The sequence below is a fragment of the Brevibacterium mcbrellneri ATCC 49030 genome (genome assembly GCF_000178455.1).
GTDB classification, from domain to species: domain Bacteria; phylum Actinomycetota; class Actinomycetes; order Actinomycetales; family Brevibacteriaceae; genus Brevibacterium; species Brevibacterium mcbrellneri.
Genome location: NZ_ADNU01000046.1, coordinates 1 through 115,343, shown reverse-complemented (window position 1 = coordinate 115,343; position 115,343 = coordinate 1). Strand labels below are relative to the sequence as shown.

The following is a 115,343-nucleotide window of genomic DNA, read 5'->3' as shown; positions in this document are numbered from 1 at the left end:
CGCTCCATAACAAGTGTTGGAGCGTTTCCACTGTCTGCGCCGGCTGTTGCGCCCTGGGAATGCATGTGCTTCCCTCTTGCTACTGGCTGCCGTGGCTGATCGCCGGAGGAGCTTTCTTTGTCTTCGATAAGTTCAAAGAATCGCATGGGTCCTCTTGATGTCTGATTGTGTGTGCTCGGTTGCTGTGTGTACGAGTATTGTTTGCTGATTACCGGGTGACGCATTCCGGAATCATGCATGTCAGCTCGTGCAATCTTGGTATCAACAGTTCTCTCGTATTTGCGCGTGCGAGCTTCTTCTTTCTCACGGAACTTCTGCAGTTTGCGTTCGCGCTTGTGCTCTGCCCCAATAGCGCGCTTAGCCCTGCGCGTGCGCACACGCTCCAGTGCTTCGGGGCTGACACCCAAAAGCAGCGACTTCACAGCCATGTAGGAACCGACTCCCACGGCCAGGGCAATCGCACAGATGGCGAGAACCACTCCGATCATCAGCAGAAACAGCATGCGGTTGGCGTTCGTGTTGATCGCATCAACCTGATCGGGCTCCAGCAGGGGCCCTGAAGCCGGCTGCTGTCCACCCGCTGCTCCCGGTGCCGGTGCGGCGGGGCCGTCTGCGTTCTTCTGGTCTTTGTCGTCCTTCGAAGCATTGTCATTCGGTGCGGCTGCCTCACCGGTAGCACCGTTGTTTTGTGCCTGTTCGCCACCCGACTGACCAGCCGCTGCGGCAGCCGGGAACTCAATCGGCGTGAAGGTTTCGTTCTTGGCGTTCGACACACCGTGTGCGCCGATCGTGATGATGCCGCAGCGTTCACGCGTGCAATCAACATCAACCGGATTGCGGTCACGGTCATAGGACGTGAAGCGAGCTCCGGGAAGGATGATCTCGCCTGACCACGTGCCGTCGGCATTCAGCGTGCCACCGTTGGCAGCGTGAGCTGTCGACGATCCTGGGAACGTGACGAACAGCTGATAGCCCACCGGATTCGATTCATCGTCATAGGCATAGCGCAGGTTCGTGCCCGTTTTGCCGCCCTTGCTTGGCTGCCACGTGCCTTCGGCAACACCGAACAGGACATAGATGCCGCCGAAGCCGTTCTGCACCGACTGGAAACCACTGCCAGAGAGTTTCAGGGTCGAGGTACCGTCAACAGAAGGCGTACCCGACACGGAAACCCGGGCGGCCGCCTCGGCAGGTTCGGGACTGACGGTGGCACCCGCAAACGCGCCCATGCCGCCGATGAGCACAGCGGCAACCGTGGCTACAAACCACCGCAGACCAAGCCGCTTCTTCCGACTGCCCGCGGCGTGTCCAGGCTGATTCATGACATGTCCTTTCTGGGAGGGCGGACCGGCACCACGAGCGGTGAACCTGATACCGGGTCGGTAAAAACAGTGACGGGATGGCCGTAGGCTTCGCTGATCCGCTCGGCTGTCAGCACCTCTTCCGGTGTGCCGTCAGCAGCGATGCGGCCGTTGTTGAGCAGGGCAATGCGGTCTGCGTAGGCTCCGGCCAGATCAAGGCTGTGCAGAACCACAACAACAGCGGAGCCCGTGGCCGCGTATTCACGCGCAATCGTCAGCACGAGTTCCTGGTGGCGGATGTCCATGGCCGCTGTTGGTTCGTCCAACAGCAGAATCGGGGCTGCCTGTGCAAGGACGCGGCCCAAAGCAGCACGCGAACGCTCACCACCGGACAGCGAGGTGAAGGTGCGGGAAGCGAAGCGGCTCGTGTCCGTGCGCTCCAGCACTGCGGACACGATCCTGTCGTCATCGGCTGTCGCCTGCGTCCGCTGCCACGGGGCGCGGCCCATCTCAACGACCTCGAGCACTGTGAAGGGGAAAGACACATCGACCTGTTGCAGCAGAACAGCCCGGCGCATAGCCAGTTCGCGGGTGTTCCACGCATAGGACGGATGATCGTTGATGGTGACTGCCCCGGAAGCCTCCTCAACATCGCCGGTAATGACACCCAGAAGTGTGGATTTTCCGGCACCGTTGGGGCCGACAAGAGCCAGCACTTCGCCCGCCCGGACATCCAGGCTGGCCCCCTCGAGAACCTTCCTTTCACCGTCATAGGACACCGTCACCTGGTCCACCGACAGAACGGTGCTTCCCGGTGTGGGGACTTCCGGCGGACGGCTTTCGCGGGCCCGGCGCAGCTTTTCGATCATGCCCAGCCTCCTGCCTCACGACGGCTACGGCGCAGCAGGTAGAAGAAGTACGGACCACCGATGAGCGCAGTGAGCATGCCGATCGGGAGGTCGGCGAACTCAATGAGCGTGCGTGCAGCCAGATCGGCAAAGGTCAGCAGTGCCGCACCGCCGAGCGCCGAGGCCGGCAGCAGCAGACGGTGGCTCGGCCCCAGCAGCATGCGCATCAGGTGGGGAACGACCAGACCGACGAAGGCGATGATGCCGACGAATGCAACGGCCGCACTGACTAGCAGAGCCGACAGGATCATTGCGTACAGGCGCAGACGCTCAACATCGACACCAAGGTGGCGGGCCGCCTTCTCACCCAGCGACACCAGGTCCAGGCCGCGGGCGAGGAACATCGTGAGGACGATTCCCACGACCACCAGTGGAACGACGATCGCAACCTGTTCCCATCGGCTGCCGTTGAAGCTTCCCATCTGCCAGAACACGATCTGCTCACGAGCCTGCGTGGGGGCCTTGAACACGATGAAGGAAATGAGGGCACCGGAAATCGCGTTGACCGCAACACCTGTGAGGATCAGGGTGACGACTTCCGTCCGGCCGTTCGACCGTGCCAAGACGTACACGACGATCGTCGTCGCCAGACCGCACGCAAATGCCAGGAGAGGAACCGTGAATCCGCCAAGGAAGCTCAGACCGTGCAGAAAGGCGAACGACGCGCCGACGGCAGCACCGGAAGACACTCCGATCGTGCCCGGCTCAGCCAGCGGATTGCCGAAGATGCCCTGCATAACAGCACCGGCAATAGCCAGGGCTGCACCCACAAAGACCGTCAGAACAATCCGCGGGAAGCGCACTTCCCACAGGGCCTCAGCACCGAATTCGTGCGACGGACCCGGCAGCCAGTTGATGCCCACCGACTGCAGAACGGAGCCCACGATTTCCTTCGGCGAAATGTAGAGCTGACCCAACATTGCCGAAAGCAGAGTTCCGCCGAGCAGCAGAACCGCCACAGTGGTGAAGACCGTGGTCACCCGGGCAGCCGAAACCCTTCCGTAATTTTTCTCACTGTGCCTGCCCCCTGGAACCGGGGCGGCAGGTGTCGAAGAAGTAGAACGGGAGCGGCGCCTCGTGTGCTTTTCTTCCAAAGGCGAGCCGGCAAAAGGTGCGGGAGCATCGGAATGCTCAGGGGGTCTGTAGTGAGTAGTGCTCAAGGGTCTTCTCCTTAGGCGTCCGCTTTAGCGGACTCTTCCTGTGGGACGTAGGCGTATTCGGGGGCGTGGACCGCTGTGCCCAGGGCGGCGATGACTTCGGCGGTGCGGGGGCCGAAGCTCATGACTTCGTAGTCGCTCATGTCGACAATCCGACGGTGTTTGCCGGCGGGCGTTTGCGCAATGCCCGGCAGTTTGAGGGCTTCATCGATACCGCCGACGCTCTCCAGGCCCTTCGTCATAACCAAAATGACGTCTGGGGCCGCTTTAACAAGCGCCTCAGCGTTGGTTGGAGACATGCCTGAAAAGCCGACTTCGGTCGCAACATCGCGGGCGCCAATGGCCTGAATGAGGGAATCTGCACCGGAACCCTTGCCGAACCAGTAATAGATGTCGCCACGCAGATACAGGAACACCGTGCGCGGACGGTCGGCCGGGTTGTCCGGAGCGAGCGCCTGGATTCTCTTTTGGGTTTCGGCGACTTCCTCATCGACGCGCTTAGCCAGTTGCTCACCCGCATCCTGCAGGCCCAGCGCCTTAGCAACCGCAACGATTTGCGGGCTCACACCCTGCACACCGTCCTCCGTCGCCGAAGGAATGAACACCACCGGAATGCCAGCATTGCGTAGCTGCAGTTGGACGTCATAGGGGCCGATGGTCGAATCCGTCAGCACCACGGTGGGTGCCAGATTGAGGATCGCCTCCGCGCTGAGTTCGTGCCCGTTCTGAGTGACGAGCGGAATCTCTTTTTGTCCCGGCATGAGTGATGACAGCTGCGTTGAAACATCACGGCCGATCAAATTGCAGCCCAGACCCAGGCCGACAACCGCGGCAGCCAAACCGCCGTTTTGGTTGACTGCCAGAATTCTCGAGGTGTCACGCACCGTCTGCTTGGGACCATCGTCCGAGGTGACGGTCACCGGGAGGGTCTGCTGCTGATCTGCGAAATCTGCAATCGGCCGGATTTCAGAAGCACGGGTGTAGGCGGTAGTCGGGCCGTGGATCTTGCTGACCGGTAACTTCTTTGAGGTGGGAACATCCGGGATGTCCGGAAGTTGCGCCGCAGGGGTTGCCGGTGGGGGAACACACTCGTGGGAGTGAGCAGCATTGAGCGTGCCGATGTTGTGGAAACCGTTGTTCCACAGGAAAAGCCCAACCGCGAGCACCGTTGCGGTCACTGCCACACGGCGTTTGGTCCGGCGAGGCACACGCCACCTCGTGTGGTTGTACCAGGCTTTAACGTCGGGCTCTGTGTCCCGGCATAGAGATCGAGATGTGGTTTTCATTGCATGTTTCTCCGTGCCAGTGCGTTGGCCGCTTTAAGCGAACTATCACTGATCTGTGAATTGACTAACAGGTTATGTTTAGCTAATGATAGCCTTACCTAAGTGAATTAGGTCAAGTGACTATGTCGTAAAAGATTGCGAGCTGTATAGCGCCGCATCACGTTCACAAGGAGAACCATGAAGTCATCATCAAGCGCGCCTTCGCGCTTTAGCTGGCGCGCCGGCGTGGCCGGAAGCGTGGCATTCGCGTTGGGAGGAGCCGGTCTGCTGTCCGCCCACCCCGCGCAGGCAGCAGAAGTTAATGTTTCTGACGCTGTCTTTAGCTGGGGTATCAACGCCGAATCCGGTGCGGGTGCTTATTACCCCGGCTCATGCAACTTCCTGTCCGCCGGTGTGTCCGGCGATGCGGGGAAGGCTGACGTGTGGTCAAAGGAAGACGCGGAAGCTAAGAAGCTGTTCAGCCCGGAAGAGGGCAACGTCAAGATCCTGCGCCCCACCGCTGATGGCGGCACGCAGCCGATCACGTGGGACAACAAGTGCCAAACGCCTGAGGGCGAACGCGTCAACACGTATAACGGCGAGACGGCTAAGCGGTCGGGCAACTTCGTTGAGATCTCCGGTGGCAAGGGCACTATCGACCCTGAAACGAAGTCCGGCACCATCGAGTGGGAAGGTTCGTTCACCGTCGTGTACTATTCCGGGTTCACCTACTGGTCGGTCAGTAACCCGAAGCTCGAGGTGAAGAACGGCAAGGGCAAGATCACCGGCACCTTCTCCGGCTACGGAGCCGACATGGCCGACCTTTCCAAGTGGGAGAAGCTCAAGCCCGTTGAAGGCACCATCGCCGACTTCGGAAACAACAAGGTCGAGCTCGATGAAAACGGCTTCACCGTCACCCCCGACTACGAAGGTGTTGACAGTGGACAGCCCGACCAAAACAAAGAAAAAGACGGCTGGGGTTCATTCCCCAAGAGCTGGGTCGACTACAACGTACAGACCGGCCAGGCCCAGTACTGGTACTCCTCCGGCGGAGCTGCGGACCCACGCAAGAAACCCACTGCACTCACCGTAAAGTACAAGGCCGAAGAGTCTGAATCGCAGGTCGATGAAGAAACGATTAAGAACACGACTAAGAGCACGCACTCTGTTTCTGACGAGGGCCTGGCGGTCAATGTGACCGGCAAAGGCTACAGCGTGCTGCCCAAGGCCAGCACCGGCAAGGACGCCAACGGTGTCTACGTCGCAGTTGTCGACCGCAAGGTCAAGAACAGCGAAATTGAACTGTCGCGTCCGTCCGCTAAGGCAGCTTCTGTAGCAGAAAAGTCGTCCAAGGAACCTGTCGTCGTTGAGTACATCCCTGGCAGTGCCATCAAGGACGGCAAGCTCAACGCTAAGGTGACCGCAGGAGCAGACAAGCTGAACAAGGACACCGACTACGACACCGTCGTGTGGGTTGCTCACGGCAACCCGAACGACGAAACGGTTCTCCACCGCTCGAACATCAACCTCACCGACGAACAGAAGAACACGCTGTTCCCAGCCGAAGATCCCAAGGAACAGGAAACGCAGGATCCGAAGGACCCGGAAACACAGGACCCACAGGAACCGACGGAACCTGAAGCTCCAGACACGAAGGAGCCCGAGACGCCTGAAACGCAAAAACCCAACGAGCCCGGCACTCCAGAGAACGGCAATGACGAGGCGACGGAACCAGGCACCAAGGAACCTGAGGCGCCCGACACCCCGGAAAACGGCGACGACAAACCGACGGATCCGGAGACGCAGGATCCGAAGGAGCCCGAAGTACCCGACACGAAGGAGCCCGAGGTGCCTGAGGCCCAGGAGCCAAACGAACCGGGCACTCCGGAGAATGGCGACGGCGAGCCGACGGAACCAGGCACTAAGGAACCCGAGGTGAAGGAACCTGAAGTGATCCAACCGGAAGCTCAGGGCCCAGATGGTCAGAATCCTGGCGCGGAAGCGCCCGGAGCGGACAGGCCCGGCGCCGCAGAAACTTCAGGTTCTCACGGGAGCAGCGGGAAGCCGAGCCCTACCGCTTCCAAGTCACTGCCGCGTACCGGTGGCACTAATCTGGCAGTCGGAATTGCAGGAATCACATTGCTTGCTGTTGGCGCTGTCGCCATGATTATCTCCAGTCGTCGAGCTTAAATGGAGATCTGACAATACTGGCGCGACTCTTCCCGGCCGGTCGGGCGTTTGCCCGGCCGGTCTTGCGCTTTTTATAAACAACTTGCGCTTGAGTGAACCGCTTTTTATGCCGAGTGGAGAAATCGACGAACCAACGTGCCTTGCGGAATGCTCTTATTAATCCAAACAGAAATACTGCGCTAAACGCCGTGTGCAACAGCTCGCTTTAAGATAACGTGTGTAAATGCTGAGTAAGCAATGTAAGAATTTCAGGGTGTCACGCTCTCAACGTGGCCAGCGTGACACCTCTGTTCCCTAGTTTGGAGTACGCATGTCAGTTCTCACCAGGTCCGGTATCACCGCACCTACGACGTACAACCGCTGGCTCATTCCACCAGCAGCCCTCGCAATTCACCTGTGTATTGGACAGGTGTACGCGTTCTCGGTTTTCAAAATGCCACTTGTCGAGCACTTCAACACGGGTGAAGTTGCAGTCGGATGGATCTTCTCGGTGGCTATCGCCATGCTCGGTATCTCGTCTGCAATCGGTGGAACATGGGTCGAAAAAGCCGGTCCACGCCTGTCCATGCTCGTCTCAGGTGCTTTCTGGGTCATTGGGTTCTTTGTTGCCTCGATCGGTATCGCAACAGGTCAACTGTGGCTTGTGTATTTCGGTTACGGTTTCCTCGGAGGAATCGGACTCGGAATCGGTTACATCGCTCCAGTCTCAACCCTGATCAAATGGTTCCCTGACCGTCCAGGGCTAGCAACTGGGCTCGCCATCATGGGCTTCGGTGGAGGTGCACTTATCGCTTCACCAATGTCTAACCAACTCATGGTTGCCTTTGGTGGCGGCGACTCCGCAGAAAACCTTGTCGCCGGTGTGTTCCCCACCTTCATTGTTTTGGCAGTTGTGTACGCCGTCGTGATTGCTCTTGGCGCCTACGTTGTTCGCGTTCCACACCCAGACTGGAAGCCCCAGGGATGGGACCCTGCATCCGTGAAGTCAAAGTCGATGCAGACCACCCGCCACGTCACCGCACGCAAAGCTATCTCAACTCCTCAGTTCTGGCTGTTGTGGGTCGTGCTATTCACCAATGTGACCGCGGGTATCGGAATCCTGGAAAGCGCTTCACCGATGATCCAGGACTACTTCTCGCAGATCACACCGGCATCAGCCGCCGGGTACGTCGGACTGCTGTCCTTGGCTAACATGGGTGGCCGCTTCCTGTGGTCATCGGTATCGGACATTACCGGACGTAAATTCATCTACATTGTCTACTTGGGCGTTGGAGTTGGCCTCTACCTCTTGGTTGCGCTGATCGGTCACGGTTCCCTCATCCTGTTCATCTTGGCAACCTTGGTGATCCTGTCGTTCTACGGCGGAGGATTCGCGACCATGCCCGCCTACCTCAAAGACATCTTTGGCACCATGCAAGTGGGTGCGATCCACGGTCGCCTCCTCACCGCGTGGTCAGCCGCAGGAGTCGCTGGACCACTCATTGTGAACACGGTGCTTGAATCCCGTCGCAGTACTGGAGCTGAGGGACCAGCTCTTTACCAATTGAGTCTGTTCATCATGGTGGGTGTTTTGGCGGTAGGTTTCATTGCAAACGCGCTCATGCGTCCTGTCGCTGACAAGCACTACGCCAGTGACGAAGAAGTCGAACAAATCGCGGCAAGTCATAACCTCAAGACAGGTAAAGACGGTGGTATCGCCGTGAATGCCGGAAACGCGCTACATACTGCTGCTGCGTGGGTCCTCACGGCGATCGTGACAGTGGGATTGGGTTACGGCCTCGTACAGATTGTGCTGAAATCCCTCCAGCTCTTCGTCTAAAGCCGTCTCACCGCGGGTCAACGTCTGTACAGTGAATCCGCAGTTACCTCGACTGCCGCTTAACCTGCCACGCCCCGGCTAAACCCAGCACCAAAAACAGAGCGGCAGCCAGGAGGACCCACGAAACGGCTGACGCAAAGCCTTGAGTTAATGCGTCCACTAAGGCAGGGGTCTGCTCACCTAACGGTCCGGCAGGCCCCTGCGAACGTAACTGTGCCAAAACAGTACCTGCCGAAACGCGAGTCGCCCCAGCTAGCCGGTCTACCTGAGCTCCCGTGAACCCAGCTGAAGCTAGAGAACCCGGCAGGGTACTCGCCAAGGAAACCGCCAAGGTTGCGCCTGCAACCGCGGTTCCCAAAGCCGAACCGATCTGCCTCACTGTGCTCTGCGTTGCCGAACCTTGGCCAGACACATCTACAGGGATATCTTGTAGCACCGTACCCGTCAGTTGCGCAGAAGCCAGACCAAGCCCCACGCCATACACCGTTAGTGGTAACGCTACGACCCACCCTGGTATCTCAGGATCAACAAGGAACGCCAACACGACAACGCCAAACACCTCTAGCCCTAGTCCAATCAGTACCGTGCCGGGCGCACCGAACCTTCTTGCCAAATGACGCGCGGCTGCACCTGACATAAAGGCGCCAACAGCCATTGCCGCAAGCACGAGGCCCGCCCCCATCACGCTCATACCCAGGGCGCTGATCAGGTATAGCGGAAGAACGAAAATGATCCCAAATTCGCCCACAGCAACCATGGCCGCGGTGAGGTTACCCCAGGAGAAGGTCTTGTAACTGAACAGGCCGAGGTCGAGAAGAGCGTCGCGCTGAACGCGGGCTCTGTGTTTTTCCCACAGAACAAAGAGAATGATCGCAACTATCGATACCGCCAGGGCAACAGGCACAATTGAGACCGGTGCGGAAACCGGCCAGACCCACCCCAGAACGCTGAAATCGGAACGGGGCGTCCACCAACCTAAATCGGGGCCTTCGATGATCGCAAAAACAAGTGCCCCGCATCCTATCGCGCTCAAGAGCGCGCCATCGACATCCATCCCTGGAAGCTTTTTGCCACCTCGGGTTTCTGGCACAGTAAACGCGGCCGCCACAATCGCCAACAAACCAATGGGCAGATTCACTAAGAAAATCCAGTGCCACGACACCCACTGAGTTAAAGCGCCGCCCGCCAGCGGCCCAACCGCAGCGGCACCAGAAATTACGGCACCCCACACGCCAAAGGCCACCGCACGTGACTTACCGCGGAACACCGCATTCACAGTGGATAATGTTGACGGCATAATCAGTGCCGCACCAACTGCTTGGACTGCCCGGGACGTGATGAGCACACCCGCAGTTTGAGAAAGTGCGGCCAGAAGACTTCCCAGAACAAACACGGCGGTTCCAGCAATGAACAGTCGTTTGCGTCCCCATCGGTCAGCCAGATTCCCTGTCGTGAGAAGCAACCCAGCAAGCACGACTGCGTATAAGCTATTTACCCACTGTGCGTCCGTGAGGTTCAAACCCAGGTCACGAATGATGGTTGGCAAAGCGACCCCAACGATGGTTCCATCGAGCACAATGAGGCCCAAACCTACAGATAAAACAGCGAGCCCGAACCAGTCACGTCGTGACGGCTGTTGAAATGCTTTGTTCACATATTCATACAACCACTCGCGGAGGTGCTAAACATCGCGCCAGGGGTTGACTTCTCAATCAACTAAAAGTTGTATCGCTGCCTCAAAATCTTCATTGTTTGACACACCAGTGGTTCCATACAACTCACGGTTTTGCTCAATCGCAACGAAACCCACCACAAACGAAATCAGCCTCTCAAGGACTGCCTGATGCGCCTCGGGAAAGGTGGCGCGCACCGCGCCCTGAAGAACCTGAGGCGTGACTTCCTCTCCTTTGAGCGCGAACGCCAACAAGAAAACCTCAGCGCCATCCCGATATGACGCAAGTATGCGCCGCAAATGGACAGCCACCTGCGTGAACGTGTGCGGGGGAGTGCCACACGCTAGATCCACCTGCTCCGACATGCGGCGCGCAACCAGAATAAAAACCTCCTGCTTATTAGCCACATGCCAATACAGTGCAGACGGTTGTACCTCGAGTTCCCGGGCCAGACGACGCATAGACAGGTCGCCCAAACCGAACTCAGACGCGATCTTCAACGCCGCGTCAGTAATGATGTCGGTACTCAGAGCCATATCCCTTAGCCTACGTTTGGATTGCCTTTCCTTCCTGGTCGAAAAGGCTTGAATGTTCAAGAATATCCACATGGGGACACTACTTCGCCGATACATGTGGGTCGTCCTGACGTGCGTCATCGCATTGTTGTACGGGGTCTTGGCTCTGTCCGGGCAGAAAACCCTGGGCACCTGGATCGGTGGAGTGTATGTAGCGATCTTCATCGTAGTGACCCTGGTGGGCATGATCCGCGATATTGTTCGTGGAAACTGGGGCCTGGACATTCTTGCTGTCGTCGCAATGGTGTCCACCTTAGCTGTAGGTGAAGTGCTCGCATCCATCGTTGTGGTCCTCATGCTTTCTGGGGGAGAAGCTCTTGAGGACTACGCTCAGCACCGGGCTGCACGCGACCTAGAGAATCTTCTCAAACACTCACCGGCAATCGCCCACATCCTTGAAGGCGGCACGCCCAGAGACATTGATGTCGAAGACGTTGAAATCGGTGACCAACTCCTTGTTAAACCTAACGAAGTCGTTCCAGTAGACTGCAAGCTCAACAGCGACACAGCGAGCTTCGACGAGTCGTCACTGACAGGTGAGAGCCTGCCTGTGACCAAAACTGCAGGCGATGAGATTCTCTCCGGTGTGGTCAACAGCACCACCGCAGTGACAGTCACCGCAACAAAGAAAGCTCACGAATCACAGTTCCAACAAATCGTTGCTCTCATGAGCAAGGCGGAAGAAAACCGTGCACCTATTGTGCGCCTCGCAGACAGGTACGCAATCCCGTTCGCCGTGCTATCCCTGGTCATCGGTGGCGTTGCGTGGTTTGTCAGTGGCTCAGCTACTAGGTTTGCTGAAGTGATGGTGCTGGCTACCCCTTGCCCGCTGCTTATTGCGGCACCGGTCGCTTTTATTGGTGGTCAAGCCCAAGCGTCGCGCAATGGCGTGATCGTGAAATCGGGCGCGGTCCTCGAACAGCTTTCGCGCATCCAGTCAGCACTCTTCGACAAGACCGGCACGCTTACCCGTGGTACCCCCGAAGTCACCCGCGTTGTCCCGGCGCACGGCTGGGACGAGGACGAACTCTTGCGGCTCACCGCCTCGGCGGAACAGTACTCCACCCACGCGCTTGCACGCGGAATCATCGAGGCCGCTAGGAATCGTAAGCTCAGCCTCAGCGACACCGACACGGCAGACGAAGTTGCCACCAATGGCGTGTGGGCTGTTATCGACGGCCACGACTTGCGCGTAGGTAAAAAGAGCTTCATCGAAGAGTCGGTGGGCTCCATCGAAGCACCTACTTTGGAGCCTGGCGAAGGAGCTGCCTTCGTCGCCATCGACGGCGCCTATGCCGGAACAGTCATGCTGGCGGACCAGATTCGCCCAGAAACACCTCGGGTCATATCCTGGTTGCGCGACAACGGTGTCAAGAACGTTTCAATGCTCACTGGCGACAACGTTCACACTGCCCAGCACATTGCGCAACTGGCTGGTATTGACGATGTCAAGGCTGATCTTCTGCCACCTGACAAAGTTCGGCTTGCCGGCGAAACCAAGCCCAGTCCTGTCCTCATGGTGGGTGACGGGATTAACGACGCCCCGGTTTTGGCGCGCGCTGACGTTGGGCTGGCTATTGGGGCGAAGAGCGCAACGGCCGCGTCCGAGGCGGCAGATGGTGTGATTTTGCGTAATAGTTTGCGCTCGGTTGTGGAAGTCGTTGCGATCTCAAGGCACACAGTGTCTGTTGCCCTGACCGCTATTTGGTTGGGCATCATCTTGAGCGTGGGGTTAATGCTGGTGGCCGCAATGGGCGCTATTCCTGCCGTGTTTGGTGCGTTGACGCAAGAGATTGTGGACCTTGTAGCTATTTTGTACGCACTGTTGGCACTCAGGAGCCCTCGAACGTTGAAGAAACTGCGTGAAGAAGAGCACACTGCGCCGTGATTCGGTGAAGTGTGATTAGGTGAAGTAGCGCGTCAGCGTTAAGATGGACGGGCAGTTTTGCACCGGGATATGGCGCAGTTTGGTAGCGCGCCTCGTTCGGGACGAGGAGGTCGCAGGTTCAAATCCTGTTATCCCGACCATTGCGTAAGGCGGAATGTGCAGATCCGACTGTGTAAAGTCAATACACGTGCACACAAAATTTACCGGAACCGTCACCCACTTGTGGGTTGGAAAAGCCCAGTGGCAGAACTACTCGGGAAGAGATATCTTCACCGGCGCTCATAAGCATCTCGTTGACACGGTCGCAGTTCACACTCATGGCGCGGAAGGCGATGAACAGGGCAACCGGAAAGTACACGGTGGCCCAGAAAAAGCCCTGTTACTCTACACGCAAGACGATTACACGCAATGGGCGGCTGACGGCCACCAGTTTCAGCCGGGCAACTTCTTCGAAAACGTCACCGTTGACGGAATAGCCACGAGTGACGTTCACCTTGCTGATACTTTGCAGATAGGTGAAGTGACGGTGCAGGTCTCGCAGATTCGACGGCCGTGTACAACACTGGCGCACCGGTGGAACATGAAAGAGCTACCCCGTCTAGTACAAAGCACGGGGCGCAGCGGGTTCTATGTGCGCATTCTTCAACCCGGCACTATTCGCATGGGTGACACAGTGACGGTGATCAAGCGGGAACCGCGAAGTGTGGCTCTGCCCGAGGTCAACCGGGTCATGAACATCGACCGCACCGACGCTCAAGGCATTCGCTCCCTCATCGACGCGCCCGGCATGCCACCACGGTGGGTGGAGCAACTGCAACGTCGCCTCTCTGGCTACGTGACAGACGAATCTGCTCGCCTAGGCGATTAGGGGCGCCTAGACGAGCAGATGTAGAGACGAGGATTCTTATGACTCGCGCAGTTTGCGCTTGAGGATCTTACCTGCCGAGTTCTTTGGCAACGCGTCGACGAAGTGAACAGCCTTAGGTGCCTTGAAAGCGGCCAAGCGTTCCTTGACGTGCTCGATCACCGTTGTTTCGTCAAGCTCTTGGCCCTCCTTCACAACGACGTAGGCAGTGATCGCTTCGATCCACTTCTCGTCCGGCTGACCAACAACAGCTACCTCTTCAACTGCGTCGAGTTCAAAAATACTGTCTTCAACCTGACGACCTGCAACCAGAACACCACCGGTGTTGATGACATCCTTCACACGGTCAACAACCTTGATGTAACCCTGCTCGTCGGCAACAGCGAGGTCACCTGAGTGGAACCAACCTCCCGCAAAAGCTTCTTCAGTGGCTTCTGGTTTGTCCCAGTAACCCAGGCACAGCTGAGGCGAACGGTACAGAATTTCACCCTGTTCACCGGGTGCCACGTCGTTGCCTTCTGGGTCAGCCAAACGGGTTTCCACAAACGGAACGGGACGACCAGCGAAGTCTGGGCGCTCGTCGTGTTCCTCCGGGCGTAGAACAATCGCCAGGGGACCAAGTTCGGACTGCCCCATGCAGTTGTAGAACCCGAGGTTGGGAAGAGTTTCACGCAGTTTCTTCAGGATTGGTCCCGGCATGATCGAAGCACCATACATGGCGCGTTTCAAGCTGGAAAGGTCGCGGGTCTGCAGGTCTGGGTGGTGAGCGATTGCGACCCACACAGTAGGTGCTGCAAAGAACGCCGTGATCCTTTCGCGCTCAATGATCTCTAGCAGCTGCCCCGTCACTGGTGCAGGCACGATGATGTTGAACGAGCCCTTCATCAAGGATGGGATCAGCAGAACGTGCATCTGGGCGGAGTGGTATAGAGGAAGTGCGTGGACCCAGCGGTCGGACTCTTCGGGGTCCAGCGTGAGCAATGCTGACTGGTATTCGGTGAGCAAGGCGCGGTGCGTCATGATCGCACCCTTGGGGAGGGAAGTGGTTCCCGAGGTGTACAGCAGCTGGGCAATGTCCGTGTCGACGACGTCGAATTCGCCTGGCTCCGATGGCTCTACGTCTGTCTGCTGCGCGACTTCCAGGAGGTCTGCGAAAGGAACAATCTCTACGTTCTCAGCCTTTGCCGACTGCACGTGACGAATAAAGTCGCTTCCCACGTAGATGCGCTTTGCGCCCGAGTTTTCCAGCATGTACTCCAGCTCTTCGCGGGTGAGCTGGTAGTTGATGGGCACGTGAATGAGTCCGGCGCGTGTACACGCCAAGAACAAAATGGCAAACAGGTCACTGTTCTTGTCAAAAGCGGCCACGCGGTCGCCCTTTTCAAGGCCCTGACTTACCAAGTGGCGAGCCACAGAGGTCACTGCCGACTCAAGCTGGGCATACGTCCACGAACGGTCGTCGAAAACAATCGCGGTCTTGTCTGGCACGCGTGACGTGGAGCGGCGAATAACGTCAGAGATGGTGCTGCGGTTTACTGCTGTGATTGAGGTCATAAAAAGAATCCAACCACCACATGCCCACGAATCATAAATGACGTCGAAAATTTCACACCTTGAGACGTGGGCTTCGAGGCCGGGAATCGTATGTCGCTGACCAACATATGAAAGAGTAGAGATATGACACACGCGACACTTGGCGACATCATCGCGCACATCGAAAAACTGTGGCCTACCGAGTATGCCGAATCATGGGACTCCAACGGCCTCGCAACCGGTGATCTCAACGCTCGCGTGTCCACAATTCTTATGGCTCTTGACCCCATGGACGCAGTCATTGACGAAGCAGTGAGCCTCAAAGCAGAACTGCTGTTCACCCACCACCCGCTTCTGCTTCGCGGCGTCACAAGCGTCGCTGCACACACGTTAAAAGGCGGTGCCCTTACCCGGCTGATTTCGCATGGAATCGCACAGTACAACGCGCACACCAACGCCGACTCAGCGCAAGGTGGCGTATCTGACGTCCTGGCCGACATGCTAGAACTCACAGACCGGCAGCCAATCACCTCGGGCCCCAACCACCCAGAAGGCGTTGGCCTGGGGCGCGTCGGAACCCTTCCTCAGCCCCGCACAGTGTCAGAACTTGCACACACTCTTGCCCGCTCAACACCAGCAACCAAAACCGGAATCCGCGTGGCCGGAGACCCCAACGCAACAGTCTCACGGGTAGCCGTTTTAGCAGGCTCGGGTGACTCCCTCTTCGACGAGGTCCGGGCCCACGGCGCTGACGTCTATGTCACCTCGGACTTGCGTCACCACCCTGCGACGGAAGCCCGTGACATCTCCCACAGAACTTCCAACACGCCACACCTCATTGACGTGGCTCACTGGGCGGCCGAATCCCCATGGATGAGCATTGCCGCAACTCAGCTGGGGGAGAAGCTCAAAGAAAACGGCTTTGACGTCGACATTCACGTCTCCACCACTCGCACCGACCCATGGGACCTGCGTATCCCATCCCATGACGACGCCCAAGGAGAGGACGACCATGGAACTCACGCCTGAGCAGCACAGCGCCACCCTTGAATGGATTCGGGTATCAGCTCAGCTGCGCAAGAACCGGGCAGACGCACAGCAAAAAGAGCTCAAAGAGGAACTCACCGCGCTGGTGGCTCAGCACAAGGAACAAGCCGGGAAGATCGTAAAACTGACCTCCCACCGTGAGGCCGTTCAAAAGCAGGTGCGCGAACTCAACGCACGTAGCACTGACCTCGAAGCGGAAATCAGCGGGCGCGAACAACGGATGAACGACGGGACTGGGCTCACGTCAAGCGACCTGGTAGCGATCGGCAAAGAGATCGACACGCTCAAGGAAAAACTGCAACGCACAGAGGACGAACACCTTGCGGCCTTGCAAGAAGAAGAGCGCGTCACTTCCGCAGTGGAAACCGCCACGGAAGAAGGCCACGCGATCGCTGCGCGTGGAAAACAGCTCCAAGAAGAACGCGCGCGCACAGCCACAACGCTTGACGCTCAAGCCCAGGAGCTTTCGTCACAACTGGCGGGGCTGGCGAAGAACATGGGGGACTTTGGCACCCAGGTGACACAACGCGCCCAGGACGGGCCCGGAGCTGCCACGTTACGCGCAGGCAGCTGCGGCGGGTGCGGTGCGGCACTCAGCGGAACAGCCCTTGACGCTCTCGCGAACTCAGGCCCGTACAGTGTGGCCGAATGCGAAGCGTGCGAAAGTTACGTCATCAAGGAAGGCTGAACTCTCACACCACAATCGTGATCTCAGGGTGGTCGTACTCGACAGTGAACGCCTCCTCAAGCGCGTCCACCACACCTTGGGGAGTCGTCGGCATCTGCTCGCCTCGGTTCAGCAGGTGCCGCGCCACCAGCCCACGTGTATGTTTCGCGTTGTGTGAAACAGTTTTGCGCACCCCGTCAGTCTCAGTGACTACCTTGACCGGAAGCGTATTCGCCCCCGGCCACGCACGCCGGTAAGCACCCGAACGGCAGTCCACAACGACCTCGGCGGCCCACGCGTCATCCAAAACCGGTGACAGCCGCTTCTTCCACCACGTAGCGAGCTTGGGAGTCATGGTGTACCGGTAGGCAGGAATGTGATCACGCGCACTCACCACACCAAAGAGTGCGCTACTGATGAACACCGTGTCCAAGCGATCCTCATGTGTCACCGTGTCCGCGTCCAAGGCCGTGTAAAGGACTCCTGTGTATGTGTTGATGGCAGGCCCGGCCGAGGCGATAAAAAGTTCCGTATTGCGTTCGACTTCCGGCGCCAAGCGTTGACTCACACCTAACTCTTCCCACCCGCGTTCGCGGGCAGAAATCTCCATGAGTGTGTCACACATGTGTGAGCGATCCTCAGTGAGTTCTGGGAAAGACAGCTGGTCAAGGTTCAGCGGATCGCCGTGCGTGTGTGGAGTCTTGGATTCCGACGGAGGCAAAAAAATAATCACACGTCGATCCTAAGGTAAAATGTTCCGCTGGACAGGTCGCGGGACGACTACGTGAAAACGAGGAACGTCCGGGCTCCACAGAGCACGGTGGTGGGTAACGCCCACCCGGGGTAACTCGCGGGAAAGTGCCACAGAAAACAGACCGCCACGTAAGTGGTAAGGGTGAAAAGGTGGTGTAAGAGACCACCAGTGTTCCAGGTGACTGGAATAGCTTGGTAAACCCCACCGGGAGCAAGATCAGACAGACAGCGCAGGCTGCTCGCTTAGCTGTCGGGTGGATCGCTTGAGCGCCGTGGCAACACGTCGCCTAGATAGATTGTCGTCGCGTGGACGCGGGTAACTGCCCCACGTACAAAACCCGGCGTATACGCGGCCTGTCCCTCAAAGGTTTTTACCGGCCCGGATCATGCGTGCTGGTGCGCGAACAGCGCGGCCCCCACGATCCCTGCGTCGTTGTGCAACTGTGCCGTGACAACGGGGACTGGCACGTCGATAAGGTGCAACCACGACGCGTGCTGGGAGGAAATCCAGCCACCCACAATGATGAGTTCCGGATTCGTTAGGAGCACGATCTGGTCGAGGTATTTTTGCAGGCGTCCGGCCCATTCTTCGTAGGTGAGTCCTTCGCGGTCTTTTGTGGACACAGAAGCGTAGCGTTCACCATTTTTGCCGTCGACAGTGATGTGGCCCAATTCGGTGTACGGATATAGTTCGCCACGTGTAAACAGGGCCGACCCGATCCCGGTTCCCAAAGTGAGCATGAGAACTGACTTATCCTGGGCCTGTGAACCCGCGCCAAAGCGCATTTCGGCAAGACCTGCGGCATCTGCGTCGTTCAAGAACAAGCACTGTGCACCCGTCACGGATGAGAAGACGGTCGAAACATCTTCGCCGACCCACGATTGGTCCAGGTTCCCTAAAAAGGTCACCTTTCCTCGGCGAATCGATCCGGGGAAGGCAAGCCCAATCGGCAGTGACCGTATTCCGTCAGGGATCGTGTGGCGTGAGCGCTCTTGAAGTTCGTTGAGAGCCTGGCCCACGGCTTTTGCCACATTCGTAGCCGTTGAAGGCTGGGGAGTGGGAATGCGAAGCTGTTCGTCCATGAGGGTGCCTGTTGCCCAGTCCACACATGCGACTTTGATGCCAGTTCCGCCAATATCAATTCCCACAGCCCACTGCTCTGACACGGCTACTCCTCGTTATTCCTGATCGGGCAGGGTCAAGATCTCTGATCCGGTTTCGGTCACCACTAGGGTGTGTTCAAACTGGGCAGAACGTTTGCGGTCCTTTGTCACGATTGTCCAGCCGTCGTCCCACGCGTCGTATTTCTCAGTGCCGAGGTTGAGCATGGGTTCGATCGTAAAGATCATTCCCGGCTCCATGACTTCATTGTGTGCAGGGGCTGCATCGTAGTGGGGGACGATGAGTCCTGTGTGGAAGTCTCGGCCTACACCGTGCCCGGTGAAGTCGCGTACCACGCCGTAGCCAAAACGGTTAGCGTACTTTTCGATGACGCGACCGATGACGTTGATTTCACGCCCAGGCTTGACGGCCTTAATGCCCCTCATGGTTGCTTCGTATGTGCGTTCAACCAGGAGTTTCGACTCTTCGTCAACGTCACCGACAAGGAACGTGTAGTTGGTGTCACCGTGCATATCGCCGATGTACGCAGTGATGTCTAGGTTAATAATGTCACCGTCCTGAAGGACAGTGGAGTCAGGGATGCCGTGGCAAATCACTTCGTTGACAGAAGTACAGATGGACTTGGGGAAACCACGGTAGCCCAAGCATGACGGATACGCGTTGTGGTCGAGCAAGAATTCGTGTGCGATCTTGTCAATCTGGTCAGTAGAGTTCCCGGGGATACACGCTTTTCCAGCTTCCACGATTGCGTTCGCGGCGATCCGTCCAGCTATCCGTACACGTTCAATTTCTTCATCCGTGTACATGTTTCCGCCCAAACCTTCAGTGGGTTCACGCTTGCCCACGTACTCAGGGCGTGGAATTGAAGACGGGACGGACAGCTGAGGCGAAACAGTGCCTTTAGTGAGGTTACCAATCGAAGTCATGATGCTTCCATGATAGTCATAGGGGCCCGGCTTATGGCTGGACCTCTATGTGACTCGTCATGAACTACTTGAGAATCTCGTCGACCGGTGTGAACTCCATGTTGAACGCTTCTGCAACTGCGTCGTTCGTGACATGACCCGCGTCAGTGTTAAGACCCTTTGCCAGTGCAGGGTCCTTGCGCATGGCGTCCTTCCAGCCCATCGACGCAATCTTCGTTGCGTACTGCAGGGTTGCGTTCGTCAATGCACGCGTGGAGGTAGCGGCAACAGCGCCCGGCATGTTTGCCACGCAGTAGTAGATCGAGTCGTGAACCTTGAACGTGGGGTCGTCGTGAGTTGTGGGACGCGAGTTTTCAAAGCATCCACCCTGGTCGATCGCAATATCAACCAGAACCGATCCCTTACGCATGTTCTTCACCATGTCGTCTGTAACCAACTTAGGCGCACGCTTACCAGGGATCAGAACAGAACCGATTACCAGGTCGGAAGTCGACAGAGCCCTCTCGATCTCATAAGCGTTCGACACGGTAGTCTGCATGAGCGAACCGAAGGTCTCGTCAATCTGACGCAGACGCGCAATGTTGATGTCGATGATTTCCACGTGAGCACCCATGCCTGCCGCGATTCGGGCAGCGTTCGTGCCCGCGACACCAGCACCAATTACGGTGACGTGGGCGCGTTCAACGCCCGGGGTACCTGAAAGAAGAACTCCGCGACCGCCTCGGGGTGAAAGAAGCTCAGCGGCACCTACCTGCGGGGCAAGGCGCCCAGCGATTTCCGACATGGGCGCGAGGAGTGGTAGCCCACGGTTTTCCAGCTGGACCGTTTCATATGCGATAGAGGTCGTGCCAGCTTCAAGAAGTGCCTTGGTGAGTGGCTCGTCAGCTGCCAAGTGCAGGTAGGTGAACAGTGTGAGGTCTTCACGCAAGAAACCGTACTCAGATGCGATAGGTTCTTTGACCTTCATAACCATCTCGCCGGCTTTCCAGGTTTCTTCCGCTGTATTGGAAATCTGAGCGCCAGCCTCGATGTACTGTTCGTCAGAGATAGCCGATCCAACACCCGCGCCTTTCTGCACGGTCACCGTGTGACCAGCGCGAACAAGCTCAGTGACACCAGCAGGAGTGACTGCGACGCGGTTTTCGTTGTTTTTGACTTCGGTGGGCACTGAGATATGCATCCGTTCTCCTTTGTTCGTGACGCACGTGTGCAAGGTCTTTACTCAGCAGTTCGAACAATACTCACTCATGCACAGTTATCCAAAATACGGACTTACCGTTGTCTTTTCAGATCTTTTATGTGTCGGTCGCGATACGCTGAACGCGTACACCATTGATCGGAGGGAGCTCTCATGGCAGACACCGGTGACGAAAAGTTCTTCTTCAATTTGGAGACTGGCCAAGTCGAAAAAGGCAAGGTCAGTGCGTGGGATAAACGCATGGGCCCATACGACACACAAGAGGAAGCTCAACAAGCTCTCGAAACAGCTCAAGAACGTACGCGTGAATGGGATCAAGACGATCAAAGGTGGGAGAACAACTCATGACGGACCACCGTCGCTATGTACTCCAGACCATCGAAGACAAGGATGTCCGGTTTATTCGATTGTGGTTTAGCGATGTGCTGGGACGGCTGAAGTCTGTAGCGATCGTTCCGGCGGAACTCGAAAGCGCATTCGACGAAGGTATCGGTTTCGACGGGTCATCAGTTGAAGGCTTCGCACGGATCTATGAATCCGATATGGTTCTCAAACCTGACGCTTCGACATTCGAGCTCCTCCCATGGCGTGGAGGAGACGACCCTACAGGCCGTATTTTCTGCGACATCAACACCCCTGAAGGTGTTCCTGCTTCCGCTGACTCAAGGCAAGTGCTCAAACGCACAATGGAGAAGGCAGCCCAAATGGGCTTCACCTTCTACGTCCACCCAGAAATTGAGTTCTACCTGTTCAAGTCTGGCGAGCTCAACGGCCAACCTCCAGTTCCCGTTGACACGGCCGGATACTTTGATCACGTCAACGGCGGAACAGCCAACGACTTCCGACGTGCAGCGGTGCAAATGCTCGAAGAGATGGGCATTTCCGTGGAGTTTTCCCATCACGAAGGTGGGCCGGGACAGAACGAGATCGACCTACGGTACGCCGACGGCCTCACCATGGCTGATCACGTGCAGACTTTTAAGACCGTCATCAAAGAAGTTGCACTAGAACGTGGTGTCTACGCGTCATTCATGCCTAAACCATTGGCGGATGAACCTGGTAACGGCATGCACACGCACATGTCGCTGTTTGAGGGCGATGACAACGCATTTTATGAACCAGGCGCACGCTATCAACTCTCCAAGATTGGCCGGCAGTTCGTCGCCGGGATCCTCAAACACGCGCCGGAATTCTGCGCTGTCACCAACCAGTACGTGAACTCATACAAGCGTCTGTGGACCGGCCACGAGGCTCCTAGCTTCATCTGTTGGGGCCATCGCAACCGTTCGGCGTTGGTCCGCGTTCCGCAGTACAAATCAGGCAAGTCGTCCTCAGCGCGCATTGAGTACCGTGGCATGGATTCTTCGGCTAACCCGTATTTGGCGTATTCCGTTCTATTGACTGCGGGCCTGAAAGGGATCGAAGAAGAGTACGTGCTTCCTCTCGAGGCAGAAGATGACGTGTGGCAGCTGTCCAATAACGAACGTCGTGCCCTTGGTATTGAACCTTTGCCGTCGAGCTTGTCGCATGCTGTACACAACATGGAACACAGTGAACTTGTCGCTGAAACCCTGGGCGAAGAAGTGTTCGACTACTTTTTGAAGAATAAACGCGATGAGTGGTCCCAGTACCGTGCTCAAGTGACACAGTTTGAGCTGTCTCGCCACTTCAACTCCCTGTAATGCGTAAAAAAGATCCTGCTCGTCATCGCAGTCAGGCACTTGAGCGAACGCAACGTTTCTTGGGCCAGTTTGATGAAATGTTGGGCACGCAACTAGCTCAGGATCCGGAAAGTGCGCTGGCTGCGGCGGCTGACCGGGATTCGGCCGCACTTGGCCTTGTGCGGATTGCCGAGGCGTGCCAGCAGAACGACATCAACCTGCGACAGCTACTCGACGAGTCGCCCATTCTGCTTAACCGGCTGATCATCGTCTCCGGTGGTTCGGAGGCAACAGTCGACCACCTCGTTCGCTGGCCACAGTTCATCCGCACCCTGGCACATGAACCGGACTTCATCGACTCACTTGCTTCTACTCCAGAGGCACTCGAGGACACTTTCACTGAAGCGTTAGCGGACAAGGGGTCGTTGCTGACGGGGGATGAGGGTATTACTGCACTTCGCCGTACATACCGGGATTTGGTCACGCGCCTTGTTGTACAGGATCTTGAGCATGCGCAGCCAGAAGAGATTGTGGAGGATGTCACCCGGGTTCTGTCAGATTTGGCTGCCGCGGTCTTTCAGGCCGCGTATAAGATCGCCGAGGTCGAACAGGGGGAGCGTCTACGTGCCCGTATCGCTGTTGTGGCGATGGGCAAGTGTGGTGCGCGCGAACTTAACTACGTGAGCGATGTCGATGTGATTTTCGCGTATGCGCCACGTGAAGGTGAAGAACTCGACGATGAGGTTCGTGAACAGGCCACTCATTTAGCAACTCGGGTTACTGAACTGATATCTGGGGGCGCACATGAACCGGCGCTGTGGGAGATTGACACAGCTCTGCGTCCTGAAGGTAAATCGGGTGCTCTGGTGCGTACGATCGACGAGTTCGTTCAGTACTACCAGAAAGTTGCGCATAACTGGGAGTTCCAAGCGCTTTTGAAAGCCCGTCCGATCGCTGGTTGCCCAGAATTGTGCGAGCAGTTTGAGGATGACGTGTCACCGTTTGTGTGGACGGCCGGTGCGCGGTCCGGTTTCGTTTCTGAAGTGAGGTCCATGCGACGTCGTGTGGTGTCGCTGATCCCTAAGAACGAGCTGGATCGCCACATCAAGCTTGGTCCCGGTGGCTTGCGTGACGTGGAGTTCACGGTGCAGCTTCTGCAGCTGGTTCACGGCCCGCACGATGAAGACCTCAGAGTGCGTTCAACCGGTGGTGCGCTCCGCATTTTGAGCTCGCACAACTATTTAGCGTCGCATGAGGCACGCACACTGGCATCGGCATATAGGTTCATGCGCGTTGTTGAGCACCGCTTGCAGATTCCGCGCATGGCTCGTGAAGCGGTTCTTCCGGAACGCGCCAGCAAGCTCAGAGCGTTAGCCCGAAGCGTGTATCCCGTCGAGGAGCGCAGTGTAGACCGTTTGAAGAAGGAACTGGCGGGGCACATGCGCGCGGTGAGAGCGTTGCACAAGCAGATTTTCTACCGGCCTATCCTTGATGCGGCGACGGGAAGTGCGCAGATGTCAACCGTGAGCGAGGCAGTTGCGCGTGACCGGTTGACAGCTTTTGGCTATCAGGATCCCGCCGCCGCTATGCGCCATATTCGCGCACTGTCCACGGGCTTGAATCGGGTGGCCTATGTGCAGCGTCAGGTTTTGCCAGCGCTTCTTGATTGGTTCTCCCGAGGTGTCGACCCCGATGCTGGTTTGGTGGCCTTCCGTAGGTTGTCAGAGGGTCTGTCACACACCACGTGGTACTTGGCTATGCTGCGTGACTCTGGTGTGGCCGTGAAAAACATGGCCCGCGTTTTGTCGCTTTCTCGTTTTGCATCCGATCTATTGATTTCGCACCCCCAGTCGGTCCAGTGGTTAGGAAACAACGAACGTCTACAGCCCAGCGAACCGGACGCAATCGCTACCCGCATGCGCGAACGCAGTCGTCGGCGCGATGACGGAGTTGCTGCTATTCGCAAGGTGTATGGCGAGGAGATTCTCCGCACGTCCTTGGCGGACACGTTGGGACTCTACGACTTGGACACTGTCATGACAGCCCTGACCAACGCTATGGACATCACCGTGCACCAAGCGCTTTCGCACGTGCGCATGAGGCTCGACGCGATGTCTGGCATTGATGACTACCGATTCTGCATCATAGCGATGGGGCGTCTAGGCGGCGCGGAAATCGGCTACTATTCGGATGCCGATGTGATGTTCGTGTATGAGCCCGGTGAGACGCTCACCCCGGCTCAACGCGAAGCGCTTCCGTCACATGCCAAGCAGGTAGCTCTGACCCTGACGTCAGAGCTTGAAACCAGGTCTGCTGAACCCATTGTGGATATTGACGCCGATCTGCGTCCCGAAGGTAAGTCCGGGCCATTGGTTCGTACTCTTTCGTCTTACGCCAAGTATTATGCCGCATGGTCCGAACCGTGGGAGGCGCAAGCACTTTTGCGTGCTCGTCCAATCGCCGGAGATGAAGAGCTGGGGCAGGCATTTACTCGGCTTATTGACCCGCTGCGCTACCCCGAAGAAGTCCCGGAGTCCTCGCTAATGCAGATGCGTCGGTTAAAGGCGCGCATGGAAAGTGAACGCCTTCCCCGAGGTGGTGACAAGAAACGCCATCTCAAGCTAGGGACTGGCGGGCTCAGTGACGTTGAGTGGACCGTCCAAATGTTGCAGCTCCAGCATGCTCATACGCACCCAGGGCTACGCACAACATCCACCCTTGACGCTCTGCACGCCGCCACCCAGAACGGGCTCATCGACGAAGACTCAGCTCACAAACTTGAAGCCGCGTGGACAATCGCTTCACGTGTGCGCAGCGCTGCTGTTCTTTACAAGGGCCGCGGTTCAGACTCTCTTCCCACTGACGAAACAGAACTTGAAGCAATCGCGCTTCTCTTGGGTTACGAACCAGGTGGCGGGTACCAACTCGTTGACGACTATTTGGGTGCAACGCGCAGGGCCCGAAAAGTCATGGAACACGTGTTCTTCGGGTTCGAACCGGAAGACATTTAACGTCCGTCTTCGCCAAAGTTGAGTCCCAAGAGCGCGTTTTCAACGACCTCGGTCAGGGCGGGGTGGATCCACATTTGCCCACGGGCCATCTTGTCAGCGGGAATCTTGAACGCCATAGCCTGCACAAAAAGCTGAACCAGCGAGGCCGCTTGTTCACCTACGACGTGAGCGCCAAGAATTTGCCGGGTGGTTTTGTGGGCGAGTACCTTCGCAAAACCAGGCGCGTTTAACGCCCACCCGAAAGCAACGCCGCCGTACTCACATGTGCTCGACACAAAATCGACACCTTCTTCACGCAACTGCTCTTCCGTCGCACCCACGGAACCGATCTGCGGGTGGCTAAACACGGCTGCCGGAATCACGCTGTGGTCGGTGCTCACAGGCGTTGGTTCAAGCCCTACATCTACCAAAATGTTGTGCTGTACAGTGCGAGCCTCTGCGTTGGCCACGTGCTTAAGCAAGTGCTCTGAGCACACGTCACCCAGTGCCCACACCCCATCAAGAGGTTCACCGCTTGACGACATAACGCGTTGGTACTCGTCGACGACCAGCCGGTCACCGTCTGTGGTGGCGTCCAAGGCGTCTACGTTGAGTGCGTGAGTGGAGCGCGTTCGCCCCACGGCTACCAGCATGAGGTCGGCTTCCACCGCCGAGGTGTCCGCCCCCTCCGCACGCCCCGTTTCCTTGAGTGTGAGGGTGACTCCGTCTGCTGTGTCAACGGATTCAACTTCTACTCCGAAACGCACGTTGACGCTTTCAGAGAATTGTTGCGTGAACGCCTGGGAGACGTCGTGGTCGTGATTACCTAGCAATCGGTTTCCGCGGGCCAACACGGTGACCTCGACACCTAGAGACGAGAAAATGTGTGCGAACTCCACAGCAACAAAACCTGAACCAACAATCACGAGAGAACGCGGGAGTGTAGGGATCCGCATGATCGAGTTTGAGGTTTTGACAGGGTAGTTTTCTGTGTCGACCCGGTCCCAGTCCAGACCAGCGGCCTTGAGCTGAGTGGGGGAGGACCCGGTAGCGATCACTACCCGTTCAAAGGTGAACGTGTCGCCAGAGGCGGTTTGGGCGGAATTACGGCCGGTAAAGTGGACACGATCTGGATACACCGTGACGTTGTCGAGTCGATTCGTGCGATAGTCTCGACCGTCCGCTTCGATCGCGTCGATACGGTCGAAGATTCGGTGAGAAAGTCCGGGCCAATCAACGCCGTTAAAACTCGTCTGCAGATTCAGGTGCGTCGAATCTGCGGAACTGTGTGCGACCTCGGCCGGATACACGAGCATTTTCGTAGGAATGCACCCAACGTTCAGGCACGTTCCTCCAAACAACCACTCTTCAGCGATCGCAACCTTGAGATGGCTGAAGCGGTCGTCAACGATTGAATTCCCAGAACCCGTCCCAATAACAAGAAGATCAAAATGTGCCATAGAAAAAGCATATACACCGGCCGTGAACAGCCGGTGTATATGCTCAGCGACTCTATGTGCTCAGTCGTTCGTTGCTGTTACAGAGAGTAGTACAGTTCGAACTCTGTAGGCGTTGGGCGCAGGCGCATCACGTCGATTTCGTGGGTGCGCTTGTAGTTGATCCACGTGTCGATGAGGTCATCGGTGAACACGTCTCCCTGTGTGAGGAAGTCGCGGTCGTTGTCGAGTTCGTCGAGCGCCTCTTCCAACGATGCAGGCACGTGCTTGATGTCCTGCAACTCCTCTGGCGGGAGCTCGTACAGGTCCTTGTCGACTGGCTCTGGTGGCTCAATGCGGTTACGGATTCCATCCAAACCAGCCATGAGCTGAGCCGAGAACGCCAGATATGGGTTGGACGAAGGGTCCGGTGCACGGAACTCCAGACGCTTTGCCTTAGGGGAGTCTCCCGTGACTGGAATGCGGATCGCAGCCGAACGGTTACGCGCCGAGTACACCAAGTTGATAGGGGCTTCGTATCCAGGAACCAGACGGCGGTAGGAGTTGATGGTGGGGTTGGTGAAGGCCAAGACAGCGCCTGCGTGTTCGATGAGGCCACCGATGTACCAGCGGGCTAGGTCCGAAAGCCCGGCGTATCCGTTTTCGTCGTAGAACAGAGGCTTACCGTCTTTCCAGAGCGACTGGTGGCAGTGCATTCCCGAACCACTGTCGTCCATGAGCGGGCGAGGCATAAACGTGACCGTCTTGCCCCGCTGTTCAGCCACTGAGCGAACAATGTACTTGAAGTCGAGAAGCTGGTCGCCCGCCTTCTGTAAAGTGGCGAACTTGTAGTTGATTTCCTGTTGCCCAGCGGTTCCGCATTCGTGGTGCGCACGCTCCATCTCAAACCCGATCGACTCGAGGGTGAGAGAAATCTCATCACGAATATCCGCGTCTTTGTCCTGTGAGCCCGCTGTGAAGTACCCGCCGTTCATGGGGGTCTTGTAGCCCAGGTTGCCACCAAGTTCTTCGCGCCCGGTGTTCCAGGCGGCTTCTTCCGAGTCGATCTTGTAGAAGCTGTGGCCTGGTGTTACCGAGTAGCGAATTTCGTCGAACATATAGAACTCGGCTTCTGCGCCAAAGAACACGGTGTCCGCGATTCCAGTGGACTTCAAGTAGGCTTCGGCCTTGGCCGCGACCTGACGGGAGTCGCGCGAATACGGTTCATCGGTAAACGGATCCACAATCGAGTGGTTGACAACGAGTGTTTTCGCATCGCGGAACGGGTCGATGTACGCCGAGCTGACATCGGCAAGCAGCTTCATGTCTGATTCGTTGATCGTTTGGAACCCGCGAACTGACGACCCATCAAAGAGTAAGCCGTCTCGAATCTCATCCTCCCCGTATGCACTAGCTGGAAGATTGAAACGTTGCACTACTCCCGGCAGGTCACAGAACCTGACGTCCACAAACTTCACGTCGTGATCAGCAAGATAGGCAACTAGTTCACTTGGTGTCGAGAACACATTTACTCCTAATCGGGTTTTTCACCAGTGATTCGAGTTTAACGGCCAAGCATGAAGGAACCATGTCTGAATCGTTTCGTGCGTGTTTCGGCCCGGCCGAATTGGGTATTTCCCGAGGTGGGTAAGAGTGAGGGCGATGGGTGCCGGCGGCAGGGCGCACAGGTACACTGGGCGGGTGAATCGAACAGCAGGCTCGCAGTCGGCCAACGACTACCCAGGTAAGAAGTACGGATTCCCCCAGTCGGGACGAGGTTCCGTTGCCCCCGTCATTCGTCGTTTGGGGGCGCTCTTCATTGACTGGGGGATCGCTTTTGGCTTGTCCGTTCTGTTTTTTGACAACAACGAGTGGGTCACGTGGGTGCTGTACTCGCTTGAAGTGCTCATCATGTTGCCACTGTTGGGGTACACGATCGGGTACCGAGTTTTCGGCCTGCTGCTCATGACAACAGAGGGTCAAAAAGTGAACGTGCTACGTGTCCTGTTACGTCACCTTGCGTTCTGCCTGGTGATCCCGGCGATCATTTATGATCCTGACCGCCGAGGTCTCCACGACTATGCGGGGAAATCAGTGGTGGTTCGGAGTTAACTTAGCGACCTCGGATTGCGCGACGGTCGGGACGCGCACGGTTAGGGTCAATGCCCTTGGGGATGGGTGGCCGGCTGGTCATCGATCCCAGTGATGAGAGGCGTTTGCGAACTGCCAGAACTTCGTCCTTGTGCAGTTTGCGTGGCAGCTTGTGCACGGTGGACACGAGGTTGTCCATGGGCACCTGGTCTTTACCGTCGCCTGCTTGAATAATGGTGACAGGCACGTTCGGCAGCACACGCTCGTGACGCTTGCGCTCTTTTTCAAGCATCTTGTACGTGCGATTAGCCGGGCCTTCGCTGACAAGCACAACACCACCTCGGCCGGTGGAGCGGAACACCATGTCCTTGGTGCGCGGATCAACCGCGATGGGCTGTTCATCCATGAGCCAGCTCCTGCGAGCCGAGTTCAAAACAGCGCCAATCGCACCTGGTTTCCCACGCATTTCAGCAAACGCGGCTTTCTCCGCGTAACGTCCCAAAATCCAGAGGGCAAAAACAATACCGCCCATAAACCCGAGGATTCCCCATAACCACACGGGTGGAAGGAGGAGTCCAATGAGCACACCCACAAGCGTGATACCCGCGACCGCGGCAAGCATGATCCACGGAAGCGCTGGGTAGTGTTTGCGTGCAAGCTTAAACACTTCGCGCATCTGCGCGATACGACCGGGATTTGCAGGGTCCTTGGGTTTACGTTTGAACAGTCCTCGGGAACGTTTTTCTTTGTCAGCCATAGTCTCTCGTTTGTGTACTTCTACTTCGACCTAGAATTTTACCTCTTCGCCAGCACCAAACGTATCAACTACCGACTGTGCCTCCTGCTTTGCAGGGAATTCCTTGTCGAGGTGACTTAAGTGAGCAGGGATTTCTTGTCCACGTTTACGCATCGCACCAGCCCACAGGCGTCCTGCTCGGTAGGACGAACGCACCAGCGGACCTGACATGACACCCAAGAAGCCGATCTCCAGGGCAGCGTCACGCAGTTCAACGAAATCCTGTGGCTTGACCCAACGGTCGATGGGGTGGTGGAGAGAGCTGGGCCGCAGGTACTGGGTGATGGTCACGAGGTCGGTTCCCGCTTCGTGCAGATCGCGTAGAGCTTCAATAGCTTCTTCGTTGGTTTCGCCCATTCCCAAAATAAGGTTCGATTTGGTGATGAGCCCGGCCTTGCGTGCTTTTGTCAGCACTTCAAGCGAACGTTCGTAGCGGAAAGCGGGGCGAATACGCTTGAAGATCCTGGGCACTGTCTCGAGGTTGTGGCCCAAGACTTCTGGTCGTGATGAGAACACTTCATCGAGGTCGTCGTCCCTGTTTTGGAAGTCAGGAATGAGGAGTTCGACACCAGTTCCCTGACCGTCAGGGTGTTCAAGGGCGTGAATCCGGCGTACAGTCTCGGCGTAGAGCCATGCACCGCCGTCCGGAAGGTCATCGCGCGCAACACCGGTCACGGTTGAGTAGCGAAGGCCCATTTTGGCTACCGACTCTGCAACACGTCGCGGTTCGTCACGGTCGAGCTCTTGTGGCTTTCCGGTCTCGATCTGGCAGAAGTCACAACGACGCGTACACTGCTCGCCACCGATGAGGAAGGTTGCTTCTCGGTCTTCCCAGCATTCGAAAATGTTCGGACAGCCGGCTTCTTCACACACCGTGTTGAGCTTGGAGTTACGGACTAAAGATTTGAGTTCGGTAAACTCTGGCCCGATGTTTGCTTTAGCCTTGATCCACTTAGGCTTGTCCTCAATAGGCGTCTGCTGGTTACGTGCTTCAACTCGAAGCAGTTTGCGGCCTTCAGGAGCAATTGTCACTTTTTAATTCCTTCTTATGCGGTGATGTGTTCGTTCAAAAGTTCAATCAAGCGGTCTGCTACGTCGCTGGGGTTGACGGTTCTACCAATCTCTGCAGAAATTGACGTGACACCAGCATCAGCAATGCCGCATGGGACGATCATGTCGAAGCCCGCGTTGGAATTCGAGCAGTTGAGTGCAAGGCCGTGCATCGCCACGCCCTGATGGATGCGAATCCCGATCGCTAAAATCTTGCGTTCTGGTTGTGTGTCAGTTGCTGGCAACCATACACCCGAGCGTCCTTCGACCTGGCCTGCCTGAATGCCGTATTCGGCCAGCAGGGCAATGCCGGCCTTTTCGATCTGATCCACGTACAGGCGAACCTGGTGGGCTTCACGCAGGCGGTAAATCGGGTAGACAACCAGCTGGCCGGGGCCGTGCCACGTGATTTTCCCACCTCGGTCGATATCGATAACAGGAGTACCGTCCTGAGGCCTCTCGTGGGGTTCTGTGCGTTTGCCAGCTGTGTACGTAGCGCTGTGCTCGATCACGAGCAGGGTTGATTCCCGTGTCCCATTCACCACGTCGCTGTGGTACTGGTTCTGCACATCGAGTGCATCTGTGTAGTCAACAAACTCGGGAGCGAAACCCAACTTTTCGACAATGAAAGCCATACCGATAACCCTAGACCGGATAGTGTCGACACCCAAATACAAAGTGACGAACATGACACTCTAGTTTTTCTTACACTCACAAAGTATGCTAAATAAGATCAAACGACATCAAACAGCGTTGTTTGGTTGTTGAAAGCATGAACGGATCTAGTGTCATGGAACCCATCGAAGAATACTTACGGAACCTCCATAGGAAGAACAACAGCAGCACTTCTCAGTCGTCCTTCCCTTCCAAAGAGGAGGAACCTGAAGCACCCGAACCACTGAACAAGCAGTCACCTGATGCGGCTAACGCGCCCACAACGGAGTTGCCAACGGTTGTCGCCGCACTGCGAAAAAACGAACCGGAAGGCACTCAAAAGCAGGGTACTCGCAAACAGGCAAGTCGTACACAACCCACCAGAAGAAAAAGACGCACCCAAAAACGACCTCGACGCTATGACCTCATCATCATGGCTGCAGGAGTGGTACTCGTTGCTGTGATTGTAGTCCTCGCGTTTGTTCCACGGGGCAGTGAGCAGACTGTTGCCCAAAGCGCTCCCAGTGGTTCGGAGAAACGACCAACACACGAAGAGTCAGCCCATGATGCCGTGATTCGTTTGTGTAATGAACGGGCTCTGGCCTTCAGTACGGCCGATGAAAAACTCTTGCGCTCTCTTACTGCGGACGGTTCACCTGCACGGCAGGCAGAAAAATTCGATGATCTTCACAAGTACGGGGGAGTGGACATCGCAATTGACGCTACGGACATCGACGTGGTCAGCGAGACGAATGATTCTGCCGTCGTTACCGCAACAGTCACCGCTCACCCGGAGAAGGGCGTGCGCCTGACACTCACGCTTAAGAAGGTGGACAAGCGGTGGCGCGTTTGGGAGGTCACAGAGTAGACATAAATAAACAAAGAGGGAGGTGTCTAAGCACCTCCCGCTTTGTTCTTAGCTCGACTTACAGGTCAAGGTCAGCTTCGAAGTTTCCTTCTTCCAAGCGAGCCTTGATGGTCTGCAGGAAACGGCCTGCGTCAGCACCATCAACCAGTTCGTGGTTGTAGGTCAGCGGCAGGTAGACCATGTCGCGGATCGCGATGGACTCTTCGCCGTCCTCGGTCTTGACTACGACTGGGCGCTTGGTGATCACGCCGGTGCCCAGAATGCCCATCTGAGGTGAGTTGATGATTGGCGTGTCAAACAGTGCGCCTACCGAGCCGATGTTGGTGATGGTGAAGGTTCCACCGGACAGTTCATCGGGGCCGATCGTTCCAGAACGCGTGCGCTCTGCAAGGTCGTCGATCGACTTTGACAGTTCAGCCAGTGACATTCCACCAGCGTCCTTGACAACCGGAACCAGTAGCCCACGTTCGGTGTCTACCGCGATTGCCAGGTTTTCGTGGTCGAAGTAGGTGATTTCCTTCGCATCAACGTCGTACTGTGCGTTGACTTTAGGGTGAACCTGCAGGGCTTCGACAACTGCCTTTGCGAAGAACGGCAAGTAGGTGAGCTTTACACCGTGAGTGCTCTGGAATGTGTCCTTGTGCTGCTTCCGCAGACGCGAAACGCGAGTCATGTCCACTTCGATCACCTGGGTGAGCTGAGCGGAGTTCTGGAGCGAATCGCGCATACGTGATGCGATTGTCCGGCGAATGCGGGAAGCCTTCTGCGTGGTGCCACGCAGCTTCTTCACGTCCTCTGGGATTTCCACCGTGTGTGGTCCCTTTGGAGCAACCGGCGCCGAGGTGGTTGCAGCTGGCGAAGAGGAAACAGCGTTGAGGACGTCCTCCTTGCGGATACGTCTGCCCACACCCGTTCCTTCTACAGTGTCCAGATCCACGCCCTTTTCGCGTGCAAGCTTACGCACCAGAGGAGTCACATAAGCGCCAGCGTTTGGACGTGACATGCCCCTGACCGACTGTGTCTTGACTTCTGCAGATGCGTCAGCTTCCTTCTTGGGTTCTTCCTTTTTAGGTTCTTCCTTAGGAGCTTCTTCTGCCTTGGGCTCTTCCTTAGGAGCTTCCTTAGGGGCCTCTTCAGCCTTGGGCTCTTCCTTTGGTTCTTCCTTAGGCTCGTCGTCTTGTGAAGAAGAGTCGTCAGCGGAAGCGTCGCCGGATCCAATGCGTGCCAGTGGAGCACCGACCTCAACCTCGTCGTCTTCAGCGGCGAGTTGCTCAAGAAGAACTCCGGCTACCGGCGAAGGAATTTCGGTGTCAACCTTGTCGGTCGAAACCTCGACGAGTGGTTCGTCGACCTCGACTTCCTCGCCAACTTCCTTGAGCCAGCGAGTAATGGTTCCTTCGGTCACCGACTCACCCAGAGCAGGCATAGGAACCTCGCTGGACTCACCCGATGAGGCTGGCTTCGAGCCTTCAGCCTTTTCCGCTGACGCGTCATCAGCCGAGTCTTCCTCAGCGCTGTCATCGCTTGAAGCGTCTTCGGCAGATTCTTCCTCAGAATCATCCTCAGTTTCTTCCTGAGTCTCTTCTTCAGTGTCTTCGTCAGACGAGTCGCCCCCACCGGAGCCATCGCCAATGATTGCGAGGTCTCCACCAACTTCTACAACGTCGTCCTCATCAGCAAGAATCTTCTCGAGGACACCCGCGTAAGGGCTGGGGATTTCGGTGTCGACCTTGTCGGTCGAAACCTCAAGTAACGGTTCGTCGACTTCTACTTCTTCGCCGACTTCTTTGAGCCAGCGTGTAACGGTACCTTCGGTCACGGATTCACCGAGGGCTGGCATCTGTACGGAGTTAGACATGTATTTTCCCCTGAATCAGTTGTGGAAGTGGAGTGGCTTACCGGCAAGAGCGAGCATGGCTTCGCCGATTGCTTCGTTCTGAGTTGGGTGTCCGTGGATCAGGTGTGCGACTTCTTCTGGGAATGCTTCCCAGTTGATGATGAGCTGCGCTTCACCAACCTGTTCGGAGAAACGTGCTCCAATTCCGCACAGACCCACAACCGGCCCTTCCTTCACGCGGACAGCCTTAACGAAGCCGTTGGTCTTGAGAATCGCAGACTTCGCGTTACCGCCCAGTGGGAACTTCACGCTTGCGATCTTGTCTTCGCCATACTTTTCTTTAGCCTGGTCCTCGGTGAGTCCCACGGAGAAGATTTCAGGTTCTGAGTAGGTGGCGCGTGGCACACCGTTTTCATCGACTGGAGTTGGTTCAAGTCCCGCAATTTCTTCTGCCACGAAGATTCCGTGACCAAACGAACGGTGTGCCAGCTGCAGACCAGGAACAATGTCACCGATTGCCCAGATGTTTCCGACGCCGGTGTGCAGGCGTTCATTGGTGACAACGAATCCACGGTCGAGCTTGATACCTGCTTCTTCATAACCGAAGTCGGCAGTCACCGGTCCACGACCAACAGCGACAAGAAGAACATCAGCTTCGAGTTCTGAACCGTCTTCGAGTTGAACCTTTACGCCGTTGTCGTCCTGTTCGACGCTCTTGAACTTCACGCCCAGCTTGGACTTGATCTTGCGACGGCGGAAAGCCTTTTCGAGTTCTTTTGAAATGTCGGCGTCTTCGTTTGCGACGAGGCGGGGGAGACCTTCAACAATGGTGACTTCCGAACCCAGTGATGACCAGATGCTTGCGAACTCACAACCGATCACACCGCCACCCAGAACGATCGCGCTGCCAGGCACCTCGGTGTGGCTCAAGGCTTCAGTACTGGTGAGAACGCGTCCACCAATTTCAATTCCGATCGTCTTAGGTTCGGAACCAGTAGCCAGGATGATGTTCTTTGCGTTAAGTTCAAGTTCACCCTCATCGGTCGACACAGTCACAGTCGACTGGTCCTTAAGCTTGGCTTCACCGCTAATCAGGTCAACACCGTCGGCCTTGATCATACCGGACAGACCCTTGTAGTTACGGTCGACAATTCCGTCTTTGAACTTGATCGCCGCTTCCATGTCTACACCATGGAACTCGGAAAGGATTCCGAAGCTCTTGGAGTCGCGAACGCTGTGCGCGATTTCGGCTACGTGCAACAGCGCCTTAGTGGGAATGCACCCACGGTGGAGGCACGTACCGCCCACCTTGTCGCGTTCGATAAGTGCGACCTTCATGTCAAGCTGTGAAGCACGGATTGCAGCCGAATATCCAGCTGTTCCGCCTCCCAGAATGACCAAGTCGTACGAGTTCTTAGAATCAACCACGATGAGCTCCTCATACTCGTGAAAACAAATTGCCGTATCAGCGGTTACTCTTATCTTTCCACGAACTGGGAAAAATTTGGCAACACGTTGCGGGAAGAAAGCCGAATGTGGTGCGAACAACACAAAGGTTCACACCACATTCCATGCTTCACGTCCGCATAACCGCTTGCGTGCTTAGGGTTATTTGCTCAGTCCTCGGGCGACTTCAATGAGCGTCCGCACTGGAACACCAGTCCCACCTTCGGGCGTGTAACCCCATGGGCTTGTTGTGAACGACGGGCCAGCAATGTCGATGTGTGCCCATTCCGTTCCTTCTTCAATGAATTCCTTCAGGAAGATACCGGCTGCGAGCATTCCACCCTCGCGTGTACCGGAGTTCTTCAGGTCTGCAGTCGCGGAGCGGAACTGGTCGCGGATTTCCTCGGGGAATGGCATTGGCCACATCTGTTCGCCAGCTGCGTGAGCTGCTTCACAGACGTTGTCACGCGCAGCCTCGGTCCCCATCACACCCGTCGTGCGCTTACCCAGCGCCACAATCTGAGCGCCGGTCAGCGTTGCAATGTCAATAACAAGGTCTGGGTTGTCCTTCTGTGCGGAAACCAGACCGTCAGCCAGCACCAGGCGCCCTTCAGCGTCGGTGTTGGTAATTTCAACGGTCTTACCACCCAGAATCGTGACAACATCGGACGGACGCTGAGCGTTGCCGTCAGGCATGTTCTCAGCCAGGCACAGCCATGCGGTGACCTTGACGTTCAGCCCGAGGTCGGCAACAGCGAACAGTGTGTGTGCGGCTGCTGCTGCACCACCCATGTCTGACTTCATTTCCTCCATGGACTGCGCAGGCTTAAGCGACAGACCACCGGAATCAAAGGTGATTCCCTTACCCACAAGCGCCAAGTGCTTCTCAGCCTTCTTGGGGGAGTACTCGAGCTTAACCAAACGAGGACCGCGTGCGGATCCACGGCCCACACCGTGCAGGCCGCCGTAACCGTTCTCTTCCAGGTACTTGGCGTCGTAAACCGTAGCCTTGACCTTGCGCCCCTTGGAGAGTTCGCTCACGCGGTTTGCGAAGGTTTCTGGGTATAGGTCCAACGGAGGTTGGTTCACCAGGTCACGAGCACCAGTCACACCGGACGCGATAATACGGGCCTCTTCAACAGCGTCCTTGAACTTCTTAGCGGTGATAACGGTGATTTCAGAAGCGGTCTTCTTCTTTTCGCTCACATAGTCGTTGTAGCGGTACGCACCCAACACGGCGCCCAACGTGATCGCAGCTGCGACCTCGGCGGTGGGGGTGGGCAGCGCAAAGGCGACGGAGACCTCGGCGTCCAACCCACGGGTGAATGACCCCACATGCTGACGCAACTTTTCGAGGTCATCTTCCAACTTCTCAACTTCACCAACGCCAATGACCGCGACGCTTTTCGCACTTACACCTTTGGGTGCGGCGACACGCACTGACGAACCGGCTTTACCAGCGAAGTCGATCGCATCAAGCGCGCCTGTGAGCTCTTTGACGACCGTTTTGTCCAACTCAGCGAGAACAGCGCCGTTGTGTGTTTTCGCTACGACCAAAATGTCAGCCTTGACCTTCGATGCAGAAACATTCGAAGCCGACACTGAAACCGGGACTGTTGGCATTAGTAACATTCCTTCCGTTTATTGGGTTCTTTTCGATACTAGACCAACCGGCCGGATACCATGAGTGTGTGTATGACTTCTTGTTTCGCAACGCCCTGACTCACGTCGACCCAGAACGCGCACACCACATGAGCATGACTGCGCTCAGGGCGCTGGATATGGCAGGTCTTGGTTCCTATCTCGCCGAGATGTACGGGACAGCTCCCGATCCAGCGAACGTGCTTGGCCTTCGGTTTCCTAACCGTGTGGGGCTGGCAGCAGGGTTCGACAAGAACGGTAGCGCGATCCGTGCTCTTGCACGTCTGGGTTTTGGCCACATTGAAGTAGGCACGATCACCGCCCACTCACAACCGGGCAACCCTAAGCCTCGCCTGTTTAGGCTCACAGATCACGGAGCGATTCTCAACCGCATGGGCTTTAACAACGACGGAGCCCGGCAGGCCGTCTTCAACATCCGGGCTGAGCTCAAGAAGCTGCGGGTGCTACCTGAGTCACGAAGGCCCATCGTTGGGATCAACATTGGGAAGACCAAGGTCGTTCCTGCCGAAGACGCGGTCAGCGACTACGCGACCTCGGCACGCCTTTTGAGCCCCCTTGCGGACTATATGGTCATCAACGTCAGCTCACCCAACACGCCGGGGCTGCGCGACCTACAAGCGATCGACACGTTGCGTCCCATTGTCGACGCCGTGCGCGCTGAAGCAGATGAGGCTGTGCGCAATCCACGCTCGACCCTGGGTCACGTACCACTACTCGTGAAGATTGCGCCTGATCTGAACGACCAGGACATTCTAGAAGTCACTGACATGTGCATCGATACTGGCGTTGACGGGCTCATCTGCACGAACACCACAATTAACCGTGAGGTTTTAAGCGGAAAAGACAAAGAGCTGGCCCAAGCAGAAGCCGGTGGCATCTCTGGGCGCCCGGTTGCTGACAGGTCGCTAGAAGTGTTGCGCCTCATCAGGTCTCACACCGACGCGCTCACGTTGGTTTCCGTAGGCGGAATAGAAACTGCGGCCCACGCTCACGAGCGTCTGGCCGCAGGTGCGTCGCTGGTGCAGGGCTACACGGGAATGATCTACCGCGGACCCGGCTGGGCGTCACAGATTACGAAGGGTATTCGCCACGCTTAACCTTGGCGCGCGGCGTGCGCAGAACCCGTAGCTGGATGGCGCGCATAGTCGCGTAGAAACCGAGTCCGCGTTCCAGGTTCTCCTTGCCCCCGAACTTCTGGGCCATACGTCCTCGGAGCTGGTAGTTGAGGAAGATCGAATCCAGGATGATCAAGGCAAACAGTCCGTACACCACGATTGTCGCGTACAACTGAATCTGCTGATTGCTGAAAATCCCCACGATCAAAACAACCACGGCCACGGGGATCAGTAGCTCGCCAATCGAAAACCGCGCGTCCACAAAGTCACGCACGTAGCGTCGCTGCGGCCCCCTGTCGCGGGCAGTCAAATAACGCTCGTCACCCTCGAGGACACCTCGGCGGGCCTCATCACGTTGTTTCGCCATTTCCGCACGGTACTTACGCTTCGCCTCTTTCCGGTCATCGGGCACAAGAGAGCGTTTCCGCTTCGCTTCCTGCTCTTTGCGGGTGGGCGTGGGCCTGTTCTTTTTAGCTTCGGCATCACGAACGGTCGGCTCTTCTGGAGCCGTGTTCTGCTCAACTTCCTGAGCATCCGTCGCTTTGTCTTTTTTCCGTCCAAACACGCCCAACATAGTATCGGAAGTATGACTAACAACTCGCACCCCGCCCAGGCGGGTCACCCAGATTCAGCTGTTTCCGACGTTTTGACGCCCGAATCTCTACGCGCGGCCCTCGACGCAGAGTTTGATCGCGTGCTCGCTCAACTCTCGGAGTTGGTCTCGATCGAGTCTGTCGCATGGCCGGCCTATGATCGCGCACATGTAGAAAAGAGCGCCGAGGTCGTCGCCGAGATGGCGCGCGAACTTTCCTTTGATTCGGTAGAGATTCTCACCGCAGCAACCCCCAGCGGGGAAGAAGGCTACCTGGCTGTTGTTGCGCGCAAAGCAGCACCAGAAGGTCGCCCCACCGTTGTCCTGTATGCCCACCACGACGTTCAGCCCACCGGCGACGTTGCGCTGTGGAATACCGAACCCTTCGTCGCAACTGTCAAAGGCGACCGCATGTACGGACGTGGAGCCGCCGATGACAAAGCCGGTGTCATGGTGCACTTAGCTGCGCTCAAGCTCTTAGGGGACAAACTCAACGTGGGGGTGGTCCTCTTCATCGAAGGTGAAGAAGAAGCCGGTTCGCCTAGCTTCAACAATTTCCTCCACACGTACCGGGACAAACTCGAAGGCGACGTGATCGTGGTGGCCGACTCTGGTAACTGGGCCGAACGCGTGCCAGCGCTCACCGTGAGCCTCCGCGGCATGGTTGCTCTTGAGTTCTCGCTCACAACGCTCAACCACTCTGTTCACTCTGGAATGTACGGAGGTCTGGTTCCTGATGCGGGCATGGCGATGATTCGCCTGCTGAACACGCTCCATAACGATGACGGCTCCGTTGCGGTAGAGGGGCTCGTTCAGAATGAGGACGTTGCAAACGACTACGACGAAGCGACAATCCGCAAGGACTCCGGCGTTCTCGACAGCACCGAACTGATTGGGTCCGGTCCATTCGCAAGTCGCGTGTGGTCCAAGCCTGCGCTCACTGTAATTGGCATCGACATTCCGGACGTCGACCACTCGTCGAACACTCTGCAAGCGTCAGTACGTGCCAAAGTTTCCATGCGTCTGGCACCCGGCCAGGACCCACAGGACGCTTTGTCGAAGCTCAAGCAGCACGTAGAGGAAAATGTTCCATTTGGCGCAACCTTGGAGTTTGGCCCAGAGGAGTCGGGTGCACCGTGGCAAGCCAATCTGGACGACCCGCGTGTGGCTGTTGCTAAACAAGCAATCAGCGACGGGTTCGGCACAGACGTCGTCGATATGGGACTCGGTGGGTCCATTCCTTTTATCGCGGACCTGTTAGAAGTTTTCCCACAAGCGTCAATCTTGGTCACAGGAATTGAAGACCCTGATACACGTGCCCACAGCGCAAATGAGTCTCTATTCTTGCCGGACTTCAAGTCAGCGATCGTTTCAGAAGCTCTGCTTCTTCACCGGTTAGGTCAGTCGGAATAGAATAATCGGAATAGAATGCGCGTGGAGTACGTTACGCATGAACGGACGACGTGTGACGGAATACTTATTAAGGAGAACACATGACCGCAACAGCAACCCACGGTGTTGAACTCTCAACGGTTGCCGCCGACAAAGTCCGTAGCCTCCTTGAACAGGAAGGTCGCGACGACCTCCGTCTGCGCATTGCGGTGCAACCAGGCGGATGCTCCGGGCTCATCTACCAGCTCTATTTCGACGAGCGCGTCCTCGATGGTGACGCGGTTCGTGACTTCGACGGGGTTGAAGTCATCGTTGACCGCATGAGTGTTCCCTACTTGGACGGCTCAACTATCGACTTTTCAGACACCATCGAAAAGCAAGGCTTCACCATCGACAATCCCAACGCTCAGGGATCCTGCGCGTGCGGTGACTCCTTTAGCTAAAAGCCTGAATCCAGCGTAAACTACGACGACCTCGGCGATGGACCCCAGGGACCTGTGTTGCGTTAGCAACGAACTCACGGTGCCTGGGGTCCTTTCTGCTTACCGCAGCGGACTCTTCCCTATGGGGCTAGGTGAACAGGGGAGTGGCCCAATAGGGTGGTGGTCGCCCGTGCGTCGCGGAGCGTTGCTCCCTGGGGACTTGCGCGTGAGTAAGAGCCTGCGGAAGTCGATGCGCCGGTTCACGTTTTCTTGTGATAATGCCTTTCCCGAGGTCGTTGATGCGTGCGCTGATCCTGACCGTCCGGGCGCATGGATCACGCCTGATATTCGCGATTTGTATTGCAAACTCCACGACCTAGATGTGGCACATTCGGTTGAAGTCTGGCGGGATGGCTGTCTGGTAGGTGGTCTCTACGGCGTGTGGTTGGGAAGGCTGTTCGCCGGCGAATCGATGTTTCACCGTGTGACTGATGCGTCGAAAGCGGCACTTGTAGAGCTGGTTCGTACCCTGGATGCCGAATGTGGCGATACTTGGATCATCGACACGCAGTGGCAAACCCCGCACTTAGCGAGCTTGGGTGTGTCGCAGATGTGGGCGGGCGAATACCGTGATCGGCTTGAGCTAGCGCTACACGATGTAGATTTTTCAGGAATTTCCCATAAATCGGGCAGTTAACGTGAATTTCTACCGCATGTAGCGGTAAGGTGTATTCGTCAAGGTTTGTGCTCGGACCTTTTGGCTGGCTTCTTGCCGGGCATTACGGTTCGACTAGGTTTCGAAAGGCTGCACGTGGATTCTCCGAATCAGCCAGTACGCAAGTCTGGCGCACGCTGGGCTAAGCGAGTTGGCGTATTAGGCGGACTAGCCAGCACGGTACTTCTCGCAGGTTGTACAAAAGAGCAGTGGGAAGTCGGCTTCTTCCCCCCAGAATCAAAAGGTGCAACTAGCCACACCGACCACTACATCGCGTTGTGGAACGGTAGTTGGATCGCGTTGCTCGCCGTAGGTGCTATCACCTGGGGCCTCATGCTGTTCTGCATTATTGCTTTCCGTCGTCGCAAGAATGACCGCGGTCTGCCCGTTCAGGTGCAGTACAACATGCCGGTTGAAATCATGTACACCGTTCTCCCCATCATCTTGGTTGTGGGCTTCTTCTTCGCAACTGTGAACACACTCGACAAAACGGTGTATGACGACACGCCAGGCGAAGTGAAGGTCGAGGTTGTTGGTAAGCAGTGGGCTTGGGACTTCAACTACCTGACTGAAAACGCGTACTACGGCGGAAAGCAGGTCAACCTCGACGGGACTGAACAGCCTGGAATCGACGCACCGACTCTGTACCTCCCATCGAACACCGACGTCGAGATCGAACTGCGGTCTCGCGATGTCATCCACTCATTCTGGGTTCCTGCATTCCTCGAAAAACGTGACATGATCCCAGGTCGCACTGAGAAGATTCACCTTCGCATGGACAAGGAAGGCGAATACCTCGGAAAGTGTGCCGAACTTTGCGGTGAGTTCCACGCAGAAATGATCTTCAACGTCAAGGTTGTTTCTCTTGACGAGTACAAGGCGTACACCGAAAAGCTCAAGGCTGAAGGCAATGAGGGTCGCCTCGGACCAGAGCTGGACCGTACCGAATGGTACAAGAACCCTTACACCAAGGAAGGGGATAAGTAATGACTGCAGTCGTCAATGAAACACAGTCATCTATTGACGGGCCCAAGGTTCCTAAGAGCCTGGGTAAAGTTATCGTCAACTGGATGACGTCGACTGACCACAAGACCATTGGGTACATGTACCTGATCACTTCGTTCATCTTCTTCTGCATCGGTGGTGTGATGGCGCTGCTGTTGCGCGCCGAGCTGTTCGAGCCAGGCATGCAGTTCATCGAAACGAAGGAACAGTACAACCAGCTGTTCACGATGCACGGAACGATCATGCTTCTGATGTTCGCAACACCACTGTTTGCTGGTTTCGCGAATGTGATGATGCCTCTGCAAATCGGTGCACCAGACGTCGCATTCCCACGTCTGAACGCGTTTGCCTTCTGGCTGTTTCTGTTCGGATCGCTCATCGCGTGCTCCGGATTCCTGACACCTCAGGGTGCCGCATCCTTTGGTTGGACCGCATATGCGCCGTTGAGTAACACGACCTACACGCCGGGTATCGGTGGTCACCTGTGGGTCCTTGGACTTGCGTTCCAGGGCTTCGGAACCATTCTTGGTGGTGTTAACTTCATTACCACCATCATCACGATGCGTGCACCTGGTATGACCATGTTCCGTATGTCCATTTTCTCGTGGAACACCCTCATTACCGGTATCCTCATCCTGATGGCGTTCCCTCCTCTTGCGGCTTCGCTGTTCGCTTTGGGAGCAGACCGTATCTTCGGTGCACACATCTTCAGCCCTGAAAATGGTGGACCGATTCTGTGGCAGCACCTCTTCTGGTTCTTCGGACACCCAGAGGTCTATGTGATTGCGCTTCCATTCTTTGGAATTGTGTCGGAGATCTTCCCTGTCTTTAGCCGTAAGCCAATCTTCGGTTACAAGATGCTGGTCTACGCGACAATCACCATTGCTGCCCTTTCGATCTCTGTGTGGGCACATCACATGTACGTGACCGGAGCTGTTATGTTGCCGTTCTTCGCGTTCATGACCATGCTCATCGCGGTTCCTACAGGTGTGAAGATCTTCAACTGGATCTTCACAATGTTCAAGGGATCCTTGACCTTCGAAACACCTATGCTCTGGTCAATTGGCTTCCTCGTGAGCTTCGTGTTCGGTGGACTCACCGGTGTGATTCTCGCTAGCCCAGCTCTTGACCAGCAGATCGCTGACTCTTACTTCGTTGTGGCTCACTTCCACTACGTGATCTTCGGAACCGTGGTCTTCGCGATGTTCGCAGGATTCTACTTCTGGTGGCCAAAGTGGACTGGAAAGATGCTGAACGAAACCCTTGGTAAGATCCACTTCTGGTTGCTGTTCTTCGGTTTCCACGGCACCTTCTTGGTGCAGCACTGGTTGGGCGCTGAAGGTATGCCACGTCGTTACGCTGACTTCTTGCCACAGGACGGTTGGACGTTCCTCAACGAGGTGTCCACGGTGGGAGCGCTTTTGCTTGCTCTCTCGATGATCCCGTGGTTCTGGAACGTGTGGATCACTGCACGTAACGCTCCTAAGGTTACGGTGGATGACCCATGGGGTTACGGCGGATCGCTCGAGTGGGCAACCTCATGCCCACCTCCACGCCACAACTTCACGTCACTGCCACGTATCCGTTCAGAGCGTCCAGCGTTTGACGCTAACCACCCCGAACTGTTGGAGCTGGCGGGACACCCTCGCGATTCCTACTCACTGCCTGCTAAGAGCGAAGGAGCTTCCAAGTGAAATCAGCCGGATGGATTATGCTGACCACTGCGTTCTTCTTCATTCCAGTGGGTATTGTGTACGGGTTCCTAACCGACTTCCAAGAAATGGTTGGTTTCCCTGCGCTCATCGTCACCGGCCTCATGTCGATCATGGTTGGTGGCTACATCCTCTTGCACCACAAGAGTGTTGGTGACCAGCCCCAGGACAATGAAGCTGGTGAGATCTCCGACGAAGTGTACGAGTACGGGTTCTATAGCCCATGGTCTTGGTGGCCAATTGTGCTCGCTACCGGAGCTGCGATTGTCTTTATTGGTGTCGCAGTTGGCTTTTGGATTATGCCGTTCGGAGCTGCTATTGCACTCGTAGGTCTTGTAGGTCTTGTATACGAATACGACCGAGGAGACCACGCGCACTAAGCGTTAAGCATTACAAGGGGCCGCAGCGTTTTTACGCTGTGGCCCCTTTTGTACGCCTGCGTCCGTGCACAAAGCGAGCAATACGGTGCGTTACATTGCGTAGTTTCGCTCGCTTTGCGCCGTGTGGTCACAGCTACATCACTCGGGTCACTTCACTTGGACTGCTACGCGAAGCAGATGTTGTCTACCGAGCAGATGCAGAACACCCAGCAGTTGCGAGGCCACCATGCACCTAGAAGGCCATTAGTCTAACAACAGCTCAGGGCTGTGGAGAAAACCACCTGACGTATTTGCCGTACCCCTGATGCACCCGGCCTCCATACACACTGTGGGCCCTTAACGCGGCAATCACCTACACACCCAACTCCAAAAGGGGAACGAGGTCCCGAGACTTCACACTCTGTCCGAGCCAGATTAGTGGCAATAGAACAACCTTCCAGGCTGCCGGGATGTAAGGAGGCGTGCAACAAGCCTCCGTGGTCAACGTTGAAGCATCATCTACCAGGCCCTGGACCAATAGTTAGGCGTTGGGGTGATAGCTGAGGCATTGTTAGCCCAGAAACAAGGTACAGCGGCACTTAACTAAGCACAATAGCGAAGCGGGTGAGATTAATTCTCACCCGCTTCGCTATTCGCTCTTGTTTAGCTATCTACCGAAAGCAGTGCTTACTTTTCGAGCTGTTCTTTGTCGTTACCGCTTTCAACCGCGTGATCGTGGTGTGCTGCATCCAGTTCAGCCTTTGTCACTGGTGCAACGCGGTCTTCAAAGAAGAACTTCGAGAGCTTCGCACGGTTCCGTTCAGCCTTGGTGATGACACCCTTTTCATTCGGCTGAGCTGGAATGTACTTAGGCGATTCGAAGGAGGTCAGTACCCACAGTTTCTCAGGCGAGAGTGGTTCGTGACGTTCCTGGTACTCACCGTGTGGCAAGCGAATAATCTGACCCGTTTCGCGACCGTGCAGAGCAATCTCGCGGTCCTTACGCTGTAGACCAAGGCATACACGCTTGGTGATGATGTAACCGATCACTGGTCCAGCGAAGAACAGAACACGGAAGATGTAAATCATGTCGTTCAAGGACATGTGGAACATCACTGCAATAAGGTCACCCGACGCTGCAGCCCACATGTTGAGGTACCAGATCGACACGGCAACACCCAGAGCGGTACGCGTAGGCGTGTTTCGTGGACGATCCAGAATGTGGTGCTCACGGTAGTCCTTGGTCACCCACTGCTCAATGAACGGCCAAGCGATCATTCCACCGAACAGCACACCTGCAGCCAAGAGGGCCGAGAAGATGTTGAAGCTGATTGGGAATCCAGCAATGTAGAACTCGAACCAGCCCGGAATAATACGCAGGTAACCGTCCATCCATCCGATGTACCAGTCAGGCTGAGTACCAGCTGAAACAGGGGAGGGGTCGTATGGACCGTAGTTCCACACAGCGTTAATCGTGAACAGACCAGAGATCAGTGTCAGAAGTGCTGTGATGAGAAAGAAGAATCCTCCACCCTTCGCAGCGAACGTTGGGAGAACTGGTTCACCAACAACATTCTTGTTGGTGTGTCCAGCACCAGGCCACTGCGTGTGCTTGTGGATCACAACGAACATCAGGTGGACACCGATCAGCGCAATGAGAATGGCCGGAACCAACATGATGTGGAACATGTACAGACGGGACACAATGTCCACTCCTGGGAACTCTCCCCCGAACAGGAAGAACGAGATATACGTTCCGACGAGAGGAATGCCCTTGAGCAGACCGTCGATAATTCGCAGACCGTTACCCGAAAGGAGGTCGTCAGGCAGCGAGTATCCAGTAAATCCAGCCGCCATACCCATTGCGATGAGCGCAACACCGATCATCCAGTTAATTTCACGTGGCTTGCGGTATGCTCCGGTGAAGTAAATACGCAGGGCGTGCAAGCTCAAAGCAGCCATGAACAGCAGTGCTGCCCAGTGGTGGATCTGGCGGATGAAGAGCCCGCCACGAATCTCAAAGGAGATTGCGAGCGTGGAAGCGTATGCCTCCGACATCTCAACACCCTTGAGGGGAAGGAACGGACCATTGTAAATGGTCTCGCCCATAGCAGGCTTGAACCAGAGAGTTAGGAAAGTTCCCGAGATCAATAGAATGATGAAGCTGTAAAGAGCTACTTCACCCAGCATAAACGACCAGTGGCTTGGGAAGATCTTGCGACCAAACTCACGTACTGCGACCGATGCGCCGGTACGCGCTTCAATCCATTTTGCTGAATCCGAAAGTGCTTTCGATTCAGTTACTTGAACGTTACTCATTCAGACTCAGTCTCCCTCGTGTGAATCTCCCAGAAGGTAGGTCCAACTGGTTCTGGGAAGTCGCGCTGTGCAACGAGATACCCTTCGCTGTCGACAGCAATTGGAAGCTGTGGAAGCGGACGCTTAGCAGGCCCAAAGATGACCTTACAGTGGTTTGTCACGTCGAAGGTCGACTGGTGGCATGGGCACAGCAGGTGGTGTGTCTGGTGCTCGTACAGAGCAACTGGGCAACCCACGTGTGTACAAATCTTGGAGTATGCAACGACTCCGTCAATGCCCCAGTCTTCCTTAGCAGGATCAGTGTTGAGCTCGCGCGGGTCGACGCGCATAAGCAACACGGATGCCTTCGCCTTTTCGTTCAGCGGGTGATCGGACTTTGCGATCCCCTCTGGAAGAACGTGGAAAGCTGAACCGATGGTGACGTCTGCAAGCTTGATTGGACGTTCAGCACCTTCGTGTGGAATACCGCCCGGGTCCTGGATCAGGCGGACGCCTGGGCCCCACAGAGTTTCAAACAGTTTGTTGCCGGGAAGTGGCCCGAGGTCGCGCAAGACAAGCACAGCTGGAAGCGGAGCAATTGCTACCGCAGTGATGAGCATGTTGCGCAGAAGAGGACGGCGTGCAATACCTGATTCTTCTTTGGCTTGGTTGAGGATCTCGAGAGCAATTGCCTGGTCTTCTTCAGACCCGGCGATGCTGTGACGTTCCTCAACGACTTCCACGTCCGTGATCAAGTTCTTAGCCCACAGAACAATACCGATACCAATGCCGGCAAGCGCGACAGTTGCTCCCAGCCCCAGCATTGTGTTCTGCAAGCGCAGTGCCTCCATAGTCCCATCGAGTGGGAACAGGAAGTACGACACGATAAACCAAATGGTTCCAACCATCGAGGCAAGGAACCAGAAGGCAATCTGCCGTTCTGCTACCTTTTCAGCCTGTGGATCACTGTCTACAAGACGTGGCTTGTGTTCAGGCAGTCCAGGGTTCTCAAACCCATTTACCTGTTCCAGCTGGCCTGTTGTGCCAGTCAAATTCTTCGAGGTCATTCGCTTCCTCGTCTAGATCTCAATACGGTTTTCTTCGATCACTTTGAGCGGGCGGTTAGCCACACAGTGATCCCAACTACAGCTCCAAGGCCGAAGAACCAGATAAACAGACCTTCGGCGACTGGCCCAATCGAGCCTAACTTGAACCCACCTGGTGAAGTAGGTTCAGACACTGAGCGCACGTACGCGATCACGTCACGCTTTTGCTCAGGCGTCAGGTTCGCATCGTTGAAGATTGGCATGTTCTGCGGGCCGGTTTGCATTGCCTGGTACAGGTGCTTTTCGGACACCTCAGACAGGTTTGGAGCGTACTTACCGCGGGTCAAGGCACCACCCGCACCTACAACGTTGTGACACATCGCGCAGTTGGTGCGGAAGAGGCCTCCGCCGGCAGCAGGGTCACCCTTGGAAGCGTCCAAGTACTCTTCGTCGGGAAGCGCGGGCCCAGGACCGAGAGAAGCGACATAAGCTGCCATCTGGTCAATTTCGTCCTGGCTGAACTGCGGCTTCTTCACCTGGCCTTGGGGCCCATGCATCTGAAGTGGCATACGACCTGTACCCACCTGGAAGTCAACAGCGGACGCACCTACACCAATGAGGCTTGGTCCGTTGGGGGTACCTTCTGCATTTGCGCCGTGGCATGTTTTGCAGTTTGAGATGAAGAGCTTTTCACCAGCTTCGATGTCTTTGGTCGATGCCTGCTGAGCTGTGGCGGTTGAGTTGTTAGTGAACAGTGCATATGCACCGCCGGTCACTAACAGGCCTACGAGCAACAGGACGACCAGCGCCAGCGGGTGGCGACGGCGTTGCGCTAGAAGCTTCACGTTACGAGTCCTTTTCTGTCTGAGCTAGGTGAAATCTATTAGTGCAGGAGATAGATCACTGCGAACAGGGCAACCCACACGACGTCAACGAAGTGCCAGTAGTACGACACACAGACGGCAAAAGTTGCTTCACGGTGCCCAAACTTCTTAGCACCGTAGGCGCGACCAACAACCATCAAGAAAGCGATGAGTCCACCGATCACGTGAAGGCCGTGGAACCCTGTCGTGAGGTAGAACACCGATCCGTAGGCATTTGAGTTGAGAGCCACGCCTTCACTAACAAGAGTCGCGTATTCAAAAACCTGCCCGCCGATAAAGATGGATCCAAGGAAGAACGAGAGGAGGTACCACTCGATCATTCCCCACTTGCCGATCTCAAAGATGCCACCGGTGCGAGCTGGCTTGAAGTGCTCAGCCTTGTGGACTCCGAATTGACAGGTAATGGATGAGATCACCAGGACGGTCGTGTTAGCCAAAGCGAAAGGCACAGCCAGCTTAGGCGTTTCTTCCTGCCACATTTCTGGGGCGACAGACCGGATGGTGAAGTACATGGCGAAGAGCGCGGCAAAGAACATCAGCTCACTACCAAGCCAAACAATGAACCCCACGGTTGAGGTATTGGGCCGGTTGATCACTGGATGAACTGGCGCTGAATGAGATGCAGTTGCTGTTGACACAGGCCTATTATTACCCAGTTGGCAGGGTAATTTCATCTTTTACTCAGGAAACGAGCTTGCTTCGCCTCATACGTGACCAGGAAAGTCGCGTAGATAGTGGCTAAGAGGCACTTTTGAGAAAAGTGGGTGGGCGTGTCGAAAAATGGGCGCGGACTCATTAGCATTTAGACGTTGCTTCCCAACCCGGAAGCTTTCACATACAGATGACGATCAGAGGAGAGCGTATGAGTAAAGCACAACCGGCCACAATGTCAGACGTGCGTAACTGGCCGGACCTGCTTGTTGGTCTCATGCGTGGCGATCACATGGACTCTGACACCTCGGCATGGGCCATGGATCAGATTATGTCCGGGGTTGTGCCTGACGTCACGATGGCGTCTTTCTTAGTCGCTCACCACGCCAAGGGTGAAACTGTCGATGAGATCAACGGACTCGTCCGTTCAATGTACGAACACGCCGTGCGTATTGATGGTCTCGAAGACTCTGTGGATATCGTCGGAACCGGAGGGGACCGTGCCAAAACGGTCAACATTTCTTCGACTGCCTCGTTCATCATCGCTGCTTCGGGGCAACGCGTCCTTAAGCACGGAAACCGGGCAACCTCCTCGGCGTCCGGATCTGCTGACGTCCTTGAGACGCTTGGCCTTCAGCTGGAACTTGGGCCGGAAGCTGCTGCTGAGCTTGCCAACCGCGAAAACATGGCGTTTCTTTTTGCGAACGTCTACCACCCTTCGATGCGATTCATTGCGCCGGTTCGCAAGCAGATTGCAGTGCCGTCCGCGTTTAACATCCTGGGCCCTCTCACCAACCCTGCCCACACCACGATGACAGCGATTGGTGTCGCTGATTCTGCGATGATCGACCTGGTGACCGGCGTCCTAAACAACCGAGGTGACCAAGCCGTAGTGTTCCGTTCCCGTGATGGGCTCGACGAACTCAGCAACACTGCCGTGAACGACGTGTGGGAAGTCCGCAACGGGACCATCACTCACTGGGAGTTCGACGCGACCACGTTGGACTTGCCGCGTGTGACAAAGGATGACCTGCGTGGGGGAGACCCAGCGTTCAACGCCTCGGTCATGGAGCGCACGCTATCAGGCGAGCACTCACCTGTACGTGATGTGGTGCTTCTCAACGCGGCAGCAGCTTTGGTGGCCGCTGACAGTGCTTCTGAAGGGTCGTTTACGGACAGGCTGGCTGCGAAGTTTGCCACGGTCGCCGAGGTCGTTGATTCCGGGGCAGCGCGCGCCAAGTTAGACGCGGTGATCCGTGCGTCGCAGGATCTTCGGAGCGCCCAGGGCTGAATCACTGAGGGCTCGCTGATATCCGTTGGTGGGTTGGCTGATTGGAGTTTCAAGGTCCAAGAGGGTCACGCCGTCACTGAACAGCCAGGTGGAAATAAGTGAGCGTTCTTCCGCAAGTCCGCGGTAGTTGTGTGGGTACTGGGCTGCGGTGAGTCCCAAACTACGGCTCACATCCTGCAGGTTAGTGCCCCACGGGACGTGTTCAGTGGCACCTAAAAGCCCCCGGCGAATGATCGCAACATCAAAACCGTGGTCGGTGACCATGGCGGCAGCAAGGTGTTCATTTTTCTCCACACTCCCGTTCTGCTCACCACGAGATCCCGCCCGCAATACACTGATTGCCACATCACGTGCCGTGGCTGCTTCTTCATAGCGCTCTTGGACAGCGAGCTGTTTCAGGTGCGTCATCGTGTGGCCGACGAACGCTTGCGGAGTTCCCTCCAACAGGGCTACTACCGGAGCAATTCCGCGCACATAGTCCTCCGAACGCGTAATACCGCTACACGGTCCGCCACACTTTCCCATTTCTCCAGCTGGGCATGGCCGGAAGTCAGCGCGTTCTGGCTTTGCTGTGCAACGTTTCAACGGGTAGATACGTTCCAGAAGGTCTTTCGCGGCGCGAGCTGATGCGTTCTTTCTAAACGGACCCAAAGCCAGGTCCTGTTGACTCGGTGGCGTACGCACTATCGATAAGCGCGGGTATTTCTCGTTTGTCAGCTTGAGCCACGTCTCACGTGAAGCACCTTTTGAAAGCCGGTTATAAGGCGGTTGCAGCTCATCAATCAACCGAACTTCACGGACTCGCGCTTCGAGTTCAGTTGGGCACACGATCACACGGATACTCTGTGCCGCCGTCACCATCTCCGCCATACGACCGCGAGATTCTGCGGCATTGAAATATGACGTGACACGGGAGCGCATGTCACGGCTACTGCCCACATAGAGAACCCGGTCGGCCCCGTCCACAAACATGTACACGCCAGGCGCATGTGGAACGTCGTGCGCTAAATGCTTTTTCGACTGCCGTACCTTCCACCCTTGTTGCTTGAGGCCTTGAAGATCTTCAAAAGTTGTCACACCCACTGCGCCAAAAAGTTCAAACATGGACTGCAGAATGTGATGTGTTGCGCGGGCGTCATCGAGGGCGCGGTGTGTTGGGGGAGTGGGCACGTTAAAAAACGTCGCAAGCGTCCCAAGTTTATGGTTGCGTACCTCTTGCCGGGTCACACATAACCGCGCCAAGCGTACAGTATCGACGACCTCGTATCCCGGCCATGGATAATCCAATCGCGCACACGCCTCTTTGAGGAACCCCACGTCAAAGCCCGCATTGTGCGCGACCAAGATACTTCCATGCGCGAACTCAAGAAACATGGGAATAACCGAAGCCAGTTCTGGGGCAGTCGCCACCATCGAGTTGGTGATACCCGTTAAACGCTCAACGAACGGAGAAATAACGGAGCGCGTGGGCCTCACCAGCGTTTGAAACTCACCAATGATCTCACCGCCTCGGCTCTTGACTGCACCGATCTCCGTGATGTCACCTTGTGCGGAGTTTGCCCCCGTTGTCTCAAGGTCAACAACAGTGAACGTGACGTCGTGGAGATCAGTGCCAAGATCGGCGAATGTCATGGGACCCCTGGCTTCGGGGCGATCAAACTGAAAAGTCATGGCCTACATGATTCTAGATAGCACTGACACAGCCTGAAGTATCTGCGCAGATTCATCTACACCTGGGCTCCACCGTCGTCATCCGCGCGCCTGTCCTTGGGCAATGTGAAGATCGCTCCCACACCGCCTCCAGCCGCCACCGCAACACACATGACTGTTCCCCACAGAGGGACGGGACGCACAAAAAGTGCCACAACAATGATTGCCAGAATTCCACCAACCAGAGCGACGAGTGATACAACGCGTGCAGGTTGGGCATCGCGGAGATCTACCTTGTCAACAACTGGACCTTCCCAATCTTCACGTTGCTCAAGGTATTCAGTCACCTCTTCTGCTGAAACTTCTGAGTTGTACGCAGTTGAACGCCCAAAGTCAGCGACAATCGCGTCCCAGTCTTCGTCACGTACGCGTTCGTCTTCGCTCAATCGTTCCCACTCAGGAACAGAGCCGTCACTATCACTACTTTTCATGCATCTTCACGCGCCAGAGCACGCTCGATCTGCTGAACGATCGCAAGCGCATCATAGTCCAACGTGGCCACGTGAAAACTGTGACGCATAATCACGCGTGTCACGTTCTGTGCCTCACGTTCAATAAAGTCACTCGACCGGGACGCCACCACATTGTCAGTCGACGACGACATCAACGTCACCGGCGTTTCAACCGACCACAGGCGCGCACGAACCCGCTCACAGCCGCGATGTAGCTCCGCAACACCACTCAGCGGAGTGCGCGGATAAGCATATTCACTCATCCCCGGACGCGCGATATCGCCACCAATCGACTTCACATCAGTCACAAACGGCGATAGCACGCCGGCGAACCTCGCAAAAGGCGAATCAACGAACACAGCCGGATTGACTAGCACGCCGGCAGCCACCTCGGGCCGGGAAAACAACGTCTCCAACGCGAGCGTGCCACCCATCGACAACCCAGCGACGACCACGTGGTCATGACTCGCAAGCGCTGAATCGACGGCTTCCAGAGCGCAGTCCACCCAGTCTTCCCACGTGCAGTCAAGCATGTCTGTCCACACTGTGCCGTGCCCTGGCAAAAGAGGAACAGCCACCGAAGCACCTGTTGACGTGTGAACGCGATGAGCGATATCGCTCCACACGTAGGGTGAGCCCGTAAAGCCATGCAGCATCACGACAGCCGCAGACGACTCTCCGCGCAATGAAATCGGGGACGACACAGATTCAGTTGCCGTTAACTCAGTCATGTTTCCAGCATGCCACAGTGCCATATAGTTGATGCGGAACCGTCGAAAGGTGAGCGAGTGTTTTATTGGGTCCTCAAACGGATCTTGGTTGGACCGTTGCTTAAGATCCTCTTCCGCCCATGGGTCCGAGGAATCGAAAACATTCCAGAAGAAGGTGGCGCGATCATCGCTGGTAACCACCTTTCGTTCATGGACTCCATTTTCATTCCGCTCGTGGCCCCGCGGCCGGTTGTGTATTTGGCAAAGAAGGACTACTTCACGGGCCCGGGCATTAAAGGCCGCCTTGTTAGGTCGTTCTTTTTGGCAACTAACCAGCTTCCTATGGACCGAGGTGGTGGCTCTGCTTCCGAAGCGTCACTGAAGTCTGGTTTGAAGGTCCTCAACGACGGCAAGTTGCTTGGCATCTACCCTGAGGGGACGCGTTCCCCAGATGGTCGCCTGTACCGAGGTCGTACCGGCGTTGCGCGACTCGTACTGGAGTCTGGGTGCCCCGTGGTTCCCGTTGCTCTTATTGGTACTGACAAAGTTCAACCGCAGGGAAGAATGGTTCCCAAGTTGCGCAGAGTCGGGATTGTGTTTGGTAAGCCTATTGACTTTTCTCGCTACCAGAACGTTCCCGAAGATCGGTTTCTTTTGCGTTCGATCACTGACGAGATTATGTACGAGATTTTGCGACTTTCTGGGCAGGAGTACGTGGACACATACGCTTCCACGGTGAAGACGCGATTGCTGGCAGAAAAGAAGGAGCCCGAGCAGAACGGGTAGTCGCCTCCACAACGCGACCCGTGGTTTTTTGAGCTGACTGCACTCCAGAAAGCGTGTTCGATAATTGAGGTAACGGCGACACGCCAAATCGTTACCTACGCGGTTGTTGAGTCGGAAACGTTGAGCGCATAGTTTCATACACGAAGATCATCCCGAAAGCCATGCGCGTGTAGAATGGAATAATTCCGCAAGCGCTTGAGCCCCGCTTCCCCCTGGGGTGTAAGGAGTAGTTGGTGTGAACCAGAGCCCAGAAGTAGCAGCGTCTCAATCTCGCGAGGCACAAGGACTGCTATTTAACGACGACTTACCCGAACTGAATGAAAAGATTGGGTATCGCGGTCCTGTTGTCGCAAACGTCATTGGAATTACGTATCGTCAGCTCGACTACTGGGCGCGAACAAACCTTGTTCAGCCGTCTATTCAGACAGCTTCGGGTTCCGGATCCACTCGCCTATACTCTTTCCGCGACATCCTGGTTCTCAAAATCATCAAGCGTCTCTTGGACACAGGGGTTTCCCTCAACCAGATTCGTGTGGCGGTTGGATCTCTTCGTGAGCACGGCATCGACGATCTCTCTGAGATCACGTTAATGAGTGACGGCGCTTCGGTTTTTGAGTGCACCTCGGCCGATGAAGTGATCGACTTGCTCCAGGGAGGGCAGGGCGTATTCGGCATTTCAGTTGGACGTGTATGGCGCGATGTGGAAGGAACGCTGGCAGAGCTTCCTAGTGAACGTCCTGAAGCTCCTGTTACGCCCGTTGATGAACTTGCTCTTCGACGCGCCAAGAAGATTGGCTAGACCGAACTTCACTTTACTTTGGGGGACGTAATCAGAGCGGGGAACCAGTTGGTTACCCGCTCTTTTACTTTGCCCTAGTGCTTTGGCTTGTGATCTTTGTTTTGCTTCATGGATTCGACCTTGCGTGACAGCATGGCGTCAAAGCTTGAAGTGTTCGCATTGTGATCGGATGCTTGTGTAGGCTCCGATGATTTCTTCTTAGCCTTGTTTGCCTGCATGGGTGTGGACTTCTCTTCAACCTGTGCGGGGTTCTTCTCAGTCTTTCCGGGATTCTTTGGCGCCTCCGCTGGCTTTTTAGGTTTCTCAGTGGGTTTCGCTGGCGTCTTTACGGAGTTATCGACGGAAGATCCTCGTCCTCGCATGTTTTTACTGCGAAGCGCGCGGTCAAGAATCGAGTCAAAGGCTGAGGCCAGTTCGCTCGCCGGCTTTCCTGGCCATTCGTGAATAGGTCGTGCTGAACCTTGGGCTTGTTGGAGTACCGTACGCTCCGACAGGGGCGGGTTGAGCACAAGCGGGCCGAACATGTCTTTGAGTTCTTGAATGCGGAAGCTCTGTTCACGTGATGACGGCCGCACTCGGTTGACGACGATACCTAACGGCTGAAGCTTTGCTGCACTACGGCGACGAAGTTCGTCGGTCGCGCGCAAAGCGCGGTCGGCAGCTGCAACTGAAAACAGTCCCGGCTCCGTGACGATGAGAACACGTTGGCTGGCAGTCCACGCTGCGCGGGTAAGACCGTTGAGCGAAGGAGGGCAATCGATCAGAACTAGGCGATACTTAGAACCGTTTCGACTAATCGCTTCGCGGAGACGCTTGAGATACCGGTCTGAAAGCGACGGGCGGTCGAACTCTGCAGCCCGTGGCGAACCGGGAATGACGTCGAGTACCCCATGTTTCCCTTCAACCCACCCGGAAGGCGTGATTGCCTGCTTGACGAGTTTGCTCTTGGGAGCAGCAAGGACATCCGCAATGTCGGCTGGGGTGTTGACGGGAACGTCTAAACCAGTCGAGGCATCAGCCTGTGGGTCCATATCAACGACCAGCGTGGGTATGCCACGACTCAATGCCGCTGAGGCAAGCCCCAGAGTTACGGAGGTCTTACCGACCCCACCTTTAAGACTAGAAACGCTAAGAACAAGCACACTATAACGTTAGCGGATTCTTACCGTTTAGTGTTTTAAGGTCGCTAAGTATGAACGCACGACTGGTTTTCACGTGTGTTGTTCTCTAGGCACCAGATGTCATGACCGAGGTGGTTGAGCCCGTTGAGGAAGGTGTCACCTCAAGCTTGCATGGGATTGACTGCTGCATTTCCTCGACGTGCGAAATAACACCCACGGATCTTCCGTGCGTGCGCAGTTCATCGAGCACCGTCATGACAGCGTCGAGCGCCTGGGGGTCGAGACTTCCGAACCCTTCGTCGATAAACAGTGACTCAAGCTCAATGCCACCCGCATGTGCGGCTACGGTGTCGGCGAGTCCCAGTGCCAAGCTCAGCGAGGCCATAAAGGACTCACCTCCTGACAGGGTTCGCGGGTCACGTTCTTCGGATGTGAATGTGTCAACCACTTGTAGGAGCAGACCACCTTTTGACTGTCCAGTGTGACGTTCATAAGCGTGCTCGAGGCGATAGCGGTTGCCTGACATCACTTCGAGTCGTTCTGATCCAGCCTGGGTTACTTGAGCAAACATTTCACCCAGAACGTAGGACTTGAGCGTGACGCGTCGCGTGTTGGACGGGCTCGTCGCGTTGACGATTTGTGCGAGTTCCACAATGCGTTCGTTGTGCACAAGTTCAGCCTCGAACTCACGTTCTTGGTCGAATACCTCTTCGCGCGCTTGTTGAGCCTTATTTCGTTGTTCTAGGGCGAAGTAGAGACGGTTGCTAGTCTCTTCATAATCTGTAGAGTGTTGCTCGCATATACGTTGCTGTGTACGAACAAGATCTGCCAACTGTTCAAGCGCTAGCGTCTCTGTGAGGCCACGTCGATACCATTCGGACGCCCGATTCTCTCGCAAGACAGTGGCTTGTTGCTCCATCAGGTGCAGTTGATGAGAGGCGTTGTCTACGTCTGCGTTTCGGAGCTCTAAGAACTCGTCGAGTTCGGTAAATTTCGACGAGGTGAATGCAACTTCCCATTCGCTTTCGCGTGAACGGAGGTCCGAGGTTCTGGATTGAAGCTCACATTCAAGCCGAGCGCTTTTGTTGACTTGTTCGATCAGGGACTGCACGCGATCTTCAAGTGCCACAGTTCCAGGTGCGTCAACGGGCGCAGGCAAATTGACAATGCCAAGCAACGAAGAAGGCAAGTGAATGTCAGACTCTACCTGCTTGAGGCGAGTTTCTACTCGGATGCTGTCTTTTTCACATTCTGACTGCTTTTCGCGCACTGTTTCCACGTCGTCTTCTGCCGTTCGAAGAGACGTGTGGAGCTTCTCGCGGGTAGATAGTAGGCGTTCATATTCGCCCTGAATCCTTTTGTACTCTGCTTGATTGTGTAAGCATTGACGCTCTATTTCGGACGATTCCGGCAACTGCTTCCGTTGCTTTTTGAGCTCTTCGAGGATAGCTAGGTGTGTCGCGTATGTATTACTGAGTTCAGAGAGGTGTTCGGTTGCCTCAGACATGGCCGAAAATGCCTGGTCTTCGTGGTCCTGTCCAAGAGCGCTCTGTTGGCGGTGTGCAGGGGAGGGGTGCTGGGTTGAGCCGCATACAGGGCACGCTTCGTCGTGGTGCAGTTCGGCCGCAAGTTCACCCGCGATTCCAGCCAGGCGCTCTGTTCGAATTTCGTGATACGCCTCCCGCGCACCCTGAACATGAACGCGCGCGTCTTCTACTTTGTCGCTCAATCGTTCACATATTCGCTCTACGCGTTGAAGCTCAGAAGAAACCTCCAACACATGGTCACGCACTGCTGTGGATTCTTCCAACGCAGTTTTAACCTGATCAAGCGTGTGCAAAAATGCCTGCGGATCGTCTAAAACCCCTAGTTCGGCTCGCGTCTTCTCGACATGTTCAATTAACGACTCCCGGCGCGCGGTGTATTCGGCCAGCTGATCTTCTAACTTTTTCTTATGGGCCGTTAAACGCTCATGTTCACTACGTGCAGAACGTGACTTGCGCGTCGCTTCAAGCAGTTCTTGCAGCTCGTTCGAACGGTTGTCGAAGGGCGATGCAGCCTCTTCACGTTGAGTACGTACGTGTTCAACGTGCTTCTGGGCTCGCTGATATTCGTCCCAAGCCGGTGCGATTGTGTGAGCTTCCCGCATACGTTGCACCCGTTGCGTCAACTGGGCATGAGCCTCAGGATTGTACTGCTGTTCGATACCTCGATGCTTCACAAAGTGCTCAGCGTCAGAGTATCGCTGGTTCAACTTTTCCAGATGTAGCGTAGAGGATTCTTTTCGCTTCTGTGCGAGATCATTGACGTACTGCGCAGTCTGCAGTCGATTCTCTTCCTCGATAAGCGCAACCGTCGCAGTCGCCCCGACGTTTGTCAGGGAAGTACTCTTTGTCAATTGTGGAATAGCGGGTATTTGAGCGCTTTTGAGCATGGCTGTGATCTTCTCTGCCCGACGTGCCCGAATATCTGCCGTGCTTCTGTTCGCATCCGTTTGCATTCCAGTGAGAAACGACGCTGCTCGACCGAACCTTTCAGTTCCAAAGAGTCGTTCAAGGATGGTTTCGCGATCAGCAGCCTCTGCTCGGAGAAACGCTGAAAATTCGCCCTGTGGCAACATGATCACGCGCGTGAACTGTTCACCGTTGAGCCCAACTGTATCTTCAACGATCTGACCCACCTCGTCATACTTTCGCGACAGACCGACCCACTCACCGGCGATATATTCGAGGTAGCTAACACTCGATGGTTGCGTTGTCATTCCGCTACCGCGTTGTTTCGGCCGCTCATAGGAGGGAGACCGTTCAATCTTGAAACGCTTGCCTCGCACTTCGCAGTCCAGAGTGACACGGGTAGGAGTGTCCGGAGTAGCGAACTGTGAGCGTAGCTGCTTGACCTTGCCCCTGCTACCGGGAACCTTTCCGTAAAGGGCAAAACAAATCGCGTCAAGAATGCTCGTTTTCCCAGCGCCAGTAGGCCCTGAGATAAGAAACAGGCCCTCTTGTGTCAGATGGTCAAAATCAATCTGCTCTTTCCCCGCAAATGGCCCGAATCCTTCGATTGTGAGGTTCAAGATTCTCACGATTGCGCACCTCGCAACGCGTTGTGGAAGAGTTCAAAGTCTTCGCGTGAGGGATCATTGTCCGTGACGAATCGCATGAAACCCTGAAACACTTCGTCGTCAGTCATGCGTTTTATTGGAGCGTGCACGGCCGTAGTGCGCTTCTTATCCTCTGCAACCCATCGCATATGGATAAGGTTGGGTATTTTCTCTTTAAGCTTTTGCAACGCCTGGGGGACACGCTTGTTATCTGTGAGTTCAAGTTCCACAAGGACGTCCTGATCAGACCAATCTGCTGTGAGTGCCTGCTCAAAACTGCATTGAACACTTTTAGCGCGCACAAACGTGGGAAGTTCGATCGCGTGGTAAGACACACCATTCGGACCAATCTGGACGTCATGAACAGTTTTAGGAATCCGCACTTCACCAAAGGAGTAAGGGATTGGGGACCCGGAGTAAACGACGCCGTCCGTAACCTCTTGTGGCCGGTGCAGGTGTCCCAGAGCCGTGTACGCAATGCCTTCGAAGGTGTCGCTACCAACGTTGCCCACGCCTCCCACTCCGATTTCACGTTCTGACTCTGAGGGAGTTGCTCCGGTCACAAATGCGTGTGCCATCACGACGATTGGAATGCCCGGGAAGTGTTTAAGAGCATGCGCACGGATGTCCTTAACGCAACGTGCAATGACTGCCTGATGTTTGCGAGCAACGTTCAGATTTCTCCACACCAACGCGGGCTCCAAGTAGGGGATCGCGTACACCACACAGTCGCCTAAGTCGACGGGCCACAAAACGTCCTCGAGGTGTGTACGGAGGTGAACTCCCACCCGGTCCAACTGGCGCCGACTAAAACCCAGTCGATGAAACGAGTCGTGATTCCCGCTGGACGCAATGACACGAATCCCAGCCTCCGCCAGACGAGCAATCGTGTGGTCGAACAGATGAAGCGCGTCGATGGGAGGAACCGCTCGGTCATACACGTCGCCACTCACGATAACCGCATCATAAGATCCCTCAATTGCCATCTCGACGAGGTGCTCAGTAAAGCGCGTTTGTGCCTCCGTTAGGTCGACGCCGTGAAACGTTCGCCCTAGGTGCCAGTCAGATGTGTGAAGAAACCGCATGTAATAACCCTAGCGAGAGGCACTGACACAGAAACTAGCATCACGACACCACACGTAAAAGGTGCCCCAGTGTCGTCTAGAACACATGCGCTTTTGTAGAGTAGAAGCGTAGAGAATAGCGTGAGGCGAACCCGCCTACGTGAAACAAGGAAGGGCCTACATGTTCAAAAAGGTTCTGGTTGCCAACCGCGGTGAAATCGCGGTTCGCGCATTCCGAGCGGCATACGAATTGGGAGCGTCAACCGTCGCAGTTTTCCCATACGAGGACCGCAACTCTGAGCACCGCCTCAAAGCTGACGAAGCGTACTTAATCGGAGAAAAAGGACACCCGGTTCGCGCGTACTTGAGCGTCGATGAAATCATTCGCGTCGCAAAAGAATCAGGTGCTGACGCGATTTACCCAGGTTATGGTTTCCTCTCCGAAAACCCAGATCTAGCGCGCGCGTGTGACGCTAACGGAATCACATTTATTGGGCCCGCCGCGGACGTTTTGCAGATGGCCGGAAACAAAGTCGATGCTCTTGACGCTGCTCGACGCGCCGATATCCCAACTTTGGCTTCGACACGACCTTCGGCAGACCTCGACAAGCTCCTCGCCGAATCAGAAGACATGGAGTTCCCACTTTTCGTCAAGGCAGTCGCCGGTGGTGGTGGACGCGGTATGCGTCGTGTGAACTCCCGCACTGAACTTGTCGATGCACTGAAAGCAGCGATGCGCGAAGCCGAGGGAGCCTTTGGAGATCCCACAGTCTTCATCGAACAGGCTGTTCAGCGCCCTCGCCACATCGAAGTCCAAGTTCTCGCTGACAACGACTCAAACGCAGTTCACCTGTTTGAGCGTGACTGCTCTATCCAACGTCGTCACCAGAAAGTCGTCGAAATTGCACCCGCTCCACACCTCGAACCGGAGATCGCGCAGGCACTTCACGAAGACGCCCTGAAGTTTGCCCGCGCCCTGGGATACCAGAACGCAGGAACTGTGGAGTTCCTTCTTGAAACCGAAGGTCCACGTAAGGGAAAGCACGCGTTCATCGAAATGAACCCGCGAATCCAGGTGGAGCACACGGTTACTGAAGAAATTACCGACGTCGACCTCGTGCAGTCGCAGATGAGGATCGCGGCTGGCGCTTCGTTGGAAGAACTTGGTCTGACGCAGGACAAAATTCACATCAAGGGTGCTGCGTTGCAGTGCCGAATTACTACTGAGGACCCCGCCAACTCGTTCCGCCCGGACACTGGAACGATCACGGCTTACCGCTCTGCTGGTGGTGCCGGTGTGCGCCTTGACGGCGGAACCGTGTATGCCGGCGCCGAGGTGTCTGCCCACTTCGACTCCATGTTGGTGAAGTGCACCACCCGCGGACGCACGTTCGAACAGGCTGCATCGCGCGCCAACCGCGCGTTGGCAGAGTTCCGTATCCGAGGTGTAGCTACCAACATCGGTTTCTTGCGTGCCGTCCTCGCTGACCCTGCGTTCCAGGCTGGCGACCTCGCTACGACCTTCATTGAAGAGCGTCCGTACCTTCTTGAAGCAAAGGTCGGTGCCGACCGTGGCTCGAAGCTTCTTGAGTACCTTGCGAACGTCACCGTGAACCGACCACACGGATCTTCGCCTGTTGCCCTTCAGCCAAAGGACAAGCTCCCTGCTTTCGATGTATCAGGTGAGGCTCCTGCCGGTAGCCGTCAGAAACTCCAGGAGCTGGGACCTGTTGGTTGGGCTCGCGCTCTGCGTGAGGACACGGCTCTTCGAGTCACCGACACCACGTTCCGTGACGCCCACCAGTCGCTTCTCGCAACCCGTGTGCGTACCCGCGACCTCGTGGATGTTGCACCGTATGTCGCACGGATGACGCCCGAACTTCTCAGCGTCGAAGCATGGGGTGGTGCAACCTATGACGTCGCTTTGCGCTTCCTCGCAGAAGACCCATGGGAACGCCTCGAGAAGTTGCGCGACGCCATGCCTAATCTCAACCTGCAGATGCTCCTGCGTGGTCGCAACACCGTGGGATACACCCCGTACCCCACCAAAGTGACCGACGCGTTCATCGAGGAAGCGACGCGCACAGGTGTAGACATTTTCCGCATCTTCGACGCTCTCAACGATGTCAACCAGATGCGCCCAGCGATCGAGTCCGTGCGCAACACGGGAACGGCGGTTGCCGAGGTCGCACTTTGCTACACTTCGGACCTCAACAACCCCAACGAAAAGCTCTACACACTGGACTACTACCTCAACCTTGCTGAGGAGATTGTTCAGGCTGGCGCTCACGTCCTCGCGATCAAGGACATGGCTGGGCTCTTGCGTCCGGCAGCTGCCAAGAAGCTGGTTGCTGCTCTGCGTTCCAACTTCGACCTGCCGGTCCACGTTCACACCCACGACACTGCTGGAGGGCAGCTAGCTACACTCATCGCAGCGGCTGAAGCTGGGGCTGATGCCGTGGACGCAGCCAGCGCATCGATGGCCGGAACAACCAGCCAGCCTTCGCTGTCAGCGCTGGTCGCCGCGTTTGAAAACACCGAACGCGACACCGGTTTGAACCTGCGTAACGTTGAGGACCTCGAACCTTACTGGGAAAGCGTTCGCAACGTTTACAAGCCATTCGAATCGGGACTTCCAGGACCAACCGGACGCGTGTACAAGCACGAAATTCCGGGTGGACAGCTCTCCAACCTGCGCCAGCAAGCAAATGCTCTGGGGTTGGGTGAGAAGTTCGAAGAAATTGAAGACTTCTACGCTGCGGCTGACAAGGTCCTCGGCCACCTCGTGAAGGTCACACCTTCGTCTAAGGTCGTGGGTGACTTGGCCCTGCACATGGTCGCAGTGGGCGCAGATCCTGAAGACTTCGCTGAGAACCCGCAGAACTACGACATCCCAGACTCTGTTGTCGGATTCCTCAGCGGCGACCTCGGCGACCCTCCAGGCGGATGGCCAGAGCCCTTCCGCACTAAGGCGCTGGAAGGACGTACGCACAAGGCACCTGTGAGTGAACTAGCACCTAGCGACTCCAAGCTTTTGGACGAACCGGGTGAAGTCCGCCGAGACACTCTTAACCGTCTGCTCTTCCCGCAGCCGGCCAAAGAGTTCCTCAACATGCGTGACACTTACGGCGACCTTTCTGTTCTCAACACCACCGAGTACTTGTACGGTATGGCCGAGGGTGAAGAACACGCCGTTGTCATCGACAAGGGTAAGGCTCTGTTGCTGGGCATCCAGGCTATTGGTGCGGCTGACGAACGCGGTATGCGCACCGTCATGTGTACGCTTAACGGTCAGTTGCGACCGCTGTCGGTTCGCGACGAGTCCATCAAGGTTGACGTTGCGGCCGCAGAACGCGCCGACACTTCCAACCCTGGTCACGTGGCCAGCCCGTTCGCCGGTGTTGTCACCCTTCAGGTGAAGGAAGGCGACGAAGTCAAGGCGGGACAGACGGTTGCCACGATCGAGGCTATGAAGATGGAAGCCTCGATTACCAGCCACATCGATGGAACGGTCTCCCGCCTGGCGATTGGCCCAGTCGCTCAGCTTGAAGGTGGAGATCTAGTCGTTGTGATCGATGGCTAATCGCACGATTCGGACGTTTGGGGATCCGGTTCTGCGCACAGTGTGTGAACCGGTGACCCAGTTCGGTGAGTCAACCGTGGCGCTGGCTCAAGACTTGTTGGACACCGCGGCGCCAGAAGGTCGCGCCGCGGTGGCTGCCCCGCAGATTGGGGTAGCTGTGCGCGCGTTCGGGTACGACTTGCACGGTCGTAGGGGAGTGGTTTTCAACCCCGAGGTCGTCACTCGTGGCGAGCGTCGCGATATTGACGAAGGTTGTTTGTCAGTACCGGGCTTGTTTTTCCCAACGCCTCGCTACGAGTTTGCGACCGTGCACGGGGTGGATGAACACGGACAACCCATTGAGGTTTCCGGCGACGGTGTCTTTGCACAGATGTTGCAACACGAAACCGATCACCTCAACGGTGTTGTCTACGTTCAAACTCTTCCGTCGGAACGGCGCAAAGAAGCCATGCGCCAGATTCGTCAGTCTGACTGGTTTATGAAGTAGTCGCGAATCCGCTCTACTTGTCCCCCCGTTCTGCCACGGCCAGTCGGACACAAGCGACGAGCCCTTCCACCGCCGCTTCGAGTTCTTCCAGCGGAGGCATGGATGGTGCCAGACGGATGATTGAGTCAGTGGGGTCCTCACCGTACGGGTGCGTGGACCCCGCTGGCGTGAGTTTGACCCCAGCCTGTGCGGCGAGTTCGACTGTGCGGGTCGCTGTTCCGTTGGGCACGGTCAAAGTGATGAAGTAACCACCGTGAGGTTTGGTCCACGAAACACCTTCAACGTTCCCCAGGTCACGGTCCAAAATCTTCTCTGTCACCTCAAACTTAGGCTGGAGAATCGCAGCGTGTGCCTGCATGTGGGCGCGCACACCGTCAGCGTCACGGAAGAAACGTGCGTGACGAAGGTGGTTGATCTTGTCGGGTCCGATGGACGTGGGGGAGAGGCACGCTTCGTACCACTCCATGTTTTGTTGCGAAGACCCGATGAACGCCACGCCTGCGCCTGCTTGGGTGATCTTGGACGTGGAAGCGAAAATCCATACGCGGTTCGGGTTGCCGGCCTGGCGGCATACGTCCAGGATGTCGAGAACGGGCGCTTGGTCGTTTTCGCCCAAGTGGTGTAGGGCGTAGGCGTTGTCCCACAGAAGCTTAAAGTCCGGTGTCGCCGGAAGCTCAGCGAGCGCTTTAGCTCGTTCAGGCGACACATTGACGCCCGTGGGGTTCGAATAGGCGGGGACCACCCACATGCCTTTCACGTCTTCGCGCTTGGTGTATTCGGCGACTTGTTCGAGCACAGGCCCTTCGTCGTCCATCTCAACGGGAATCAGTTCAAATCCTAGACTTTCAGCGAGTCCAAAATGCCGGTCATAACCAGGGACGGGGCACAGGATTGCGCGCTTCTGACCAGCCCATGCAGAACCGTCTGGCGAGTCGTGTAGAAGGTGGAACTGCAGGATCTGGCTCATGAGGACAAGCGAGGAGTTCCCTTGTGCGTACAACTGTTCGGTTGGTACGCGCAGAAGAGAGGAGAAGATCTCACGAAGTTCTGTCAGCCCCTTTAGACCGCCGTAGTTTCGGGTGTCCACGCCGTCTGCCGAGGTGGCGGTTTCGTTGGTGACGTTGGTCAGCAGTTCGGCGGAAAGGTCGAGTTGCTCGGCTGATGGCTTTCCACGTGTGATGTCTAGGGACAGCCCGCGCTCTTTGAACGCGTTGTATTCCGCTTGGGCTTGTGCGAGATTTTCCATGTTAAAACCCTGACTTTCGTGATCCTCTACATTCACTATCCTAAGCATCATGCTTCATGCGTTACGACGCCCCTCGGTCATTTTCGGTGCCGGTCTTGGGCTTCTAGTGAGCTTGCTGTGCTTCTTCCCCGCGGCTTTCAGCCTTCACACCGTTACTGGGTTCGTTCACTTTACTGCTATGCGGCCGTTTGCGCTGGCCACGGTGGGTGCCGCGGTGCTCGTTGGTTTTCTTGCGTGGGCGCTGTTCCGGTCTCCCATGTTGCTTTCTATGCTTGTGGTAGTTGCGCTGTTCACGGCAGGTGTGGGAGTCCAGTGGGCGTCAAAAGGTTTGCGTAATTCGGCCGAGGTGGCAGCACCTTCTGGGGATTCGCTCACCGTGGTAAGTGCGAACGTATTGATTGGAAACAATTCGTATGACCGGTTGTTTCAGCGGATTCGTGATACGGATGCTGACATTGTCGCGATGCAAGAAGCTGCTCATACAACTGTTGAAGACAAGCTCGAGAAGTACGGGCTAGTGGACAAGTACCTGGTCACCCCAGAAACCCCGACTGCTTCGCCTACGGACGCAGATTCTCTATTACTGGTGAAGAAGAATCTAAAACCTCAGGTCATTGACTCACACACATTGCCGTTTGCTACGGCGGGTGTTCGTACCTCAATTGGTGAGGTCTATTCGGTTCATGCCCACGCGCCCGTGCAACGTTCTGTTGATCAGCGTAATTGGGCTCGAAGTGTGAAGACTGAGCGTGACTTGTGTGAGCATGCGACATTGCTCGCTGGAGACTTCAACGCAACCACTGATTCACCGCTCATGCGCACGGGCCGGTGTGTAGATGCCGCGGATGAACTCAAAATGGGAGCCAGGGGAAGTTGGCCGTCGTCATGGTCAAGTCTGTTAGGGGCACGTATCGACCACCATCTGTATAACCACAACGTTCTGACTCCTTATAAAGGTGAAATGTTCGTGGTTGACGGGAGTGATCACCGGGGTCTGCAACTTTCATACGCGGTGCAGGGGAACTGATGGTACAGCCAAAGATCACGAATCGACTTCATGGGCGGAACTTTGGTCAATCTCCTCATGCGTATGACCAGTTTCGTCCAGGTTATCCGGACGAAGCGCTTGATTTTTGTGTGAATGCAACACCAGGCCCACGCGTGATCGATGTGGGAGCGGGAAGTGGAAAACTCAGCTCCGCGCTAAGCGACCGTGGCCTGAACGTTGTGGCGATCGATCCAGACTCCTCGGCCTTGGAATTGAACCCATGCCGCTCTCTTGTGGGCACAGGCGAGAACATCCCTGTAGCTGATGCGAGCGTCGATATGGTGACGTTCGCTCAGTCGTGGCACTGGGTCGACGCAGAGCTGACTGTTAAGGAATGCGCCAGGGTATTAGTGCCTGGGGGAGTAGTGGCTATTTTGATTAACCAGTTAAACGTTTCGCATGACTGGGTCATGCGGATCGCGCGAATCATTCACGCGGGCGACGTGTATCGAGAGGAATGGCGCCCCAAACTTAGCGACGCTTTTGGGGACGTTGAGGCCCATGTGCGCACGTTTAAGCAAGAGGTCACCTTTGACGACGTAGTGGGTCTTGCGTCTACGCGTTCGTATTGGTTGCGTTCGGGACAACACCAGCGTGATCGGATTGTGAGCAACTTGCGGGATTACTTGTTCCGCGAAAATCCCATGGGGGAGAAGCTTCAACTGCCGTATGTGTGCCTCACCTACGTGGCGAGGTTGAATGAGTAAAGGTCAGACAGGGGAGATGTTCCCCCGTCTGACCCTTTATAGAAGGCGCGTCAGCTGTGCGCCATGTTTTCCTTAGGCATCCACGTTGGAGGAGCCTGGGTTGACTGCGGTGTCTGCCGAGGTGGTGTTACCGCTGTGCGAGATCGAAATTTTGCGTGGCTTAGCTTCTTCGGAGACTGGGATGGTGAGTGTCAGAACACCATCTTTAAAGTCTGCAACGATACGGTCGACAGCAATCCGGTTGCCCAGGGTGAGCTGACGAGCAGCGGTACCGGTTGGGCGTTCGCGGGTGAGCCATTCAATCCCGTCGCTGACTTCAGCATCACGTTCTGCGCGCACTGTCAGGGTGCGGTCTTCAACGTCAACGTCGATGCTTTCAGGGCGGACACCTGGCATGTCGATGCGTGCCACGTAGTTCTCGCCGTCACGGAAAAGGTCCATGGGCAACGCAGTCGAGTTGCTACGGGTAACTTCAGAGATGAAGCGGTCAATGTCACGGATTGGGTCAAAGCGAGTAGCCATAGAAGGTCACCTTCCTTGTTATGAACTCTGTACATTGAGCCTAACGCACTCAACTTAGAAATTATTCCGCGAGTAAGTGAACTCTACGCGAAATTCAGAGCTCAGAGGAGGCGGGCCAGATGACCTACTTAACATAATGTATATTATCGGCTAATTACCCATGGCAGGGCTTAACCGGCAAAGTCAGTTTCTTTAAAGAACCTCGTATGACACCGAGATGACGCCACTGCTGTAACCGCCCACAGACTTCATGGCGGCGACAGAAAGATCCAAGCAACGCCCACCGACGTATGGTCCACGGTCATTGATGCGAACAACAACCGATTTACCGTTAGCCTTGTTGGTGACTTTCACACGACTGTTCATCGGAAGCGACTTGTGAGCTGCCGTCATAGCGTTTGCGTTGAAGCGTTCACCGCTAGCCGTAGGCCCACCATGTGTACCATCACCATTGCCATACATGGACGCCTTGCACGTTCCGCCCTGTCCCGAAGCCTTTGTGTTGTGAGGCTTGTTCGAGTCGTCTGCCGAAGCGCCCTTAGGGCTAGCCTTAGAGCCACCCTTAGAGTCGCTTGATTGTGACTTAGAGTCGCTTGATTGTGACTTAGAGTCGCTTGATTGTGACGATTTACTCTCAGATTCTTGTTCTGGAGCTTTCGCTTTTGCGACAGGCACGGCCACCTTGCTCTGCTTCTTGGCCTCTTCTTCGTGCTTCTTCACTTCAGCGACCTGTTCAGAGTCGCTTTGAGGCAGAGCAAAGTCAGGCTCATAGTAGTCGCGACCAGAAGCCTGCGCTTCAGCGTCAGGGCTGGGCTCCCCCTGGCCGTTATTCACAACGCCAGCCACAGCAATCGTGGCAATGGCAGCCGTTGGGATAGCAATTGCCGCCATAACGGGCGTGCGCCGCCCAGAGGCCAATACGCCTGCAGCCGATGCAGGCTCACCGTGACGGCCACCCGATGACTTACGGCGAGCAAACAGATCTTTGAGTGAACCTTGCGTAGCCGATTTTGATGCCGAGTGCTTACCCATATACGTTCCTTAATACCTCTAAAACTTGCACAGACTAAGCGCAGGACCACTGGCCCCAGCCGGCTTTAGCCTGCAACATCTTTGCGCGCTTGAACTGTTCGCGCGGGTGGGCATCAATAGGATTGCCCTTGCCCCCAACTGATCGCCATGTGGCCAACTTAAACTGGAACAGACCAAAGTGTGCGCGGTTGGACTTGTTGATGGCGCGCGGATTGAATGTGGATTCACACTTGACGATTTTGTACCAGCGTGATCCGGGACCACCCAGCATGGCCTTGATCTCAGCTGTGCTCATTGGCGATGAGTAATCGCCACTTGCGTCGCCCGCGTCCGCATCAGATGACCCGCTGGAGCTCGATGAGCCTTTCCTTGACGAACCCTTCTTCGATGAGCTCTTCTGTGATGAACCTGAGCTTTGCGAGGAAGAAGATGACGACGCCACAGGCTCTTCCTCTTCTGGCTGTGGCATGGCCAAAGATACCTCGCCGTGGGATGCGACATCCTTCGATTGATCCTCGGCTGTCTTGAAGTCCTTTTCGTGTTCGTTGGAGCCGGACTGTGGCTGTTCAACAGCAAGCGTTTCAGGCTTTGTGGAGGCCTCCGCCGAGGTGTCTCCCCCTTGGGGTGCACCAACGACTCCCGCGACAGCCACGGCAACGATCGCTACCGTTGGCACTGCGATAGCTGCCATCACTGGCGCTCGGCGTCCAGATTCTAAAACCGTCGCTGCCGACAGCTTTTTAGATTTTTTCGGTTGCGAGTGGCGACCTGTTTCTTTGGTACGAGAGAAGAGATCGAGAACAGACCCACGAGTTTTCTGTGATGCGTGCTTGCCCATGTGAAATGCCTTTACAATCTCGTTACCTTTCCGTGACAGTTGTAAAGCATATATAACAAACTGTTACTTTTTCAAGCCACGAGAGTGTGAGTTACATTGACATGCGTGCAACAGCGCATGTGCGTTTATTTACGCGAGAAGAGGGCCACTCCCCTGCGCGTAAGGTCCGCACTCTTAGAAACGCCAGTAGCAGTGAGCTGGCTAAGGAAGTCGACACCGTTGTGAAGGGCTTCGCGCACGTTTTCGACACCCTTGTTGAGTCGTTCTTCAGACGCATCCACAACATCAGCAGGTCGCGTGCTTCGTATCCGTACGCGCGTCGTGTGAGCGGTAGTGGCCACCCGTTCGCGGATTGTGCGTGATGTAGCGTCCTGAACATCTGACTGCGTTGCGTTTGTCATATCTCTATTCTGGTCGCAAGCCCTTGTTGGGTCAATATGTGCAGGGAATACAAGGCCGCGGTACGATGTTCTGGTTGTATTCCCTTCCGCTATTATTGAAAGGATCTCGATGAGCGAACGTAGCTTGCGTGGTACACAGCTGGGATCTCGGTCGTTAGAGTCTGAAGTCGGCGTTGAGCCTGCACCCCGCCAGCACGTCGAGTATGTATGTGAGGACGGGTACACGTTCACCGTTCCTTTTTCGATCGACGCTGAAGTGCCTGCTACGTGGGACTCAGGAGCGCACGGGATTGGTGTTCGCAGTGGCGAACAGGAACCGGACGAAGAACCAGAAAAGGCTGCACGTACGCACTGGGACATGCTCTTGGAACGTCGTAGTTTTGAAGAATTGCAGGTGCTTCTCGACGAACGTCTGGCTATTCGTCGGGGTGAGGCTACTCCGGAGATCTAGTAGACACACGGCTTACAAGAGCCTTCACTTGAGATGTGCGCCGGGACGCTCCCCATACAGCCACTCGAGTGAAGGCTTCTTTTATGATTCCGCCGTCCATCTTCGACTCCCCCAGTTCACGTTCGACAAACGTGATAGGGACTTCGACGATCGAAAAACCGGCCAGCGCGACCCTCATGGTCATGTCAATTTGAAAGCAGTAACCCGCCGATTCCACCTGCGTGAGGTCAATTGTCTCTAAAACCTCGCGCTTGAACGCACGGAAACCAGCCGTTGCGTCGTGAACACCTAGACCTAAAGCGATATTGACGTAGACGTTTGCTCCACGCGACAACACGTGGCGGTTACGGGGCCAATTCACTACCGCTCCCCCGGGAACCCAACGTGAACCAATTGCCAAATCTGCGCCAAGCGCCACTTGTTTCAACAACTGTGGCAAATCACGCCCGCGGTGTGAACCGTCAGCGTCCATTTCACAGATCACTTCATAGTCACGTTCGAGCGCCCATGTAAACCCAGCGATATAGGCCGGCCCTAATCCGTTCTTCTCAGTGCGTTGCAGCAAGAACAAGGTGGATTCATAGTCGGCCGATTGCCGTACCCACTCCCCCGTGCCATCAGGCGAACCGTCGTCGACAACCAAAATATCGACGTCGTTGTATGTACGGATCGCTTGAATGGTGATGGGTAATGACTCGCGCTCGTTGTACGTGGGGATGACGACTAAAGTTTTCACTTCTGCAATGCTACACGGACTCACTCGGCACGTCGTGTGACCGACCGCCTACCCAGATTGTTCGCACATGGGGAAAAGCCTCGTTTAAGTCAGGGAGACCTGGGGTTCCCGATCTCGGATCTGTACTCCACGCAGCGACTCTGGGATCGGCAACCTGTACCACCAGTGAGGTCGCCGACCACCGAACCATGTCTACGGTGGTTCCGGGCGCGAGAACGCCACCTTCAAACTGACCCAGCGCTCTGAACCCAAAACGCGTCGATGCATTAAACGCCGCGCGTGCAGAAAGCCCATTCTCTACACCGGCACGAACAGCTCCCCAGGGGTTCCCGGCCAAAGAAAAGCTCACCTGCGCACCTGCATTGAACAGTGCGTGCAAGTCACGTGTGTGATGAGGGTTCACGGTCACTGCAAGTCCTGAGCCGCCCCACACCTCGGGATCCACATCCGTGTCGCACCCAACCATGACACGCAACCCCGCCCGCTGCGCGGCGGTCTTCCACTCACTGTCACGCACTAAACCTTCGAGCTCTGCAAGGTCCGCCGCAGAATCAACACAAACAAAAACTGGGTCCGTCACATCGTTGGCTTCACGGACATCCTCGACCCGGACTGCGCGGCGTCCTTCGCGCGCGTCAGTAGGGTATGCGACAACGTGGGGATCTGAAACTGCCTCGCACTGTTCGCTAGTGCCGATCACATGAACGCTTGTCACACCACACGCTAAATAGTCGTACCCGTCCGTGTTTCGAAGGTCCACAGCTGCGTCAACAAAACCTGGTGCCACGAAGTCGCCGTCGAGCGGCGTACCAGAACTCACCGCCTCATCAGATCCCACCCACACAACAGTGTCATCGTCGTAGGTGATCGCCGTTGCGAACGGGTCGGCACTCGAATAAACGTCTCCACCAAATAAAGTTTCACTCACGCGCCACACATTAACGCACTTTCAGGTGTTCACATGTAGGGTTTAGTGCGTGACTGGCCTTGTAATCATCGACACGCCCGCGCTCTACTATCGTGCGTTCTACTCCGTCCCCAGCTCATTGACGAGCTCAGACGGTACGCCCGTGAACGCGTTACGCGGCACGCTCGACGCTATTGCGACTCTGGCAACTCGGCTGAACACTACCCGTTTCATTGCCGCCAGCGATGCCGCGTGGAGGCCCACGTTTCGGACTCAGATTGTGCCTGCTTACAAGGCGCACCGAGAACGCGAGGACAAGCCCGGCACTGAAACTCCTGACGAACTTATCCCCCAGATCCCGCTCATTTATCAAGCATGCACGCTCCTGGGCATGCCCGTGGGTCACATCGAGGACACGGAAGCCGATGACGTGATTGGCTCAGTCGTCCGCCAGTGGGACGGCCCAATTACGGTCGTCTCTCCCGACCGCGATCTTTTATCGCTTCTCAGCCCGGACAAACAGGTCACGTTGCTACGACCTCGGCCACGGGGACAGTGGGAAGAAACCACCATTCACGACCTTCCTGAGCTTTACGGAGTTCCAAACGGGCAGCGTTACCGCGAGCTCGCTGCTCTGCGTGGCGACCCGTCGGATGGCTTGGAAGGCGCTACCGGAATCGGCGAGAAGACCGCTGCGAAGCTGCTTGCCGGATACGGCACGCTCGACAATGTTTTCGAAGCTGCCAAACGAGGAGTGAAGGATCACGGCCTGTCGCCCAAGCGCAGGGAGAACCTGCTCGAAGCCGAAGACGCGGTTCGCAAGAACGTGGAGGTTATGACAGTCCTTACTGATTTAGACGTCGGCAACCTCATCGAAGCCTCTGCCACAATCACCCCAAACATTGCGGGTCTAGAGGACTTCGCTCAGTGCTACGGGGTTGAAAGGTCAATTGGCCGACTCACAGATACCTTCACGTCCCACGCACCACAAAAGGCACCGCCAACGTCGTGGGCGGACGAACCCATGTACGCATTTGACCTTGAAACTACCGGTCGTGACCCCCACACAGCGCACATCGTGAGTGCTGCACTCATTGACATGCGCACCCACGAAACCTGGGAATGGCTCATCTACCCAGAAGGCGAGATCCCGGCTGAAGCGTCAGCTGTCCACGGGATCACCACTGAGTATGCCCGCGAGAACGGTATGCCACGAGCACAGGCAATCGCCCAGATACACCAGGTTTTCGCAGAACGCACTCCCGCGTGTATCGTGGCCCACAACGCGCCGTACGACCTCACAATCTTCGCCCGCGAATGCGCACAGTACGGCCTGGCCCTCCCAGACTTCTTCGTCATCGACACGCTCGTGATCGACAAGCACGCTGAACCTTTCCGCAAGGGACCCAGGACGTTGGACGCCGTGTGTGCCCGTTGGGGAGTTTCACTCGACAACGCTCACGACGCAACGGCAGATGCCCGCGCCTCGGGCCTGGTAGCCCTGGCAATCGCAGACGCCTTCCCAGAACTCGCCCAACTGAGCGCGGAACAGATCCACGGCGCGCAAAAAGAATGGAAACGCGACCAAGCTGCGCGTCTGCAAGAATATCTTCGGACTCGACGCAACCCCAACGCGGTCGTTGAGCATGAGTGGCCCTTTCTAACCCGAGGAGAACACTGATGGGACTTTTCGACAAACTCGTCAATAAACCCGGTTCGCAAGCCAAAAAACGTGTTGGCTGGTTTGACAAGGTCCTCAAGGATTTACCGGAGTCGGACTACGAAGACCTCGAACGCTCGGAGTTTCCTTCCACCGCCACCAAGATTTTTGAAACCGGCGACAAGCGCGAACAGCTCACCAAGTTCGCGGCTCTTGTTCGGGTGGCAGCCGAAAAGACTCTTGAACAGCGTCCCTACGACGTGCAGCTCCGTGGCCTCGTAGCGCTTCTTGACGGCATGGTGGTCCAAATGGTCACCGGTGAGGGTAAAACCCTGGTGGGTGCGATGGCGGCGGCTGGGTATGCCCTCCAGGGACGCTACGTACACGTGGTGAGCGTCAATGACTATCTGGCGGCGCGTGACGCTGAGTGGATGCGTCCGCTGTTTGAGCTTTTAGGTGTGAGTGTTGCGTCGATTCAGGAGTCAGACGACGATGCCACGCGCAGGGAGGCGTACAGCGCCGAGGTCGTTTACGGTTCCGTGCAAGAAATCGGCTTTGACCTGTTGCGGGACAGATTCGTGGAGGATGACGCGGATACTCGGGTACCACCTCGGGATGTGGTCATTGTGGACGAAGCCGACTCTGTTCTCATTGACGAGGCGCGTGTTCCGTTGGTCCTGGCAGGGTCGACGAACGTTGAGGAAGCAAACTTCGAGATTGCTCGTTTTGTCGAAAAACTTGAAGATGGCGTCCACTTTGAGGTGAGCGACGATCACAAGGCCGTCTCTTTGACCGATGAGGGCATCGACCTTGCAGAGAAAACGCTCGATGTTGATTTGTTCGGCGACGATGCTGACACACTCGCTGCAATCAACCTGGCACTGTATGCGCAAGCGCTCGTCCACCGGGATGTCGACTATCTGATTGTCGACGGAGCAGTGAAACTCATTTCGGATTCCCGAGGTCGTGTTGCTCAACTTCAAAGGTGGCCTGATGGCCTTCAAGCCGCGGTTGAGGCGAAGGAGAAACTCGAGACGAGTGAGTCCGGAGAAATTCTTGACCAGATGACCGTTGAAGAGATGATTCACGGCTACCCCACCGTGTGTGGCATGACGGGAACGGCTCTTGCGGTGGGCGATGATCTGCGCGAGTTCTACAACCTTGAAATCGCTGCGATTGAGCCGAACGTGCCCACGATTCGCGAAGACGAGCCTGACAGGTTGTACACGTTCCAAGAATCTAAAGAACGCGCGATTGTCGACGAGGTACTGGACCAGCACAAGAGGGGCCGGCCCATTCTGATCGGAACGCGTTCGGTCGCCGAATCGGAAAGCTTGGCTTCCCGACTGCAAGCACGCGGAATCGACAGCGAGGTTCTGAACGCGAAAGACGATTCACGAGAAGCCGAAATCATTTCACGCGCCGGTGCCAAGGGCGCCGTCACCGTGTCCACCCAGATGGCCGGGCGCGGTACCGACATTCGCTTAGCGGATGAAGAAGTCGCTGACCTGGGCGGTCTTTTGGTAATCGGTGCTGGCCGGTATCCGTCTTCACGTTTGGATGACCAGCTCCGAGGTCGTGCCGGCCGTCAGGGCGACCCCGGCACTTCAGTGTTTTTCACCTCCTTGGAAGACAGTCTCTTGGACCGGGTGCCGGACGCACAGAGGTTCGTAGAAGACGGTGATGAGACCGGGTTCATCGACTCCAAGCGCGCGGCTCAGATGGTCGAGCACGCACAGCGCATTGCCGAGGGTGAAAACACCGCGATCCACCGTGACACGTGGCGGTTTAACGAACTCATGGCCAAGCAGCGGCAACTGGTTCTCAAGCGACGCGACAAGGTACGTGAAGGCGACGGTGTTGCCGAAGTCCAGGAACGTCTGGACGAAGAGTTTGTGAAGCGTCACTCCGATCTCGATGACGCAATCGTGGAGCAAGCGATCACTTCAGTGTTGCTGTTTAAGATCGACGAACGTTGGGTCGACCACCTGGCGTATCTCAACGATCTACGTGAAGGTATCCATTTGCGCACGCTGGCACGCGAAAAACCACACGAAGCGTTCAACTCTGAATCCGTGCGCGTTTTCTCTTCCTTCTGGGACGATGTTGTTGACGGAGCCGCCCAGGTTCTCAACGACGCCACGATCACCGAACAAGGTCTGGACTTGGAGACCTACGGTTTGAAACGCCCGTCGTCCACGTGGACCTACTTGGCAGCGGAATCAACCTTTGGTTCCGACGTCGAAAACATCGTCAAGCGCGTGCGCAAGTAGAGAAAAGCTTCGTCAACGTTGCTGAGCAACTAGCTGTCCAAAACAACGCCACGTCGGATCGACATGGCGGCGCGTTTGATGACTTTTGCAGTGCTCGGTTCGACCACGTTCTCCACTTGGCCCAACAGGTCCAAGGTTTGCTTCGCCCAGCGGACAAAGTCACCTGCAGAAAACTCGGCACTGCCCATTGCGCTGCTGAGAGTTTTGCCTTCGGTCCATGCGAAGATGGCTTTCATCATTCCTGGATCCGGTTCAGGCGTAATGGGTAGACGCGAATCTGTTTCGATGTGGAACAGCTGATTCCACAGTTGCTGAAGTTCACCAAACGCCTTTTGCAGATGCTTTGATGGGAGACGAGGAACCCCTGCCTCTTCGCGACGTGCCTGATACACCAGGCTTGACGCCAGTGCGGCGACCTCGGGTTCGGTGAGACGGTCCCATATGCCTGCACGTACCGACATTGCGGTAAGTAGGTCACGTTCGCCATAGATTCGGCGAAGAATCCACGAATCGTCGGGCAAGAACTTCAACGTGACAAGAACATTGCACACGCGATCGAACACATGGGCGATCGACGAGGTGCGCCCCTCAATCTGGTGGGTGAGGCTGGAAAGCTCTTTCTCCACCTTTGCCACCCGTTCTGCCCATCTGGCGTGGGTTTCACGGTCTGGACACTCATGGCAGGGGTGATCGCGCAACTGCTGGCGTACCAGTTGGATTTCATCTTGGCCCACGGTAGGAGCTTTGTGCTTGGAACGCGGAACCGCAGCGGGGTCCTTCAGTCGTCCTTCGTCCAGGGCTGATTCCACAATGGCTTGCACTTGCCTGCGATGAGCAACCACACGGTGATTGAACTTCTTCGGCAGTTTGATTCGGCCCAGCTTCACTGCTGGCTCAGTGACTTCGTGCGGGCGCAAGTGCCACACTTTTCCAGACTCCGTGAGCACCGTTGGCAGACGCACACCATGATCGTCGTTGCGTAGCGCTTGCAAAACAACGCACGCGCCAAAACCGCGACGGCTCGGAATGAAGATGGTGTCTCCCACGCCCAGGTGAGAGAGCGATTCGATGACATCGCGCTGGCGTAGCTTGCTGCGTTGATTGCTTGCACGCTTCTCTAGTTGCGCAATCGTCCTTCGCAGGCCCGCGTACTCGGAGAAGTCTCCGTAGGAACACTCCATAGCCGACTCGTAGCCAGCGAGAGTTTCTTCCTTCGACCTCACACGTCGGGCAAGACCAACCACAGCGGCGTCGGCTTGATACTGGGCAAAGGACGTTTCCAAGACCTTCTTCGCGTCCTCACTTGTCATACGGGCAAGCAGGTTCGCAGCCATGTTGTACGTGGGGGTGAACTGGCTCTTGAGCGCATACGTGCGTTTCGAGGCAAGAGCCGCGATATCGGCAAGCTCAATCTGTGGGTTCCACACAGTGACCGCGTGACCTTCCACGTCGATCCCCCGGCGTCCCGCACGCCCGGTGAGCTGTGTGTACTCGCCGGGCGTGATCTGCACATGGGATTCGCCATTGAACTTGGTGAGTTTCTCTAGCACCACTGTGCGCGCCGGCATGTTGATACCCAACGCAAGTGTCTCGGTAGCAAACACCACTCGCAAAAGTCCGCGGACGAACAGCTCTTCAACAATCTCTTTAAACTGTGGAATCAGGCCTGCATGGTGAACCCCAATTCCCTGCATGAGGCCCGCGGAGAAGTTGTGGAAACCTAAAACGCCTAAGTCCTCAGCGGGGAGTTCTTCGCTCAAGTCATCCAGGCGCCGCGCAATCTCCTGCTTCTCACGGGTCGATGTGAGGTCCACTCCCCCAGCTAGACACTGCTCGAGTGCATCGTCACAGCCATTGCGGGAGAAGATAAAGAAAATAGCAGGAAGCAGGTTTGCGCTTCCCAAAGCCTCAATGACACTACTTCTCGCAGGGCGACGGAAGCGGGTGAAGTAACGACCTCGGCGGCGGTTTCCCGGGGAGGGTTGGAAACGCCGCACGTACCTTTCCAACTCTTTATTCACGTTGTATCCCCGAGGAGCAAACAACGGGAAGATGTCCGTTCCCACGCACGCGTGGTTGTGAAGTGGGACGGGGCGGTGTTCCGACACGATCACGTCAGTGGAGCCACGCACTTCTGCCAGCCACGCCCCGAATTCTTCAGCGTTCGACACGGTGGCGGACAGACTCACTAACAGCACGTGGATGGGCAGGTGGATGATCACTTCTTCCCAGACCGGCCCTCGGAAGCGGTCGCCCAGGTAGTGAACCTCGTCCAAAACCACAAACCCGAGGTCGCTTAAGTCGGTTCCGGAATAGATCATGTTGCGCAACACCTCGGTGGTCATCACCATGATCTGAGCGTCGCGCCGGATTGACACGTCACCGGTGAGCAGTCCCACCGACTCTTCACCATACGCATCGCATAGTTCGTTGAACTTCTGGTTCGACAGCGCCTTGATGGGTGCCGTGTAAAACACGCGAACCCCACGGCTCACAGCGAGTTTGACGGCAAACTGGGCAACGATGGTTTTACCCGCCCCAGTTGGGGCAGCCACCAAAACTGAACGTCCGTCGTTCAGAGCTGAACAGGCTCTCAACTGGAAGTCGTCGAGTTCAAAAGACAGCTCGTTGCGGAACTCTGCAAGAGGACCAGTCATGGTTCCTTTTTTAGCTTGGAACTGCGCATATGCTTCTGCGGGAGTGGGGTGGTCCATATCCTCACTCTAACCGACAGGCCGTCAGTCCTCTTCGACCCACGTACCCTGGGCAATCATTTTCCGTTTGCGACGTTTGTCATTCACCGCACACACGATCCATGCCAGGAAGAACATGAACAGCATGGGGACCATCAGGTAGAACATGGAGATCGCGTCTGGTGACGGAGTGGCGATGGCCGCGAAGGTGGCCGCTAACATGACGACCCAACGCCACGAACGGCGGATCGTCTGAGCTCTGAGCACGCCCATGAAGTTCAGCCCCACCAAGATCACGGGCAGAACAAAAGCGATCCCAAACACCACGATGAGCAACATGGTGAACGACAAGTAGTCCTGGGCGGGAACAATGTACGACGCGCCTTGCGGAATGAGCGAGCCCAGCGCCTGGATCGCTTTTGGAAGCGCAAAAAAGGCCAACGCTGCGCCGGCGAAAAACAGTGGCAGAGCGGCCGCGAGAAACCCGAATACGTATTGACGTTCCTTCTTTGTGAGGCCGGGAACCACAAATGCACACAGTTCGTACAGCCACACCGGGGCCGTCACGATGAACCCGATAAAGACAGACACCTTGAGTTTGAGATCGAAAGGTGAGGCGATGCCTGCGAAGTTCAGTTCGGCAGTACGGCCCTGGGACTCTGCAACGTCGTCCAAGGGCCGTTTTAGTAGCACAATGACAGGGTCATATAAGAACCAGCCCACCACGGCTCCAATTAGGAGCGCGATGAGCGCCACGATCATTCGATTGCGTAGTTCTTTAAAATGCCCCATAAGGGGCATGGTTCTGTCAGGGTTTTTCGAACGTTTCACTTATCGGTGTCGCGTACCGACTGCGTCGAATCTACGTGCGAGCGTGTAGCTTTGTCTGTAGCGTCTTCGGAACGGGAGGACTCAAGTTCGGCTGGGGTTTCGTTCGAGTCGTCGTTCATCGACTTGACTTCGTCGCGGAAGATTTTGGCCGACTTCCCCAGGTTCCGCGCCAACGATGGCAGTTTGGAAGCTCCAAACAGCAGGATAATGATGACCAAAAGTATGATGATGTGGGACGGCTCCGGGCGCATAAAGCATTCTCCTTATTTTCGATCCACACTATTCTAAACGCTCAAGCGCGGCACGTGCATACTCCCCCGGCTCAATAGCCAACACGTGTCGCCCGTGCATCATGAGCAGTTGCACGATCCAGTCTGCGGAGAACACGGTCAACTCAAGTGTGACCGTACCGGGTCCGTGCGTGTCAAAGCTCACAGCCCGAGGTGTCAGTTCGTCAACGAGCCACGCACCTTCGCGTGCAAAGCTGATGCGGCAGGTCTCCCCGTAGTTGTTTTCGTCGCTGCCCTTTTGTGCCGGTTCCGAGGTGGTTTCCCAGTTGCGAATGTAGTCGACGCGAAAGGATCGATGTGCTTGTTTGTCGTGACAGTAGGCGTCTAAATACCACTGGCCGTCAAGGTTGAACTCGATGGGAGAAATAGTGCGGGTGGTGATTTCGTCCCGGCTGCGAACGTAATAGTCGATTGTGAGCGCAGTGCCCGTCTTCAGCGCGTGAGTGACGGCTGAGCGCAACTCAGGGGACACCTCGGCGGGTTCGAAACTCACCGCATCCGACTCCCACTCCCCCACGGCGTTACGTAACTTCTCAATGACAGACTGGGCGACCTCGGGGGTTTCTGATCCTGCGGACTCTAACGCCATGAGCAAGAGGTGCGCTTCTAGACTGGACAGACGAACCGGAACGTCAACGCCTTCCGTGTTGCTCAATGACACGATCCCGTCGTTTTCCCACACGTCGATTTTTGCGCCGTAGTCGCCGGGCATGCCGCTGACCAGCAGAACGTCGAGGTAGTCGCGTACCGTACTTTCCTTGAGACCAAAAACCGCGGCGAGTTCAGCGATGGGCACTTCTTCTTTTTTGGTGATGTACGCAACCAGGCTGATCAGCGTTGTCACCACTTGTGGCGTGCTACTCACCGGCGAGCTCCTTCAGGCATTCAACCGTTTGGCGGTACCCGTCTTGATATGCCTGAACGACCTCGGACGGCTCCAACGGTTTCACAAATGACCCCAGACCCAGCATTTCAGATATGAATGCGTGCGTGTCTGTCACGTCCACGGTGAGGCGGTCCCAGTCATCATCAATATGCGTGACGTTCTGAGCTCGCGCCCTCAAGTCTTCACCGCGCCCCCGAGCAACAGCTACTGTCGCACTCACGGTGGGATCGGACCGCACATAATCACGTGCCGAAAAATCCTGTGGAATGTCGTACGCGCCTGCACGGTACTTGGGGTGATGCTTGACTTTTCCTACGATCCGACTGAGCCTAAACACCCTGATCCCTTGCCGGTTCACGTCATAGCCCACAACATAAACTCGCGGGCCCCGGCTTAGAACCCCGTATGGGAAAAACGTGCGTACTTCTGGCTGTCCACCCGCCTTACGGTATGTGAACGTTTGGGGCCTGCGCTCTTCAACTGCGTCGATAAACCGGCCGGTGAGTTGAGTGTTGGTAGCAGCAGCCGGAACAGGGACGTCGCGTTGCGTGAGGTCTTCACCTAGACCCGTGAGCTTAGTGATAGCGCGCGCCGCTGGCCCGGTTTGTGGAAGCCACACGGACGCTGCCCGGAGCACCTCCACCTGAGCGGGTGTAAAGGATATTTCGTCCAAGGCATAGTCGGCATCAGTAATGCGATAGCCGTACACCACGTCTTCATTGGGGCGGTTGTTCCAGCCGGTGCTGGAGATGTTGATCCCCATGCCTCGCAGTGTTGCTTTATCACGTTCAAACATACGGTTGAACGCGTCATCGCTCAGGTTTTCGTACCCTTCAACATGTTCGCGGATTTGCGCTTTGCTCATCCATATTCGCGTATTGCGCAGCGCGAAGAGCAGGTTGAGAAGCCTTTCATACTGCTTGCGAACCGGAGCCGCAACCATTAGCCCACAGCAGCCAAGATGTCGACGACGAACACCAGCGTGGCGCCTCCTGGGATGTTGGGCGGTGACCCAGCGTCACCGTAACCCTTATCGGCGGGAACGACCAGCAGAATCTGCGAACCGACCTTTTGACCCGTCACGCCTTCTTCCCATCCGGCGATGACTTCACCGGCACCAGGGGTAAAGGAAAACGGTTGTCCACGATCCCAACTTGAGTCAAACGGTTTGCTCGTGTCATCCCACAGCCAACCCGTGTAGTGGACACTGACCTTTTGACCTTCTTTGACCACTGGCCCGTCACCCTCAATTGCCGGCTTAACCGTCAGCTCTTTCGGTGCGTCACCCTTTGGTTGAGAAATGGATGGTTTTCCATCCTTGTCCCGTGTCACTTGTGGCAGGTCGCCGGGAATCTCTTTCTCTGTTCCTTCAGCCTTCGACAGGATTTCCGGCGTCTTGTCGACCTTCACAATGTCCCACACGTAGATGAGAGTCTGGTTTGGCTGGTTTCCGCCCGGGCTGGCGTTCTCCACCATAAGAACACGGCCACCTTCTTGAACACCCACAATGGCGTCAAAGAGGCGCTTGCTAATCTGCTGGTCATCCACGGGGAAACCAGATGGCTTCGAGTCATATGACGATTCGACTACTTTGCCGGACTCACCAGAAACCACTGTGTAGTGAGCAGTGACCTGAAGGCCTTTGTCTGCCTTCTTCCCCGATCCCTGTTCCAGAGTCTTGTGTGCGTTTTCAGCCGCAAAAGGGGTTTTGACTTCGACTTCTGGCTTCTTGTTGGTTTCGCCAGAAACCTTGATGTCGTCAATTGACCCGTTCTGTTTCTGTTCTTGTTGATCGGTTGACGTGGGTTCGTCTTCTTTGCCACCGCAGCCGGTCAGGACTAGAGCTGAAACGGCGACCGCGCACACAAGTTTTTTCACTGGCTTCCTCTCTATTGCCCTAGTTATGCTAACTCAGAACCATTCAGACACGCGATGAGTTCATCTGCGTGTTCGCTGGTAGACACAAAGGGATCGCGAAGCGTCACGGCACGTTGTGCGTGTGCGTTAAGACGCAAGTGCACCCAATCAACCGTGAAGTCGGCACGGTGGTCCACGGCTGCTTGAACAAACGCGCCACGAATCTTTGCCCGCGTGGTCTGGGGTGGCACGTCCTTGGCAGTTGCGATGTCGGTGTCACTCACGGTTTGCGCAATCAACCCGCCTGCTTGCATTTTTTCGACCAGCCCCACTCCTGGGGTCACGTCGTGATAGGCAAGTTCAAGCCGACGAATCCGCGGGTCGCTCAGTTCAACGTCTGAACGGTCCATGTAGCGATCAAGGATCTTCTTCTTAATTACCCAGTCAATTTCGGTGTCGACTGCTGAGAAGTCCTGTGAGCGAACCGCCTCACACATGCGTCCCCACAGATCGAGCACGTCACGCGCGGTCTGGTCATCGCCCACGCTGTGGTCCCCGCGGTCCACAATCTTGGTGGCCGCTTCCAGGTAGATTTCGAGAAGCTCCAGTGGTGTAAGTGTTCCCCCGGCCTTCAGCTCCAGTGGGGTTGTACCCGTCAGGTCACGGGCAATCACGCGGATGTCGCGAATGGGGTCCGACAGCGTCAAGTCCCGGAGTGGCACACCGGTTTCGATCATGTCCAGGATCAGAGCCGCCGATCCGACCTTGAGTTGCGTGGTGGGTTGCGCCATGGACGAGTCCCCCACGATCACGTGCAACCTGCGGTACTTTTCAGCGTCCGCGTGGGGTTCGTCGCGTGCGTTGATGATGGGACGCGAACGTGTGGTCGCACTGGACACTCCCTCCCACATGACATCGGATCGGCCGGAAAGTCCAAAGACCACGTCCGAGGTGGGAGTGGCTACGGTCTGTGCAGCATGGGGGTTGGCGCGGTTAGTCTGCACGGCTGGCATCGCCGTGGTGACTTGGCGTGGAATGATGGCGCCGGCCCCCACCATGAGCTGCCGTACCACGAGGAAAGGTAAGAGCGTGCTGGTTAAGTGGGCGAAATCCATGTTCCTGCGGATGAGGAAGTTTTCGTGGCTTCCGTACGAGTTGCCCGCGGAGTCAGAATTGTTCTTAAACAGGTGCGGCGTGCCGTCATAGCCATCATCGTTGAGGGCTTGGTTTGCCCGGTTCAAGAGGTCCTGCATGATGACGGTTCCAGCACTGTCTTGTGCGATCAGGTCATCGAGACGGTCGCATTCGGCGGTGGCGTATTCCGGGTGTGAACCTACGTCCAAGTACAGACGGGAACCGTTGGGCAGAAACACGTTTGAGGACCTGCCCCATGCCACCACCGGCTTGAACAGGTAGCGGGCAACCTCTTCTGGGCCCAGACGGCGACCGCCTGATGGAGCGTAAGCAATCCCGAATTCTGTCTCTAAACCGAAAATGCGTTTCATTCGCCGGTCTCTTCCTCAGGTGTTTCGTCTGTTTGCTTGCTGTCCTGCCCCGCCCGTTCGAGCGCCTGGCGAACCTGATCTTCTGTGAGTCGAACAAATGTTCTGCGCGCTTGAGTATTGCGGTCCAAAACAGCAGCCTCAACATGAGCTGCGACAGGATCCTCGTCTCCGAAAAGCGCACGGACCGCAGTGTTGATTGTGGAATCTAGATCCTTAAGACCCGGTGTGAGGTGCATGCGTTGCGCGGTGACTTCGGCGTTCCCGCCAATGACCACGCAGTCGTTTTCGTCGGCGACCGATCCGTCGTAAGACAGTCGGTAGAGGCGGTCCTGAGCGGGAGTTTCGCCCAGTTCTGCTACCACAAGCTCCACCTCGAAGGGCTTGGATTCGGTGGTGAATACGCTTGCCAGGGTCTGTGCATACGCGTTGGTGAGTCCACGGGCCGTGACATCGGCGCGGTCGTATGAGAACCCGCGAAGGTCGGCGTACCGCACACCGGCCTGTCGAAGAGTTTCGAACTCGTTGTACTTACCCACCGCCGCGAAAGCGATGCGGTCGTAGATTTCCGCGACCTTGTGCAACGTGGACGACGGGTTGTGCGCAACCAACGCAATTCCGGAGTCGTACCGGCACACAATGACCGAACGACCTCGGGCAATTCCCTTCCGCGCGAACTCCGCGCGGTCTTTCATCAGCTGTTCTGGTGATACGTAAAACGGTGCGGTCATGAGTTGTTCCGTCCAGTCACAATTGAGCGAGCAATCTCAAGCACCTGGTCAGCTGGCACTTCTTTCACCCCGTCGCCATCGACGGTCATGACCTGCGGTGCGATGTTGCGCACCAGGTCTGGGCCACCTGTGGCGGAGTCGTCGTCGGCTGCGTCGTAGAGGGTTTGTACGGCGACGCGGACCGCTTCGTCGTCATCCAGTTGCGGTTTCCACAGTTTTTTCAGAGCGCCGCGTGCAAACCCTGCGCCGGAACCGATCGAGTGGAAGTCGAGCTCCTGGTATTTCCCGCCTGTGACGTCAAAGGAATAGAGAGCGCCCGAGGTGGTTCCCGGCACAGTGCCGGCAAAGAGTGGGACTACCGCGAGGCCCTGCAGGGCGAGGCCTAAGTTGCCTCGGAGCATGGAGGCCAGCCGGTTGGCTTTACCTTCGAGCGAAAGGGGCGTGCCTTCGATTTTTTCGTAGTGCTCAAGCTCGAGTTGGAAGAGCCTAATCAGTTCGAGCGCAAGCCCTGCGGTGCCCGCGATTCCAATCACTGAGGCAGAGTCAGCTGCGTGCACCTTCTGAATAGTGTGGCTTGCGATGAGGTTGCCCATTGTGGCGCGGCGGTCACCTGCCATGAGCACTCCACGTTCCGTTTTGAACGCGACGATCGTTGTACCTACCGGAGCGTCGAGTTGCTGCGACATCACCCGCGACGGTACCTGTGGGAGCACGTGCGGGCGCACGCGTGAGGCGAACTCAACAAACGAGTTGGTGGTCGCATCCAAAAAGTGCTTGTCGAAACCTGAGTTCACTGGCCACCCTTTTGCACGAAGTTCTTTACGAAGTCTTCGGCGTTCGTTTCCAGCATGGAGTCAATGTCGTCCAAAATGTCGTCGACACCCTGCGTGTTGATCTGGGCCTGGCCTGCTTCGACGAATTCGTCCGATTCGTCGTTGTTCCCTTTTCCGCCACCGGCGTGTTGCTGAAATTGGCTCATCTCATTCCCTTTCGTTGTCTGACAGTTTAATAAGTGACAGTGCTTTGAACAGCGACTGGGCATCAGTCACGTCTGCCAAAGCCTCTTCTGCGAGCTCCCGTGTTCCAAATTCTGGATAGCGCATAGGAATACGCACGTATTCATTTCCGAGGTTGAGAACAATGGTGTCCCAGCTTGCGGATTCGACGAATTCCCCAAAACGCGAAACCAAGGTTCCACGCAACCACGCGCGAGTGTCTGCTTGCGGGTTTTCGACTGCGTGTTCAACGGCTTCGGGTGTTGTCAGTCGGCGAATTCTGCCCGAAGCTTCGAGCTTGTAGAACAAGCCTTTTTCCGGGCGCACGTCGTGGTACTGCACGTCGATGAGCTGCAGTTTAGGGTGATTCCATGGCAGATTCTGATTGCGTACATAGCCCTGAAGCAGTTGGTACTTGGCAACCCAGTCGATCGAATCAGCCAAGGACAGCGGATCGGACGCAAGTCCCTCAAGGAAACGCTCCCACTCTGCAACGACCTCGGCGGTGGCCTCACAGTCAGGATCCATGTGTGTCTCTACCGCTTCCAGGTACGCCCGCTGGATCTCAAGTGCAGTCGTCTCTCCCCCGCCTTCCAGCGGAAGGCTCGCAGACAGCCCGAGGTCGTGGGACACGGTGTACAGAGCCTCTACTGGGTCCTTGAGAAGGATCCGAGGCGCCAGGCCCTGTTCGATGAGCGCTAGCACGAGCGAGGTGGAACCAAAGCGCACCAGGGTAGCCGGTTCAGCTAGGGTTGCGTCGCCGATAATCACGTGCAAGCGGCGGTACAGCGACGGTTCGGCGTGGGGTTCGTCGCGCGTGTTGATGATGGGCCTGCGCAAAGTGGTTTCCAGGCCCACGCATTCTTCAAAGAAGTCTGCGCGGGAGGAAATCTGGAAGCCGGGAACTGAGGCTTCCTGTCCGATGCCTACCCGCCCGGACCCGCACAGAATCTGGCGGGTGACGAAGAACGGTGTGAGCCCTTCAACGATGTGGTCGAATTCGACTGCCCGGTCCACCAGATAGTTCTCGTGGGTCCCATATGAGGCGCCCTTGGAGTCGGTGTTGTTCTTGTACAGGTTGACCGGCTGATCTGTGTTCGCAAGGTTGCGCACCGCCTCGAGTGCCACGAGGTCACCCGCACGGTCGTAGAGCACAACGTCACGCGGGTACAGGCTTTCGGGGCTGGAATACTCCGGGTGAGCGTGGTCAACGTAGAGACGCGCACCGTTTTCCGTCACCACATTGGCCAGGTACTGTGCTTCTGGTTGAGACTCCGGAAGGTGCGTGAGCTGCGAAATGTGCGCGTCGTCCACGCTCATGAGGAAACCGCGGGCATCGGCCAGGGGGCTTTCGGCAGAAAAGTCCCAAAAGTTCTGGCTTGATTTCAATCCCCGAGGTTGTGCGTAGGCATCGACAACCCGCGCCGAATCGCGCATGGGGTTGGCTTTGGGGTTGCCCGGTTGCCATACGCCGAACTCGGTTTCGGCACCCATTACACGCCGAACACTAATCACGTGAACCTCCCTGGCTCGCATCTACACTATGAGCGTGTCACGAAAATCAACGTCTCATCTTCTTATCACCCTAGTCACCGACGCCGTCCTCGTGTGTCTTTTTGCCGTTGTGGGTTATTACACCCACGCTCAGAACCTTGAGTTCTCTGGAATTGTGCGCACCGCTTGGCCGTTTATGGCGGCACTCGCGATCGCGTGGCTGGCCAACGCGGTATGGACCGCGCCTTTAGCTCCGCTTCGCACCGGTGTGGGCATCTGGGCGACAACGGTCTTGGTGGGAATGATCATTCGAATCATTCTGGGCGAAGGCACCGCCGGCCCGTTCATTCTGGTTGCTTCGGGTGTCAACCTGTTCACCCTGGTTGGCTGGCGCGTACTGGCCAGCCAACTCGCAGGAAAAGGCGCCCGCTAAGCCTAAAGACTTCGCGCCTTGTGACCGCACGTGTCAGAACATTGACATGTGGGTGATGCGTTCACCCTTCTTACCAGAAACCCGTGCCCACTCGTCGGGGTTCGACGTGTTGGGCAGGTCTTCGTGTTCCCGGAACTCTTCGCGAATCGCGGTGTGAAGGTGCTCCCACGTGATGCCACGTTCACCCGTTGACAGCAAGGACTTGATCGCATGTTTCTTGGCGCGGTCCACCACGTTAGAAATCATGGCACCAGAGATGAAGTCGCCAAAGAACAGCGTTTCCTTCTTTCCAGAGACATAGGTGACTTCGACGAACCGGTTTTCATCAGTTCGCGCATACATGGTTTCCACGCACCGGTCGATCAGGTCTTTTACCGCTTCTTCGACTGTGGTTTCGACCGTGTGGATCGGCAGTTCAGGCGTGAGGTACTTGCTGAAAATATCGCGCGCGCCGTTTTCGTCTGGCCGTTCAATGCGGATCTTGACGTCCAAGCGGCCGGGGCGCAAAATCGCAGGGTCGATAAGGTCTTCGCGGTTTGACGCACCCACCACAATGACGTTTTCAAGTTTCTCCACACCGTCAATTTCCGCTAAGAGCTGCGGAACAACAGTGGTTTCGACGTCAGACGATTTACCGGTTCCACGGGTTCGGAAAAGTGATTCCATTTCGTCGAAGAACACCACAACTGGCGATCCGGCTGTAGCCTTTTCCCTAGCGCGAGCAAAAATCTGGCGCAACTGCCGTTCGGTTTCACCCACATACTTGTCCAAAAGCTCTGGACCTTTGATGTTTAAGAAATACGAACGCGTGGACGTGTCTTTCCGCCTCTTGGCCAAAGAGTTGGCCACCGCTTTTGCGATGAGGGTCTTACCACATCCGGGAGGGCCGTACAGCAGAATTCCCTTTGGTGGTTTGAGTCCGTGTTCTGTATACAGTTCCGGGTGTTCAAACGGCAGTTCGACAGCGTCCTGGATCTCCTCAATCTGGTGGTCCAGTCCCCCAATGTCGCTATACGAAATATCAGGAACAGTTTCGAGAAGCAACTGGTTCGATTCGGGCTTTTCAACGTATTCGAGCGCAAACTGCGTTTTTGAATCCACTAACAGGTGGTCCCCGGGACGAATCGTGATCTCCTGCAAAGGCGCGGCCAGCGAGTAGATCTGTTCTTCGTCATTCACGCCACCCACAAGCACGCGGTCACCCAGTACTTCGCGCACAGCGACAACAGTGCCTGCAGCATGGAAGTCCAGCGCTTTCAGAACCACCAGGCCCTCGGACAGCAACACGGTTCGGCCTGCTTGCAGGTCGCTCGCTTCCACCTCGGGCGCGACCGCCACCCGCATTTTGCGGCCCGCGTAGTGAACGTCACATCGCAGGTTTTCACCTGGCACGGCTTGCACCACCGTCGCGTACGAGTTGGGCGGTTCGGTGAGAGCGTTAGCTTCTGCGCGAATACGCTCAAGTTCGTCACGCGCTTGACGCAGGGTTTTTGTCAGGGCTTCATTGCGTTTCGAAGCGTTAAACAGCTGCTGGCGCAGGCCAGCAAGTTCCTGACGCACCTTGGGCAACTCAGCTTCTGTCATGATTCCTCCTGACCAATGATCTGGGCTCGCTTTCCTGCTTCTCGAGCAGCTCTGCGGAGCTTCTTACCTGTTGTGTTGGGGATTCCCAACGCCTCGTCTGTCACTTCGCCAGACTGCCATGCATCAATGTCTTCTTGTGAGGGCTGTTGGCCCTGCGGACGTTTCTTTTTCTCAAGTGGCGTTGCGCCGGGTGCCAGGCGCCTCGCGAAAACCAAGAAACCCGTGTGGCCGATCATACGGTGTTCTGGGCGAACGGCCAGCCCTTCGACGTGCCAGTCACGCACTGTGCTTTCAAGTGCGCGCGGTTCGGTGTAGAGACCACTTGCCTTGAGCGCATCAACCGTGCGAGACATCTGTGGCACCGTGGCCACGTAGCACACGACAACGCCACCGGGACACAATGCGTGCGAAACAGCTTCAATACATTCCCACGGTGCGAGCATATCGAGAACAACCCGGTCGACTTCGCCAGCCTGGTACGCATTCGGAAGTTCGTGGGCGAGGTCGCCAATGCTGAGCTTCCAGGCTGGGTGAGGCCTGGCGAAGAAATCTTCAATATTGCCCTGGGCGATCTGAGCGAATTCCTCGCGTCGCTCAAAACTGTGGACGACACCCGAGTCTCCCACGGCGCGCAAAAGAGCAAGTGTGAGCGCACCGGATCCAACGCCTGCCTCGACGACGGTGGCACCTGGGAAAATATCACCCAAGGTGACGATTAGCGCAGCATCCTTGGGGTAGATGACCGCAGCACCTCGAGGCATGGACAGCACGAAATCTTCGTACAGGGGGCGCACCACCTGATAGTCAACGCCTGCCGTGTTGGCAATCACCGTGCCTTCAGGCTGGCCGATCAGATCGTCGTGAAAAAGCTGGCCCTTGTGGGTGTGGAATACGTGGCCCGGTTGCAACATGATCGTGTGGAGCCGACCTTTAGGGTCGGTCAATTGCACTTTGTCGCCGACACGAAAGTGCCCGCGACGATCCTGGGCTCCTGTTGCGTGTTGTGAAGTCACCCCATCAACTCTAGCGTGTCCTGACAACGGACAGCGGAGCTGTTCTATACGTGGAGCAATTCGTCAAAGAATTCTTGCAGGTCGATGACCCCGGTGAGCGTGCTGTCGTGCATGACAAGGCAGAACTGTGCCTTGGGGCGGTGCGTGAGGGATTCCAGAAGGTGTGGCGCACTGATGTCTTCCGGGACACCAATCCAACCTCCCAACGGGTTCGCGTAACTGTGCACCAAATCATCTGCCGCGTTAGTGTTCACGATCGCTTGGGTTGCCGCGTGACGGTCCAAGAGCCCGTACGGTAGGCCTCGTTCGTTGAGGATCACGACGATTGTGGACGGACCAGCAACTGAATCGGCATACTCCAGTGTCGCGTCAATGCTTGCGTTCCACGACGCTGCGATTGCCGGTTGGATGACCTTCTTGAGGTCGTAAGTTTCCATTCGCCGGGCTCGCTGGGCGTGTTTGGCTGCATCGGCTGCCGAGAACCACAGCATGCTGGCGATCGCCGAGGTCCAAATCAGTGTGATGATGTCCGGTTTCCGACCAGCGATAAGAGGCCCAACAATCGCACCCACGATGAACAAGACTGCGATGATGCGGCCAATGAGAGCCGCCATGATGGTTCCAGTGAACTGGGAGCGGGTCACACGCCAGATGAGTGCCTGAAGTGCCCACCCACCGTCCAGTGGGATACCGGGCAGAAGGTTGATGAAACCGAGCGCAGCGTTAGCAAAAGTAAATGCTAGAAGAAGCAGCCATGTGACCGAGCCCTGTTGGGTGGAGGACATACCCCACCATCCCAAGGCTCCCAGTCCAATGTTCACAAACGGACCAACGATCGAAATGATGAAACTGTGAGTGGCAGCTCGAGCTGAGTTGTCGTCCGTGCGAGGTTCAAAACGGGTGAAGCCACCCCAAATGTTGAGTTCGATCGCTGCAACCTTTTGCCCTGTCAGCGTTCCCGCGATCGCATGCGCAAGCTCGTGTAAGAACACCGAACTAAACAGCAACAATGCGTACGTAAATGCGACAAACCACGCACCGATCCCTAAGTCTGGGCTGAAGTGTCGCACCCACGGGGTAAACAGCATCGTAATGACCGCGGCGGCAACGAACCACGACCACGCCAAAATAATTGGGGTGCCCAAAAAACGGCCAATGATCAGGCCGTTTGATGCTCCCTGTTGTTTGGCGTGTGGCATGGCTTTATCCTATCGGCCCAACGGTCCCTGGGCGTGCTATTTGGTCCCTGCGTGGCTCGATGTCGCTATTGTTGTTCTATGGCTGAACTCATCGCACTTTCCCCGTCGCGGGCAAATGACTTTGTTTCGTGCCCTCTTAAGTTCCGTTTCAGAAGCGTGGACAAAATCCCTGAACCGCCGTCGGCGGCTGCGTTTAAAGGAACCCTTGTTCACGCGGTTCTTGAACAGCTCTTTGACGTACCTTCCCGTGAACGCACGCTCGACCACGCTACCACCCTTATCAAACCCACTTATGCGTCACTCGCACAAGAAAATTCTGATGTTCCAGATCTTTTTCCAGAACAGACTGACAGGGACAGGCTCTTTTCGGAATCGCAGGCTCTTGTTCGCGCGTACTTTGCTCTGGAGCTTCCCCAGAACTTAGAGCCTGATGCCCGTGAAAAGTTTGTGCAAACGGTACTTCCTGGCGGCTTGAAGCTCCGTGGTTTTATCGACCGGGTCGACCGTGCACCCGGCGGTGAAGTGCGTTTGGTGGATTACAAGACTGGGAAAGCGCCCAAGCCTCAGTATTCTGGTGACGCAGATTTTCAGATGCGGTTCTACGCGCTCGTCCACTATTTGCTCACCGGTGAAACTGTGCACACGTTGCAACTGATGTATTTGGGATCTGGGAATGTGAAAGAGCTCCAGCCCACCATGCAGGACATTCAACGCACGTTTTTCCAGGTTGCTGACGTGTGGAACGACATCACTGGATGCGCTGAATCTGGTAACTGGAGGCCCAAGAAATCGCCACTGTGCAACTGGTGTTACTTCAAAAACTTATGCCCTGCGTGGGGCAATGAAGCCCCAGAAGCTCCAGAGATTACGAACCTTGCAGAGGTCGAACCAGATTTCCCAGAGATTCAGCGTTAAGCCCGTCCAAGGTTTCAATCAGAATCGCACCAGGCTGTTCTTCCAAAGGGACGTGGTTAGGGATTCCCACGGTCAACGTGCCTGCGGCAATTGCGCTTGCCATTCCGGGAACCGAGTTTTCCAACGCGATACAAGCGGCGGGATCGACACTCAAGGACGCTGCCCCTGTGAGATATGGTTCGGGGTCAGGCTTTCCGCGAGATACTTCGTCCCCTGTAATCAACGTGCGAAAGGTGCCTTCCGGAAGCCCGTCGACCACCGCTTGAGCAAGCGACCGGTACGACATTGTGACAAGTGCCATGGGCACGTCAGCCGCCTGCAACGACGCGATCAGTTCCTGGGCCCCTGCTCTAAACGGAATACGCTCGTGGACCCGTGCGATGACACCACGCAATAGGGTTTGGACCACTTCGTCGGTGGCCAGCGGCAGACCGAAGGATCGCATGATATCTGCTGACTTAGTCAGCGTGTTACCCACCATGAGCATTGCTTGTTCGTGCGTCCACTCAAGCCCGTGAGCCGCCATGAGTTCGGTTTCAGCTGCCATCCAGTACGGCTCTGTGTCGACGAGAGTTCCGTCCATGTCCCACAGCACGGCGTCGTAATTGAGGCTCATGCCAGCTGAATCCCCAGCAACGCGTCAACGGCTTTGACAACTGCTTCCGATTCACTCTCAGAAGTGTTTTGATCGCGTGCGGCAGCCCAGTCGTCAATAAGAGAAAGTGCGGTTGGTGTGTCGAGGTCGTCAGCCAAGCATTCCCGCAGTTCCCGGACAACGTCCTTTGAGACGTAGTGGCTTCCACATTGTGCGGCACGCCTCCACTGTTCTAAACGTTCCGTGGCTTTAGCCAACGCACCGTCGTCGTACATCCAGTCAGACCGGTAGTGGTGGTCAAGAATTGTGAGACGAATGGCCATGGGGTCCACGCCTTGTTCACGCAACTGTGAAACCAACACCAAATTGCCTAAAGACTTGCTCATCTTTTCGCCTTCGTAGCCCACCATTCCGGTGTGCATATACGACTGCGCCAGCGGAGTATCGAGCCACGCGGCTGCGTGGGCTGCACCCATTTCGTGGTGCGGAAACGCCAGGTCGTTGCCACCTCCCTGAACATGCAAAGGCAGTCCAGCGTATTCCTGGGCAATAGCGGTACATTCGATGTGCCACCCAGGACGTCCTGCAGGTAGCCCGTCAGGGTCCCACGACGGTTCGCCTTCTCGCTTGGCACGCCACAGAAGTGGGTCGAGTGGGTTCTCTTTTCCGGCAACGTCCGGGTCTCCCCCGCGCTCAGCGAAGAGCTTGGCCATGGTATCCGCGTCGTAGTGAGACACTGAGCCAAAAGGCGGTTTGTACGACGAGTCGATCTTGAAGTAGACGTCTCCGTTATCTAGGCTGTATGCGAATCCCTTGTCTAAGAGTTCAACCACGCTGCGAGCCACAATATCCATGGCTTCAACTGCCCCGATATAGTGCGTTGGCGGGATGACCCGCAGAGCTTCCATGTCGGAACGGAAAAGGTCGATTTGTTCGCGCGCAAGTTCTTGCCAGTCAACGCCTGTCGCCTGAGCACGTTCGAGGAGTGGGTCGTCGACGTCGGTGATGTTTTGCACGTACGTGACCGAATAGCCTGCGTCGATCCACAGACGATGAAGAACATCAAAGGCAACGTATGTGGATGCGTGACCCAAGTGCGTGGCATCATACGGCGTGATACCGCACACATACAGTTTAGCTTCGTCTCCACGTACCAGTTTGCGTAGCGGCCCACGTGCACGTGTGCAGTACACGGTGGGGGGTTCGCTTGATCGTACAAGCGCAGGAACATGTGGTGGTGTCCAAGGTTTCACACAGCCAGCATAACGTTCGTACGCGTTCTGCGCTCGTTTGTGCGCGTTGTGGAGCGTTTACAGGGGCGGCCAGGGAATCGGAGTGCGGTTGACAGGCGGATACGGGAACTGTCCAGAGCTAAGCAAAGCGCGTGTACGCGCGTGTAAAGCGTGAGTTTCCTCCTGGGTTGTTCCCAGGTCGTCGGCAGTGAGGGCCAGCGTGCGTTCGCACGCGTGAAAATGCCGAGGTGCCAGCGGGGTTCCTGCAAACCCCCACAGCACTGTGCGAAGTTTGAGTTCGGGGTGGAAACTCAGACCGTTGTCGATCGCCCAAATAGACCCTGATTTCTCGCCAGGCAGCTGCCCGTTGATGAGATGACTCCCTTTTCGGTCAGCGTTGTTGGCTACGACGTCGAACATTGCGATATCGGCAAGCCGCTCGCTCAAACCATGCCCAACAACGACCTCGGCCCCGTCACTGTTATAATCCCGGAACACAGGGACAATATCTTCCGGAACGTACTCGCTGAGCCACGCGTCGACGACCGGATCGTCACCTGCCGAATCCACAAACAACTGAACTGAACCGGGACCGTGAGGCAGATCCGAGCGCATGATGGTTTCGGGAACACAGTTGAGACCGCTCAGGTAGCTCAACCGGTAGGCGGCGACTTCGCGTCGGGCGAGCTCAGAAAAATCCTGCAAGAACGCCTCACCCTGGCTGGGTTTATAGACCGCTTTCAGTGCCGCTCCCGTGGGCGGGGTGAGCACGATGAGGTACGTGTCGTTACTCGCCTCGGGTATGAGACCCAGAACCGTGGCCGGGCACGTGGCGATGTCGTGTTGGTGGCTCACTCAGCGAGCGACCCCGTTTGCGCGCGGACACACGTGGCCCTCGGGATCCAATGGAAGTGAACAGAACGGGCAGTCGGCCCGGCCGGCATTCACAACGAGTTCGGCGTGCCGGGCAAACTCACGAGCCTGGACAGCATCCAAGGTGACACGCAGAACGTCCCGCTCGGTGTCTTCGTGAGGTTCCGCGCTAATCCCTGCTTCGCGGTCTGCTTCCGAAAGTTCAAAGCATTCGACCACCAGACGGTGAATGCGCGTGTCCCATCCCAAGCTCATAGTGCCCACCCGGAACTCCGCGTCAACGGGCATGGTCAACCCCGAGTTGTCCACGTAGTCCGGAAGTGCAGAGACCGGGATGTTACTTTCGCCCACGCTTTTGGAACGCACCGTGTCAAGAAGTTCGTTGATGCGCTCCCCGAGCATCTCCACCTGTTCTTTTTCAAGCAAGACCGAGGTGATGGTGGTGTCGGAAACCGCTTGGAGATAGAACGTACGACCCCCAGGCATGCCCACTGTGCCGGGAATGAAACGGTCGGGAGAATCGTGCTCAAATACGTGGCCGGACATATTCCTAGCCTACCGTTTTCGCGTATAAGATGGAGCCATGAGCCTCGAACCGGAAGTTGCATTAGAAGAGTTCCTCTCAGCAGTCCGCGCACACTTCTCTGCCGCAGCGCACCGCACCTCTGACACCGACGCCCGCGTCGAGGCCACGTACATGGCACTCGCCGACGCTTTTGAAGTGTACGAAGACGCCCTGTACAACGCATTCGACGAAGTCACTCCACTTGAACTGTTCGACGACATAGAAGACGCAATCGCCGATGACGACAACGCGTATGACATGGACGACTTCGATGACGACCTCGACGATGATGACGACGACTACGACGAAGACGATGAGGATGACGACGAGGACGACCGCCGCTGACCTGTAGTCGCTCGGCGGTAGTCGCTTAGCTCGAAATCTGCGAAAGCGCGTCCCGAATTTCTGGTTCCAGAACTAGATCGGACTCCAGTAGCTCCGTTAACTGTCGAACCGTCCGTGGGGCCACGATCGAGCTGGACACGCCCAGTCCACGGTTCCACGCCAACGCAATATCGACGGGCCGCACGCCCAGCGCCTCGGCCGCTTTGCTCACCCCTTTGAGAATCGGCTCGTAATCCGGTCCCAGGTATGCGCCAACGTACTGTCGCAGATCGTGGGCTGCACGGGAATCTGCGGGCGTTCCCGTTGCGTACCGGCCCGTGAGAACACCGCGCCCCAGGGCAGCCCCGGCGATAACGCCCATACCCATGTAGTCACACGCCGGCACAATGTCGTCTTCAGCCGAACGGTTCACCAACGAAAGTTCCGTAAACGCGCACACAACATCCACCTCGGCGCGCATGAGCGCGACCTGCCACGCTGTGTGGTGAGCAACAGCAACATAGCCGATCTCACCTCGGGCCTGTAGGTCACGCAAGGTCAGCGCGGTTTCAGTCAGCGGTGTGTGCGGATCGAAGGCGTCTACGATCACCAGGTCCACGCAGTCACGCCCCAGCGTCTGGCGCAGCCGTGCGACCTGCTCCGTGATGACGGCGCGGGAGTTGCTGATCTGCAGTTCGCCACCGATTGACTCGATCCCGACACGAGCAGCCACACGCAACGTGGAGGGAACTTTCATGGAACCGACAAGAGCGTGGGCGCTCGACGTACACGCAGACAGTTCAAGCAGCGTCCCACCAGCATCAACGTAGGCTGACATGAGCTCAAATGCCGTTTCCCGATTGACCCTGCTCCCCCACTCAAACGTCCCAAGAGTGAGGTCCGAAACAGTGAAACCAGACTGACCAACACGGTTGTGCAACATAAGTGTTGAGGTTACCGGAATTTTCGGAGTAGTGTAACGCCTGGTCGTGTAAGAAAAGGGGTGTTCATGGACTGGCTCGTCGCCATCATTATGGGAATCGTGCAGGGACTCACGGAGTTCCTACCCATCTCCTCGTCCGCGCACTTGCGTATTGTGGGCGAGTTCCTCATGCCGGGTCGCGAACCGGGTGCCTTCTTCACCGCGATCATCCAGATCGGTACCGAAACCGCTGTTCTGGTGTACTTCTGGAAAGACATCGTTCGGATCATTTCCAAGTGGTTCAAAGCCCTGGTTGGCAAGCACGACCGACGTGACCCCGACGTTCGCCTGGGCTGGCTCGTCATCATCGGGTCGATCCCAATTGGCGTGCTGGGCCTTCTGTTCCAGGACATGATCGAGACGACGTTCCGAAGCCTGTGGATCGTGGGCAGTATGCTCATCATCTTTGGTCTGCTGTTGGGCCTTGCCGACCGCGTGGGTCGCAAGGAGTACACGCTCGACAAAATGTCCTGGGGACAGGGTTTGCTCTACGGTGGCGCCCAAGCGTTGGCGCTCATTCCCGGCGTGTCGCGTTCGGGTGGAACGATCATGGCCGGGCGTTTCATGGGCTTTACGCGTGAAGCTGCCGCTCGCTATTCGTTCTTGCTTGCGATCCCAGCAGTGATGGCCTCCGGTCTGTACTCGCTGGCCAAGGCTGCCAACGAACCGCTCACCTTGGGATGGGGCCCCACGGCCGTTGCGACGATCGTGAGCTTTGGTGTGGGTTACGCGGTGATCGTTGGATTCCTCAAGTTCATTCAGACCAAGTCGTTCGCAGTGTTCGTGTGGTACCGCGTGGCCTTGGGTATCCTGATCTTCGTCCTGTTGGGCACAGGAGTTCTGAGCGCTTAAACGCGCGTGCTTTTAGCACTCGCCACCCAAAGTGGTGCCAGATATTCTGCTTCCGCCCAGGCTCAGCGTCATCGTCTGTCCCTGTACATGAAGCACGCAAAACTGGGCAGGCTGCACCCCAAAGCGTTGAAAGTTACTCAGTCCCGCGCCAACCGCATGAGCGACCATCGCTTTTATGACGTCGCCGTGGGACACGATGAGTCCAGTTTGTCCCGGCCCGAGGTCGTTGATGAGTGACGTGAGTCCGTCCACTGCCCGGTTAAAGACGTGGGTCATCGCTTCACCGCCAGGGAACTCGAATGTGTGAGGTGACTGCTGGACCCGCTCCCAGTGTGCGCGTGTGCGCAGATCATCGAGGGCTAGACCGGACCATTCGCCGTAGTCGACTTCGTCGAACCGGCTGTCTGCTTCAATAGTGACGTCACTGCTCTGGGCGATTATTCGGTTTGAAGCAACAATGCGCGCAGTGTCCACGCACCGGTCGATCGTAGAGTGCCGGATCGCATCGATGCTCGGGAGCTCTTGAGCTACCTTGGCCACCTGCTCACGACCTCGGTCAGTGAGCTCAACACCCGCAAGGCGACCAGCAAGAACGCGTTGCACGTTCGCTGTGCTTTCACCGTGGCGCAACAGTATGATCGTCACCATGGCTTAAGACTACGGAGGTTACACAGTGAGGGGCAACAGTTGGTTGGCTGTGAGCGGCGCGTTCATGGTCGGTGCAACGATCGCTGTGCAGGGCTTAGTCAACGGTGCTTTGGCCTCGAAAGTGGGAATCGGCGTTCTGGCCGCTACGGCGTCGTTCTCGATCGGCTTGGTTCTGATCTCGATCATTACTGCAAGTAGTCGTACTGCCCGCCGAGGTGTCGTCACCGTTCTGAGTTACCTGTTCTCGGGTTTGATTCCCTTTTGGTTGTTCTTGGGTGGTGTCGCAGGTGGCACCGTGGTCATCTCGCAAGCAGTCTCGGTCCCTGTCATTGGGGTGACGATTTTTACGACTTCCATCACTGCTGGTCAGTTGGTGGGTGGTCTGCTGGTCGATGCCACCCGGGTTCCCCCTGGCGGGAAGAAGAAGATTACCGTCCAACGAGTTGCAGGCGTACTCATTGTCATGGCCGGAGTCACGGCCTCGGCGACCGGTTCCGCATCGTTGGGATTCGCGTGGTGGTGGCCCCTCTTTCCCTTTGGAGTGGGCACCCTGGTTGCGCTTCAGCAGGCCGTCAACGGGCGCATCCGAGTCATTAGTGGATCCACCCTGGCGGCGACGTTTATTAACTTCGCGGTGGGTACGTCGTACTTGGGTCTGTTTTCAATCGCGCTAGTGTCGATTGGTTATTCGTGGACTGCTCTGCCGCAGACGCACGAAATGTGGATGCTCACCGGCGGGATCCTGGGTGTTTTTGTGATCGGGATGTCGGCGTTTGTGGTCCAGGGTTTAGGTGTGCTCACCATGACCATCATTACCCTTCTTGGGAATATGACGGCATCGGTGGTCATCGATATTGCGACGGGACACGCCCAAACTGCCTTAAGCCCGCTTACCCTGCTGTCGCTGGGTTTGGTGACTACCGGCAGTCTGGTCGTGTCTACTGCACGGACTAAGCCGAAACCATAAACCTCACAAGAGTACGTGCGCCGAAGTCCAAGGCTTCCAGGGGAACGCGCTCGTCGACACCGTGGAACATGGCTGGGAAGTCCAAGTCGCCTGTCAGTTTGAGCGGAGCAAAGCCATAGCCCGTAATGCCAAGTTCGGACAATGCCTTGTTGTCGGTTCCACCAGACAGCGTGTACGGCAAAACCGTGGCGCCAGGATCTTCGGCTTCAATCGCCTCTTTCATCCGATCGACCAAGTCACCCTCAAACGGCGTTTCAAGCGACACACCCGAAATGACTTGCTCGACCACAACATCGGGTCCAGCCAGTTCCTTCAAGGTCAAAAGTGCGTCTTCATTGCGCCCGGGCAAAGGACGGCAGTCGATAAGTGCCGATGCCTGACCAGGAATCACGTTGTGCTTGTACCCAGCGTCAAGCGCAGTAGGGTTTGCTGTGGTCTGAAAGGTCGCCCCAACGAACTTCAAAGCTGATCCCAGCTCTGCAAGAAGCTTGTCGCGGTTAGCTTCCGTGTTCTCAATGCCTGTCAGTTCGGATACACCAGCAAGAAGTTCACGGGTTGCGGCAGGGGGTTCGGTAGGCCACTCGTGCTCACCGATACGGGCAACCGCGGCCGCCAACTTCACCACCGGGTTGTCGTTGTTAATCTGCGAACCGTGCCCCGCATTACCGTGGGCCGTCAGGCGGACCCACTCCATTCCCTTCTCGGCAGTTTGTACTAAGTACGCACGCTGCCCGCGAATATCAACCGAGTATCCACCCACCTCGGAGATGGCTTCAGAGGCACCTTCAAACACCTCGGGGTGGTTCTTCACAACCCAGTGCGAACCGTAAGTGGAACCAGCTTCTTCATCAGCGAAGAACGCGATGATCAGATCGCGGTCCGGCTGAACGTTGTTACGCACCAGAGCGCGAACACCGGCAACGATCATGGCGTCCATATCCTTCATGTCAACCGCACCGCGACCCCACACGCACCCGTCTTTAATGACCGCTTCGAACGGGTCGACGCTCCATTCGGACGCGTCAGCAGGAACAACGTCTGTGTGGCCGTGGACAACCAACGCCGGGCGGTCCGGGTTCTTCCCCGGGATCCTCGCAAACAGGTTGGCCCGCCCAGGAGCGGACTCGAAAATCTGGGACTCGACGCCCACCTCGGCGAGCTTTTCGGCAATATAGTCCGCGGCAATGCGTTCAGGGTTCGCCTTTCCTTCGCCCCAGTTCTGGGTGTCAAAACGGATCAGGTCCTGGCACAGCTGCACGACCTCTGACGCCGCCTCATCGCACACTTTGTCTAACGCGCTCATAAAAACTCCTTTCCCCAAATCAGTGTAGGAGCGTAACGCCAAACACGTTGATGTGTTCGTGGTTTGAACAAACTTCATGTTCTCTTCACCCCAGTTCACCTGTCACCAGCGATGACACAAGCGCGCAAACGCTAAGCTGAAAGAACGCGTATTTTGCCAAAGGAGAATCCGAGTGAAGATTATCGTTTTCGGTGGAGACGGCTTCTGTGGCTGGCCCACCGTTTTGCACCTGTCTCAGCGTGGCCACGACGTCATGATTGTCGACAATCTGTCTCGTCGCAGAATTGACGATGAACTCGGAGCACAGTCCCTCACCCCTATTGCTTCGATTGACGAACGCATCGACGCGTGGGAAGAAATCTCTGGCAACAAGCTTCAGTTCCGCAACTTCAACATGGCAACCCAGCCGGATCAGCTGCTGGAGACGCTGGTTGAGTTTGCGCCGGACACGGTCATTCACTTTGCACAACAGCGGTCCGCTCCTTATTCCATGAAGCGGCCTGAAAACAAGCGTTACACGGTGGACAACAACGTGAACGCCACCAACAATTTGCTCACCGCGATTGTCGAATCGGGTCTGGACATCCACCTGGTACACCTGGGAACCATGGGCGTGTACGGTTACGGAACCGCCGGCATGAAGATCCCGGAAGGTTACCTCGACGTGGAGGTACCCAACGAAGAAACCGGTGAGAACGTTCACCAGCAGATCCTCTACCCCACGAACCCTGGCTCCATCTACCACATGACCAAGGTTCTGGATCAGCACTTGTTCGCGTACTACGCCAAGAACGACGCGCTGCGTATCACCGACCTCCACCAGGGAATTGTGTGGGGCACCAATACGGAAGAAACGCGTAGCGACGAACGTCTCATCAACCGGTTCGACTACGACGGAGACTACGGAACCGTCCTCAACCGGTTCCTCATGCAAGCGGCCGTCGGCTACCCGCTCACGGTCCACGGAACCGGGGGCCAGACGCGCGCGTTCATCCACATCCAAGACACCGTGCGTTGCATTGAAATCGCAGTCAACAACCCACCGGCATCTGGCGATCGCGTCAAGATCTTCAACCAGATGACCGAAACGCACCGCGTCCGCGACCTCGCCAAGCTCATTTGCTCGATCACCGACGCCCGCATGGAGCTCGTGAACAACCCGCGCCACGAGTCCGCCGAGAACGACTTGCACGTCAAGAACGACACGTTCTTAGACCTCGGTCTGGAGCCCACCACGTTGTCAGAAGGCCTTCTGCTGGAGGTTGAAGAAACCGCCAAGCGTTACGCAGACCGCGCTGATATGTCGAAGATTCCAGCCCGGTCGCTGTGGACCAAGAATCAGTCCGCCGGAGTGCCCACCGACGCTCCTGTAGTCGGCTAACTGTCACGGGTCATGCGGATCGCAATATTCACCGAGGTTTTTCTTCCAAAAATCGACGGTGTAGTCACGCGGTTGCTGGGCACTTTGGACCAGCTTCACGACATGGGGCACGAGGCGGTCGTGTTCGCTCCGGGACACCCGCCTGCACGTTATGCGGGGTTCCGGGTAGAACCCGTCCGGTCGATTTCGTTTAAGCCGTGGTATCCCGAGCTTAAGCTCGGATTGCCCACCGAGCGGATCGCAACCACTATGGAACGGTTCGAACCGCACGTGGTTCACGCGGTGAATCCGGTGTGGCTGGCCGCGTGGGGAACCATGGCGGCCACACGACGCAATCTGCCACTGCTCGCGTCGTTCCACACTGATGTTCCAGAGTACGCCACCCGCTTGGGGCTCGAATGGATCACCGACACGTCTACGCGCTGGGTGCGGTACATGCACAACCGTGCCGAGGTGAACCTATGTACGTCCGGCCCCATGGTGAAGCGCGCACAAGAGGCGGGCATTCGCAACGTTGGGTTGTGGCCGCGGGCGGTCGACACGCAGACGTACTCGCCTGAGAATTATTCGCAGAGCATGCGTGAGCGGCTCACGGGTGGCAACCCTGACGACCCGCTGGTGTTGTATGTGGGAAGACTGTCCAAGGAGAAGGACCTCGACGTGTGCCGTGGCATGCTGGAACACCTGCCGGCGAACACGCGACTAGCTATGGTGGGGTCAGGGCCGCACAAGGCGCAGTTGGAGGCGATGTTCGCAGGGTCGAACACGGTTTTCACTGGCTACATGTCGGGCCAGGATCTGGCGGCGGCGTACGCGAGTGCGGATGCGTTTGTGTTCCCGTCGACAACCGAGACGTTGGGGCTCGTGGCACTTGAGTCGTTGGCGTCCGGTGTGCCGGTGGTGGGGGCACGTGCCGGGGGAATTCCGTACGCAGTTGCTGACGAGCGTACGGGCTTTCTGTTTGAGCCGGGGAATTCCGCCGAGGCGGCCCACAAGATTTCGTTGCTGTTGGACAACCGCTCACTTCGGGAGAAGATGGCGCGTGCTGGTCGCGAGCAGGCTCAGGAGTGGGGTTGGCGAACTGCAACCGAGGCCTTAGTGGGCTTTTATGAATCCGCGATTGATTTGCACCGGTATGCGCCCAAGTCGCTGGTGGGCCGATTGCGGTCGTAGGTTCATTCCGCGGCCAGGCGCATGGCTTCGCTCCACGTGCCGAACGTGTTGCGCACTGTAGCTCCTGCAGGGCGTTCCCGCCCTTGGGCTCGCTCTGCTTTGACCCATTCTTCGTATGCCTTATACGAACGGTTGTCACTGGCTTTGCTGAAGTCGGTCATGGCCTTGCGGAAGTCGTCGTGACTAAACCTGCTACTTCCCCGAGCTCGCCCGGTTTTTGCGGTAGGGATCCCAACGGCGTCGAGTGCGTCGTTCCATGCGCCCCCGCCCAGGTGAGCGCGCACGGTTTGGCTGGTGGGTGGCCACAGGCGCACGCCTGCGTTTCCGCTTCGAGGCATGCAGGCGACGATCTGCGACCGAGCCTTGTCGTAGGCAGCAGCGCTGAGTGTTTTTGCTCCTGGGGCGGCCACAATCACTCTCGCCGCGGTGGCCAGTTGCAGGATGGATGTCGCATCAAGGTCGTACGCCTTTTGCGTTGTGAGGACGTCAGTTATTCGTGCGTGGAGGTCCGCGTCAACGTCAGCGTCAGTAACGGCATCAAGGTCGTGCACCAGGGCATATATGTAAAGGGCGGCTACTTCTGTCAGCTGATGCTCGTTATGCGACATGCGTCCTCCGTGTTTACGGTGCGTTTTCCGGGTCTGATCATCTCATATCGAACGGTTGTGGCCCTGCGCTTTGACCTGCAACGGCATCGAGAATGACATTAAGATAGAGCGACTGAGTGATACCAGTCACATAGTCTATGTGATGACTCCCGCGCAGGAAGGTGAACCGATGTTAAAGCCGTCATTCCGTCAGATCCTTGACAACTCAACGCGTCCGTGCGTTGGCTTGTGGAACTCTTCGGCAAGCCCGGTGTCCATGGAAATTCTGGCCATGTCCGGCACGGATTTTATTGTGATCGACGGCGAGCACGGGCCCATCGAATTGCGTGAGATTTTGGCTCTTCTGCAGGCGTGCGAGCCATATCCGGCGACGGCTGTTGTCCGTGTTCCGTGGAATGACGAAGTGAGGATCAAACAGGTTCTCGACCTCGGTGCGCAGAACCTCGTGGTTCCTATGGTGTCAAGTGCCAACGAAGCGCAGCGAGCGGTGGAAGCGACCCGGTATCCCGCGCCTCACCGTCCGGGAAGACGAGGCATGGGTGCGATGTTAGCGCGGTCCGCACGGTGGGGTGCGGTTACCGACTACAGCGAGTCCGCAGACTCAACAGTCAGCCTGACTGTGCAGGTTGAAACGGCCCGGGGTGTAAGCAATGTGGAGGAAATCATTGCGACCGAAGGGGTCGACGCTCTGTTTGTTGGTCCGGCAGACTTGGCTGCTCACATGGGGCACGTGGGTGATTCTTCCCACGCCGAGGTCGTCGCAGCTGTCGATCATGTGGTGAGGGTCGCTGTGTCGGCTGGAATTCCCGTGGGCGTGAACGCATTTTCGCCACGTGACGCGGACCGGGTTTTGGATGCGGGTGCTGACTTCGTTGTTACCAGCGCCGATGTCCTGCTCATTGCTCAGGGCGCACAAGAGCAGGTGGTCCGAATCCGCGCACGAGACTCACGTTCATAAGCTCAGTTACGCGATTAGCCCACCTTGGACAGCCAGCGAACTGGTGCGCCCTCGCCTGCGTGGCGGAATGGTTCCAGTTCGTTGTCCCAGTCCTGGCCCAGGAGTGCGTCCATGCGTTCCGCGAACAGGTCGGGGCGACCGGAAGCAATTTCCATGACTGAACGGATGCGGTCTTCGGGGACGACGATGTTGCCGAAAGCATCGGTGATGGCGTGGTAGATGCCCAGTTCGGGCGTATGGCTCCACCGACCACCGTCGTGGCCTTCTGACGGTTCTTCGGTGACTTCGTAGCGAACGTTATCCCAACCACGAAGCGCAGATGCGATCTTGGCACCTGAACCAGCTGGGCCACGCCAGCAGATTTCGGCACGCAGGAGTCCTGGTGCCGCCGGTTGGTCGGACCAGTCAAACTTAGCTTGAGCGCCAAGAGCACCGCCTGCTGCCCATTCGATGTGCGGGCACAGTGCACGCGGTGCAGAGTGGACGAACAGTACGCCCTGAGTATTCATTGTTTCCTCCTTTGTGAATACGTCTTCCCCTACGATCCACAACGGAGGTCAGTTCATAGTTTACGGCACGACTCGCACGAACAAAAACAGGCTGAGCCGTAAGCTTTGCTAATCTTGTCTTTGCGCCCCTGTAGCTCAGCTGGTTAGAGCAGAGGACTCATAATCCTTTGGTCGTCGGTTCAAGTCCGACCGGGGGCACTTTTGATACCTAAACGTTTCTGCGTGAAGCAAGCCGGCTCAGAACGGCACGGGCACCGTCCACGCATGCAAAACGGTCGGTGGTGAAGTACGTTTCAAAGTCGGTGCGCCGTTCTGCCCCAGGCCGTGCAAGCCGGTGCGCAGTAATCATGGCAGACCAATCTGAGCTCACCACGACCACTCCGTATTCGTTGCGTAACGGATCCGATGAGTCTAACGGCCCAGTCATGATGTTCGGCAGGGTGGTCGCGACCGACTCCCCTGACACGGACGCCAGGACTCCCACCTCGGGAGCGATACTGCGGACGAGGTCACCAATGGTAGGATCCAGGCACTCGTCAGAGGAGTGAACTACCACGACAACCGCGGACGGTCCTGCGTGTTTAGCTCGCTCAAGCAGAGACCGGATCTCTTCGAGCAGAAGGTCTTGGGCGGTAATCAGTGGGTCGCGCCCCAACGACTGGCTGATCGAGTACGGAGTTCCTTGCACTTGCTTGTTGCGCGTGTAGTGGTCTGCCAGGTAGTCTTCGGCGGCCATTTCGAGAGGTTCGGGAGTTTCGGTTCCCGGTCCGAAGAATGGTCCGCTGATGAGGCGGACTCCCATTTGCTCGGCAAGGTCCACGTCGCGTTCGTCGCGGACGCCGCGTGCAAAGATCACGCCCGAGGTGCGTTCGATGTGGGATTGAAGGAGCCACGTGAGTTTGGAGAGGTATGCGCGGTCTTCGATGCGCAAGACATCCGGGTGAAGGCCCACAATCGACGGGTTGATGAGCGGGATGAAGGAAAGCGACTCCAGGTCCAGACCCACGTTGCGAATTCCAATCCCCCACCCCATCTGACGGGCCGAGCGGATTGAGCGCAACACGGCAGCCGGATTGTCGCGCACACTTGTGTGATCGAGTTTCAGGATCATGGAGCGCGCTTGCGAGTCGGGGCGTTCTTCTAGCGTGACGAGGGATTCTGGTTCGGCTGAGAAGAAGAGGCGCGTGTTTTGTGTAATGCCCGCGTTTTCAGCATCACGCAACGCGATGCCACGGATTGATGAGTCGTAGTCACCTGTGTGATCAGACTGCTGGATCGATTCACGTAAGCGATCGCTGTCACAATCGTCGATATCGCGACGGAACGGAGTGACCACATAGCCTGCAGGAGACCCCGTGACGTTGTCGTGGACGGGTTCAAATTTGGTGCCAATGAGCCCGTGCCGGATCACATGTTCGAGGTCGTCAGAATCCACCGAACGTCTCCTCACAGTATTGCTTAAGTGTGTAGGACTTGCGCAGGTTGTGGCGCAGGGCTCCCAAAGAATCTTTCCATAGGAACCGTTCTTATTCTTCCACAGCTTAGTTGCTAACGCGCGCGACGTCCCTTGACCATGTCATAAACGCCCACACACCCGGCCAATGCAACAATGACCGAAATGATGGAAAAGGACAGCGCAAAGGTTCCATCCCACCCAAGCGCTTGTTCAAACCCAAAGAAGACGCCGGTGATACTGGCAATGCCAACTGCGGTTCCCAAACGTTGACCCGCCTGGATGACACCTCCCGCTGAACCCGCGTACGCCACGGGCACGTCGTTTAAGGAAAGTGTTTGATTGGGGCTAATCACGACGCCTTGAGCGCCACCGACAAGTGTCAGCGGAATCATCATCCACCACACGCTCACATCAAACGACCGGTTGAGCAGTGCGACGCTAGCCGTGCCAATCAGTCCCACAAGCACCACCACGATACCCATGACGACCAGTTTGCGACCGTACGTAAAAACCCGTGAGCCCGACCAGCGAGAGGTAAAAATTGACAACACGGCGGCAGGGAGTCCGATCATGCCTGCTTCAAAGGCAGTGAAGTCGTGCCCCTGCTGAAGGAATACTGCAACGATCACCCATACGCTCGTCACTCCAGTGAACTGTAGCGTGATGAGTAAGGTTCCGTTCGCGAAACTCGGAGTACGGAAAAGCGCCAAATCTACCATGGGTTGGCGACCTCGTTTGGTGTAGTGGCGTTCCCACAAGGCCCAGGCAGCAAACATCATGAGTCCCACTGGCAAGAGCAGATACACCAGCCCGCTTTCGTGCTGAAGGAATGGCAACATGACAAGCAGAATTGCCAGGGTAAAGATCATTGTTCCCACGGGGTCGATGTCAGGTACGCCGGACTTGAGCGCCCGCCACGCACCTTGTGGGAACCATAGGAATGCCAAGATGATCGCGAACACCACGATGGGTACGTTGACTAAGAACGAGGATCGCCAGCCCCACTCAGGGCCCAACAATGCGATCAAAACACCGCCCAGAACCGGGCCAATGGCAACCGAAACACCTACTGTTGCACCAAACAAACCGAAAGCAACGCCACGTTGCTTACCGGTGAAAAACTGTTGGATCAGCCCCACTGTTTGGGGGTTCAGAAGGCCGGAGCCCAGCCCCATGCCCACACGCGCGAGATTCAATATCAACGTATTTGGGGCGAGCCCTGCGACCAACGAACCCGCACCAAACAGGACCAGACCGGCGATAAATAAACGACCTCGGCCGTAAACGTCCCCTGCGCGACCGGCCGGCACCAGAACGACACCGAACGACAGCGTGTACCCCGCAAGCACCCACTGGAGACCAGAGTTGGAGGCACCAATCGTCGACTGCACGGACGGCAGAACCACGTTGACGATCGAAACGCTGAGCAACGCCGAAAGCAACGGGACGAGCGCGACTCCTAGGAGTCTGCGCTGCTCAAGTGTCATCTCACCTGAGCTCATGACTTCTGTGCGATGACGGCCCGGTATATGTCTTCGAATGTGCTCACGGTGTGGCTGATGTCGTGTTGGCGGGCAATCGTCTGGGAGACTTCGCTCATGCGGCCGAGGTCGTCCTCCTCTGCCGTAGCGAGGCGGGTAAACGCGGTTGCGAGTTCGTCTACGTTGCGAGGTTCGAAGAGGTAGCCGTTCTCGCCGTGACGGACCAGGTGAGGAAGGGCAACGGCGTCGGCGAGGACAACGGGCTTGCCGGATGCCAACGCTTCAAGTGTGGCGATCGACTGCAGTTCCGCGGTGGACGGCATGCAGAAGAAGGTGGCGTCTTTGTACGCCTGCACAAGTTGTTCTTGGCTGACTTTGCCGGGAATGTTGACGCGGTCCGCAATGCCGAGGTCCTGCGCCTGTTGTTTCAGTGCCTGAAGTTGTTCGCCTGCCCCGATGATCGTGGCGTGGAGGTTCAGTTCTGGTGAGGTGCGTGCAACTGCTGCCAGCAGGTCCTCGATGTGTTTTTCACTTGAGAGGCGACCTACGAACAGGACTGAAGGTGGCTTGTCCCCCGCGGGTTCGTCGCTGGGCGAGAATTCCGACAGGTCGATTCCGCACGACACTGGGCGGACGTGGCGTGTGAAGCCGTTTTCGGTAAGGAGATCGGCGGCGAGCTGGGTGGGAACGGTGAGATAGTCCGCTTGTTCGAACTGGTTCTTCAGATCCCGCCAAGCCATGCGGGTTCCGACCGAACGGACCGGGCCAGGGGCAAGGATGTAGGGTTCCACGTTGTTGGGCATGAAGTGGTTAGTGGCCACCAGCGGGATGTTCCGGGCGGTTGCTTCAGCGATCGCATACCGGCCAATCACAAAGTGAGCTTGCGTGTGAATAACGTCCGGCTTAATCGTGTCAATCAGGTTCTTGACCGCAGGTTTGACCCACCACGGCATGCAGATCATCCATGTGGGGTGCCACGGCCAGTGCCAGGACCTGATGTAGTGAACCCACACATCGCCTGCGCGTTCACTGCGTTCGTACCCCGAAGGTGACGGACAAATGACGTGAACCGAGTGCCCTCTGCTCGCTAAACCGTGGGCGAGTCGCTCCGCAAAAACTGCTGCGCCATTCACTTCGGGCGCGTAGGTTTCGGCGGCCAAACAAATCGTCAAGGGCTCTGAAGCGGCGTGGTGCTCTTTCAGTGTTACTCCCAGTTCGGTCGTCATGGTCGGATTTCAATCTACCGCACTTGGGTCGAGGTTCGTCCAATGTACGTGTCAGACGTGTCGTTACGCACGTGTTCTTACGTGCTGGTTTGTGCTTTGAGTTCGGCTCTGCGCAGTACGTCTGGATGGTACTTGGACAGAATAAAGACTGCGCCGCATGCGCTCAAACCGATAAGGCTCATCACGATCACAACCCACACGGGAGCGTCTGTTGCTTCTCCCAGGATCACGGCACCAAGAAACACAGCGACGATAGGGTCGATCACGGTTAGTCCTGCGATGACGAGTTCTGGCGGACCGGACGCATAGGCGGACTGAACAAAAATGGATCCGGCTAGTCCGGCCAACACGATGGCGGCGACGTTCAGCCACGTGATGCCACCAAGTCCGTAGGTCAGAAACTGCACGGAAACCACGTGGGTGTTGGTGGCAACGCACGCGAACAAGATTCCGCCTGCAATGACGTATACCAACTGTGGTGGGGCTTTTATGATCAGCTTCACTAACGTGAAAACGGCGATAGATACGCCGGTGGCCCACACAAGGGGCAGCGTCTCGGCACCCTGCTGAACTTGAGGTTTCGCCACCATGGCCGACATAAACACGAAAAGCCCCACACCCACGGTGCACCACGCGACAGAGGCGATGATGCGTTTTGTGAGTTTGAGGTTTCGAGTTCGTTGGGCGATGAGGACTGAAATGACGAGTGAGATCGCACCTACTGGCTGTACAACCATCACGGCTGCAAGAGCCAGGGACAGCGTGCCGCAGATAACCCCGACAACGGTGATCGACATTCCCAGTACCCACGTGCGGTTTGAGAACATCCCTAGGAAAGACTTCACACCGAACTTGGTGCCGGTGGCATGGGACTCATTGACACCTCGGTGTTGGAATACCGCCCCGAACGCCAAAGCCACGGCCGATACGACGGCGAGGCATAGTGCGATAGGAGTAGTATTCACAACGATTATCTTAAAGGGGAGATTCTGAACGTTTGGTGACTGCCACGGGGGCGTGGGCCACTATTTGATGCCCATCACGCCACATAGGGGCACGGACCAGTCCAGTTGCTGGGCCTTTTCAAACAGTGGGAGGGCTTTTTCGCGTACGTGGGCGGGGATTTCGACGGCTTTGCGTGCGTCCATGTCCACGTGAAGTAGCACGGTTTCGAAAATCATTGCGAGCTGGTCGCGTTCGCGGTCCAGGACGAGCACTACGAGGTGGACACCTTTTGAACCGAGCTTCACCGGGTACACGTGTCCCGTGAGGCGTTCACCGAGTGTCATTTCCGCCAGGTAGCGCAGGTGATGTTCGACTGTGAATAGCGAGAGGCGGTGTTCGTCACGGTATGTGCTGTCGAAACCGGCTTCCTCCATGAGGGTCAGGGAGGCCAGTGACGCCACGTCGATGTAGTGGCGAATGTTCATGTGTTCGTTGTGGTCGATCCACTCTGGTGGCACGCGTAGGTCTGCGTGAGCGGGAAGTTCCATGACTTGGTCGAAAGTGGGGAGCGTCATTACTTTTCCTTTCGAGGTCCGAGGTTCTTGAACGAGAATAACCTACGGGCGGATTCCACGGATATACGCGTCGATGAGCCATTCGTGGAGATCTGGGATTTGTTGCTCTACAAACGCTGGAAGAGGACGGGTGGCGGCAGCGACTCCGACGATGAGTCGCATGGCGTCAATGTCACCGATCAGGCCCGCTTCACGGGCTCGGACGAGGATGGGGTCGAAACGCGCAAGGCGGTCTGCGCGGGCGGACGACACTCTTTCCGAGGTCGCGAATTCTGGATCCTCTTCAGCCACTGCAACGAGCTGGGCGCTCAAATGCGTCTGGGCGAACTCGATGATGAAAGTGCGCCAGGCCGCCTCCGGGCCAGCGTCCCACTGCTCTAAAGCGCGGTCCATGGCGGCGAGTCCCTCGGAGCTCATCTGCATAACCAGGGCGAGGAAGAGATCGCCACGTGTAGGGAAGTGCCGATAAAGTGTCGCAATTCCAACACCGGCCTCCGCTGCAATGGCCCGCAACGAAACACCCGCGCCTTGTTCTGCGATCAAGGTGCGGGCAACGCTTAGTAGTGCCTCTCGGTTCTGTTGAGCATCTGACCTCATGTGACCTCCCGTGTTTGCACCCCATGTTTGCACCAGTATAACCGGAGCGCTATGCTTCTTTTATATCCGGAGCGCCGTGTTCCGTTTAGTGAGGAGTTGTCATGTCAGAAACCGCACAAAAGACAAAAGAGACATCGGAGACGAGGAAGCGTCGCCAACTTGGTCCGGTCGCCATCACCGGGCTTGTAAGTGTCATCATCGCCCTTATGTTGCTGGCCTTCCTTACGCCAGCTATTCACTCAGGCGCGCACGACATTCCTTTGGCCGTGTCAGCACCGGAACCTGCCAAGGCCGCATTGACGCAAAAGATCGAGGCATCTGGCGCATTCAAGGTTGTTGACGCTTCTGGCCCAGAGGACGCCGTAGAGAAGGTGAAGAACCGCGAGACGGTTGGCGCAATCTCTGCCACCCCGACTGGGACTGAGGTCACCATCGCCAGCGGCGCTGGAGCACCATATGTGGCGGCGCTGAAAGGCGTTGCGTCACAGATGAAAGCCGGCGGGCAGGAAGTCACTGTCAACGATGTTGCGCCTATGACGGAGCAAGATCCGCAGGGCATGGGCTTGGCTTCAGCGCTGTTGCCACTGATCTTCGGAGGTATGGCTTCGTCGGTGTTGCTCGCTACGCAGCTGAAGTCCGCAAGCAAAAGGACTCTAGGCGCTGTTGGCGTGGCAGTGCTAGGTGGACTCGTCGCCGCCGCGATTTTGCAGCCGTGGTTTAACGCCGTAGCTGGTAGCTTCTGGTTGCTTTGGGCTGGGCTGTCGCTTGGAATTCTTGCGATCTCGAGCACCGTGCTGGGCTTGTTTTCGGTCATGGGATTCGGAGGAGTTGGCATTGGTGCTGTTCTCATGCTGTTTGTCTCCAATCCGCTGTCAGGCTTTACTGCTGGCCCCCACTGGCTCCCTGCTGGTTGGGGTGCGTTGGGGCAGTGGATGCCAGTCGGCGCGGCCGGCACTTTCCTTCGTTCGGCTGCCTATTTCGACGGTCGCGGCTTAGGTGCCTCTCCTTGGGTGCTCGTAGCCTGGATTGTCGCTGGCTTGTTCCTGATCGCGATCGGAGCTCGCCGACGGAAGGACTGAGCTAGAACGGCTCTGGTTAGAACGACCTCGATTAAAGGGTGACAGCCAGCACTGCCGCTCGACTAAGCCACCACCGGCCGGGTTTGCCAGATCAGCTTCAATCAGAAAGGTGGTGGCGAATCAGAATGGTGGTGGTTCTTTGCTGGGTTCCCATGGTCGGGCGTCGCCGTTAAACACCTCCCCTGCGTTTGCGTACTCGTCAGCGACCGCGCGGTCATACCCGCTCACCGCCCCGTCAGTTCGCCCGTCAGCCTGGCCGACAGTTCTTCCGTCATCTGACCCGGCAGTTTGCCCACCAGTGCCCCTGTCCGTTTGTACGGGTGTTCTCCGGCTGGGCGCCTGGCTATGAGCGCTTGTTTGTTCTGTTGCTAGGTAGTTGTTGATGGTGTGGCTGATGTCTTGGTCACCGGTATCGAAGTACTCGATTAACCGCTCATAGTGAAGTTGGTTGATCCTCGATTCTGGTGGGTAGACCAGCATGGCACCAATCCTGGGCAGCACCCACGCCAGGGAACCGTCATCCATCTTGTCGACGCGGAGTCGTTTCTGGGTTTTCTCTTGATGATGCCGTTTACACAACGGGTGCAAATTCTCCATCACAGTCAACCCACCATTCTCGGGGTCCTGATGGTTGAACGGTTCGATATGGTCCTTCTCACACACCCTGGCAGGGACCGCGCACCACGGGACACTGCAATCAGGGTGCCTAGCTTCGACCATGCGTTTCAAAGCTGCTGGTATGTAGTACTTCGTCGGCGTAGACTCCAGGACTACCCCGGTTTGCGGGTCGGTGAACATCCGGTACACCCACTTCGCCTGAGCAATCACCTCATCAGCAGTCTTAGCATCTAACGGCACCCGACCATTCATCATCACCGGAACCCGCACATCTGGGTCCACATTGACCGGTAGCCCAAAATCAAGCTCACTGCCCGCAGCACTATCAGCACCTGGCGAGCCTCCGGCACCCGGTGGCACATCAGTCCCTAGTGGCGCACTACTCCCCTGGTTCTGGGATGTTTGTTCTTTGGTTTCGTGTCTTCCAGAATCTTGTTGTTCGGGTCTGTGTTCACCTGGCCCGGGGTCTTTTCCGGATCTTTGTCTTTTCGGTCTGCGTTTCTCGAATCGGTGCTTTTCGTTTTCGTATTCTCTTGGTCTGTGTTCTTCGTTTCCGTCGGGACTTCGCTCTTGTCCAATGTTTGGTGGTGGGTTGTTCATGAGGAAGTGCAGTACCGGGACTGTGAGAGTAATGCTGGCTTGGGATTTCAACCATTCTTCTTTTTCAGGCATCGACACGCACAACTCAAGCTCACAAACCTGCTCAGCCTGCTTAGCTTCACACCTGTCAGCCCACACAGAACCGTCCGCATCGCCCGGACCGGGCCCATCAGCACCAGGCCCGTCAGTTGCGGAACCGCCGTTTGCATCAGCACCGTTAGCGTCAGCAGCGGGAATCCCCGCCTCGAAAGCACTGTTTGTACCCTTGGCAGTAGCGTTCCCGCCCTGAGCTTGTGTGCCGTTTTGGAGGATCACTTCAGCCCCATCCGTACTCGGGCTATCTGGCCCGGTGTAGGTGACTCTGATCGGTGCTTGTTTACCTGTCCGGGTCACTCGGACACGCAGCGTGGTTGAGGGTTTAGCCCCTGTGATCAAGTCCAGGGTGAGTTGGTCCATGAGCCGGTCATCATCAACCTCAACCCGACCTAGATCACCAACCCGCACTTCAGAAACTTCACCGTTGTCTTCGGTGACGAAAAGGGCTTGTTGTTCATCCGTCAACGTGGCAGTGAAAGGTTCTACGTGGTTCGCCATGATTGCCCTGGCAGTCCCGCGTACACGCTGATAAAACGCTTCCATCTCCAACACCGGTCCAGTCAGACTCAACGTGGCTGTACCGTCATCATTGACCCAGTACGACACTGACCGGTTACGTTTCGCGTTCTCCGCCCGGGTTTCTGGGGTCGTGAGCATGGCAAGCACTTCAGTGACATGCCGTTTAAAGGTTTTCCATGACACGTCCACCCGTTTACTGGTGAGCATGTCATCAAACACGGGGATACACACCCCAGCACGACCAACCCTGCCAGCGGTATACAA

The 115,343-nt window shown here is 56.6% G+C and carries 104 protein-coding genes, 2 tRNA genes and 1 other RNA gene (1 of these 107 running past the window's edge); 40 read left to right on the top strand and 67 right to left on the bottom strand.

Annotated elements, in window-relative coordinates; all coding sequences use genetic code 11:
- The 4 genes from HMPREF0183_RS08135 to HMPREF0183_RS08120 form a co-directional block, all read right to left on the bottom strand.
- A protein-coding gene (locus tag HMPREF0183_RS08135; protein ID WP_005884869.1) for a hypothetical protein crosses the window boundary here: on the bottom strand, positions 1-1,322 show its 5' portion. Its footprint begins 43 nt before the window's first position; 1,322 of the gene's 1,365 nt are visible here — the first part of the coding sequence; it begins with the start codon at positions 1,320-1,322; its stop codon lies off the left edge, out of view.
- Positions 1,319-2,170, bottom strand: a complete 852-nt coding sequence (locus HMPREF0183_RS08130; protein ID WP_005884868.1) for a heme ABC transporter ATP-binding protein — start codon at positions 2,168-2,170, stop codon at positions 1,319-1,321. The genes HMPREF0183_RS08135 and HMPREF0183_RS08130 overlap by 4 nt, the downstream gene beginning before the upstream one ends.
- Entirely contained in the window at positions 2,167-3,189 is a 1,023-nt protein-coding gene (locus tag HMPREF0183_RS08125; protein ID WP_005884865.1) for a FecCD family ABC transporter permease, read from the bottom strand. Before HMPREF0183_RS08125 ends, HMPREF0183_RS08130 begins: the two co-directional genes overlap by 4 nt.
- Before the next feature lie 191 nt (positions 3,190-3,380).
- Positions 3,381-4,574: a heme/hemin ABC transporter substrate-binding protein gene (locus HMPREF0183_RS08120; protein ID WP_005884863.1), complete on the bottom strand. Its 1,194-nt coding sequence runs from the start codon at positions 4,572-4,574 to the stop codon at positions 3,381-3,383.
- A gap of 255 nt (positions 4,575-4,829) precedes the next feature.
- Here HMPREF0183_RS08120 and HMPREF0183_RS08115 point away from each other — a divergent pair, with 255 nt between their 5' ends.
- Both HMPREF0183_RS08115 and HMPREF0183_RS08110 read left to right on the top strand, forming a co-directional pair.
- Positions 4,830-6,821, top strand: a complete 1,992-nt coding sequence (locus HMPREF0183_RS08115) for an HtaA domain-containing protein (protein ID WP_005884861.1) — start codon at positions 4,830-4,832, stop codon at positions 6,819-6,821.
- Between the two features lie 310 nt (positions 6,822-7,131).
- Positions 7,132-8,640, top strand: coding sequence for an OFA family MFS transporter (locus tag HMPREF0183_RS08110; protein ID WP_005884859.1), 1,509 nt, complete (start codon positions 7,132-7,134; stop codon positions 8,638-8,640).
- Between the two features lie 43 nt (positions 8,641-8,683).
- Here the strand turns inward: HMPREF0183_RS08110 and HMPREF0183_RS08105 are convergent, their stop codons facing one another.
- On the bottom strand, positions 8,684-10,294 hold the full coding sequence (locus HMPREF0183_RS08105) for a DHA2 family efflux MFS transporter permease subunit (protein WP_005884857.1): 1,611 nt from the start codon (positions 10,292-10,294) through the stop codon (positions 8,684-8,686).
- Positions 10,295-10,348: 54 nt separating this feature from the next.
- Positions 10,349-10,849, bottom strand: coding sequence for a TetR family transcriptional regulator (locus HMPREF0183_RS08100; RefSeq protein WP_040348609.1), 501 nt, complete (start codon positions 10,847-10,849; stop codon positions 10,349-10,351).
- A 70-nt stretch (positions 10,850-10,919) separates the two neighbouring features.
- Between HMPREF0183_RS08100 and HMPREF0183_RS08095 the strand changes: the two genes are divergently transcribed.
- The 3 genes from HMPREF0183_RS08095 to HMPREF0183_RS08085 all read left to right on the top strand — a co-directional run bounded on the left by HMPREF0183_RS08095 (position 10,920) and on the right by HMPREF0183_RS08085 (position 13,644).
- Entirely contained in the window at positions 10,920-12,776 is a 1,857-nt protein-coding gene (locus HMPREF0183_RS08095; RefSeq protein WP_005884853.1) for a heavy metal translocating P-type ATPase, read from the top strand.
- A 63-nt stretch (positions 12,777-12,839) separates the two neighbouring features.
- Positions 12,840-12,916: transfer RNA gene (locus tag HMPREF0183_RS08090), tRNA-Pro, on the top strand.
- A 47-nt stretch (positions 12,917-12,963) separates the two neighbouring features.
- On the top strand, positions 12,964-13,644 hold the full coding sequence (locus HMPREF0183_RS08085) for an MOSC domain-containing protein (protein WP_245527140.1): 681 nt from the start codon (positions 12,964-12,966) through the stop codon (positions 13,642-13,644).
- Positions 13,645-13,680: 36 nt separating this feature from the next.
- Here HMPREF0183_RS08085 and HMPREF0183_RS08080 read toward each other — a convergent pair whose 3' ends face one another.
- Entirely contained in the window at positions 13,681-15,195 is a 1,515-nt protein-coding gene (locus tag HMPREF0183_RS08080) for a fatty acyl-CoA synthetase (protein WP_005884849.1), read from the bottom strand.
- Positions 15,196-15,318: 123 nt separating this feature from the next.
- Between HMPREF0183_RS08080 and HMPREF0183_RS08075 the strand changes: the two genes are divergently transcribed.
- Together HMPREF0183_RS08075 and HMPREF0183_RS08070 are read left to right on the top strand one after the other, a co-directional pair.
- Positions 15,319-16,203: a Nif3-like dinuclear metal center hexameric protein gene (locus tag HMPREF0183_RS08075; protein ID WP_005884847.1), complete on the top strand. Its 885-nt coding sequence runs from the start codon at positions 15,319-15,321 to the stop codon at positions 16,201-16,203.
- On the top strand, positions 16,187-16,909 hold the full coding sequence (locus tag HMPREF0183_RS08070) for a zinc ribbon domain-containing protein (protein WP_005884845.1): 723 nt from the start codon (positions 16,187-16,189) through the stop codon (positions 16,907-16,909). The genes HMPREF0183_RS08075 and HMPREF0183_RS08070 overlap by 17 nt, the downstream gene beginning before the upstream one ends.
- A gap of 4 nt (positions 16,910-16,913) precedes the next feature.
- Here HMPREF0183_RS08070 and HMPREF0183_RS08065 read toward each other — a convergent pair whose 3' ends face one another.
- Complete coding sequence (locus HMPREF0183_RS08065) at positions 16,914-17,621, bottom strand: YaaA family protein (RefSeq protein WP_005884843.1); 708 nt, start codon at positions 17,619-17,621, stop codon at positions 16,914-16,916.
- 31 nt (positions 17,622-17,652) lie between these two features.
- Between HMPREF0183_RS08065 and rnpB the strand changes: the two genes are divergently transcribed.
- Positions 17,653-18,003, top strand: an RNA gene (gene rnpB / locus HMPREF0183_RS12185) — RNase P RNA component class A.
- Between the two features lie 22 nt (positions 18,004-18,025).
- Here the strand turns inward: rnpB and ppgK are convergent.
- From ppgK to ald, 3 genes are all read right to left on the bottom strand, one after another.
- The gene (ppgK, locus tag HMPREF0183_RS08060; protein ID WP_005884841.1) at positions 18,026-18,808 is read right to left on the bottom strand and encodes a polyphosphate--glucose phosphotransferase; all 783 of its coding nucleotides are present in this window, start codon (positions 18,806-18,808) and stop codon (positions 18,026-18,028) included.
- Positions 18,809-18,820: 12 nt separating this feature from the next.
- On the bottom strand, positions 18,821-19,690 hold the full coding sequence (gene map / locus HMPREF0183_RS08055) for a type I methionyl aminopeptidase (RefSeq protein ID WP_005884839.1): 870 nt from the start codon (positions 19,688-19,690) through the stop codon (positions 18,821-18,823).
- Positions 19,691-19,754: 64 nt separating this feature from the next.
- The gene (gene ald / locus HMPREF0183_RS08050) at positions 19,755-20,870 is read right to left on the bottom strand and encodes an alanine dehydrogenase (RefSeq protein ID WP_005884837.1); all 1,116 of its coding nucleotides are present in this window, start codon (positions 20,868-20,870) and stop codon (positions 19,755-19,757) included.
- 171 nt (positions 20,871-21,041) lie between these two features.
- On the opposite strand from ald, the gene HMPREF0183_RS08045 reads away from it, so the two are divergent.
- From HMPREF0183_RS08045 to HMPREF0183_RS08035, 3 genes are read left to right on the top strand one after another with little or no spacing between them, the layout of a single operon-like run.
- Positions 21,042-21,236 carry a hypothetical protein gene (locus HMPREF0183_RS08045; protein WP_005884835.1) on the top strand — a complete coding sequence of 65 codons (195 nt, stop codon included), beginning with the start codon at positions 21,042-21,044 and terminating at the stop codon, positions 21,234-21,236.
- On the top strand, positions 21,233-22,570 hold the full coding sequence (gene glnA, locus HMPREF0183_RS08040; RefSeq protein ID WP_005884833.1) for a type I glutamate--ammonia ligase: 1,338 nt from the start codon (positions 21,233-21,235) through the stop codon (positions 22,568-22,570). Before HMPREF0183_RS08045 ends, glnA (HMPREF0183_RS08040) begins: the two co-directional genes overlap by 4 nt.
- The gene (locus tag HMPREF0183_RS08035; RefSeq protein ID WP_005884831.1) at positions 22,570-25,560 is read left to right on the top strand and encodes a bifunctional [glutamine synthetase] adenylyltransferase/[glutamine synthetase]-adenylyl-L-tyrosine phosphorylase; all 2,991 of its coding nucleotides are present in this window, start codon (positions 22,570-22,572) and stop codon (positions 25,558-25,560) included. Before glnA (HMPREF0183_RS08040) ends, HMPREF0183_RS08035 begins: the two co-directional genes overlap by 1 nt.
- Here HMPREF0183_RS08035 and HMPREF0183_RS08030 read toward each other — a convergent pair.
- Positions 25,557-26,999 (bottom strand): mycothione reductase, encoded by a 1,443-nt coding sequence (locus HMPREF0183_RS08030; protein WP_005884829.1) that lies wholly within the window; start codon positions 26,997-26,999, stop codon positions 25,557-25,559. The genes HMPREF0183_RS08035 and HMPREF0183_RS08030 overlap by 4 nt on opposite strands.
- 77 nt (positions 27,000-27,076) lie before the next feature.
- Positions 27,077-28,501 carry a type I glutamate--ammonia ligase gene (gene glnA, locus HMPREF0183_RS08025; protein WP_005884827.1) on the bottom strand — a complete coding sequence of 475 codons (1,425 nt, stop codon included), beginning with the start codon at positions 28,499-28,501 and terminating at the stop codon, positions 27,077-27,079.
- A 175-nt stretch (positions 28,502-28,676) separates the two neighbouring features.
- On the opposite strand from glnA (HMPREF0183_RS08025), the gene HMPREF0183_RS08020 reads away from it, so the two are divergent.
- Entirely contained in the window at positions 28,677-29,087 is a 411-nt protein-coding gene (locus tag HMPREF0183_RS08020) for an RDD family protein (protein ID WP_040348663.1), read from the top strand.
- Between the two features lies 1 nt (position 29,088).
- Here the strand turns inward: HMPREF0183_RS08020 and HMPREF0183_RS08015 are convergent, their stop codons facing one another.
- Genes HMPREF0183_RS08015 through lipB form a run of 3 tightly spaced genes read right to left on the bottom strand, consistent with a single transcriptional unit; the run spans position 29,089 to position 31,547 of the window.
- A complete protein-coding gene (locus tag HMPREF0183_RS08015) occupies positions 29,089-29,823 on the bottom strand; it encodes a DUF4191 domain-containing protein (protein WP_005884823.1) in 735 nt (244 codons plus the stop codon).
- A gap of 30 nt (positions 29,824-29,853) precedes the next feature.
- Positions 29,854-30,894 (bottom strand): lipoyl synthase, encoded by a 1,041-nt coding sequence (locus HMPREF0183_RS08010; RefSeq protein ID WP_005884821.1) that lies wholly within the window; start codon positions 30,892-30,894, stop codon positions 29,854-29,856.
- Positions 30,895-30,908: 14 nt separating this feature from the next.
- On the bottom strand, positions 30,909-31,547 hold the full coding sequence (gene lipB, locus HMPREF0183_RS08005; protein ID WP_040348605.1) for a lipoyl(octanoyl) transferase LipB: 639 nt from the start codon (positions 31,545-31,547) through the stop codon (positions 30,909-30,911).
- Between the two features lie 137 nt (positions 31,548-31,684).
- Between lipB and HMPREF0183_RS08000 the strand changes: the two genes are divergently transcribed.
- Entirely contained in the window at positions 31,685-32,434 is a 750-nt protein-coding gene (locus HMPREF0183_RS08000; RefSeq protein ID WP_156798210.1) for a hypothetical protein, read from the top strand.
- A 58-nt stretch (positions 32,435-32,492) separates the two neighbouring features.
- On the opposite strand, the gene sucB is transcribed toward HMPREF0183_RS08000, so the two are convergent.
- The 3 genes from sucB to HMPREF0183_RS07985 form a co-directional block, all read right to left on the bottom strand.
- Positions 32,493-34,292 (bottom strand): 2-oxoglutarate dehydrogenase, E2 component, dihydrolipoamide succinyltransferase, encoded by a 1,800-nt coding sequence (sucB, locus tag HMPREF0183_RS07995; RefSeq protein WP_005884815.1) that lies wholly within the window; start codon positions 34,290-34,292, stop codon positions 32,493-32,495.
- A gap of 15 nt (positions 34,293-34,307) precedes the next feature.
- A complete protein-coding gene (lpdA, locus tag HMPREF0183_RS07990; RefSeq protein ID WP_040348604.1) occupies positions 34,308-35,699 on the bottom strand; it encodes a dihydrolipoyl dehydrogenase in 1,392 nt (463 codons plus the stop codon).
- A gap of 180 nt (positions 35,700-35,879) precedes the next feature.
- A complete protein-coding gene (locus HMPREF0183_RS07985) occupies positions 35,880-37,340 on the bottom strand; it encodes a leucyl aminopeptidase (protein ID WP_005884810.1) in 1,461 nt (486 codons plus the stop codon).
- Positions 37,341-37,408: 68 nt separating this feature from the next.
- Here HMPREF0183_RS07985 and HMPREF0183_RS07980 point away from each other — a divergent pair, with 68 nt between their 5' ends.
- Complete coding sequence (locus tag HMPREF0183_RS07980; protein WP_040348602.1) at positions 37,409-38,476, top strand: quinone-dependent dihydroorotate dehydrogenase; 1,068 nt, start codon at positions 37,409-37,411, stop codon at positions 38,474-38,476.
- Here the strand turns inward: HMPREF0183_RS07980 and HMPREF0183_RS07975 are convergent.
- Complete coding sequence (locus tag HMPREF0183_RS07975; protein WP_005884806.1) at positions 38,451-39,068, bottom strand: DUF3043 domain-containing protein; 618 nt, start codon at positions 39,066-39,068, stop codon at positions 38,451-38,453. The genes HMPREF0183_RS07980 and HMPREF0183_RS07975 overlap by 26 nt on opposite strands.
- A gap of 12 nt (positions 39,069-39,080) precedes the next feature.
- On the opposite strand from HMPREF0183_RS07975, the gene HMPREF0183_RS07970 reads away from it, so the two are divergent.
- The 6 genes from HMPREF0183_RS07970 to HMPREF0183_RS07945 all read left to right on the top strand — a co-directional run bounded on the left by HMPREF0183_RS07970 (position 39,081) and on the right by HMPREF0183_RS07945 (position 44,712).
- Positions 39,081-40,499, top strand: coding sequence for a dipeptidase (locus tag HMPREF0183_RS07970; RefSeq protein WP_005884804.1), 1,419 nt, complete (start codon positions 39,081-39,083; stop codon positions 40,497-40,499).
- A gap of 80 nt (positions 40,500-40,579) precedes the next feature.
- A complete protein-coding gene (locus HMPREF0183_RS07965; RefSeq protein ID WP_005884802.1) occupies positions 40,580-40,921 on the top strand; it encodes a HesB/IscA family protein in 342 nt (113 codons plus the stop codon).
- 37 nt (positions 40,922-40,958) lie between these two features.
- The gene (gene aat, locus HMPREF0183_RS07960; RefSeq protein ID WP_005884800.1) at positions 40,959-41,597 is read left to right on the top strand and encodes a leucyl/phenylalanyl-tRNA--protein transferase; all 639 of its coding nucleotides are present in this window, start codon (positions 40,959-40,961) and stop codon (positions 41,595-41,597) included.
- 114 nt (positions 41,598-41,711) lie between these two features.
- A complete protein-coding gene (gene ctaC, locus HMPREF0183_RS07955; protein ID WP_040348661.1) occupies positions 41,712-42,602 on the top strand; it encodes an aa3-type cytochrome oxidase subunit II in 891 nt (296 codons plus the stop codon).
- Positions 42,602-44,314 carry an aa3-type cytochrome oxidase subunit I gene (gene ctaD / locus HMPREF0183_RS07950; RefSeq protein WP_005884796.1) on the top strand — a complete coding sequence of 571 codons (1,713 nt, stop codon included), beginning with the start codon at positions 42,602-42,604 and terminating at the stop codon, positions 44,312-44,314. The genes ctaC and ctaD overlap by 1 nt, the downstream gene beginning before the upstream one ends.
- Positions 44,311-44,712, top strand: coding sequence for a cytochrome c oxidase subunit 4 (locus HMPREF0183_RS07945; protein ID WP_005884794.1), 402 nt, complete (start codon positions 44,311-44,313; stop codon positions 44,710-44,712). The genes ctaD and HMPREF0183_RS07945 overlap by 4 nt, the downstream gene beginning before the upstream one ends.
- Before the next feature lie 666 nt (positions 44,713-45,378).
- Here the strand turns inward: HMPREF0183_RS07945 and qcrB are convergent.
- From qcrB to ctaE, 4 genes are read right to left on the bottom strand one after another with little or no spacing between them, the layout of a single operon-like run.
- Complete coding sequence (qcrB, locus tag HMPREF0183_RS07940; RefSeq protein ID WP_005884793.1) at positions 45,379-47,010, bottom strand: cytochrome bc1 complex cytochrome b subunit; 1,632 nt, start codon at positions 47,008-47,010, stop codon at positions 45,379-45,381.
- Positions 47,007-48,056, bottom strand: coding sequence for a cytochrome bc1 complex Rieske iron-sulfur subunit (qcrA, locus tag HMPREF0183_RS07935; protein ID WP_005884791.1), 1,050 nt, complete (start codon positions 48,054-48,056; stop codon positions 47,007-47,009). Before qcrA ends, qcrB begins: the two co-directional genes overlap by 4 nt.
- A gap of 38 nt (positions 48,057-48,094) precedes the next feature.
- The gene (qcrC, locus tag HMPREF0183_RS07930; RefSeq protein WP_005884789.1) at positions 48,095-48,880 is read right to left on the bottom strand and encodes a cytochrome bc1 complex diheme cytochrome c subunit; all 786 of its coding nucleotides are present in this window, start codon (positions 48,878-48,880) and stop codon (positions 48,095-48,097) included.
- Positions 48,881-48,918: 38 nt separating this feature from the next.
- Positions 48,919-49,593 carry an aa3-type cytochrome oxidase subunit III gene (ctaE, locus tag HMPREF0183_RS07925; RefSeq protein WP_083801478.1) on the bottom strand — a complete coding sequence of 225 codons (675 nt, stop codon included), beginning with the start codon at positions 49,591-49,593 and terminating at the stop codon, positions 48,919-48,921.
- Between the two features lie 188 nt (positions 49,594-49,781).
- Here ctaE and trpD point away from each other — a divergent pair, with 188 nt between their 5' ends.
- Positions 49,782-50,861, top strand: a complete 1,080-nt coding sequence (gene trpD, locus HMPREF0183_RS07920) for an anthranilate phosphoribosyltransferase (protein ID WP_040348596.1) — start codon at positions 49,782-49,784, stop codon at positions 50,859-50,861.
- Here trpD and HMPREF0183_RS07915 read toward each other — a convergent pair.
- From HMPREF0183_RS07915 to HMPREF0183_RS07905, 3 genes are read right to left on the bottom strand one after another with little or no spacing between them, the layout of a single operon-like run.
- Positions 50,811-52,532, bottom strand: a complete 1,722-nt coding sequence (locus tag HMPREF0183_RS07915) for a DEDD exonuclease domain-containing protein (protein ID WP_050775388.1) — start codon at positions 52,530-52,532, stop codon at positions 50,811-50,813. The genes trpD and HMPREF0183_RS07915 overlap by 51 nt on opposite strands.
- A 56-nt stretch (positions 52,533-52,588) precedes the next feature.
- Positions 52,589-53,002 carry a hypothetical protein gene (locus HMPREF0183_RS07910; protein WP_005884781.1) on the bottom strand — a complete coding sequence of 138 codons (414 nt, stop codon included), beginning with the start codon at positions 53,000-53,002 and terminating at the stop codon, positions 52,589-52,591.
- Entirely contained in the window at positions 52,999-53,754 is a 756-nt protein-coding gene (locus HMPREF0183_RS07905) for an alpha/beta hydrolase (protein ID WP_040348595.1), read from the bottom strand. The genes HMPREF0183_RS07910 and HMPREF0183_RS07905 overlap by 4 nt, the downstream gene beginning before the upstream one ends.
- A 57-nt stretch (positions 53,755-53,811) precedes the next feature.
- On the opposite strand from HMPREF0183_RS07905, the gene HMPREF0183_RS07900 reads away from it, so the two are divergent.
- Positions 53,812-54,519 (top strand): lysophospholipid acyltransferase family protein, encoded by a 708-nt coding sequence (locus tag HMPREF0183_RS07900; protein WP_040348593.1) that lies wholly within the window; start codon positions 53,812-53,814, stop codon positions 54,517-54,519.
- Between the two features lie 235 nt (positions 54,520-54,754).
- On the top strand, positions 54,755-55,318 hold the full coding sequence (locus HMPREF0183_RS07895; RefSeq protein WP_005884775.1) for a MerR family transcriptional regulator: 564 nt from the start codon (positions 54,755-54,757) through the stop codon (positions 55,316-55,318).
- Between the two features lie 74 nt (positions 55,319-55,392).
- On the opposite strand, the gene HMPREF0183_RS07890 is transcribed toward HMPREF0183_RS07895, so the two are convergent.
- The 3 genes from HMPREF0183_RS07890 to HMPREF0183_RS07880 form a co-directional block, all read right to left on the bottom strand.
- Positions 55,393-56,460, bottom strand: coding sequence for an AAA family ATPase (locus HMPREF0183_RS07890; protein WP_083801476.1), 1,068 nt, complete (start codon positions 56,458-56,460; stop codon positions 55,393-55,395).
- 85 nt (positions 56,461-56,545) lie between these two features.
- Positions 56,546-59,521: an AAA family ATPase gene (locus tag HMPREF0183_RS07885; protein WP_005884771.1), complete on the bottom strand. Its 2,976-nt coding sequence runs from the start codon at positions 59,519-59,521 to the stop codon at positions 56,546-56,548.
- On the bottom strand, positions 59,518-60,624 hold the full coding sequence (locus HMPREF0183_RS07880; protein ID WP_005884769.1) for an exonuclease SbcCD subunit D: 1,107 nt from the start codon (positions 60,622-60,624) through the stop codon (positions 59,518-59,520). The genes HMPREF0183_RS07885 and HMPREF0183_RS07880 overlap by 4 nt, the downstream gene beginning before the upstream one ends.
- 160 nt (positions 60,625-60,784) lie before the next feature.
- Between HMPREF0183_RS07880 and HMPREF0183_RS07875 the strand changes: the two genes are divergently transcribed.
- Positions 60,785-64,186, top strand: coding sequence for a pyruvate carboxylase (locus HMPREF0183_RS07875; protein ID WP_005884767.1), 3,402 nt, complete (start codon positions 60,785-60,787; stop codon positions 64,184-64,186).
- The gene (locus HMPREF0183_RS07870; protein ID WP_005884765.1) at positions 64,179-64,673 is read left to right on the top strand and encodes a peptide deformylase; all 495 of its coding nucleotides are present in this window, start codon (positions 64,179-64,181) and stop codon (positions 64,671-64,673) included. Before HMPREF0183_RS07875 ends, HMPREF0183_RS07870 begins: the two co-directional genes overlap by 8 nt.
- Before the next feature lie 13 nt (positions 64,674-64,686).
- Here HMPREF0183_RS07870 and HMPREF0183_RS07865 read toward each other — a convergent pair whose 3' ends face one another.
- A complete protein-coding gene (locus HMPREF0183_RS07865; RefSeq protein WP_040348591.1) occupies positions 64,687-65,919 on the bottom strand; it encodes an aspartate aminotransferase type Ic in 1,233 nt (410 codons plus the stop codon).
- Positions 65,920-65,968: 49 nt separating this feature from the next.
- Here HMPREF0183_RS07865 and HMPREF0183_RS07860 point away from each other — a divergent pair, with 49 nt between their 5' ends.
- Positions 65,969-66,946, top strand: coding sequence for an endonuclease/exonuclease/phosphatase family protein (locus HMPREF0183_RS07860; protein ID WP_005884762.1), 978 nt, complete (start codon positions 65,969-65,971; stop codon positions 66,944-66,946).
- A complete protein-coding gene (locus tag HMPREF0183_RS07855; protein ID WP_005884760.1) occupies positions 66,946-67,674 on the top strand; it encodes a class I SAM-dependent methyltransferase in 729 nt (242 codons plus the stop codon). Before HMPREF0183_RS07860 ends, HMPREF0183_RS07855 begins: the two co-directional genes overlap by 1 nt.
- Before the next feature lie 72 nt (positions 67,675-67,746).
- Here the strand turns inward: HMPREF0183_RS07855 and HMPREF0183_RS07850 are convergent, their stop codons facing one another.
- The 4 genes from HMPREF0183_RS07850 to HMPREF0183_RS07835 form a co-directional block, all read right to left on the bottom strand.
- A complete protein-coding gene (locus HMPREF0183_RS07850) occupies positions 67,747-68,196 on the bottom strand; it encodes an Hsp20/alpha crystallin family protein (RefSeq protein ID WP_005884758.1) in 450 nt (149 codons plus the stop codon).
- 192 nt (positions 68,197-68,388) lie between these two features.
- Complete coding sequence (locus HMPREF0183_RS07845) at positions 68,389-69,228, bottom strand: septal ring lytic transglycosylase RlpA family protein (protein WP_040348587.1); 840 nt, start codon at positions 69,226-69,228, stop codon at positions 68,389-68,391.
- Between the two features lie 34 nt (positions 69,229-69,262).
- Positions 69,263-69,919 carry a transglycosylase family protein gene (locus HMPREF0183_RS13290; protein ID WP_005884754.1) on the bottom strand — a complete coding sequence of 219 codons (657 nt, stop codon included), beginning with the start codon at positions 69,917-69,919 and terminating at the stop codon, positions 69,263-69,265.
- A 272-nt stretch (positions 69,920-70,191) separates the two neighbouring features.
- Positions 70,192-70,467, bottom strand: coding sequence for a hypothetical protein (locus HMPREF0183_RS07835; RefSeq protein ID WP_005884752.1), 276 nt, complete (start codon positions 70,465-70,467; stop codon positions 70,192-70,194).
- A gap of 109 nt (positions 70,468-70,576) precedes the next feature.
- On the opposite strand from HMPREF0183_RS07835, the gene HMPREF0183_RS07830 reads away from it, so the two are divergent.
- The gene (locus HMPREF0183_RS07830) at positions 70,577-70,918 is read left to right on the top strand and encodes an RNA polymerase-binding protein RbpA (protein ID WP_005884750.1); all 342 of its coding nucleotides are present in this window, start codon (positions 70,577-70,579) and stop codon (positions 70,916-70,918) included.
- Here the strand turns inward: HMPREF0183_RS07830 and HMPREF0183_RS07825 are convergent.
- A complete protein-coding gene (locus tag HMPREF0183_RS07825; RefSeq protein WP_005884748.1) occupies positions 70,902-71,654 on the bottom strand; it encodes a polyprenol monophosphomannose synthase in 753 nt (250 codons plus the stop codon). The genes HMPREF0183_RS07830 and HMPREF0183_RS07825 overlap by 17 nt on opposite strands.
- A 10-nt stretch (positions 71,655-71,664) precedes the next feature.
- The gene (locus tag HMPREF0183_RS07820; protein ID WP_005884746.1) at positions 71,665-72,582 is read right to left on the bottom strand and encodes a hypothetical protein; all 918 of its coding nucleotides are present in this window, start codon (positions 72,580-72,582) and stop codon (positions 71,665-71,667) included.
- A 49-nt stretch (positions 72,583-72,631) separates the two neighbouring features.
- On the opposite strand from HMPREF0183_RS07820, the gene HMPREF0183_RS07815 reads away from it, so the two are divergent.
- A complete protein-coding gene (locus tag HMPREF0183_RS07815) occupies positions 72,632-74,242 on the top strand; it encodes a 5'-3' exonuclease H3TH domain-containing protein (RefSeq protein WP_005884744.1) in 1,611 nt (536 codons plus the stop codon).
- Complete coding sequence (gene secA2 / locus HMPREF0183_RS07810) at positions 74,242-76,494, top strand: accessory Sec system translocase SecA2 (protein WP_005884742.1); 2,253 nt, start codon at positions 74,242-74,244, stop codon at positions 76,492-76,494. The genes HMPREF0183_RS07815 and secA2 overlap by 1 nt, the downstream gene beginning before the upstream one ends.
- A gap of 29 nt (positions 76,495-76,523) precedes the next feature.
- On the opposite strand, the gene HMPREF0183_RS07805 is transcribed toward secA2, so the two are convergent.
- The 11 genes from HMPREF0183_RS07805 to dop all read right to left on the bottom strand — a co-directional run bounded on the left by HMPREF0183_RS07805 (position 76,524) and on the right by dop (position 87,794).
- Positions 76,524-79,208, bottom strand: coding sequence for a DEAD/DEAH box helicase (locus HMPREF0183_RS07805; protein ID WP_005884740.1), 2,685 nt, complete (start codon positions 79,206-79,208; stop codon positions 76,524-76,526).
- A 24-nt stretch (positions 79,209-79,232) separates the two neighbouring features.
- Positions 79,233-79,979, bottom strand: coding sequence for a twin-arginine translocase subunit TatC (gene tatC / locus HMPREF0183_RS07800; protein ID WP_342610896.1), 747 nt, complete (start codon positions 79,977-79,979; stop codon positions 79,233-79,235).
- Positions 79,980-80,014: 35 nt separating this feature from the next.
- Complete coding sequence (gene tatA, locus HMPREF0183_RS07795; protein WP_005884736.1) at positions 80,015-80,269, bottom strand: Sec-independent protein translocase subunit TatA; 255 nt, start codon at positions 80,267-80,269, stop codon at positions 80,015-80,017.
- Positions 80,270-80,297: 28 nt separating this feature from the next.
- A complete protein-coding gene (locus tag HMPREF0183_RS07790) occupies positions 80,298-81,173 on the bottom strand; it encodes a helix-turn-helix transcriptional regulator (protein WP_040348580.1) in 876 nt (291 codons plus the stop codon).
- Positions 81,166-82,059: a helix-turn-helix transcriptional regulator gene (locus tag HMPREF0183_RS07785; protein ID WP_169309671.1), complete on the bottom strand. Its 894-nt coding sequence runs from the start codon at positions 82,057-82,059 to the stop codon at positions 81,166-81,168. Before HMPREF0183_RS07785 ends, HMPREF0183_RS07790 begins: the two co-directional genes overlap by 8 nt.
- Positions 82,060-82,136: 77 nt before the next feature.
- Positions 82,137-83,072 (bottom strand): FKBP-type peptidyl-prolyl cis-trans isomerase, encoded by a 936-nt coding sequence (locus HMPREF0183_RS07780; protein WP_005884731.1) that lies wholly within the window; start codon positions 83,070-83,072, stop codon positions 82,137-82,139.
- A gap of 23 nt (positions 83,073-83,095) precedes the next feature.
- On the bottom strand, positions 83,096-84,556 hold the full coding sequence (pafA, locus tag HMPREF0183_RS07775) for a Pup--protein ligase (protein ID WP_005884729.1): 1,461 nt from the start codon (positions 84,554-84,556) through the stop codon (positions 83,096-83,098).
- Positions 84,553-85,284: a proteasome subunit alpha gene (gene prcA / locus HMPREF0183_RS07770; protein WP_005884727.1), complete on the bottom strand. Its 732-nt coding sequence runs from the start codon at positions 85,282-85,284 to the stop codon at positions 84,553-84,555. The genes pafA and prcA overlap by 4 nt, the downstream gene beginning before the upstream one ends.
- Entirely contained in the window at positions 85,281-86,078 is a 798-nt protein-coding gene (prcB, locus tag HMPREF0183_RS07765) for a proteasome subunit beta (protein ID WP_005884725.1), read from the bottom strand. The genes prcA and prcB overlap by 4 nt, the downstream gene beginning before the upstream one ends.
- Complete coding sequence (locus HMPREF0183_RS07760) at positions 86,075-86,263, bottom strand: ubiquitin-like protein Pup (protein ID WP_005884723.1); 189 nt, start codon at positions 86,261-86,263, stop codon at positions 86,075-86,077. The genes prcB and HMPREF0183_RS07760 overlap by 4 nt, the downstream gene beginning before the upstream one ends.
- Position 86,264: 1 nt before the next feature.
- Positions 86,265-87,794, bottom strand: a complete 1,530-nt coding sequence (gene dop / locus HMPREF0183_RS07755; protein ID WP_005884721.1) for a depupylase/deamidase Dop — start codon at positions 87,792-87,794, stop codon at positions 86,265-86,267.
- A 28-nt stretch (positions 87,795-87,822) separates the two neighbouring features.
- On the opposite strand from dop, the gene HMPREF0183_RS07750 reads away from it, so the two are divergent.
- Positions 87,823-88,206: a DUF3054 domain-containing protein gene (locus tag HMPREF0183_RS07750; protein WP_005884719.1), complete on the top strand. Its 384-nt coding sequence runs from the start codon at positions 87,823-87,825 to the stop codon at positions 88,204-88,206.
- Between the two features lie 33 nt (positions 88,207-88,239).
- On the opposite strand, the gene arc is transcribed toward HMPREF0183_RS07750, so the two are convergent.
- From arc to HMPREF0183_RS07735, 3 genes are read right to left on the bottom strand one after another with little or no spacing between them, the layout of a single operon-like run.
- On the bottom strand, positions 88,240-89,790 hold the full coding sequence (arc, locus tag HMPREF0183_RS07745; protein ID WP_005884718.1) for a proteasome ATPase: 1,551 nt from the start codon (positions 89,788-89,790) through the stop codon (positions 88,240-88,242).
- On the bottom strand, positions 89,787-90,803 hold the full coding sequence (locus tag HMPREF0183_RS07740; RefSeq protein ID WP_005884716.1) for a tRNA (adenine-N1)-methyltransferase: 1,017 nt from the start codon (positions 90,801-90,803) through the stop codon (positions 89,787-89,789). The genes arc and HMPREF0183_RS07740 overlap by 4 nt, the downstream gene beginning before the upstream one ends.
- 44 nt (positions 90,804-90,847) lie before the next feature.
- Positions 90,848-92,002: a site-2 protease family protein gene (locus HMPREF0183_RS07735; protein ID WP_005884714.1), complete on the bottom strand. Its 1,155-nt coding sequence runs from the start codon at positions 92,000-92,002 to the stop codon at positions 90,848-90,850.
- Between the two features lie 78 nt (positions 92,003-92,080).
- On the opposite strand from HMPREF0183_RS07735, the gene HMPREF0183_RS07730 reads away from it, so the two are divergent.
- Positions 92,081-92,917 carry a RecB family exonuclease gene (locus HMPREF0183_RS07730; protein ID WP_005884712.1) on the top strand — a complete coding sequence of 279 codons (837 nt, stop codon included), beginning with the start codon at positions 92,081-92,083 and terminating at the stop codon, positions 92,915-92,917.
- Here HMPREF0183_RS07730 and HMPREF0183_RS07725 read toward each other — a convergent pair.
- From HMPREF0183_RS07725 to HMPREF0183_RS07710, 4 genes are read right to left on the bottom strand one after another with little or no spacing between them, the layout of a single operon-like run.
- Positions 92,868-93,533 carry an HAD family hydrolase gene (locus HMPREF0183_RS07725; protein ID WP_005884711.1) on the bottom strand — a complete coding sequence of 222 codons (666 nt, stop codon included), beginning with the start codon at positions 93,531-93,533 and terminating at the stop codon, positions 92,868-92,870. The two genes, HMPREF0183_RS07730 and HMPREF0183_RS07725, sit on opposite strands and share 50 nt — an antisense overlap.
- Positions 93,530-94,765: a cysteine--1-D-myo-inosityl 2-amino-2-deoxy-alpha-D-glucopyranoside ligase gene (mshC, locus tag HMPREF0183_RS07720; RefSeq protein ID WP_040348578.1), complete on the bottom strand. Its 1,236-nt coding sequence runs from the start codon at positions 94,763-94,765 to the stop codon at positions 93,530-93,532. The genes HMPREF0183_RS07725 and mshC overlap by 4 nt, the downstream gene beginning before the upstream one ends.
- Positions 94,766-94,822: 57 nt before the next feature.
- A complete protein-coding gene (locus tag HMPREF0183_RS07715) occupies positions 94,823-95,599 on the bottom strand; it encodes an SCO1664 family protein (protein ID WP_005884707.1) in 777 nt (258 codons plus the stop codon).
- Positions 95,600-96,163 carry a DUF3090 domain-containing protein gene (locus HMPREF0183_RS07710; protein WP_005884705.1) on the bottom strand — a complete coding sequence of 188 codons (564 nt, stop codon included), beginning with the start codon at positions 96,161-96,163 and terminating at the stop codon, positions 95,600-95,602.
- Positions 96,164-96,200: 37 nt separating this feature from the next.
- Between HMPREF0183_RS07710 and HMPREF0183_RS07705 the strand changes: the two genes are divergently transcribed.
- Positions 96,201-96,527 carry a hypothetical protein gene (locus HMPREF0183_RS07705; RefSeq protein ID WP_005884703.1) on the top strand — a complete coding sequence of 109 codons (327 nt, stop codon included), beginning with the start codon at positions 96,201-96,203 and terminating at the stop codon, positions 96,525-96,527.
- Positions 96,528-96,552: 25 nt separating this feature from the next.
- On the opposite strand, the gene HMPREF0183_RS07700 is transcribed toward HMPREF0183_RS07705, so the two are convergent.
- Positions 96,553-97,449 (bottom strand): aldo/keto reductase, encoded by an 897-nt coding sequence (locus HMPREF0183_RS07700; protein WP_005884701.1) that lies wholly within the window; start codon positions 97,447-97,449, stop codon positions 96,553-96,555.
- 66 nt (positions 97,450-97,515) lie between these two features.
- Here HMPREF0183_RS07700 and HMPREF0183_RS07695 point away from each other — a divergent pair, with 66 nt between their 5' ends.
- Positions 97,516-98,340, top strand: a complete 825-nt coding sequence (locus tag HMPREF0183_RS07695; protein WP_005884699.1) for an undecaprenyl-diphosphate phosphatase — start codon at positions 97,516-97,518, stop codon at positions 98,338-98,340.
- A gap of 12 nt (positions 98,341-98,352) precedes the next feature.
- Here the strand turns inward: HMPREF0183_RS07695 and HMPREF0183_RS07690 are convergent, their stop codons facing one another.
- The gene (locus HMPREF0183_RS07690; RefSeq protein ID WP_005884697.1) at positions 98,353-98,988 is read right to left on the bottom strand and encodes a histidine phosphatase family protein; all 636 of its coding nucleotides are present in this window, start codon (positions 98,986-98,988) and stop codon (positions 98,353-98,355) included.
- A 49-nt stretch (positions 98,989-99,037) separates the two neighbouring features.
- On the opposite strand from HMPREF0183_RS07690, the gene HMPREF0183_RS07685 reads away from it, so the two are divergent.
- Entirely contained in the window at positions 99,038-99,955 is a 918-nt protein-coding gene (locus HMPREF0183_RS07685) for a DMT family transporter (protein WP_050775384.1), read from the top strand.
- Here the strand turns inward: HMPREF0183_RS07685 and HMPREF0183_RS07680 are convergent.
- Complete coding sequence (locus tag HMPREF0183_RS07680) at positions 99,939-101,258, bottom strand: M20/M25/M40 family metallo-hydrolase (RefSeq protein WP_005884694.1); 1,320 nt, start codon at positions 101,256-101,258, stop codon at positions 99,939-99,941. The genes HMPREF0183_RS07685 and HMPREF0183_RS07680 overlap by 17 nt on opposite strands.
- Before the next feature lie 172 nt (positions 101,259-101,430).
- Between HMPREF0183_RS07680 and HMPREF0183_RS07675 the strand changes: the two genes are divergently transcribed.
- Positions 101,431-102,639, top strand: coding sequence for an NAD-dependent epimerase/dehydratase family protein (locus tag HMPREF0183_RS07675; RefSeq protein ID WP_005884692.1), 1,209 nt, complete (start codon positions 101,431-101,433; stop codon positions 102,637-102,639).
- Between the two features lie 12 nt (positions 102,640-102,651).
- On the top strand, positions 102,652-103,812 hold the full coding sequence (locus HMPREF0183_RS07670; RefSeq protein WP_005884691.1) for a glycosyltransferase: 1,161 nt from the start codon (positions 102,652-102,654) through the stop codon (positions 103,810-103,812).
- 2 nt (positions 103,813-103,814) lie between these two features.
- Here HMPREF0183_RS07670 and HMPREF0183_RS07665 read toward each other — a convergent pair whose 3' ends face one another.
- Positions 103,815-104,420, bottom strand: coding sequence for a hypothetical protein (locus HMPREF0183_RS07665; RefSeq protein ID WP_005884689.1), 606 nt, complete (start codon positions 104,418-104,420; stop codon positions 103,815-103,817).
- Between the two features lie 169 nt (positions 104,421-104,589).
- Between HMPREF0183_RS07665 and HMPREF0183_RS07660 the strand changes: the two genes are divergently transcribed.
- On the top strand, positions 104,590-105,378 hold the full coding sequence (locus HMPREF0183_RS07660; protein WP_050775383.1) for an HpcH/HpaI aldolase family protein: 789 nt from the start codon (positions 104,590-104,592) through the stop codon (positions 105,376-105,378).
- 14 nt (positions 105,379-105,392) lie between these two features.
- Here HMPREF0183_RS07660 and HMPREF0183_RS07655 read toward each other — a convergent pair whose 3' ends face one another.
- On the bottom strand, positions 105,393-105,887 hold the full coding sequence (locus HMPREF0183_RS07655; protein WP_040348576.1) for a DUF3145 domain-containing protein: 495 nt from the start codon (positions 105,885-105,887) through the stop codon (positions 105,393-105,395).
- Positions 105,888-106,011: 124 nt separating this feature from the next.
- Here HMPREF0183_RS07655 and HMPREF0183_RS07650 point away from each other — a divergent pair.
- A tRNA-Ile gene (locus HMPREF0183_RS07650) sits at positions 106,012-106,085 on the top strand.
- Positions 106,086-106,095: 10 nt separating this feature from the next.
- Here HMPREF0183_RS07650 and HMPREF0183_RS07645 read toward each other — a convergent pair.
- The 6 genes from HMPREF0183_RS07645 to HMPREF0183_RS07620 form a co-directional block, all read right to left on the bottom strand.
- Complete coding sequence (locus HMPREF0183_RS07645; protein WP_005884683.1) at positions 106,096-107,322, bottom strand: EAL domain-containing protein; 1,227 nt, start codon at positions 107,320-107,322, stop codon at positions 106,096-106,098.
- Positions 107,323-107,435: 113 nt separating this feature from the next.
- Positions 107,436-108,845 carry an MFS transporter gene (locus HMPREF0183_RS07640; protein WP_005884681.1) on the bottom strand — a complete coding sequence of 470 codons (1,410 nt, stop codon included), beginning with the start codon at positions 108,843-108,845 and terminating at the stop codon, positions 107,436-107,438.
- Positions 108,842-110,050, bottom strand: coding sequence for a glycosyltransferase (locus HMPREF0183_RS07635; protein ID WP_005884679.1), 1,209 nt, complete (start codon positions 110,048-110,050; stop codon positions 108,842-108,844). The genes HMPREF0183_RS07640 and HMPREF0183_RS07635 overlap by 4 nt, the downstream gene beginning before the upstream one ends.
- Positions 110,051-110,127: 77 nt before the next feature.
- The gene (locus HMPREF0183_RS07630) at positions 110,128-111,015 is read right to left on the bottom strand and encodes a DMT family protein (RefSeq protein ID WP_239272083.1); all 888 of its coding nucleotides are present in this window, start codon (positions 111,013-111,015) and stop codon (positions 110,128-110,130) included.
- 60 nt (positions 111,016-111,075) lie between these two features.
- Positions 111,076-111,570: an acyl-CoA thioesterase gene (locus tag HMPREF0183_RS07625; RefSeq protein WP_005884675.1), complete on the bottom strand. Its 495-nt coding sequence runs from the start codon at positions 111,568-111,570 to the stop codon at positions 111,076-111,078.
- A gap of 42 nt (positions 111,571-111,612) precedes the next feature.
- Positions 111,613-112,167: a TetR/AcrR family transcriptional regulator gene (locus HMPREF0183_RS07620; protein WP_005884674.1), complete on the bottom strand. Its 555-nt coding sequence runs from the start codon at positions 112,165-112,167 to the stop codon at positions 111,613-111,615.
- Between the two features lie 101 nt (positions 112,168-112,268).
- Between HMPREF0183_RS07620 and HMPREF0183_RS07615 the strand changes: the two genes are divergently transcribed.
- A complete protein-coding gene (locus HMPREF0183_RS07615; protein ID WP_005884671.1) occupies positions 112,269-113,246 on the top strand; it encodes an ABC transporter permease in 978 nt (325 codons plus the stop codon).
- Between the two features lie 120 nt (positions 113,247-113,366).
- Here the strand turns inward: HMPREF0183_RS07615 and HMPREF0183_RS12960 are convergent.
- The coding region (locus HMPREF0183_RS12960) for an HNH endonuclease signature motif containing protein (protein WP_169309670.1) at positions 113,367-115,343 on the bottom strand (1,977 nt) is incomplete at its 5' end.

Bases quoted from the DNA above. Each gene is read 5' to 3' on its own strand.
- HMPREF0183_RS08130 (WP_005884868.1), bottom strand. From the start codon at position 2,170: ATGATCGAAAAGCTGCGCCGGGCCCGCGAAAGCCGTCCGCCGGAAGTC.
- HMPREF0183_RS08115 (WP_005884861.1), top strand. From the start codon at position 4,830: ATGAAGTCATCATCAAGCGCGCCTTCGCGCTTTAGCTGGCGCGCCGGC.
- HMPREF0183_RS08110 (WP_005884859.1), top strand. From the start codon at position 7,132: ATGTCAGTTCTCACCAGGTCCGGTATCACCGCACCTACGACGTACAAC.
- HMPREF0183_RS08100 (WP_040348609.1), bottom strand. From the start codon at position 10,849: ATGGCTCTGAGTACCGACATCATTACTGACGCGGCGTTGAAGATCGCG.
- HMPREF0183_RS08095 (WP_005884853.1), top strand. From the start codon at position 10,920: ATGGGGACACTACTTCGCCGATACATGTGGGTCGTCCTGACGTGCGTC.
- HMPREF0183_RS08080 (WP_005884849.1), bottom strand. From the start codon at position 15,195: ATGACCTCAATCACAGCAGTAAACCGCAGCACCATCTCTGACGTTATT.
- HMPREF0183_RS08075 (WP_005884847.1), top strand. From the start codon at position 15,319: ATGACACACGCGACACTTGGCGACATCATCGCGCACATCGAAAAACTG.
- HMPREF0183_RS08070 (WP_005884845.1), top strand. From the start codon at position 16,187: ATGGAACTCACGCCTGAGCAGCACAGCGCCACCCTTGAATGGATTCGG.
- map (WP_005884839.1), bottom strand. From the start codon at position 19,690: ATGACTTCGATTGGTAACCTCACTAAAGGCACTGTTTCGCCTCAGCTG.
- ald (WP_005884837.1), bottom strand. From the start codon at position 20,870: ATGCATATCTCAGTGCCCACCGAAGTCAAAAACAACGAAAACCGCGTC.
- HMPREF0183_RS08045 (WP_005884835.1), top strand. From the start codon at position 21,042: ATGGCAGACACCGGTGACGAAAAGTTCTTCTTCAATTTGGAGACTGGC.
- glnA (WP_005884833.1), top strand. From the start codon at position 21,233: ATGACGGACCACCGTCGCTATGTACTCCAGACCATCGAAGACAAGGAT.
- HMPREF0183_RS08035 (WP_005884831.1), top strand. From the start codon at position 22,570: ATGCGTAAAAAAGATCCTGCTCGTCATCGCAGTCAGGCACTTGAGCGA.
- HMPREF0183_RS08030 (WP_005884829.1), bottom strand. From the start codon at position 26,999: ATGGCACATTTTGATCTTCTTGTTATTGGGACGGGTTCTGGGAATTCA.
- HMPREF0183_RS08015 (WP_005884823.1), bottom strand. From the start codon at position 29,823: ATGGCTGACAAAGAAAAACGTTCCCGAGGACTGTTCAAACGTAAACCC.
- lipB (WP_040348605.1), bottom strand. From the start codon at position 31,547: ATGGCTTTCATTGTCGAAAAGTTGGGTTTCGCTCCCGAGTTTGTTGAC.
- HMPREF0183_RS08000 (WP_156798210.1), top strand. From the start codon at position 31,685: ATGAACGGATCTAGTGTCATGGAACCCATCGAAGAATACTTACGGAAC.
- sucB (WP_005884815.1), bottom strand. From the start codon at position 34,292: ATGTCTAACTCCGTACAGATGCCAGCCCTCGGTGAATCCGTGACCGAA.
- HMPREF0183_RS07985 (WP_005884810.1), bottom strand. From the start codon at position 37,340: ATGCCAACAGTCCCGGTTTCAGTGTCGGCTTCGAATGTTTCTGCATCG.
- HMPREF0183_RS07975 (WP_005884806.1), bottom strand. From the start codon at position 39,068: ATGTTGGGCGTGTTTGGACGGAAAAAAGACAAAGCGACGGATGCTCAG.
- HMPREF0183_RS07970 (WP_005884804.1), top strand. From the start codon at position 39,081: ATGACTAACAACTCGCACCCCGCCCAGGCGGGTCACCCAGATTCAGCT.
- HMPREF0183_RS07965 (WP_005884802.1), top strand. From the start codon at position 40,580: ATGACCGCAACAGCAACCCACGGTGTTGAACTCTCAACGGTTGCCGCC.
- aat (WP_005884800.1), top strand. From the start codon at position 40,959: ATGGACCCCAGGGACCTGTGTTGCGTTAGCAACGAACTCACGGTGCCT.
- ctaD (WP_005884796.1), top strand. From the start codon at position 42,602: ATGACTGCAGTCGTCAATGAAACACAGTCATCTATTGACGGGCCCAAG.
- qcrB (WP_005884793.1), bottom strand. From the start codon at position 47,010: ATGAGTAACGTTCAAGTAACTGAATCGAAAGCACTTTCGGATTCAGCA.
- qcrA (WP_005884791.1), bottom strand. From the start codon at position 48,056: ATGACCTCGAAGAATTTGACTGGCACAACAGGCCAGCTGGAACAGGTA.
- ctaE (WP_083801478.1), bottom strand. From the start codon at position 49,593: ATGAAATTACCCTGCCAACTGGGTAATAATAGGCCTGTGTCAACAGCA.
- trpD (WP_040348596.1), top strand. From the start codon at position 49,782: ATGAGTAAAGCACAACCGGCCACAATGTCAGACGTGCGTAACTGGCCG.
- HMPREF0183_RS07915 (WP_050775388.1), bottom strand. From the start codon at position 52,532: ATGACTTTTCAGTTTGATCGCCCCGAAGCCAGGGGTCCCATGACATTC.
- HMPREF0183_RS07910 (WP_005884781.1), bottom strand. From the start codon at position 53,002: ATGAAAAGTAGTGATAGTGACGGCTCTGTTCCTGAGTGGGAACGATTG.
- HMPREF0183_RS07905 (WP_040348595.1), bottom strand. From the start codon at position 53,754: ATGACTGAGTTAACGGCAACTGAATCTGTGTCGTCCCCGATTTCATTG.
- HMPREF0183_RS07880 (WP_005884769.1), bottom strand. From the start codon at position 60,624: ATGCGGTTTCTTCACACATCTGACTGGCACCTAGGGCGAACGTTTCAC.
- HMPREF0183_RS07875 (WP_005884767.1), top strand. From the start codon at position 60,785: ATGTTCAAAAAGGTTCTGGTTGCCAACCGCGGTGAAATCGCGGTTCGC.
- HMPREF0183_RS07870 (WP_005884765.1), top strand. From the start codon at position 64,179: ATGGCTAATCGCACGATTCGGACGTTTGGGGATCCGGTTCTGCGCACA.
- HMPREF0183_RS07865 (WP_040348591.1), bottom strand. From the start codon at position 65,919: ATGGAAAATCTCGCACAAGCCCAAGCGGAATACAACGCGTTCAAAGAG.
- HMPREF0183_RS07860 (WP_005884762.1), top strand. From the start codon at position 65,969: ATGCTTCATGCGTTACGACGCCCCTCGGTCATTTTCGGTGCCGGTCTT.
- HMPREF0183_RS07855 (WP_005884760.1), top strand. From the start codon at position 66,946: ATGGTACAGCCAAAGATCACGAATCGACTTCATGGGCGGAACTTTGGT.
- HMPREF0183_RS07850 (WP_005884758.1), bottom strand. From the start codon at position 68,196: ATGGCTACTCGCTTTGACCCAATCCGTGACATTGACCGCTTCATCTCT.
- HMPREF0183_RS07845 (WP_040348587.1), bottom strand. From the start codon at position 69,228: ATGGGTAAGCACTCGGCATCAAAATCGGCTACGCAAGGTTCACTCAAA.
- HMPREF0183_RS13290 (WP_005884754.1), bottom strand. From the start codon at position 69,919: ATGGCAGCTATCGCAGTGCCAACGGTAGCGATCGTTGCCGTGGCTGTC.
- HMPREF0183_RS07835 (WP_005884752.1), bottom strand. From the start codon at position 70,467: ATGACAAACGCAACGCAGTCAGATGTTCAGGACGCTACATCACGCACA.
- HMPREF0183_RS07830 (WP_005884750.1), top strand. From the start codon at position 70,577: ATGAGCGAACGTAGCTTGCGTGGTACACAGCTGGGATCTCGGTCGTTA.
- secA2 (WP_005884742.1), top strand. From the start codon at position 74,242: ATGGGACTTTTCGACAAACTCGTCAATAAACCCGGTTCGCAAGCCAAA.
- HMPREF0183_RS07805 (WP_005884740.1), bottom strand. From the start codon at position 79,208: ATGGACCACCCCACTCCCGCAGAAGCATATGCGCAGTTCCAAGCTAAA.
- tatC (WP_342610896.1), bottom strand. From the start codon at position 79,979: ATGGGGCATTTTAAAGAACTACGCAATCGAATGATCGTGGCGCTCATC.
- tatA (WP_005884736.1), bottom strand. From the start codon at position 80,269: ATGCGCCCGGAGCCGTCCCACATCATCATACTTTTGGTCATCATTATC.
- HMPREF0183_RS07785 (WP_169309671.1), bottom strand. From the start codon at position 82,059: ATGAGCAAAGCGCAAATCCGCGAACATGTTGAAGGGTACGAAAACCTG.
- pafA (WP_005884729.1), bottom strand. From the start codon at position 84,556: ATGAAACGCATTTTCGGTTTAGAGACAGAATTCGGGATTGCTTACGCT.
- prcA (WP_005884727.1), bottom strand. From the start codon at position 85,284: ATGACCGCACCGTTTTACGTATCACCAGAACAGCTGATGAAAGACCGC.
- HMPREF0183_RS07760 (WP_005884723.1), bottom strand. From the start codon at position 86,263: ATGAGCCAATTTCAGCAACACGCCGGTGGCGGAAAAGGGAACAACGAC.
- HMPREF0183_RS07750 (WP_005884719.1), top strand. From the start codon at position 87,823: ATGAGCGTGTCACGAAAATCAACGTCTCATCTTCTTATCACCCTAGTC.
- arc (WP_005884718.1), bottom strand. From the start codon at position 89,790: ATGACAGAAGCTGAGTTGCCCAAGGTGCGTCAGGAACTTGCTGGCCTG.
- HMPREF0183_RS07735 (WP_005884714.1), bottom strand. From the start codon at position 92,002: ATGCCACACGCCAAACAACAGGGAGCATCAAACGGCCTGATCATTGGC.
- HMPREF0183_RS07730 (WP_005884712.1), top strand. From the start codon at position 92,081: ATGGCTGAACTCATCGCACTTTCCCCGTCGCGGGCAAATGACTTTGTT.
- HMPREF0183_RS07725 (WP_005884711.1), bottom strand. From the start codon at position 93,533: ATGAGCCTCAATTACGACGCCGTGCTGTGGGACATGGACGGAACTCTC.
- HMPREF0183_RS07710 (WP_005884705.1), bottom strand. From the start codon at position 96,163: ATGTCCGGCCACGTATTTGAGCACGATTCTCCCGACCGTTTCATTCCC.
- HMPREF0183_RS07705 (WP_005884703.1), top strand. From the start codon at position 96,201: ATGAGCCTCGAACCGGAAGTTGCATTAGAAGAGTTCCTCTCAGCAGTC.
- HMPREF0183_RS07700 (WP_005884701.1), bottom strand. From the start codon at position 97,449: ATGTTGCACAACCGTGTTGGTCAGTCTGGTTTCACTGTTTCGGACCTC.
- HMPREF0183_RS07695 (WP_005884699.1), top strand. From the start codon at position 97,516: ATGGACTGGCTCGTCGCCATCATTATGGGAATCGTGCAGGGACTCACG.
- HMPREF0183_RS07690 (WP_005884697.1), bottom strand. From the start codon at position 98,988: ATGGTGACGATCATACTGTTGCGCCACGGTGAAAGCACAGCGAACGTG.
- HMPREF0183_RS07680 (WP_005884694.1), bottom strand. From the start codon at position 101,258: ATGAGCGCGTTAGACAAAGTGTGCGATGAGGCGGCGTCAGAGGTCGTG.
- HMPREF0183_RS07670 (WP_005884691.1), top strand. From the start codon at position 102,652: ATGCGGATCGCAATATTCACCGAGGTTTTTCTTCCAAAAATCGACGGT.
- HMPREF0183_RS07665 (WP_005884689.1), bottom strand. From the start codon at position 104,420: ATGTCGCATAACGAGCATCAGCTGACAGAAGTAGCCGCCCTTTACATA.
- HMPREF0183_RS07660 (WP_050775383.1), top strand. From the start codon at position 104,590: ATGTTAAAGCCGTCATTCCGTCAGATCCTTGACAACTCAACGCGTCCG.
- HMPREF0183_RS07655 (WP_040348576.1), bottom strand. From the start codon at position 105,887: ATGAATACTCAGGGCGTACTGTTCGTCCACTCTGCACCGCGTGCACTG.
- HMPREF0183_RS07640 (WP_005884681.1), bottom strand. From the start codon at position 108,845: ATGAGCTCAGGTGAGATGACACTTGAGCAGCGCAGACTCCTAGGAGTC.
- HMPREF0183_RS07635 (WP_005884679.1), bottom strand. From the start codon at position 110,050: ATGACGACCGAACTGGGAGTAACACTGAAAGAGCACCACGCCGCTTCA.
- HMPREF0183_RS07625 (WP_005884675.1), bottom strand. From the start codon at position 111,570: ATGACGCTCCCCACTTTCGACCAAGTCATGGAACTTCCCGCTCACGCA.
- HMPREF0183_RS07620 (WP_005884674.1), bottom strand. From the start codon at position 112,167: ATGAGGTCAGATGCTCAACAGAACCGAGAGGCACTACTAAGCGTTGCC.
- HMPREF0183_RS07615 (WP_005884671.1), top strand. From the start codon at position 112,269: ATGTCAGAAACCGCACAAAAGACAAAAGAGACATCGGAGACGAGGAAG.